Raw genomic sequence first — 115,343 nt, forward strand, 5'->3', positions numbered from 1 at the left:
CGCGTGCACGCGCTCTCCCCACACCCTGTCGGGGACTCCGATGACCGCGCAGCTCGCGATGGCCTCGTGCCGGTGGATCACCGCCTCCACCTCGGCGCTGTACACGTTCTCGCCACCCGAGACGATCATGTCCTTGAGCCGGTCGACCAGGAAGAGGTACCCGTGCTCGTCCATGTATCCCATGTCGCCGGTGTGCATCCACCCGTCCTGCAGCGCCTTCTGCGTTTCGACCGGGTTGTTCCAGTAGCCGATCATCACATGGGCACCCCGCACGACGACCTCGCCCACCTTCCCTCGCGGCTGTTCCACGCCGTCCTTGTTCACCACGACGACCTCCGCGTGTGCGGCGGCCCGGCCGACGGACCGGAGCCGTTCGGGATGGTCGCGGTCGTGGTGGTCCTCGTCGCGCAGGATGGTGGCGACGGGACCGAGCTCGGTCATTCCGTACCCCTGGCGCAGTTTGACGTGCGGGAGGGCCGCCAGCAACCTGGTCAGCACGGCTTCGGGCATCGGAGCGGCGCCGTACCCGATGTATCGGAGACTGCCGAGTGACGCACCGGTCCGCTCGGCGTAGTCGAGCATCCAGGGGACCATCGTCGGGACGAGTGTCGTCATCGTGATCTGCTTGGCTGCGATCGTCTCGACCAGACCCTCGACCGTGAAATCACCGATGACGACATGGGTCGCACCCAGCATCGACTGCTGGATCATGCCGGCGAATGCCGCGAGGTGAAAGAGCGGCGCGATGTGCAGGCACCGTTCCGCAGCGTTGGGAAATCCGACACTGGCGAGAGCACCGAACGCGGACGTGAGGATCTGACGGGCACTGAGCATGACGCCCTTGGGCCGACCGGTCGTTCCACCCGTATACATCAGCACCGCAAGCGAATCGGGGTCGGCTCGGACATCGGACACAGGCTCGCCCGAGTCGATCAGCCTTTCGTAGTCGACCACTCCCGACGTCGGTGCGGTGCCGTCGAAGCAGATCACCGTCTCCAGAAGGGGGCAGCGATCACGGAGTTCGAGCGCCTGCGCCAGTCGCGGGGCGTCCACGAAGAGAACCGAGATGCCGGCGTCCTCGATCTGGAAGACCATCTCGTCGAGACTCCACCGGTTGTTGACCGGCGACGCGACCGCGCCGATCCACGGGCAGGCGAATGTGAACTCGACATACTGCGCGCAGTTCGTCGCGAGCATTCCGATGCGATCACCGGACCGGACCCCGAGTCCGCGGAGTCCGCCACCGATCCGCGCCACCCGCCCCTCGAGTTGGCGGAAGGTGACGTCCCCGGATTCGCCGATCACGGCAATCCCGTCGGGGTTCTGCTGGACGGACCGATGCAATCCCTGAGTCAGGTACATACTGGCTCATCCCTTTCTCGGATGCGGTGGGGACGTAGCGTCGGGAAACCACCGCGGTACGACTGTGAAGTATTTGTTCGTTCACCTGGCGGTGCGCACTGCACTACGCGGAGCGCCTCCTGAGTCAGCCGTTTGCGAGCCGACATGCGCGCGATGGCGTCTAGTTACCGAGACTAACAATATTTAGCCACATGTCAATGCTCGTTAACTAACCGAGTGGGGAGCAGTACGAGCGGACTACCGCCCGGGCAGGGCGATGGTCTTGGACTCCAGGAACGACGTGAGGCCGTCGGCGCCCATCTCCCGGCCGATGCCGGAGTGCTTGTATCCGCCGAAGGGAGCCGTCGGTTCGGTGGCGAAACCGTTGACTGTGATCGTGCCGGTGCGGATCCGTCGCGCGATGTCGATGCCGTGGTCCTGATCGGCCGTGAACACGGCGCCGGAGAGACCGAAGTCGGAGTCGTTGGCGATCCGGACCGCGTCGTCCTCCGTCTCGTAGGGAAGCAGGCACACCACCGGCCCGAAGATTTCCTCACGCGCGATCCGCATGGAGTTGTCGACGTCGCCGAACAGGGTGGGCCGGACGTAGCAGCCGCCGTCGAGGCCGTCGGGAACGCCGCCCCCGGCGAGCAGGGTGGCGCCCTCCTCCAGTCCGATGCGGAGGTAGTCGAGGTTGCGCTCCTGCTGCCGGCGCGACACCATCGGCCCCACCTGGGTGGCCGGATCCAGCGGATCTCCGACCACGAGAGCCGACACCGCGGCCGTCAGCCGCTCGGCCACTTCCTCGTAGCGAGTGCGAGGAGCCAGGACACGGGTGAGCGCGATACACGCCTGCCCACTGTTGAGAGTCCAGGAGGCGGCGGTGATCGCGGCGACCGCTGCGTCCAGATCGGCATCGGGAAGAATCAGCGCCGCAGACTTTCCACCGAGTTCGAGGGTCACCCTCGTGAGATTGCCTGCGGCCACTTCCATCACGCGCTTTCCGGCTGCCACGGAACCGGTGAACGAGACCTTGTCGATGCCGGGATGCGACACGAGGTACTCGCTGACCTCGCGGCCCGCCGGCAGCACGCTCAGCACTCCGGCCGGCAGTCCCGCCTCCTCCGCGACCTCGGCCAGCAGATTGGCGTCGAGCGGGGTCTCCGGTGACGGCTTGAGCACCACGGTGCACCCCGCAGCCAGTGCCGGTCCCAGCTTCAGGGAGGTGACGTACTCGGGAACGTTCCACGGAACCACGGCGGCAACAACGCCGACGGGTTCCCGTCGCACGAGCACAGGATTCTTCAGACCCTCGCGGCGTTCCTCGAACGGAAAGCTGCGGGCGATCTGCGCCGCAACGGCATACATGGCGGCCGGTGCCGCCGCCTGCGCGGCCAGACTCCAGCGGATCGGCGAGCCGTTCTGCCGGGTGATCAGCCGCGCCATGTCGGGGACCCGCGCTTTCAGTCCTTCGCTCAGGCGCATCAGGACCGACAACCGCTCCTCGAGGGGAAGTCGCGGCCACGCACCATGATCGAAGGCCTCCCGGGCGGCAGCGACCGCCGCGTCGACATCGGCGCGGCTCGCATGCGGCACCCGCCCCACCGGTTCGCCGTCGTGCGGATTCACCACCTCGATGATGTCGGAACTGGCCGGTGTCACCCACCGTCCTCCGATGAAGAGTTCCGTGTATTCGACAAAGTCGCAGTCGATTCCCGCAGTCTTCGGCGCGCTCATCGGGTCACCCCGACCGGGCGGTCGCCGACGATGGAGATGCGTTCCATCACGCGCCGCGCCGGGTGGTAGTCGCTCGACGCGTAGTGCTGGCAGGTCCGGTTGTCCCAGAAGGCGATGGTGTTCGGACGCCACCGCAACCGAACCTGGAATTCGGGCCGCGAGATGTGCCGGTACAGGCGCGCCAGAAGCTCGTCCGACTCGGTGGGCGAGACGTCCAGAATGTGTTGGGTGAAGGCGATGTTCACGAACAGGACACGGCGACCGGTCTCGGGAATCACCCGGACGACGGGATGCTGCACGGCGGGCAGGTGCGATCGCAACGCCTCGACGGCGTCCTCCGGCATGCCCTTCCCGAACGTGTGGATCCAGTCGTGTTCGGCAACGAGGTGATCGATGCGGTCGCGGAGATCCTCGGGCAACGTGTCGTACGCCGCGCCGGTGTCTGCCCACAGCGTGTCACCACCGACCGGCGGAACCTCGACGGCACGCAGCACCGCGGCCAGCGACGGCTGGGCGTCCCAGGTGACGTCGTTGTGCCAATTGTTCTCGGTACCCACGTTCGCCATGTCCTTGGCGAACGTCGTGACGTCCACGTCGGTCTGGCCCGGCTGCACGTATTTGAAGAATGGGTGCTGTTCGAGATCGCCCCAGCGCGAGGCGAACCCGCGGTGGTCGGCCCGCGAGATGTCCTGGTCGCGGAAGAACAGCACCTTCCAGTCGAGCAGGGCCTTCCCGATCTCCGCCATCGTCTGTTCGTCGAGATCACCGCCGAGCCGGACGCCGCCGATCTCGGCGCCGATGGTCGGGGCGACCGGGTTCACGGTGATCCGCTCGTACCCCGACGTGTCGTGGGGCGGATGGGCAACCAACGGTCCGAACGGCGACAGCGTCGGCGCCGTGCTCGAGTACATGGTCTGCATGTATCTACTCCTTCGAGGGTGTGGCGAGAAACGAATTCGGGATGCGTCGGACGGCTCCAGGCGGGTGGTTCATCGGCGGGGAACCGGTTTCCACCCCGACTAGTGGTCCGAGTCACAAGCGCAACTTTAAGGACGGATCCTTAAAGTGTCAATGCCGGACTTCACGCTCAGTAGTCCGCGTCCGAGAATTCGATGACACCGCGCAGGTTCTTGCCGGACAGCATGTCGTCGTAGCCCTGATTGATGTCCTCGAGGCGGTACGTCCGGGTCACGAGTTCGTCCAGCTTCAGCGATCCGCTCCGGTACAGGTTCAACAGCTTCGGAACCTGCGTCCGTGGACTGGCGCCGCCGAAGATCGTTCCCTGAATGCGCTTTTCGAGCATCGACAGCATTCCCAGGTCGATGCTCGTCTTGCCGGCGTCGGTGGGGCCGACGGCCGTGACGACCACCGTGCCGCCCTTCGCCGTCAGGTCGAGTGCCGGCTGGATCATCTCGCCGTCCATGACACCGACGGTGAGCACCGTGACCTGGGACATCTGCCCCCACGTCAGGTCGCGGATCCGGTCGGCCGCCTCGGCCATCGACGAGAACGCGTGTGTTGCTCCGAATGCGAGAGCCTGTTCGCGCTTGAATTCGACCGGGTCGATGGCGATGACGAACCGTGCACCCGAATGTGCGGCGCCCTGGACGGCATTGATCCCGATGCCACCGCAGCCGACGACCACGACCGTGTCGCCCACGCGGCTACCACCGGCTTCCGTCGCCGAACCCCATCCCGTGCACACTCCGCATCCCAGCAACGCGGCCCGGTTCAGAGGGATGTCCTTCTCGATCTTGATCACCGCCGCACTGTTGACGGTGACGTAGGGGGCGAAGGCGCCCACCAATGCCATCGCGTACACGGGGCTACCGCCGGACGTCGTCCGGAAGGAACCGTCCGCGATCGCGCGACCGGTCCCGATCGCCGCGCCCTTGTCGCACAGGTGTTGCATCCCCCGAGCACACGGCCCGCAGATACCGCACGCCGGCGTGAAGGCGAGAACGACGTGATCGCCCTCCTCCACGGTCGTCACGCCCGGCCCGACCTTCGTCACCACACCGGAACCCTCGTGACCGCCGAGCATCGGGAAGAACGGCGGAGTACGGTCGCCGCTCCGGTAGTGGTGATCCGAATGGCACAGCCCGGACGCAGCGATACGTACCTGCACCTCCCCCGCAATCGGATCGCCGAGATCGAATTCCTCGATCTCCCAATCCCGTCCGGCTCCGCGCAGGATCGCGCCCTTCGTCTTCATACGAATCTCTTCTCGCTGGTGGATGAATGATGAAACCGACCGACCTGGCCCGCGTCACCGGGAGTTGGTGGCCGAGTCCCGGTCAGGGTTGATCAGCAGGATGCTGATGATCGCGCCGACGACCATGACGCCGCCGAGGATCAGGAACCCGTCGCGATAGCCGGCGGCCGGAGTCGCGGCCGAGGTCACGATGCTCCCGAGGACGAGCGGCGAGATGACACCGGCGCTGCTGTAGACGGCGACGATGAAACCGAGCACCGCGCCGCGCTGCCGGGCGGCGACGACGTCGGAGACCGCCGTCAAGGTGATACCCGCCGCCGCGCCGGCCAGCGAGGCACCGAAGATGATGAAGACGAGGTTGAGCAGCCCGCGGTCGAGCAGGGCGAATCCGACGGTGCTCACGCCCGCACTCGCCAGCATCAGCGAGGGCAGCACGCCGCGCGACATCCGGTTGGCGACACCCCGCTTGGTCATCATCCGCGACGCGACGCCCGCAGCAACAACCAGGATCGCGGTCGCCGCATAGGGTAGAGCGACCAGCGTCCCGGCGGTTTCCTTGTCGTAGCCGAGTCCGTTGTGCAGGTACAGCGGCAGCCAGCTGATCTTGATGGCACTGCTGCAGTACGTCGCGAACATCAGGACCGCCACACCCAGCACGGTGCGGTTCCGAAGGATGCTCGACCAGGACATACGTGCCTCGCCGACTGCCTCGTCGACGGTGCGCGCGTCGAGGACCCCGCCTTCACGCCCGAACTGCAGCCACAGCGGCACCCACACGAGTCCGGCAACCACCAGCACCGCGAAGGCCGCGTGCCACGACTGATTGACGATGACCATGGTCAGCACCGGGGCCGCGATCACCGGACCGAGTCCGGCACCGGCGACGATGACCGAAGTGGGGATCGTGCGGCGATCCGCGCTGAACCATGTGTGTGCCACCGCGACCGCCATCGCAGTCGCCGGGCCTTCCGCGAATCCGAGCATCATCCGGGACGCGATGAGCACCTCGTAGCTCTCACTCCACACCATCGGCAGGAGGCTGAGCACCCACAGCACCGCGGTCCCGGCCAGCAGGTACTTCGCCTTCACCCGGCCGATGAGAAAGCTGCCGAGGATCGACCCGGCCGCGAAGCACCAGAAGAAGCTGCTCTGAATGATCCCGAACTGCTGCGCGTCGATGTCCATGTCACGCATGAGGTCGGCGCCGGCCAGTCCGACGACGATCTTGTCCGCGTAGTTGACGATCAAGAATCCGCACAGGAGGGCGACGACGATCCACGCCTGTCGCGACGACACCCTCCTGCCTGTCCTCGTGCCGATTGCCTGACCCAGTTCGTCGACGCTCATCGAACCTCCTCCATTGCGCCACCGAGTTGTGGCAGAACTGCCGGGGCGCGCGAACTCTGCCGCCGTCGACTGAGAGGAGTAAATCAACAATCGTTAACTGTGGCAAGAGTCACATCGAACATTCCCCGGTATTGCCTGCATTTGTTGCGCACTTCGATGCTGCTTGCGCGATACGGGAGTGTTCAATCGTTCACTATCCAATCCGTCGAGGCCACCCACCGCTGGACGGAGGGGACGCTCGTTCGATCTGACGCAACGGGCGTCCCGTTCGTCCGGAGCGCCGTCGAGGGCGGATCCCCAAGTGGACAAGCACTGTGATCTAAGCCATAGTTCTCACCCGTCGGCACAAGCCGGCGCGCCCCTGACACTCGGATCGTCCGGCACGTTCCTGCCGGTGGAGGGATTCATTTCTCATGGCAACAATCACCTATGACCGCGCGACCAGGCTCTTTCCCGGCTCGGACGTCCCGGCGGTCGATCAACTCGACCTGCACATCGAGGACGGCGAATTCCTCGTCCTCGTCGGCCCGTCCGGCTGCGGAAAATCCACGTCGCTGCGGATGCTCGCCGGACTCGAGGACGTCGACGGCGGCCAGATCCTGATCGGCGGCCGCGACGTCACGCACGCCGAACCCAAGGACCGCGACATCGCGATGGTCTTCCAGAACTACGCGCTCTACCCGCACATGACCGTCGCCGAGAACATGGGCTTCGCCCTCAAACTCGCCGGAACCGACAAGACCGAGATCCGCAAGCGCGTCGGGGAGGCCGCCGACATGCTCGACCTCGGCGACTACCTGGACCGCAAACCGAAGGCCCTCTCCGGCGGCCAGCGGCAGCGGGTGGCGATGGGCCGCGCCATCGTCCGGCAACCCCAGGTGTTCCTGATGGACGAACCGCTGTCGAACCTCGACGCGAAGCTGCGGGTGCAGACCCGCACCCAGATCGCCCAGTTGCAGCGCCGCCTCGGCACCACCACCGTCTACGTCACCCACGACCAGGTCGAGGCCATGACGATGGGCGACCGGGTCGCCGTCCTCAAGGGCGGGGTGCTGCAGCAGTGTGCGTCCCCGCGCGAGCTCTACCGCCGGCCCGCGAACGTCTTCGTCGCCGGATTCATGGGGTCACCGTCGATGAACCTGTTCACCGTGCCCGTCACCGACGGCGGGGTGCAGATCGGCGACCAGCTGGTCCCCGTCCCCCGCGACGTCCTGACCGCGGCAGGCGGGCGTGAGGTGATCTTCGGGATCCGGCCCGAGCACGTCGAGATCGCCGACTCCGGCGGCCTGAAGCTCGAGATCGACGTCGTCGAGGAACTCGGCTCCGAGGCGTTCGTGTTCGGCCGCACCACCGTGAGCGGGCGGACCGAGAACCTGGTCGCGCGGGTCGACTGGCGCAACCCGCCCGAGAAAGGCCAGGTCGTGCACGTCCGCGTCGACGAGGCCCACGCGCACCTCTTCGCCACCGACGCGGCGGGCGTACGTCTGGTGCGCTGACGTCAGAGTTCCGGAGGACGGGCGGTCGAGCCCCTGACCACCAGGTGAGTCGGGAGCACGACCGCCCGTTCGGCCGGTTCCCGGCCGCTGAGCAGTTCCACGACCGCCCGGCCGGCCGCCGCCCCCTGCTCTCCGACCGGCTGCCGGACCGTGGTCAGGTCGGCCAGCTCGGCCGTCGGGTGATCGTCGATCCCGATCACCGACATCCCCGCCGGAACGGGAATCCCCGCACGTCGCAGCGTGCGCAATGCTCCGACGGCGACCTCGTCGGAATGACAGAACACCGCGGTGGGTACCTCGGCACGGCTGAGCAGCAGTTCCATGCCGCGCTCGCCGCCCTCGATTCCCCAGGGAACGGTGACGGTGCAGTCGTCGTCGAGTCCGGCGTCGGCGAGGGCGGCATGGAATCCTGCCACCCGGGCGATGTCGCCCTCCCAGTACTGGCCTTCCGGGTCCACGGTGCGGATCATGCCGATCCGGGTGTGGCCGATCCTGATCAGGTGCCCGACAGCCTGGCGCGCGGCCAGTTCGTCGTCGATCCGGACGGACGGGAACTCGCCGGCGTGCGCGCCGATGACGACCACGGTCACATCCATCTCCTCGAGCCGCGCCCGCTCCGGCCCGGTCAGAGGAAACGCCACGGCGATGACGGCATCGACCTTGCGGCGCAAGGGAAGCCGTTCGAAGAACGATTCGCGCTGGGACGACTCCTCGAGGCAGTACAGCAGCACGTCCAGATCCGCGGCGCGGAGTTCGTGTTCGATGCCGGCGAGAATCCGCGAATAGAACCAGGCGTCGATCCACGGCACCACGACAGCTACCCGCCCGGTCGCGCCCCCCGACAGCTTCGACGCCTCGGGTGAGATGACGTACGCCAACTCGTCCGCGGCCCTCTGGATTCGCAGTCGCGTCGCTTCGGAGACACCCCGCTCACCGCGCAACGCACGCGAGACGGTGGCGATCGAGACTCCGGTGCGGCGCGCGACGTCGGCCATGTTGACGGACTGCTTGGGGATCACGTCCCCACAGTAAGCGAACAACGCAAATATTTGCGCAAATACCTCACGGAATCCATGGCGCTGTAGTGCGCAAAAGAAATCATCCTGCTCGAGTTGACAGCTACCTGTGACGTGCCTCACGCTATCTACGCAAACGTTTACGCATCACATTCCCCCATCCCATCCCCCACCGAGGAGATTCGATGACCCAGTCCGTGGAGTCGACCGCAACCACCGTCGCGAGCCGGCACCCAGAAGCCTGGTGGAAGACAGCCGTCGTCTACCAGGTCTACATCCGCAGCTTCGCCGACGGGAACGGCGACGGCGTCGGCGACCTCACCGGCTTGCGATCCAAGCTGCCCTACCTCGCCGACCTCGGTGTCGACGCGGTGTGGATCAATCCCTGGTACCCGTCGCCGATGGAGGACGCCGGCTACGACGTGGCCGACTTCCGTGACATCGAGCCGTCGTACGGCACTCTCGCGGAGGGTGAGGCGTTCATCGCCGAGGCCCATGAGCTGGGCATTCGCGTGATTCTCGACATCGTGCCCAACCACACGTCCAGTGCCCATCGCTGGTTCGAGGCCGCCCTGCGCGACGAGCCGGGCGCCCGCGACCGGTACATCTTCCGGCCGGGTCGCGGCCCGGCCGGTGACCAGCCGCCCAACGACTGGCAGAGCGCATTCGGTGGTCCCGCGTGGAGCCGCCTGGACACCGGTGAGTGGTACCTGCGCCTGTTCGCTCAAGGCCAGCCCGACCTCAACTGGGAGCACCCCGAGGTCCGCGCGGAGTTCGAGGACATCCTGCGCTTCTGGTTCGACAAGGGCGTCGACGGCTTCCGCATCGACGTCGCCCACGGCCTGGCCAAGGATCCCGCACTGCCCGACGCCGGTGAGCGCCTTCCCGGTTCGCAGCACACCGACCCGCATCCCGCGTGGGACCAGGACGCCGTCCACGAGGTGTACCGGGGCTGGCGGGCCGTCGCCAACGCCTACGCCGACCGCGTCTTCGTCGCCGAGGCGTGGGTGCCCGGCAACGATCGCCTGGCCCGCTACCTGCGCCCCGACGAACTCCACACGGCGTTTCAGTTCGACTTCCTGCGCGCCCCTTGGCGTTCCGCCAGCATTCGCGCCGTGATCGACGACGCGCTCGAGCAGGCAGCCACCGTCGGCGCTCCCGCAACGTGGGTGCTGTCCAATCACGACGTGCCGCGCACCGTCACCCGCTACTCCCGCTCACAGCCCGACCATCTCGTCGAAACCGACTGGGAGCGCGCCCGCTGGGCACTCGAGGAACCCGATCACGAACTCGGCCGTCGTCGCGCGCGTGCCGCCGCGCTGCTGCAGTTGGCGTTGCCCGGCACCGCGTACATCTACCAGGGCGAGGAACTCGGACTGGAAGAGGTCGAGGACCTGCCCGACGACGTCCGCCAGGATCCGACATGGTTCCAGACCGCCGGCGCCGACTGCGGTCGTGACGGCTGCCGGGTTCCGATTCCGTGGTCGAACGACGAAGTGCCGTACGGCTTCTCCCCGTTCGACGCGGAGGAGGACACCTGGCTCCCGCAGCCCGGGCACTGGGCCCCGCACACCGCGGAAGCGCAGGCCGGCCACCCCGAGTCGTTCCTCACGCTGTACCGCGAGGCGCTGGAACTGCGACGCGACTTCTTCGACACCCCGCACGCAGTCGAGTGGCTCGACACTCCCCCGGGCGTGCTCGCGTTCGCACGCGGCGCGGTGCAGTGCTGGGTGAACACCGGCCCCGAACCGGTCGCACTTCCCGAAGGACTGACCGTCGTGCTCGGTTCGGTCGCCGGCATCACCGGCGGAGTTCTCCCGTCCGACGCTGCCGTGTGGCTGTCGGAACCGGGCGCGGGTGAATCACGATGAAGCGCGTCGCCGCCTGCGCGGTGGCCGTCGGCGTCCTGTTCGCGGCGACATCCTGCGCCGATCAGGGCATCGACGCCGCCGCGCAGGCGGAGAAGGAGAACCTCGACGGCCGCGGGCCCATCACCTACGTGCAGGGCAAGGACAACTCGAACGTCATCCGGCCTCTGATCGACGAATGGAACGCCACCCACCCCGGTGAAGAGGTGACGTTCAAGGAGCAGTCCGACCAGGCCGACCAGCAGCACGAGGACCTGGTGCAGCACTTCCAGTCCCGGGACTCCGGATACGATGTCGCCGTCGTCGACGTCGTGTGGACGGCCGAATTCGCGGCCCGCGGATGGCTGCAACCGCTCGAGGGCCCGATGGCGATCGACACGTCCGGACTGCTTCCGGCGACGGTCGCGGGCGCCACGTACGGTGACGTCCTCTACGCGGCGCCGCAGACCAGTGACGGCGCCCTGCTCTACTACCGCACCGACCTGATGGATCATCCGCCCGCCACCTGGGACGAGCTCATCGGCGCGTGCGGGACGGCGCAGCACGCCGGAATCGGCTGCTACGCCGGACAGTACGCCAAGTACGAGGGGCTGACCGTCAACGCGTCCGAGGCCATCAACACGGCGGGTGGGTCGATCCTCGGCCCGGACGGCGTGACCCCGACGATGAACACCCCGGAAGCCAAGGCGGGGCTGCAATCGCTCGTCGACGCCTACCGTTCGGGTGCGATCCCCCGCGAGTCCGTCACATTCCAGGAAGAACAGGCACGGCAGGCATTCCAGAGCGGCGAGCTGCTGTTCATGCGCAACTGGCCGTATGCGTACAGCCTCATGGACGGACAGGGCAGTTCCGCGGTGTCGGGCAAGTTCGGGGTGGCGCCGCTGCCGGGGAAGAGCGGACCCGGTCACTCGACTCTCGGCGGGCACAGCGCCGCGGTCAACGTGTACTCCGAGCACAAGGCCACCGCCTCGGACTTCCTGAAGTTCTTCCTGGAGAAGAAGTCGCAGGCGTTCTTCCTCTCGCAGGGATCGCTCGCCCCCGTCCGCGCCGACGTCTACGACGACCCGGAACTGGTCGAGCAGTACCCATACCTCCCCACGTTGAAGACGTCCATCGAGAACGCCGTGACCCGGCCGGTCACCCCGTTCTATCCCGCGGTCACCCGGGCCGTGCAGAACAACGCCTACGCCGCGATCAAAGGCGAGAAGACGGTGGACCAGGCCGCCGCCGACATCCAGTCCGCGATCGCCGCGGCCGGGTCCTAGAGGAGACAGCCGATGACCGTTCACGAACTCTCACTCGAGAAGACGCCCGCTCCCCCACACGGGGACGGCACGAGGTCCGGCGAACCGGATTCCGCGCGACCGCCGAAGGGACGCAGCAAGGCGGCGATGTTCCTGATCCTGCCGACCATGATCCTGCTGGGCATCGTCGTTCTGTACCCGGTGGTCAGCGCCATGGTGATGTCGCTGTTCAAGGACCCGACGATCGATCCCGCCACCGGCAAGTTCGTCGACCAGGGTTTCGCGGGACTGTCGAACTACACGCACTGGCTGTTCCAGCGGTGCACCGACACGACCGGAGCATCCGTGTCCTGCCCGGGCGGCACGCTGGGATCGCTGTTCTGGCAGTCGGTGTGGGTCACCGTGTTCTTCACCGTCGTCACGGTCGCCATCGAGGTGGCGCTGGGACTGTGGTTCGCCACCATCATGAACCGGGCCTTCCGCGGTCGAGCACTGCTGCGCACCAGCATCCTCGTGGCGTGGGCCATCCCGACCGCCGTCACCGCGAAGCTGTGGTACTTCGTCTTCGCGTACGACGGCATCGCCAACAAGTTGCTCGGCACGGAGATCCTGTGGACCGGTGACACGTGGCCTGCCCGGTTCGCCGTCGTGATCGCCGACGCATGGAAGACGACACCGTTCGTGGCGTTGCTGATCCTCGCCGGACTGCAGATGGTGCCCGCCGAGGTGTACGAGGCGGCGCGGATGGACGGCGCCAATGTGTGGCAGCGGTTCCGGTCGATCACGTTGCCGCTCATCAAGCCGGCCATTCTGGTGGCGGTCCTCTTCCGGGTGCTCGACGTCCTGCGGATCTACGACCTCCCGGCGATCCTCACCGGCGGCGGTGGCGGCGACGGCACGGCCACCACCACCCTGTCGATCCTGGTGATCGACCAGATGCGCCAGGGTTTCAACAGCGCGTCCGCCCTCTCCACGATCACGTTCCTGTTCATCTTCGCCGTCGCCTACGTACTGGTGAAGGTGATGGGCGTCAACGTGATCGACACCCAAGAGCAGCAGCGAAAGGCCTGATCCATGTCCACAGCAGTCGTCACACCGGGGATGTCCCGGCCCGCGGTGGTACGCCGGCGCCGGGGACCGTCGCTCGCATCCATCCGCACCTACCTCGGCCTGGCGGTGATCGTCGTCTGGGGTCTGGCCCCCGTCTACTGGATGGTGGTCACCGCCTTCCGCCACTCCGACTACACGTTCGACACCACCCCGTGGCCCACGCACGTCACGCTGGAGAATTTCGCGAGCGTGTTCTCGACGGAGGCGGGCAACCACTTCGCCAGGGCGCTCGTCAACAGCACGATCATCGGCGCCGTCACCACCGCGATCGGCCTGATCGTCGGCATCGGCACCGCGTACGCACTGGCGCGACTGCAGTTCCGGGGAAAGCACGTCGTCCTCGGACTCATCCTGGCGGCGTCGATGTTCCCGGGTGTCGCCGTCCTGACGCCCCTGTTCCAGCTGTTCACGTCGATGGGCTGGTTCGGCACGTACCAGGCATTGATCATCCCGAACATCTCGTTCGTGCTGCCCCTCACCATTTACACCCTCACGGCGTTCTTCAAGGAGTTGCCGTGGGAACTCGAGGAGGCGGCCCGGATCGACGGGGCCAGCAGGCGGCAGGCGTTCCGAATGGTGTTGCTGCCCTTGGCCGCACCGGGACTGTTCACCACCGCGATCCTCGCGTTCATCGCGTCGTGGAACGAGTACCTGATCTCCAGTCAGCTGTCCAACGACGTGACGCAGCCGGCCACCGTCGCCATCGCTCAGTTCGCGGGAAGCAAGCCGCACGAGGAGCCGTTCACGTCGGTGATGGCAGCGGGAACGGTCGTGACCATTCCGCTCGTCATCATCGTGCTGCTGTTGCAGCGCCGCATCGTGTCCGGCCTGACCGCCGGTGGCGTCAAGTAATGCGGCTCCGCCGCCCGTGAGTACTTGTTAACCGCCCGCGGTTGACAAGTACTCACGGGTGGTCCTACGTGGCCAGGATCTTCGCCTTCTCGGCGCTGAATTCTTCCTCGGTGAGCACACCTTGCGCTCTGAGTTCTCCGAGATCCTTCAGCGCGGCGATCCGGTCGACGCTCCCTCCACCCGCGGAGGGAGTGGGGGCGGCCTGCGGCGGGGGTGCCTGGGAGTAGGCCGGGGCCTCGTTCTGCGGTGCTTGCGGCTGCTGCTGCGGTTGCTCTTTCGCCGCCCACCGCTGGCCCTGACGTCGAGACACTCGATTCGACACGGACGTCGCGGTTCCGGCGATGACGGCGGTGCGGGCGATCCCGCGGAGAAGTCCAGGCATGGTGTTGTCCTCGGTTTCAGTTTCTGGCTTCGAGAGCGTCGAGTGACGCCAGGATGCCCTGTACAGGGATGCGGCCCGACGCCACGAGTTGCGCTCCGGTGCGACGCAGGGCGGTTGCGAGCGGTGCGGCCCAAGTGTTCTCGTAGACCAGTACCGCAGCCGAAGCACCTGGCTCGAGCACGGATCCGGCGTCGGCGATGTCCGTCAGGTCGAGCAGGCCGGTCGAGGCCTCGGCGAAGAGCGACACATCTATATCGCCCACGAGTCCGACGTCGACGACGTCGATCGCCACGACGGAGCCGTCCGTTTCCTTGCGAAGGAAGACCAGGTCGAGCACTCGCACAGTGCCCTGCTCGACGAGTTCGCGGAGGATCGCCAACGCTGATCCGTCCGGTCGTCGGTCGGCAGGGAACTCCACCACGAGATAATCGATGGGTCCGCTATCCTCCGGGTCGATTTCGTTCACCGGAAAAACCTCTCTTCGTGCCTGCTGCGTAGATCCGCGGAAACCACCCCGAATCGGGGCTCGGTCACACTGGCCCCGGCCTTCCCACGAGAATTCCGGCCATCGTCCGAGCATAATCCCGTTCGAGACCGTCTCATGGGCTTTCCGGGATCCCTCGCTCCTTCACCCGCGTTCCGGCGAAAGGTCCTCGGATCACGGCCGACCCGCGCCGGCCGGGCGACCGGTCCCTCTACTTGCGCGGCCCCAGGACTTTCCCGCGTCGCTGTCCGGTGGCAGCATTCTCCCCGTGACTTTTGCTCATCGTTTGCGTCCCCGTCTCGTCGAAGAGCGAGCGTCGGTGTCGCCGCTCGAGCTGTTCTTCGACCTCGTCTTCGTGTTCGCTCTCACCCGCGTCACCGATCTGATGGCCGAGGACCCCACCGGGGTGAACCTGCTGCGCGGCGCACTGGTGATGGCCGTCCTGTGGTGGAGCTGGGTGGGGTACGCCTGGCTCTGCAACCTCGTGCGCGCCGACGAGGGCATCGTGCGGGTGGTGATGTTCGGCGCGATGGGCGCCATGTTCATCACCGCGCTGACGATCCCCGAGGCGTTCGACGACCTGGCCGGCGGACTCGACGGCCCCGTCATCTTCGCCCTCGGGTACTTCGTCGTCCGCCTCCTGCATTTGGTGATGTTCTGGGTGATCAGCCGCACCGACCCCCAGCTGCGCGGTCAGGTGCTGCGCTTCGCACCGAGCATGATCACCGGCACCGTGTTCCTGCTCATCGCGTCGCAGCTCACCGGCACGGCACAGACCGTGATGTGGATCCTCGCCCTCGCCGGCGACTACATCGGCACACTGATCGGCGGCACCGACTGGCGGTTGCGGTCGGTGAGCCACTTCGCCGAACGGCACGGCCTCATCATCATCGTCGCGCTCGGCGAGTCGATCGTGTCGATCGGCATCGGCGTCGCGAGTCTGCCGATCTCCTGGGCGATCATCGTCGCCTCGTTGCTGGGACTCGCCGTGTCGGGGCTGCTGTGGTGGTCGTACTTCGACGTCACGTCACTGGCCGTCGAGCACGCCTTCGAGGAGGCGAGCGGTGCGCGTCAGATCAGGATCGCCCGGAACTGTTACAGCTTCCTGCACCTGCCGATGGTGATCGGGATCGTGATGCTGTCGCTCGGCCTGAAGAAGATCCTGTCGTACGTCGGCGACGGCAACCATCACCGGCTCACCGACCCGCTGTACGGCTGGCCGGTGATCGCACTGTTCGGCGGCGCGGCGCTGTACCTCCTCGCGCTGGTCGCGTTCAAGGCGTACGCGACGAGGTCGGTCACCGTGCCGCGCGTCGTGACGGCGGTCGTGCTGATCGCGCTGCTCCCCGCCGTCTGGCACATCCCGGCCCTCGCCACGCTCGGCGTGCTCACCGCGGTCCTGCTCGCGATGATCGGATACGAGATGGTCCGGTACGACCAGCCCCGCGACGAAATCCGCCACGGCGCCCACCCGTGAGTACTTATTAACCTCCCGCGGTTAACAAGTACTCACGGGCGAAGCAGTCCTGCACGGCGGCGGCACCGAATTACCTCTGAGGCTCGAGATGATCGAGCCGGAGGGATTGATACACCATGATCGACAACTCTCGCGGCCCACGATTACGCAGTCCATTGCGCGGACCGTGGCTGACCTCGGTATTCGGCCTCGTTCTGCTGATCGGGCTTCCGGTCGTCATCGTCACGGGACTGCTCTCGTACATCGCGTACGGTCCGCAGTTCGGGCAGGCCCGTCCCGGCGAAGTCGGGTGGCTGCACCTTCCGTACTTCGCGTGGCCCACCCGGCCGTCGTGGTTGTACCGGCTCACGCAGGGGCTGCACGTCGGGCTCGGACTGATCCTGGTGCCGATCGTGCTCGCCAAGCTGTGGTCGGTGATCCCCAAGCTGTTCGTGTTTCCGCCGGTGCGGTCGCCGGCGCAGGCGCTCGAACGTCTGTCGCTGATCGCCCTGGTCGGCGGTGCGCTGTTCGAGATCATCACCGGGGTCCTGAACATCCAGTACGACTACATCTTCGGCTTCGACTTCTACACGGCGCACTACTGGGGCGCGTGGGTCTTCATCGCCGGGTTCGTGACGCACACGATCCTGAAGGTGCCGTTGATGGTGAGGTCGCTACGTTCCCGGTCGTTCCGGGAGATGCTGCGCACGTCCCGCGCTGACACGCGCCCCGAACCGCCGGACGAGAACGGCCTCGTGGCCGAAGACCCCACCCCGCCCACGATCAGCCGCCGCGGCGCCCTCGCCCTGGTCGGTGGCGGCGCCGCCCTGGTCGCCGTCCTGTCGGTCGGGCAGACCACCGGCGGATTCCTGCGCAGCGCCGCGCTGCTCCTCCCCCGCGGCCGCTCGTACGGTGACGGTCCCAACGACTTTCAGATCAATCGCACCGCCACGGCCGCGCACATCACCCCGGAGCTGATCGGCGACACCTGGAGGCTCTCGGTGACGGGTGGCGCGGAACCCGTGCAGCTGAGCCGAAGTCAGCTGCGCGCGATGCCGTCACACACGGCGTCGCTGCCGATCGCGTGCGTCGAGGGATGGTCCACCACCGAGACGTGGACAGGTGTGCGACTTCGTGACCTCGCGGACGCCGCCGGGGTGACCGCGTTCGCGTCGGCGAAGGTGACGTCGCTGGAACGGTCCGGGGCGTTCAACCAGGCGGTGCTGACGGCCGATCAGGTGCGCGACGCCGACGCCCTGCTCGCCCTCGAGGTCAACGGCGCGGACCTGTCCCTCGACCACGGCTACCCCGCCCGGATCATCGTTCCCGCCCTGCCCGGCGTACACAACACCAAATGGGTGCAGGCCATCGAATTCCGGGAGGCGTGAGATGCGCCGATTCGCCCGCTTCTACGGCGCCGACCCGCTGCATCTGCTGGCGGTGCTGTTCACGTTCGCCCTCGCCGGATATGCGGTGGCGGTGGTGGGTCCGCAGAATCTGTGGAATCAGGACGTGTGGTGGAAGTCGATCGCCGTGTGGTTCCTCGGCGCGGTGATCGCCCACGACCTCGTGCTGTTCCCGCTGTACGCGCTCGCGGACCGGTCCCTGACGTCCGGGCTGAACGCGATGCGGGGCAGGAGACCGCCACGACCGCAATCGGTTTCGGCGCTCAACTACATTCGCGTGCCGACGCTCGCGTCCGGGCTGACACTGCTGCTGTTCCTGCCGGGAATCATCGAGCAGGGCGCCGACGCGTATCTCGCTGCGACGGGGCTGACGCAGGAACCCTTCCTCGACCGCTGGCTGCTACTCACCGCAACGTTCTTCGCGGTGTCCGCCGTCGCGTACGCCACCCGACTTGCGCTGTCCCGCACGGATGGTGGCACGGTGAGCGGCTCATGAGGAGGACCGACGTGTCCACGGACCTCCTGATGCGGCGCGCGTCGGCGGGACTCCCGTGCTGGGTGCGCGACGCACGGGGAACGCGTCGCCCCCTGCCGGTGGGCCGGTGGATGGGCGGGGACGCATCCTCCCTCTCCGATCGGATCGCGGACCGGGTGATGCTCACCGGCTGTCACGGCGCCACCGTGGACCTCGGATGCGGACCGGGCCGCCTCACCGCGGCACTCGTGTCGGCCGGCGTCGCGGCGCTGGGCGTCGATTCGTCGTTCACGGCAGTGCAACTCACGATCCGCCGAGGCGGACTCGCGCTGCACCGGGACATCTTCGCGCCGCTTCCGCGGTCCGGGCACTGGGACCGGGTGCTGCTCGCCGACGGCAACATCGGTATCGGCGGAGAGCCGGTGCGGATACTGCGCCGCGCACGAGAACTGTTGCAACCACACGGAATTGTGATCGCCGAGGTGGATCCGCCGACCACGACAGGGGTTCGTCACGAACTACTGCGCTGGGAGACGGAGCATCTCGCCGGCGAGTGGTTCGCCTGGGCGAGTGTGGGTGTCGCCGCGATGTCCGGGGTCGCACGCGCTGCCGGACTGAGCGTGATCGATGTTCTGCAGCACGCCAATCGGTACTTCGTGCGGATGGAATGGGCGTAAGAGCTCCCATCCGCCGGCGAGGTCGCACCGAATACCTAGTGAACATCCACCCACCACCCCTTCCTCCGGAAAGGTTGTTTGATCATCATGTCGAACTATCGAAAAGCACTCGTAGCAGCGGCCATCGGCACCCTGGCCCTGACCCCGCTCGCGGCGTGCTCGAGCAACGATTCGAATGCGTCGTCGAATGTCAGCGCAGCAGCAGCCACTCAACCCGCACCCGTCGCCCAGGTCGACAACCTGACCGGGGTGAGTACCGCCGTCGCACTGGATTCCGGCTTCACCGGAGCCCTGACGACGCTCGGCCTCACCCCCGGAGTGGTGGGTACGGCGGCCCTCGCCGACGGATCGGTCAGCTTTCCGATCACCGGCGGCAACGTGAAGTACTGGGAGCCGGGGACGGTCGATCCCTACGTGCAGGGCGAGATCATGCACGACGGCAGTGGATTGTCGCTGGCGGCACCCGGCACCGTCGTCGAACTCACCGATTTCGCGATCGACCCGGGCACGTCGCTGCTCACCGGGGACGTGAGCGTCAACGGTGCGCCCGCGGCGGCCGATGCGGTGTTGTTCGATCTCGACGGCCGCACGTTGAAGCCTCTGCAGACAGGACCGAACGACACCGCCATCCTGCAGGGTACCGAGGTCAAGATCTCGGAGGACGCGGCCGGACTGCTGAACGAGACGTTCAAGACCGACGCCGTGAAGCCGGGGCTGCTGGTCGGAATCGCCACCATCACGATCGCGACCAAGTGACCGTCTGCCCCCGAACGGCACCTCGGATGCGCCGGCCGTCACCAGTTCGTGAACAGCAGATGGTTGACGGCCAGCGCACCGGCGGCCTGCACCGCGAGCCAGAACCGATGGTTTCCGCGCGGCAGGAGTGCGGGGGCGGCGAGAAGCCACACTTCGAAGGGCAACCAGATCCGCTCGGTCTCCGCCTTGCTCAACGCGCTCAGGTCGGCGATCACCACCGCCAGCAGCGCGGAGAGTACGAGGAGCGGAACCGGCGACAGCGCCCGCACCCGCGACCAGGCGAACGCCCGGGGCAGGGCGGCGGGCACCGCCAACCCCACCGCGCAGACGAGCGACGCGAAGTTGGCCCAGCCCCAGTAGGCGAACGGACGATCCGACGCGATGCCCTGGTAATACCGTTCCTGCACCAGTTGGTAGCCGTCGAACCACCAGAATCCGTACAGCGTGAACACGGCCGCCACCGCGAGCGCACCGACCAACGCGCCGACCAGTGGACGGGCCGTGCGCGCGATCACCAGGACGGCGACCGCCGGAATCGCCATCAGTGTGAGCCCGTAGCTGAGGTAGACACCGAATCCGAGCAGCACGCCCGCCGCCACCGCGACGAGGGCGGGGACCGGGACGGCCCGAGTCGCCGACAGGGCCAGCAGGGCGATCCCCCACGCCACCACACCGGCGAACAGTGCGTCCGCCGACACCGCCACCCAGATCGCGGCGGGTGCGAGGACGAGGAACGGGGCCGCGCGGCGGGCCATGGCCTCGTCGCCGAGCGCACGGATGGCGACGATCACCGCGGCCCCGGCGCTGGATCCGACCGCGACGCACAGCGCGGACGCCCAGGCACCGCCGTCGAGTCCGATCCGGTCGAGCCAGACGAACGTCAGGAGCGCACCGGGCGGATGCCCGGACACGTGGGTGGTCCACGAATCGGGCTGCAGGTCCAGGATCCGGCCCGCGAAACCGCGCAGCGTCGCGGGGATGTCCGTGACACGAGGGACCTCGTGGAGATACTCGTCGGTGGAGGTCAGGCGCCCGGCAAAGCCGCGCTGCCAGCCGTCGACCAGCGCGAGCGCCATCGCCCACAGGGCGGAGACGAGCCACACTCCCACCGTGAGGCGACGCCACGCCAGCGTCTGCGCCAGGTCCGGCCCCCACATCACGACCGCCGCCGCGACGGCGACGGCGACCGGCGTCCCCCACCCGAAGTGCACGTCGCGGAACCCGAACAGCGGCGCGGCGTCCGCGAAGTCCCGCACGCTCTCCGCGGTGCGGTGGACGATCGGCGTGATCGTCTCGTTTCCCAGGCGCGGGACGACGAACGCGACCACCACCAGGATCAGGGCGAGCGCGGCGCCCATGACGTCGCGGTACGGAAAATTCCGCTCCTCGGCGCGCTGCGGGGATCCGATGACGTCATCTCCTTCGGCGAAAGTCGCACTCGCGCCCAGCATAACGACGGAGGATTGACTGCATGACCGCAATGAGTGCACGCGAACCGGCCCGCGCGGACGTCGCCGTGATCGGCGGGAGCGGCTTCTACTCGTTCTTCGACGAGGACGCCGCGGAAGTCACGATCGACACTCCGTACGGCAGCCCCAGCGCCCCGATCACGGTCGGCGACGTGGAGGGCAGGCGGGTGGCGTTCCTCCCCCGCCACGGCGCCCGGCACGAATTCGCGCCGCACACCATCCCGTACCGCGCGAACCTGTGGGCGCTGCGCACGCTGGGCGTGCGGCAGGTGTTCGCACCCTGCGCCGCCGGCAGCCTCACCCCCGACCTCGGACCGGGCTCGATGGTCGTGCCCGACCAGTTGGTCGATCGCACCAGCGGCCGCACGCAGACCTACTTCGACGGAGGCGGTGTGCACGTCCAGTTCGCCGACCCGTACTGCTCGGACCTGCGCAAGGCCGCCGCCCGGCCGGGCGCAGTGGAGGGCGGTGTGCTGGTGGTGGTCGAGGGACCGCGCTTCTCGACCAGGGCGGAGAGCCTGTGGTTCGCCCGGCAGGGCTGGACCCTCGTCAACATGACGGGCCACCCCGAGGCGGTCCTCGCCCGGGAACTCGAGATGTGCTACGCCACCATCGCTTTGGTCACCGACCTGGATGCGGGGATCGAGGCCGGCGACGGTGTTCGCGCCGTGGACGTCTTCGCCGAGTTCCAGCGCAATCTCGGGTCGCTGAAGACGCTGGTGCGGTCCGCGATCGCCGCCGCGCCCGAGGGCGCCTGCGAAGCCTGCCGCGTCCACGAGGGTGTGACGCTGCCGATCGAGCTGCCATGACCGGAACACGCGTACTACTCACGGGTGCAGCCGGATTCATCGGCAGCCACGTCCGCACCGCGCTGACCGGAGCCGGCCACGACGTCGTGGCCGTGGATGCACTGCTCCCGTCCGCGCACGGTGCCGACGTCGAGCCGCCGGACGGTGTGCGACGCGCCGACGTCCGCGACCTTCCCGCTCTGATCGAACTGCTGCGGGGTGTGGACGTCGTATGCCATCAGGCCGCCGTCGTCGGTGCCGGTGTGGATGTGAGCGATGCCCCGGCCTACGCCAGCCACAACGACGTCGGCACCGCGACGCTGCTCGCCGCGATGCACGAGTCGGGTTGCGAGAAGCTGATACTCGCGTCGTCGATGGTCGTCTACGGAGAAGGCCGGTACCGCAACGGGCGGGGCGAGTTCGTGGAACCGGCCGCCCGCCGGACCGAGGACCTGGCAGCGGGAATCTTCGACGAGACGGATCCCGATACGGGGAAGCCCCTGGAGTGGGCCCTCGTGGAGGAGAACTCGCCACTGCGGCCGCGGAGTCTCTACGCCGCAGGAAAGGTCGCGCAGGAGAACTATGCGCTCGCCTGGGCACTGGCCACCGGCGGTTCCGTGACCGCTCTGCGCTATCACAACGTGTACGGCGATCGCATGCCGCGCAACACCCCGTACTCCGGCGTGGCCGCGATGTTCCGTTCAGCCCTCGAGAACGGCGACCCACCGCACGTGTTCGAGGACGGCAGGCAGACGCGGGATTTCGTGCACGTCCACGACGTCGCGGCGGCGAACGTGGCCGCGGTCGAGGCGGCGCTGCCGGGATTCTCGGCGTTCAATGTGTGCTCGGGACAACCGATCACGATCGGCGAGGTGGCCGCGACGCTCGCGCGTTCGTACGGTGGCCCCGATCCCGTCGTCACCGGCGAATACCGTCCGGAAGACGTGCGGCACATCGTTGCCGACCCCCGGCTGGCCCGGGAGCGGCTGGGGTTCCGGGCGCAGATCATGCCCGCCGAGGGGATCGCGGCGTTCGCGCACGCCCCCCTGAGGGACGCGGCGCCGGCGGGACCTCCCCGTGTCTGAGCGCTCACCGATCCGTGCACGGGACGTCACCGTCGTGATCCCGTGCATGAACGAGGCCGGATCCCTGCCCGGAGTGCTGACCGCGGTGCCCCGCGACTACCGGACGGTGGTGGTGGACAACAACTCCACCGACGACACCGCCGCAGTAGCCGGCGCGCACGGTGCGTCGGTGGTGCGGGAGCACGTCCCGGGATACGGTTCGGCCGTGCACGCCGGGGTGCTGGCGGCGCAGACACCGGTGGTCTGCGTGCTGGACGGCGACGGCTCGATGGACCCGGGTGAACTCCCGCGACTGGTCGCCGCGCTGGACTCGGGAGCCGACCTCGCCGTGGGACGGCGTCGGGCCGATCGACGCGGCACGTGGCCGCTGCACAGCAGGATCGGCAACGCCGTCCTCGCCGCACGACTCCGGCGCCGGTACGGCCTGCCGATCCACGACCTCGGGGCGATGCGAGCCGTGCGCAGACAGGACCTCCTCGACTTGGGCGTCGACGACCGCAGGTCGGGCTATCCGCTGCAGCTCCTCGTGCTCGCCGGCCGCGCCCACTGGCGGGTCGTAGAACGTGACATCACGTACCGCCCGCGCACCGCGGGAACGTCGAAGGTGTCGGGTTCGCTGAAGGGCACCGTCCTCGCCGTCCACGACTTCTGGAAGGTGATCGGGTGATCCTCGACGTCGCAGTACTCGTGGTCGCGAAGGCGCCGGTGCCCGGGTTCGCGAAGACCCGGCTCGCGCGGGACGTCGGCGACGCCCGGGCCGCCGACCTCGCCGCCGCCTCGTTGCTGGACACCCTGGACGCCGTCACGGGTGCCCGCGTCGCGCGGCGGGTGGTGGCGATGACCGGCGACCTCGGCCGGGCGGTCCGGGGCACCGACATCGCGGCAGCGCTCGACCGTTTCACGGTTCTGCCGCAGCGGGGTGAGGATTTCGCGGAGCGATTGGTGAACGCCCACGCCGACACGTTCGACGCGTTCGGCCTGCCGGTACTCCAGATCGGCATGGACACACCGCAGGTGACGGCGGGACTGCTCGCGGAATCGGCGGACCTGCTCACCGAGCGGAAGGGCAGATGCGTCCTCGGACTCGCGGAGGACGGCGGGTGGTGGATCCTCGGAGCGCACGACGCGGTCGCGGCGGAGGCGATACGCCCGGTTCCCACGTCGAGTCCGGACACCGGACGCCTCACCCGGGAGGCCCTCCTCGCCGCCGGCGTCGAGGTGCTGTCGCTGCCGACGCTCCGCGACGTCGACTACGCGGCCGACGTCGCCCCGGTCGCCGCCCTCTGCCCGGAGTCCAGCCGCTTCCGCCGTGAGTACTTATTAACCACGGGAGGTTGATAAGTACTCACGGGGCGTTGATGCGGGCAAGTGCGAGGTAGAGCGGTTCGGTGGGATCGAGTTCGATCCCGTTGCGACGGAGGAACGCGTCGAGGACGCCCCACACGAGGGGTGCCACCTGGCCGACGAAGTGCTCGGTGTCCGGTTTCCCGGAGTCTGTCGACGACTCGAGCCACAGGTCGGTCGTCGAGACCATGATCCCGACCGCGGCGCGGGCCGTGAACCGGACGTCGGAGACTTCGGCGGACACGGACTCGAAGATCGTCGACGCGACCCCGGCCAGCCGATCGGTGAGGTCGCGCTCGACGTCGAGGGACAGGGCTGATCCCGCGCCGTCCTGTTTCAGCTCGCCGTCCGCCAGGAAGCGGAAGACGTTCGGGTGCTCGGCGACCACCTCGGCGTAGCCCGTGATGGCGTGGTTCAGCGCCTCCTGCGGAGTGGTGAGCAGGAAGTTGAACTTGGGCGCCACCAGCTTGTAGACGTCGTGGGTGGTGCGGTCGGCGATGGCCTTGTAGAGGTCGGCCTTGTCTGCGAAGTGCCGGTACAGCCGGGGCTTCGTGGCCCCCGCCTCCTTGGCGATGTCGTTCATGCTCGGGCGTGGGCCGTGCGTGTCGATCACCCGATAGGCGGCGTCGATGAACTCCTCGCGGGCGCGTGCCCGCCGGTCCCACGACCGCGGGGTGTCTGTTTCTGCCACTTCGCCTGGACTCCGAATACTCGTTGGACCGCATGCCGATACCCAGGGTACGGGACCTCGTTCCGGCAACGACACTAGTGGTTGACACCGAAGTGCGCCGGTGTGACACTCGACTCCAACAAAACGTAACCGCGGGTAACGCTCATCGTGTCTCGCGGTAACCCGGCCACGCGGCCGAACGGCGTCCCTCGCCCGAAGCCGACTTCGAGGAGATCACTGATGGCACTGCGGAACGGAAAGAAGGTCGACGCGATCGACGTCGACCCCGGTGACGTGACCCTGCAGGCACGCAACGTGAATTTCGACTGGTCCCGGACCCCGCTGCACTGGATTCCCGGCGAACCGATCGCCTCGCACACGCTCAGCGCGATCAACCTGATCCTCCCCGAGGGGGAGCGGTGGTTCTGCGCCACGTTCACCGAGGCGCTGCCTCTGATCAACGACGACCGACTCCGCGCCGACGTCCGAGGGTTCATCGGGCAGGAGGCGATGCACGCCGAAACACACAACGTGGTGCTGTACGAGTTCCTGGACGCACACGACGTGGACCCGCGGCCGTTCGTGTTGCAGTCCGAATTCCTCATGAGGAAGGTGCTGGGCCGCAGGGAGATGGGCAGCGCCCGCGCGCAGCGTCAGCAACTCGTCGAACGGCTCGCGTTCATCGGTGCGATCGAGCACATGACGGCGTTCCTGGGCGACTGGATCCTGAACGCGCGCCTCGAGGACTTCGACGCCGACCCGAGCATGACCGACCTGTACCGCTGGCACGGCGCGGAGGAGGTCGAGCACCGCAACGTCGCTCACGACGTCGCCATGTACTTCGGCGTGGGGTACTTCCGCCGCAACCTCGCCATGCTGGTGTCGTATCTCGCGTTTCTGGTGGTGATGACGCGCGGGCTGAAGTTCATCGTGCACGCCGACCCGACCATGCGCGACCGCGGCTACTTCTCCCTGTGGATGGGGCTGCTCGCCGCGATGCGCCGCGGTTCCCTGCCCGGCCTGACGAGCCTGTTCCGGGGCGCGCTCCGATATCTGCACCCCCGCTACTCGCCGCAGGCCGAGGGCGACACGGCACAGGCCATCGCCTACCTGGCCAAGTCGCCTGCCGCGAGGGCGGCGGCGTAGTGACTCCGACGTATCCGGCACCGACCTCCGTACCGGGTGATCTGTGGGGGAAGCGGCAACGCGACCCGCTGCTGCGTGCCGTCGCCGGTGTCACCACCGCGTACATGCGCTCGCTGCGCTTCCTGTACCGCACCGATCTCACCCCACCGGTCAGCGACGGCTGCCGGCGACTGCTGGTGCGCGAGCGCCGGGTGGTGGCGCACGACGAGAACGTCGTGAGCCTCACGCTGGCCGCCCCCAACGTCGGCGAACTCGACCAGTGGCGCCCGGGTGCGCATCTCGACCTGGAGCTGCCGTCCGGGCTGCGGCGTCAGTACTCGCTGTGCGGCGATCCGGCGGACAGTCGCGCGTACACCATTGCGGTGCGGCGCATTCCCGACGGCGGCGGCGGTTCGCGCGAGGTCCACGACATCCTGCACCCCGGAGCCTCGGTGACGGTCCGCGGCCCGTTCAACGCGTTCCCGCTGGCACTTCCCGGGCACGGATCGACGGCGGACCGACTGCACTTCGTCGCGGGCGGAATCGGGATCACCTCCATCCTTCCGATGGCGCGACTGGCCCATCGGCTCGACCTGGACTGGTCGATGGTCTACACCGGCCGCAACCGGGAGTCGTTGCCGTTCCTCGACCAGCTCGCCGAGTTCGGCGACCGGGTGACCGTGCGCACCGACGACGACGGCGGAATACCCACAGCGGCCGAACTACTCGGCACCGTGAGCGACACCGCAGCCGTGTACTGCTGCGGGCCGATCCCGCTGATCGCGGCGGTCGATGCCGCGTTGCCGCCCGGCACCGAATTCCACTACGAGCGGTTCTCGCCGCCACCGATCGTCGACGGACGGCAGTTCGAGGTCGAACTCGCCCGCACCGGCGAGGTCGTCCGCGTTCCCGCCGACCGAACCGCGCTCGACGCGATCTCCGAAGTGCGCCCCGGACTTGCCTTCTCCTGCCGGCAAGGGTTCTGCGGAACCTGCGCCGTCCGCGTGGAGCACGACAGCCGGACGTCCGGCCAGATGCTGTTGTGCGTCGACCGCACGGACGGCGAACGCGTCGTCCTGGACATCTGACAACACCTTCGAGGAGACGGGCCCTTCATGACACCACTCGACAACAGGCACTTCGGGTTCGACGACATCCCCGACCAGTGGGGTAGGACCGTCCTCGTCACCGGCGCGAACAACGGCCTCGGACTGCACGCCGCGACCGTGCTCGCCGGGGCGGGCGCGACGGTCCTGCTCGCGTGCCGCAATCTGCAGACCGGCGACGCCGCGCTCACATGGGTACGCAAGGCGGGCAGGGATGCCGAGCACCATCTGATTCCGCTGGACCTCACCGACCTGGCGTCGGTCCGGGACGCTGCACAGCACGCCTGCGAGGTCGCACCACAGATCGACGTGCTGATCAACAACGCGGGGCTGATGGCCGTTCCCTTCGGCCGCACGACCGACGGTTTCGAACTGCAGATCGGCACAAATCATTTCGGGCACTTCGCGCTCACCGGACAACTCCTCCCGGCGCTCCTTGCCGCCCCGGCCCCGCGCGTGGTCACCCTCGCGAGCATCGCGCACCGCCGCGGCCGGATCGTGCTCGACGACCTGAACTTCGACCGCCGCAAATACACCCGGATGGGCGCGTACAACCAGTCGAAGCTCGCCAATCTGCTGTTCAGCGGCGAATTGTCCAGGCGCAGTGCCGCCGCCGGATTTCCGCTCCTCTCGTTGGCGACGCACCCCGGCATCGCCGCCACCAACCTCTTCGACTCGATGGTCCCGCCGATCCCCGGCGCTCTCACCGTGACCCACCTCGGATTGCGAGTGGTCGGCAACGACGAGAAGGACGGCGCGCTCGGACAGCTGTACGCGGCGACCATGCCCGACGTCCGCACCGACGACTATCTGGGCCCGAACGAACTGTTCGGGGTCCGGGGACCGGTGGCGCGCTCGCCGCGCACCGGCGGGGCGCGGAACACGAAACTCGCGGCGGCCCTGTGGGAGAAGTCCGTCGAGCTGACCGGGGTGGAGTACACCCAGCTCGTTCGCGCGTAGCAGGGCCCCTCTGCCTCCGCGCGTACCATCGGAGTGGATGTCGGAGAGAATGACACGCCATCCGTCCACCGTGGCCGACTGGAGCGACGATCGCCGCAAGGCGCGTCTGCACGCGACACGGCTCGGTCACCAGTGGCAGAAATTCGGTCGCACCCGGCGCTTCCTCGCCGCGGTCGCGCTCGGGACCGTTCCCCTGCTCCTGGCCGGCGGCCAGTACTGGGTTCACGACGTGCAACCCGAACGTGAGCGACTCGCACTGACCCAGCCACAGATCCACGAGGTGTACGACGCGCAGTCGCCCGCCGACCACGACACCGCGGTCGTCGACCTGGTCGGGCTGGGCAACAAGGATGCCACCGACACGGCCCGCACCCTGTCCTCGTACGACCGCATCGGGCGGGTATGGGCAGTCCAGTACGACAACGGCGGTATCGACACCAAGGTGATCAGCGAACTGATCGCCACCCGCGCGGCCGACGAGGGCATCGACAACATCGTCCTGTCCGGGCACAGCATGGGCGGCGTCGTCGCGTTGGAGGTCGCGCAGCACATCTACGAGGACACGGACGCCAACCTCATCGGGGTGGTGCTCGACTGCACCCCGGTGGACCTGCACGCCGTCCGGGCCGGGAGCCGGGACAGCGGCGAGGACATGCTGCGGTGGATCGGCTGGCTCCCCGGCGCGCGGGAGAGCCGGACGATGCGCCTGCTGGTGGAGACCGCGGCCCGGCAGAGCAGGTTCCTCGACACGAAGTCGGACTGGTACCCGCACGTCGACGTCGACGAATTCCGCGACGTCCTCGACGAGGTCCTCACCGAGAAGGTCCTGTCGGAGGACGTGGCGAGCAACGGGCTGATCGAATCGCAGTTCAAGACCATCGTCGCGTCCGGTGCGATCGACAACCTGAAGTCGCTGGCGGTGGAGACGGACGACAAGCCGCGGCCCGGGATCGTCTTCGTCCGTCCCCGCGCGGGGTGGAAGGACCCGGTGGTCGACGTCGACTACACGCAGAAGATCCTCGTCGAACAGTCCGGCGGGACCGACGGCGCGCTGCTGGTGGCGAAGCTCGACGGGACCGGCCACGCGAATCCGAACCAGCAACCGGTGGCGTACAACGAGGCGATCGTAGGCCGCATCGTGCCCTTCCTCCAGCCCATGTTCGACGAGGTGGCGGTCACCAGCGACGCCGCGGGCGGCCGGCGGTGACGGCCCGGCCGGGCCACTCCGATGTGCGGGACTCCCACGCCCGTGCCAGCAGGATCGCCAGGCCCAGGTACGCCCATCCCGCCAGCACGTCCACCACGTAGTGCTCACCGCCGTAGACCAATACGAACGCCATGGCGAGCGGGTAGGCGAGCAGCAGCGTTCGCGACCACAGGTTCCTCGCGAACGGCCAGAGCGCGACGGCCACGAGCAGGGCGAACGCCGCGTGCAGGGACGGCAGCGCGGCGACGGGGTTGCTCTGCGCCTCCAGCCACCGCGTACCGACATCCGTGGGGACCACACCGAATCCGAAACCGGCGACGCGGCCCACGCTGCCGGAGATCACGTCCCCCTCGGCGGCCAGCCACGGCGGAACGGACGGAAGGAGGATGTAGGTGACGAGGCCGAGATACGACAGCAGCAGCACCCGCCGCATGTACCCCGACCACAGGTCGCGCGAGTATACGTAGAAGACGGCCGCGACCACCCACGGAACGATGAAGTGGCTGGTATAGACGATTCCCGTGAGCAGAGTCCACCACGGCAGCTCACCCGTCGGGGGTAGGAGGGTTTCCTGCAACCACACCGTGGGGATCGCGCCGCCGAAGAGCCAGCTCTCCACGGTCACCAGTTCCTCAGCCCGCACCGGCATCCCGAGTTCGTGGGCGACGCCCCGGCTGAGGTCGTACACGACGAGAGCGGCGATGAGCGGCAACCAGTCCCGCACCACGCGCAGGTGGTCCTGCCACGGCCGATCGATCGTGAAGGCAACGAGGCCGGCGACGATCCACGTCGCCTGGTAGATGCGGTCGGTGGGGAGCCCCAGCGTGTAGATCGTGACGGCCAGCGCGAGCAGGTACGCACACCACACCACCCACCGGAGGTGCTGCCGCCGCCCGTGAGTACTTATCAACCGCCCGCCGTTAATAAGTACTCACGGGTGCAGCATCCCCATGCCTGCCTGCCCCGGCGGCGAATCGGGCGGCACCCTCGACCGTTCCGTTCGCCAGCGACGTTGCGCCGTGCCGGAATTCGTTGAGCATCGCCTGTTCCTCGGTGAGCCCATCCTGCTCGAGCAGCGACAACCGGTCCTGCCGCAGGCACACCTGGGGCAGGGCGGCGATCTCGGCGGCCAGCTGCCAGGCCGCGGCGAGTGCCTCCCCCGCCGCGACCTTCCGGTTGATCAGGCCGATGCTCAGGGCTTCGTCGGCGTCGACGGGCCGCCCGGTGAGGACGAGGTCCATCGCGCGACTCTCCCCGATGAGCCTCGGCAGGCGGACGGTTCCGCCGTCGATGAGCGGCACGCCCCAGCGGCGGCAGAACACTCCGAGGACGGCGTCGGCACCGGCGACCCGCAGGTCGGCCCACAGCGCCAGTTCGAGCCCACCGGCCACCGCGTGCCCGTCGATCGCGGCGATCACCGGTTTGGACAACCGCATCCGGGAGATGCCCATCGGTGCGTCACCGTCGGGCGCCACCCGGTTCCCTGTCCCGGAACTGATCGCCTTGAGATCCGCTCCCGCACAGAATGTTCCGCCCTCACCGTGGAGCACCGCGACGGACGCGTCCTCGTCCGCGTCGAATGCGCGGAAGGCGTCGGCGAGCGCGTCGGCGGTGGGCCGGTCGACGGCGTTGCGGACTTCGGGCCGGTTCAGGCTGATCGTCGTGACCGGGCCGTCCTTGCGGACGAGTACCACGTCGGAAGTCATCGAGTGCGCCTTTCCTCGCTGGTGCAGCCGACGCTAGCACTCTTGACGGAAGAACGGAACGGGTGTTCACTCCTTGAATATGGCCTACCGGCGCACCCCCGCCGTCCAGGAACGCCTGGACGCACTCCGCACCACCCTCATCGATTCCGCGATCGGGCTGATCGCCCGCCACGGATACGCCGGGTGCTCGATCTCCGCGGTCGCGACCGAGGCGGGCGTCGGCACCGGCACCGTCTACCGGCACTTCTCGAACAAGGGCGAACTGTTCGCGGAAGTCTTCCGCATCGTCTGCAGTCGCGAAGTGAGCGCCGCCGTCGAATCCGGCAACGCCGCCCGGGGCGCCGAGGGTCGCTGCGTCGCCGCGGTATCCGCCTCCGTCGGCACGTTCGCCGAACGCGCGCTACGCGCACCCACCCTGGCGTACGCGCTGCTCGTCGAGCCCGTCGACCCGCAGGTCGACACCGAACGCCTCCTGTTCCGCGAGTCGTTCCGCGACGCACTCGCGGTCGCGATCGCCGCCGCCGTCGAGGCCGGGGAGATCCCGGAACAGGACGCGTCGGTGACCGCCGCCTGCATCGTCGGCGCCATCGGCGAAGCGCTGATCCTGCCCCTGGCCCGCGGTGCCGCCGACGGCACGATCATCCCCGCCCTGCTCACCTTCACCCTCCGATCCCTCGGGAGTCCGACATGAGTGCCACACACGAGGTCTTCAACCAGGTGCCGCCGCTGGTCAATTTCGACGCGGCCGATTACGCACCGATCCTCGAAGCGCTGCAACGCGAGGGCGCCCACGACGCGCTCGAGGAACTGCACGACGTCGGCCGCCTCGCCGGCAGCGAGGAGGCGCAGCGCTGGGGCGATCTCGCCGAGGCGCACCCTCCCGTCCTGCGCACCCACGACCGCTACGGCAACCGCATCGACGAGGTGGAGTACGACCCCGCGTACCACCAGTTGATGACCACCGCCGTCGAGATGGGCCTGCACGGCGCACCATGGGCCGACCCCGACCCGCGCGCCCACCTGGTCCGGGCCGCGAAGATGGCGGTGTGGGGCCAGGTCGACGCCGGTCACGGCTGCCCGATCTCCATGACGTACGCCGTCGTCCCCGCCCTGCGCCACAACCGTGAGCTGGCGGAACAGTACGAACCGTTGCTCACCGCCCGGGTCTACGATCCGGCGCTGCACCCTCCGCTGACCAAGGCCGGCCTGATCGCCGGAATGTCGATGACGGAGAAGCAGGGCGGCTCCGACGTCCGCGCGGGCACCACCCGCGCGGTGCCGCAGTCCGACGGCAGCTACGTCCTGACCGGGCACAAATGGTTCACGTCGGCGCCGATGTCCGACGTGTTCCTCGTGCTGGCCCAGGCCCCCGGCGGACTGTCGTGTTTCTTCCTGCCCCGGGTGTTGCCGGACGGCACCCGCAACCGGATGCACCTGCAGCGACTCAAGGACAAACTCGGCAACCATTCCAACGCCAGCAGCGAGGTCGAGTACGACGAGGCCGTGGCGTGGCTGGTCGGCGAGGAAGGCCGCGGCGTTCGGACGATCATCGAGATGGTCAACATGACCCGCCTCGACTGCACCATCGGCACGGCCACCGGCATGCGTGTCGGCACCGCGCAGGCCGCGCACCACGCCGTGCACCGCAGCGCATTCGGCGCCCACCTGGTGGATCAGCCGCTGATGCGGAACGTGCTCGCCGACCTCGCCGTCGAGTCGGAGGCGGCCACGACCGTCGCCCTGTGGCTGGCCGCGCTCACCGACCGCGCGACCGCGGGCGACGAGCACGCGAACACCCTGCGGCGCATCTCGCTGGCGGTCAGCAAGTACTTCGTCTGCAAACGCGGTCCGATCCACGCCGCCGAGGCCCTGGAATGCCTGGGCGGCAACGGGTACGTGGAGGAATCACGGATGCCGCGGCTGTACCGGGAGGCTCCCCTGCTGTCGGTGTGGGAAGGTTCCGGCAACGTCGCCGCCCTGGACACCCTGCGCGCGATGGCGAAACAGCCGAAGACGCTTCAGGTCTTCTTCGACGAACTCGATTCCGCTGCCGGAGCCGACGCGCGACTCGACGCCGCCGTCGCGGATCTGAAGGCGAGTTTCGGCGACGTCAGCTCACTCGAGCACCGGGCGCGGCGGGTCGTCGGCGACATGGCGCTCGCCCTGCAGGGTTCGCTACTGATCCGCCACGGGCACCCGGCGGTGGCCGACGCGTTCTGCGTCAGCCGGTTGTCCGGCGACTGGGGCACCGTGTTCGGGACGCTGCCGACCGGCGTCGACACCGCCGCCATCATCGACCGCGCCACTCCCCAGGTGGGGTCGTGACCGGACACGACGACCACGCCGGCACCCGTCCGGCGGCCTGGCGCGACGGCTGGGACGAGGGCGACGACTCCCTGTTCGCGGGTCGTGAACCGGATCGGGCGGACCACCCGGCGGAGTATCGGACCCTCACCTACGAGGTGACCGGACGCATCGCCCGGATCACGTTCAACCGTCCCGACCACGGCAACGCGATCACCGCCGACACTCCCGTGGAGCTCGCCGCCACCGTGGAACGCGCCGACCTCGATCCCCGCGTCCACGTGATCCTGCTGTCGGGGCGCGGCAAGGGATTCTGCGGCGGATACGACCTGGGCATCTTCGCCGAGCACGGCGGCCACACCGACGAAGGGCCGGACCGCACGACGGGCACCGTGCTCGATCCGATCGTTCAGGCGCGCAACCACAATCCGTTCGGAAACTGGGATCCGATGGCCGACTACGCGATGATGAGCCGGTTCAACCGCGGCTTCGCGAGCCTGCTCCACGCCAACAAACCGACTGTCGCGAAGATCCACGGATTCTGTGTGGCCGGCGGCACCGACATCGCGCTGTACTGCGACCAGATCGTCGCCGCGGACGACACGAAGATCGGCTATCCCCCGACCCGGGTGTGGGGTGTGCCTGCCGCGGGCATGTGGGCGCACCGCCTCGGCGACCAGCGGGCGAAGCGACTCCTCCTCACCGGCGACTGCATCACGGGACGGCAGGCGGCCGAGTGGGGTCTCGCGGTGGAGTCGGCGCCCGCGGAGGAACTCGACCGGCGCACCGAGGACCTCGTCGAGCGGATCGCGAAGATGCCCGTCAATCAGCTGATGATGGTCAAGCTCGCACTGAACAGCGCGCTGCTGGCGCAGGGCGTCGCGAATTCGACGATGGTGGGCACCGTCCTCGACGGCATGTCTCGGCACACCCGCGAGGGGTATGCGTTCCAATTACGCTCGGCCACCGTCGGATTCCGTGAGGCCGTCCGCGAACGCGACCAACCGTTCGGTGATCACAAGTCGCAGCAGTCGCAGCCGGGATCCTGATCCGCCGCGCGAGTACCGACCGGCGCGGGGCAGCAGGTGTCGCCCTTCCACGCGTCGACGCCTTCCTTCACCGCGATGACCGCGATCACCAGGGCGGCGATCGGATCGGCCCACGACCAGCCGAGGGTGCTGTTGAGCAGCAACCCGACCAGCAGCACCGCGGACAGGTACGTGCACAACAGGGTCTGCTTGGAATCGGCGACCGCCGACAGGGAGCCGAGTTCACGACCGGCCCGCCGCTGCGCCCACGACAGGACCGGCATCACGGCCAGACTCGCTGCGGCCAGCGCGATTCCGACCGTCGAGTGCTGCGCCTCACCGACCCCCAGCAGTGACCGCACCGCGTCGACGCTCACGTACGCGGCGAGCCCGAAGAACGAGAACGCGATGATTCGGAGCGCGACCTTCTCCCGCGACTCGGGATCGCGTCCCGCGAACTGCCACGCGACCGCGGCCGCCGACGACACCTCGATCACCGAATCCAGGCCGAACCCGATCAACGCCGTCGACGACACCCGCGCACCCTCGGTGAGTGCCACGATCGCTTCGATCACGTTGTAGGTGATCGTCGCGACCACGAAGAACCTGATCCGGCGGGACAGGACCTGCCTGCGTTCGCCGGTCGGCCTGGTGGGCATGCCGAGTTCGGACGCCATCAGCAGCAGCCTTCTGTCTCCGCGTCCGGGCAGCAGGACGGATCAACCGCGAGCACCAGGCCGAGCAGGTCGTCGAGGGCACGTGCGATGCGCGGGTCGGCGAGTTCGTATAGACTCCGCCTGCCCTCCGGCACCGCGACGACCAGACCGCAGCCACGCAGGCACGACAGATGATTCGACAGGATCTGCCGGGACACCCCGATCTTCTCGGCCAACTCCGACGGATACCCGGGCCCGGACCGCAGGCTCAGCAGAATCTGCGTGCGGGTGGTGTCCGACAGCGCGTACCCGAAACGCGCGAGGGCGTCCCGGTGGACCAGTGTCTCCATGAGCCTGACTGTACATCGATTTCTGTATTCAGGAAATCGTGAATCAATTGTCGAGACTCACGGTTCGGCATGCTCCGACGCGGCGGCGGCGCGGGCCATGAGGAGGTTCCGTTCACGGCGGGTAGGCGCGGTCGCCGCGGCGTCCTCGAGCGTCCGGGCCGCCTCGTCGTAGCGACCGAGGCGTTCGAGGACTTCGCCCCGCACGGCGCCGTAGAGGTGGTGGCGCGCCAGCCGAGGGTCGTCCCGCACGGCGTCGAGCGCAGCGAGCGCCGCCTCGGGCCCATCCGAATGCAGCAACGCCACCGCACGATTGAGTTCCACCACCGGCGACGGCGCCACCTGCGCCAGCGCGTCGTACAGGGCGACGATCGCCTCCCAGTCGGTGTCCTCGAAACGTGGTGCCCGGGCATGACACCCGGCGATCGCGGCCTGCAGCGAGTAGGGGCCGAGCGGGCGGCCGAGCCCGACAGCCCGCTCCAGCGCGGCACTGCCGTGCGCCAGAAGGGTCCGGTCCCACCGCGACCGGTCCTGATCCTGCAGCAGGACCGGCTCACCGTCGGGACCCACCCGGGCGGCGAACCGTGACGCCTGCAACTCGGTGAGCGCCACCAGTCCGTGCACCTCCGGTTCCCGGGGCAGCAGGCCGGCGAGGACACGGGCGAGCCGCATCGCCTCCGACGCGAGGTCACGCCGAATCCAGTCCTCACCCGACGTGGCGGAGTACCCCTCGTTGAACACCAGATAGACCACCTCGAGCACCGCCGACAACCGTGCCGGAAGTTCCTCGCGTGCGGGCACTTCGAATGGGACCTTCGCCTCCGACAGCGTCCGCTTGGCCCTGCTGATCCGCTGCCCCATCGTCGCCGAGGGGACGAGGAACGCCCGCGCGATCTCGTCGGTGCGCAGACCCCCGATCAGGCGAAGGGTCAGTGCCACACGAGATTCCCGGGGAAGCACCGGATGACACGCCACGAAAACCAGAGCCAGCAGGTCGTCCTCCACGCCGTCGACGGCGTCCGGCGCGGGCATGGCGCTCGGCGGTTGCGCGGACGGGTCGACGGCGATCTCCGTGTACTTCGACTGCCGCGACCGTTCACGGCGAATGCGATCGATCGCCTTGTGCTCGGCCGTGGCCGTCAGCCACGCACCCGGTTTGTCGGGGACGCCCTGCTCCGGCCACTGTTCGAGCGCGAGCACGAACGCATCCTGAGCGATCTCCTCGGCGATCCCGACGTCACGGACGAGGCGGGTGAGCGACGCGATGAGGCGCGGAGACTCCATGCGCCACACCGCCTCGACCGTGCGCTGGACGTCCACCGGACTCAGCCGTTCGGGTGCTGCTCGCGGATCCGCGCCGCGAGTGCCTCTTCCTTCTCCCGCAGCTCCGGAGTGAACTCGTCCCCGAAGTCCTCCGACTCGAAGATCGGCCGCACCTCGATCAGCTGGCGCAGTCCGGTGCCGGGGTCGGCGGGGCACTTCTTGACCCACTCGATCGCCTCTTCGAGAGATCGCACCTCCCAGATCCAGTAGCCCGCGACGATCTCCTTCGACTCGGTGAACGGGCCGTCGACCACCGACGTCGTGCCGCCCTCGAACACCACCCGTGCGCCTGCGCTGGTCGGCTTCAGACCCTGGCCGTCGAGCATGATGCCCGCGTTCACCAATTCCTCGTTGTACGCGCCCATCGCGGCCAGCATTTCCTCGGTCGGGGCGATCTTGTCTTCGTCGGCACCTGCACCCTCGATCATCACCATGACCCGCATGATTTCCTCCTCGATTGTGGTCGGTCCAGGCCTTCTTGCCGTGGACTCACACAGTACGTCGAACGGGCCACCACGGATTTCGACATTCGCCCCGTGAGTACTTATCAACCGCCCGCGGTTGATAAGTACTCACGGGCGGGACTGCAACACGATGCAACGCTTGCCGCCCGCCCCACTCCGGAGTGTGCTGTACATCACATACCAAGCGAAGGAGAGGTACATGACACAGACGGTCCAGCCGACTGCGGTGCAGACGTCCCTGACACCTCAGGAACGAGTCGACCTGTGGTTGGCGAGCTTCGAATCCGCTCTCGCCGCGCGCGACGGCGACCGCGCCGCGGGCATGTTCGCAGTCGACAGCTTCTGGCGCGACCTGGTGGCGTTCACCTGGAACCTCAAGACGGTCGAGGGACGCGACGCCGTCGCCGCGATGCTGCACGCACGCCTGGACGACACCGACCCCGTCAACTTCCGCACCACCGAGACACCGGACGAGGCCGACGGCGTCACCTCCGCGTGGATCGAATTCGAGACCGCGACGGGCCGGGGCAAGGGGCACCTGCGCCTGAAAGGCGACGAGGCGTGGACCTTCCTCACCACCATGCAGGAGTTGAAGGGCCACGAGGAACGCCGGGGACGGAACCGCGTCAAGGGTGCTGTTCACGGCTCCGGCGGCGACACCCTGAGCTGGGCGGAGAAGCGGGAGATCGAGGAGCGGGAACTCGGTTACACCCGCCAGCCGTACGTTCTGGTGATCGGCGGCGGCCAGGGCGGCATCGCGCTCGGCGCGCGGCTGCGCCAACTCGGGGTCCCGGCCATCGTCGTGGACAAGAACGAACGCCCCGGCGACCAGTGGCGCAACCGCTACAAGTCGCTGTGCCTGCACGACCCGGTCTGGTACGACCACCTGCCCTACATGCCGTTCCCGGACAACTGGCCGGTCTTCGCGCCGAAGGACAAGATCGGCGACTGGCTCGAGATGTACACCAAGGTGATGGAGATTCCGTACTGGTCGTCCACCACCTGCACGTCCGCGACGTTCGACGAGGAGACCAAGGAGTGGACCGTCGTCCTCGACCGCGACGGCGAGGACGTGGTGCTCCACCCGAAGCAGCTGGTGCTCGCCACCGGCATGTCGGGCAAGCCGAACGTTCCGTCGTTCCCGGGCCAGGACGTCTTCCGGGGCGAGCAGCACCATTCGAGTCAGCACCCCGGTCCGGACGCCTACGTGGGGAAGCGCGTCGTCGTCGTGGGTGCCAACAACTCGGCTCACGACATCTGCAAGGCGCTCTTCGAGAACGGCGCCGACGTGACGATGCTGCAGCGGTCGTCCACGCACATCGTGAAGTCGGACTCCCTGATGGACCTCGGCCTCGGCGACCTCTATTCGGAGCGCGCTGTCGCGGCGGGAATGACGACGGAGAAGGCCGACCTCACGTTCGCGTCACTGCCGTACAAGATCATGCACGAATTCCAGATCCCGATCTATCAGAAGATCGCCGAACGGGACAGGGACTTCTACGACCGACTGGAAAAGGCCGGATTCAAGCTCGACTTCGGTGACGACGGGTCCGGTCTGTTCATGAAGTACCTGCGCCGTGGGTCCGGCTACTACATCGACGTCGGCGCGTCCGACCTCGTCGCCGACGGCAGCATCCACCTCGTGTCCGGACAGGTCGACCATCTCACCGAGGACGCCGTGGTTCTCACCGACGCGACGGAACTGCCTGCCGACCTCGTCGTCTACGCCACCGGCTACGGGTCCATGAACGGCTGGGCCGCCGACCTCATGGGTCAGGAAGTGGCCGACAAGGTCGGAAAGTGCTGGGGCCTCGGCTCCGACACCACCAAGGACCCCGGACCGTGGGAGGGCGAGCAGCGCAACATGTGGAAACCGACCCAGCAGGAAGCGCTGTGGTTCCACGGTGGCAACCTGCACCAGTCGCGGCACTACTCGCTGTACCTCGCTCTGCAGCTCAAGGCCCGGCACGAGGAGATCCCGACACCGGTCTACGGGCTGCAGGAGGTGCATCACCTCAGCTGATTCGCCCCGACAGCGGCGCCCCGCATCACTGGTGCAGGGCGCCCAGGCGCGCACCGGTCACGCGGTCGAGGTCGATGCCCCCACTGCCGCCGCCAGGGAGTCGAACTGTGCGTGGATCAGCGCCACGTAGCGCTCGGGGTCGTTCATCATGTTCGGAGTCGTCAGCACCGAGATGGTCAGTGTGTTGCCGAGCGAATGGATCGCATGCGTGAGACCCTGCCGGGCCGTCAGCGCCGCGGCACCGTACGTCGACACGGCCTGCGCGTCCCGCAGCCACAGATCTACGCCACCGCGTGCGACGTTGGTCGTCACGACGTTGAAGTATGGAACCGACGAGGAAGAGGACGGCAACCGTGATGCGATCCAGTTGATCGCCCGCACGACGAAACCTGGAGTCACGTCGACCAGCGTCTCTGAACGCAATACCTCGGCGCGCTGTTTGCGGTCCCGCTCCGCCGCTGCGGAGGTGTGGATCGCGCGGAGCCGCTCGAGAGGGTCGGCGATGTCGGTGTGGAGATCGACCTGCAGGACCGTGAGCTGGTTCGCCGACTCCAAGTGTCCGAGCGACCGGATCGACATCGGGACTTTCGCTCCCAGCGACTCTTCGGGTTCTTCGCCGACTTCCCGCAGGTAGTCGCGGAGCGCGCCGGCCACCAGGGTCAAGGCCACGTCATTGATCGTCACGTCCCCGGCGGCGGCCCGGATCGCCCGGACGTCGTCCAGCAGGAACGACGCGGCGTCGAACGTCCGCGCCGGGCCCACGCTCCCGTTGAACCGTGTAGCCGGCCGCATCCGCGGCGGGACCCGCACCTCTCCGCTGTCGACCGCGGCCTTGACTTCCTTGCCCGCGGCCGAGACGTCCCGGAGGCCTTGCACGAACGCACGCAACTGCCGGGAAACGGTCGGGAGCGCCTGCATGACCGATCTCGGACCGACGGGCGTCTGCGGCCCCGTCGCCGGCTGTCGGTCCACCTGAGCGGAGAAGAGTCGCCGGGTCATCTCCAGGGTGACCGCGCCATCACCCACCGAGTGGTGGAATTTCAGCAGCACCGCCGCCGCATCCGCGACACCGTCGATGTCCGTCAACCTCGTGACGACCCGCATCTCCCAGGGCGGGCGCTGCAGATCCAACCCGCCGCCGACGAACTCCGAGGCGATGCGGCGGAACTCGCCCCACCCTCCGCCGCGCGCATCGACGACCTCGAGGTGGTTGTCGATGTCGAACTCGTGGTCCGCCACCCAGCTCGGGTGGTCGAGGTCGAGGGGTACACGCCGCAGCCGGCGCGTGAACACGTCCACCGCCTGCACGCGCTCGGCAACGAACGCCCTGACCTCGTCCGGCGTCATCACACCTCGCGGGTCCGTCGACGTGTCGAAGACGTACATCGCGATGCTGAGCGACGGGGTGTCCGCCTGCTCCAGGTACACCCATGCGGCGTCGCGTGGTTCCAGCTTCACTTCTTCGGACTCCTTCTGCGTGGACGACGATCGATCGACTCGGGGCTGCGCTCCCGTCGAGCGGTAGCACGTGAGCCACCGACAGTGCGAGCCCACCGTGAAGACGTTCGCCACTCCGCCGATTGAAAAGTGATTGAAGGATCGATCAGTATCGGCGGTAGCCTACCGATTGCCCCGGTTCGCGAGCCGACGGGGCCACACGGGCGGACAACCATGCGAACAACACGGAAAATCTTCGTAAAATACTCGTGGGTAATATTATTCAGTTTGCGAGCGCTAGCCCGCACACGGCACAGTCGCGATCAGACCATCTCCGCGAGTTGGTTGCCACCTCCGCCTCGCGCACCGACGGTCGAATCTGCCAGGTCCTTGCCTCCGCACTGTAACAAACCGACAAGTATGTGAAGATTCTCAGGGAAATCACAGATTCCCTACTCCCTTCCACCAAAGGATCGTGCGCGATGACGCAGCCCCCGACGCCAGGGCAGCAGCCAACCCCCCAGCCGACTGCGCCGACGCTGACCGTGGTCATACCGGCCTACAACGAAGAGACGACCATCGGTCGAGCGCTCGACGCACTCCTCGCGGAGGGCGACCAGATCGACGAGATCATCGTCGTCGACAACAACTGCACCGACGACACCGTCGCCGTGGCCCAGGCACACGAAGCCGCGGGCAGACTTCGCATCATCACCGAGGAACAGCCCGGCCTGATCCCCGCCCGCAACGCAGGCATCGCGGCAGCGAAGACACCGATCGTCGCGCGCATCGACGCCGACACCATCGTGCAGCCGGGTTGGGCTCAGTCGATCCGCGAATTCTTCGCGACCGCCGACCCGGAGTTCGGGGCCGCACTCGGCCCGTTCGAGCAGTACGACATGCCACTCCAGGGTGTCCAGCGATTCATGGTGCGCGTGGCATCAGACACGAAGAAGGACGCCGGCGTTCAGGAAGCTCGCGGCGTATACGGAGCGAACATGGCGGTGCGCAAGACCGCATGGGAAACAATCCTTCCCGCACTGCACGAGGGCCGAGGCATCTGGGAAGACTCCGACATCTCGCTCTCACTCCATGATGCGGGAATCAAGATCGCAATGCTGCCCGGCATGAAGGTGCAAGTGTCCGGCCGGCGGATGCTGTCGTCTCGCAAGTCGTACTTCGAGTACACGGCATCGCTCCCCCGCACGCTGCGCGCCCACGGGCTGACGAAGCAGGCGCGCGTCTCGTGGATCGGCGTATGGCTGGTCCGGACGATGTATTTCATCTTCTGGATACCCACCCGGAGTTTCGACCCGGTCACCCGCAAACACGATGTGCGGCGGATCTTTTCGGATCACGAGGATCGGATCATTCCCTGATCGGTACCGAATGAAACACCCTCACTCGTCGAGAGTGAGGGCGCTGTGGAAGCTCGATACCGCTTACCTCGCTTCGAGGACCCCGGTCATCTGCTTGACGGTCTTGGCCGCGAGCACCTCGAATGCGAGGCGGGCGACGGGGTCGGCGAACCGCGCGAGGCCGGTGAAGCGGAAATGCGCGCGGTAGGTGATCGACGTGGAGACGTCGCCCACCTTCTCGAACGCCAGATCGTCCGACGTGGCTGCGGTTTTGTTGCGACCTTCGAAGACCACGTGATCGGGGTCGTCGCGGGTCATGCGGTAGGCGAGTTCGGTGGTGCGCCCGAAGAACGACGACACGTTGTGCCATTCCGTGCCCACCGCCACCGGACCGGGGGTGGTCTGCTCGCACTTGTCGGTCCCGGGATCCCAGGCCGTGGTGTTCGCGAAGTCGCGCAGGTACGCGACGACTTTCTCGAGCGGTGCGGCGACGGTGAACGTTCTACTGACCTCGGCCACTCGGGCCTCCTATGCGCAGTCGCGGCAAATCAGCTGCCCGCCCTCTTCGGACGCGAGACGCGACCGATGATGGACCAGGAAGCAACTGCTGCACGTGAATTCGTCGGCCCTTTTCGGAACGACGCGGACCGTCAGTTCCTCACCGGACAGGTCGGCGCCGGGCAGTTCGAAGGACTCCGCCGTGTCGGTCTCCTCGACGTCGACGACGGACGACTGCGAGTCGTTCCTCCGTGTCTTCAATTCTTCGAGCGAGTCCGCGGCGAGTTCGTCGTCGACGGTAACCCGTGGTGCGTCGTAGTCGGTTGCCATGACTTCCTCCCTTTGGCTCATGTTCCCCGTGTCGTGAAATTCCACACTTGCGGGGCACGGTTGCTAGACAACGCACCGATCCCGCGTTTTGTTCCCGGGCGGCCACAGCTCGTCCCGTGATTGCGGGATGCCCGTTCCGGGTACCACTCAATCAGCCGATCGGAAGGTGGTCAGTTGATGACGAGTGCCCACGACGAGCTCGGCAATCCCGTGCCGGACCCGGAGCCGGTGCCGCCGGATCCAGGCCCTCCTCCGGTGCCGCCGACGCCGACGCCGCCTCACCCGTTTCCGCCCGAGCCGGGCCCGGAACCTGCCCCTCCCGAGCCCGGACCACAGCCGGAACCGCCGGGACCTTCGCCGACGCCCCCGATTCCCGAGCCGACTCCCCCGTTTCCGCCGCAGATGCACGGCCGGGACCACTCCCTGTAGGTTAGCCTCACCTACAGGGAGGTATGTGGATGCGAACGCTCGACCGCCGCAAGTTCCTGACCGTGAGTGCCGGGGTCGGCCTGGCCGTCGTCGCCGCAGCATGTTCCTCGGGAACCGCCGCGGACACCGAGGGCGGCACCCGGACGGTGACGCACAAGAAGGGAACGACCGAAGTCCCGGACAACCCTCAGCGGATCGTCACCGTCGGCTACTCCGACCAGGACACGCTCCTCGCGTTCGGACGTCAGCCGGTCGGAGTCACCGACTGGTACGGCGACTATCCCGACGCCACGTGGCCCTGGGCCCAGGACGCGCTCGGGGGGACGCACCCCGAGGTCTTCAACCGCGGACAGTTCACCGGTGAGGCCAATTTCGCGTACGAGGCGATCGCCGAACTCGCTCCCGACCTGATCCTCGCGCTGTACATCGACGTCGACGACGACGCGTATCAGCGGCTCTCGGCGATCGCGCCCACCGTGACGACGTCGCCGGACTACCCCGATTTCGGCATGCCGTGGCAGGACGCCGTCCGGATCGTCGGCATCACCCTCGGCGAGGACGAGAAGGCGAACCAACTCGTCGCCGACGTCGACGACCTGGTGGCGCAGCAACGCGCCGCCCACCCCGAATTCGAGGGCAAGACGGTCGCGGTCGCCGAACTGGGCGACGCCGGCTCGTTCTACGTCCGCTCCCCGAACGACCCGCGTTCACGCCTGATGACGTCGCTCGGGTTCGTCGTCCCGGAGCAGATCGCACAACTCGCAGGCGATCAGGACGCGTTCACCATCAGCAAGGAGCAGTTCGACATCGTCGACGTCGACGTCCTCGTCTGGAACGTGGGCAGCAGTCCCGGCGCCGAAGCGCAGATCACTGCCGACCCCGTCTATCAGTCGCTACCGGTGGCGAAGGCCGGGCGGGCCGTGTTCGTCGACGACCCCACCGTCTCCGGCGCTCTCACCTGGGGCACCGTCCTCAGCCTCCCGTACGCCGTCGAGGCACTTGTGCCGAAACTGGCGGATGCCGCCGCCAAACCGGCCTGACGCCGCGGTCACCCGGACTGGTCTTCGAGCCGGGTGAGCGCGACCAGCGTCCGGACCCCGTGGATCATGGCGCGTTCGTCGAGGTCGAACCCCGGCTGGTGAAGCTCCTGCCGGGTGCCGATCCCGTCCCACACGCCGAGTCTGGCCATCGCGCCCGGAACCTTCTCGAGGTACCACGCGAAATCCTCGCCGCCGCTGGACTGATGTGCCTCGGCCAGGTGGTCGAAGCCGACGACCGATTCGATCGCCTCCCGGAGGTCGGCGGTGCAGTCGGGATCGTTGACGACGGGCGGGACGCCCTGCAGGTAGGAGAGTTCGTACCGCACGTTGTACGGCGCGAGCAGGTGACAGATCGTGTCCGTGACCAGCGGTTCGAGCGAGGCCCACGTCTCACGGGACGCGCTGCGCAGGGTGCCGACCAGTTCACCCGACTCGGGAACGGAGTTCGCGACCTGCCCGGCGGCCACCTTCCCCCACGTGAGGACGGTCGCGGTGCGGGCGTCGATTCGGCGGTCGAGTACGGACGACAGACCGGTCACCAGGACGGCCGCGGCATGGATCAGATCGCCGGTCAGATGGGGTCGCGCGGTATGTCCCCCCGCCGACCACAACCGCACGGTGACGGAGTCGTTGGACGATGTGATCGGCCCGGTCCGGGTGGCCAGTTTTCCGACCTCGAGATTCGGGTCGCAGTGCAGTGCAAAGATTTTCGACACACCGTCGACCGCGCCCGCGGCGATCGTGTCGACCGAGCCGCCCGGGGTGGTCTCCTCCCCGGGCTGGAAAATGAGCCGGACCCGGGACGGCGGCGGGTATTTCGTGAGGACGGATGCCGCCCCCATCAACATGGTGGTGTGGGCGTCGTGACCGCACGCGTGTGACACCCCGGGCACCCTCGACTCGAACGGCAGACCGGTCGTCTCGGCGATCGGCAGCGCGTCGAGGTCGGCGCGCAGCGCAATGCACTCGCCCGTGTCCGGACCGAGGTCGCACCACAGGCCGGTTCCGCCCGGCATCAGGACGGGTGCGAGCCCGAGACCGACGAGGTGGGCGCGCACGACGCCGGTTGTCCTGCGTTCCTCGAACGACAGTTCCGGGTGCGCGTGCAGATCCCGGCGCCACTCGATCAGCTTTTTCTCGTCGAGCTCCGTCGACTCCGTCCACGTCATGTCGGCGGTGTCGCCGCGGTCCCAGAACCTCGCGCTCCAGTATCGCCGGGTCCGGCCGGCGCCGGTCGACCTCGGGCCGAGTTCGACCGGCGCGGGTGGCGCCTCCACTTCGGGAAGGTGCTCGGAGCGGCCCGCCGTCTCCGCGAGCAGCAGATCGACCACGTCGGTGAGCCGGCCGCGGCGACCGAGCGCCTGACGTTGCCGTGCGGCGGAGCTGCCGTGGGCGGTGGCCTCGGCGGACAGCTCCACCACGGTGTCCCAGTCGCCGGTCTCCTCGAGCTGCGGGCGCAGCGAATTCACGAAGTCGCCGACGAGTTCCGCGGCAGGACGTGCCTGCGGAACCGTCACGTCGACGAGTTCCTCCTCCAACCCCGACCGGGCCGCCCGCCACAGTGCCGCCCTGGTCAGGGTCGGGACGACCTCGACGCCCTTCGTCCCGGCGCGCAGACCCTCCACCTCGCGTTCCACGAGCGCACGGAACAGGGCGGCGACGAGCACGACCGTGTCCAGTCGCGGGCAGCTGTCGCACACCCGCAACTCCAGGGTCGGAAGTTTCACCGACGGCCGGACGTCGAAGTACGCCATACCGGGGTCACTGATCACCCCACTGGAGACCAGGTCGTCGATCAGGGTGCCGTATTCGGCGGCCGAGGAGACGGGGGCGGCCGGACCGGTACTCGGCCACCGCAGCCACAGAAGCGTCCGCGCGCTGGCATAGCCGGTGTCCGCACCGTCGGACCGGAACGGGGAACTCGCGCTGAGCGCCAGGAGGACGGGCATGTGCGGAGCGACGCGGTGCGCGACCTGCACGGCCTCGTCGCGGTCGGGCAGGTCGACGTGAACCTGTGTGCCACAGATCAGCTGCTCGCGGGCGAGCACCTGGTAGTCCGCGAGCATGCGCCGGTAGCGCTGCGTCCCCGTCACGTGCATCTCGGCGGGCAGCGACAGCGGCATCGAGCCCGCGGCCGCCACGCCGATGCCGAGTCCCTCGGCCGCGTCGATCAGCACTCTCCGGTGCCGCTCCAGGTCGTTCCGCAGGCCGTCGAGGTCGGCGTACACACCACTGTTGACCTCGACGACGCACTGCTGGAGTTCGTCGACGAACACGCCGTCGGGAAGTCGTGCCAGCAACTCCGGCGCGCGGGTGGTCAGGCGCCGGGTCTTGCGATCGATGAGGTGGAATTCCTCCTCGACGCCCACTTTCCGTGGGTCGCTGGCGAGCACGATGTGCCTCTATTTCTCTGTGGCACCCTCGGTGTCGTCGAAGAACGCCCAGGTGCCGTCCTCGTCGACTTCCATCCGCCATCCGAGCTCGGAATTGTCTGCGCGAACGTCGACGAACCATGCGTGCGCGTCGTCGGCGCTCGGGATCTCCTTCGTTTCGACCACACTGCCCCGGGGATCGATCACTCGGTATCTCGCCATGGTCGTCGGGTTCCCCGCCCACCCCGGTCTGAATCATCGGACGGAATATCCCGTCCGTCCGCGCAGTTACACCACCTAATTGATGATTCAACTATCACGAGCGAGGGGTATCGCATGGAACTCGGGTTGACGACGTTCGCGGAGGTCGGTTCCGGCGGGGCCGGGGGGGTGTCGCCGCGGCAGCGTCTGAAGGATCTGCTCGAAGAGGTCGTCCTGGCCGAGCAGGTCGGCCTCGACGTGTACGGCGTCGGTGAGCACCACAGGGCGGACTTCGCCGCGTCGGCGCCCGCAGTCGTGCTGTCGGCCGCCGCCGCCCGGACGTCCCGCATCGCATTGACCAGCGCGGTCACCGTCCTGAGCTCCGACGACCCGGTGCGCGTATTCGAGGAATTCGCGACCCTCGACCTGATCTCCGACGGGCGCGCCGAGGTGATGGCCGGTCGCGGCTCGTTCACCGAGTCGTTCCCGCTGTTCGGTTACGACCTGGCCGATTACGACGAGCTGTTCGTCGAGAAACTCGGCCTGCTGCTCGCCCTCCGCGACTCCGAGACAGTGAACTGGTCGGGACGGCACCGACCGGCGCTGACGGACCAGTCCGTCTACCCGCGGCCCGAACGTCCCCTTCCCATCTGGGTCGGGGTCGGCGGCAATCCCGAGTCGGTGGCCCGCGCCGGACTTCTCGGCCTGCCGATGGCGCTCGCGATCATCGGCGGACAACCCGCCCGCTTCGCACCGCTGGCCGACCTGCACCGCCGTGCCGTGTCGGAGGGTGGGCACGAACCGCAGCCCATCGCCGTCCACGCGCACGGTTACGTCGCGGATACCGAGGACCGGGCGGTTGCGGAGTTCTATCCGTCGTACGCCGCGGCCATGACCGGCCTCGGACGCGAACGCGGGTGGGCGCCGATGAACCCGCAGGCATTCGACGGTCTGCGCGGACCCGGCGGTTCGCTCGTGCTCGGCAACCCCGAGCAGGTGGCGGAGAAGATCGCCGGCATGCGCGACACCCTGGGCATCGAGCGGTTCATGCTGCACCCCAGCGTCGGACCGCTGCCCCACGACAAGGTGATGCGCGCGATCGAACTGCTCGGCACCAAGGTGGCCCCGCTCGTCGAGCAGGCATAATTCCTGCGGTGGCGGTGCCTAACCCGTACCGTCACCCATCACCGCGCCCTCCCGGCGTGGGTCCGCGCCGCCGACCCACCCCGAGTCCTGGCGCTGCAGCGCGCTGAGCCCGCTGGACTGCGGCGCGACCGACACCTGGTGACCCATCGCCCGCAACTGCACGATCAGGGGGTCGTCGGCGCCGTCGTTGGCCGCATTGATGTTCGGATGCTCCCCGCCGACGCCGGTGACCGGGGTGTTGGCCGCCCCGAAGTCGACCGCCGACACCGCCTGCTGCGGGTTGAGACCCCAATCCAGCATGCTCACCAGCGTTTTCACGACGAACTGGATGATCACCGAACCGCCCGGCGACCCCGTCACGTACTGGACGTCCCCCAGCGAACCGTCGCTGCCGCGGTCGAAGACGAGCGTCGGGGCCATCGAACTGCGGGGCCGCTTACCCGGTTCGACACGGTTGGCGAGCGGCGTCCCGTCCGGCCCGACGGGCTGGGCAGAGAAGTCGGTGAGCTGATTGTTGAGCACGAAGCCGTCCGTCATGTGGAACGACCCGAACGCCGATTCCACCGTCGTCGTCATCGACGCGACGTTGCCGTACTTGTCGGCGATCGAGATCTGGCTGGTGCCGTGTTCCTTGTCCTGCGGCTGCACCCCCAGCGGAACGGGCCCGAAGTTGCCCGGTTGCGCGGTGCCCATGCTCTTGCCGGGGTCGATGAGGCCGGCCCGCTGCTTCAGGTAGTCCTCGTTCAGCAGCGTGTCGAGGGAATTGCCGGGCAGCGGAACGAAATCGGAGTCCGCGACGTACTTGTCCCGGTCGGCATACGCCAGTCGCTCCGCCTCGGAGATGAGATGCACGGCCTCCGCCGTCGGCTTTCCACCGTTGTCATCGAGGTTCGTCGGCCCGTACTGCGACAGGTCGAAGTTCGCCAGGATGCCCAGCGTCGCCGCGACCGCCGTGCCACCGGACGACGGGTTGGGCATGCCGCAGATCTCGTGATCCCGATACGGCGTGCACAGCGCCGTCCGCTTCTTCGCCTGGTAGTTCGCGAGGTCGTCGAGAGTCATCTGTCCGGGAGTGCGCCCACCCGACGCTGTCGCCGTCGCATCGACGATGCCCTGGGCGATGGCCCCGGTGTAGAAGGCGTCGGCGCCGCCCGCCGCGATCGCACCGAGCGTCTTGGCCATGGCCGGGTTGGTCAGTTTCGTGCCTGCCGGCTTGGGGCTGCCGTCCGGATTGAGGAAGTACGCCTTCGACGGCTCGTCGAGCGCCAGATCGGGAGCGGACTCGGCGATCTGCCCGGCCATCCGAGGGCTGACCTCGAGTCCCTGGTCCGCGAGCGAGATGGCCGGGTCGAACAGTTCCCGCCACTGGTCCCGGCCGTGCTCGCGGTGCGCCAGCTCGAGCATCCGCACCACCCCGGGAACCCCGATGGACCTGCCACTCGCCCGCGCGTCGGGCTTGGGCTCGGTGCGATCGGTGTCGCTGATCCAGCGCAGGTAGTTCTCCGTCGCGGCCATCGGCGCGACCTCACGCCCGTCGTATGCCTCGACGCTGTTCTGCCCGGCGTCGTAGTAGAGCAGGAACGCCCCGCCCCCGATTCCGGAGGACTGCGGTTCGACGAGACCCAGCACCGTCTGGGCCACGATCAGCGCGTCGGCGGCCGTTCCCCCGTCCCGCAACACCTCGCACGCGGCCTGCGTCGACACCGGGTTGGCGGTGGACACCGCATACGACGCGGTGTCCACGGGTGTCATCCCGGAGCGGTACCCGGTCGCGATCTCCGGGTTGGTCGCGAGATTCTGGGTGGTCGGCGCCGGACCGGGAGGCGGCGGCGCCGCGGTCATCGGGGTGCCGTTGGGGACGTCTGCACACGTGGCCGCTGGGTCGGCCTGCGGCTCCTCGTCCGACGCGCACGCGGCCAGCATGCCGACGCACAGGGCGGCGGCCAACGAGGCTCGAATTGCTGTTCCGATTCCCGTCACAGGACCCATCACCGAACCCTAACAGCGGAGATCCGGCGAAATCCGGTTAAAGACGAGGTCCGAAGTGCCGGGTGAGGATTCGGTAGCCGAGCTCGTGGAGGTGGTGGTGCTCGGGCCACCGGTCGCGGGTCCATGCCGGGTCGGTGTGGGCGGCGGTGATCGCGGCGGTGGTGGACGCGTGCAGATCGAACTCGAGATCCCGGCCGAGTTCCGCGACGGCATCCGGCTCCCGCGCATCGCCGAGCCGGCCGATCGTCCCGGCCACCTGCTCGTCCGCGTCGCGCAGGATCCGCCGATACGAACCCGGAAGCACGGTCCACAGCACCAGCAGCGCCACCGCCACACCGAGGACGGTCTCGAGAAGCCGGTCCCGGGTGACCGCAACGAGGTCGACGTGGGTTCCGAGGCCGCCGAGAACCAACGCGAGCGGGGTGATGAACACCATCGCCAGGCCGTAGTTGCGGACGAGGAAGGCTTCCGTCCCCGCCATCAGGAGCGCCACGACGAGTACCAGCGCGGCCGCCGACAGGTCGAGCGTCGCGAGCGCGGCGAGCAGAACGAGTCCGAGCACCGTTCCGAAGAACCGGTGCAGCCCGCGGTACGTTCCCAGCACCCGGTCCGGGCCCTGGTGCAGGATCATCGCCGCGGTGATCACGGCCCAGTCGGGACGGGCGACACCGAGACCCAGCGCCACGAGACCGGCGGCGGGGCACGCGACCAGCAGTCGCGCGACGATCGTCCAGGACCGGCCCCGGAGGTGAGCCGCCCGCGCGAGCCGATAGCGGATCGACGGCCTGGGCAGCGGGACCTGCGGCCGCAAGTCGTCTTCGTCGGAGGCGTGGTCCGCGTCGAGACCGTGCACCGTGGCCGCGCACCGCAGGTGTGCCGCACGCACCGTGCGGGTCAGTGGATGATCACGCCCGACGAGGGCGGCGTCGTGGAGACACTGCCACGCGGCGTGCAGCGACCGCACCGCGTCCCGACGGGAATTCGGCGCGGGAGTGTCGGAGAGTGCGGCGTCGACTGCGGCCACCGCGGTCGCGACCGCGGCACGCTCGGGGGTGCGTGGACGCGCGAGCAGCCCCGACATCGACACGAGCAACGCCGACACCGCGCCGGCCGCCGCCCAGGACGTCACCTCCGCCACGGAGACACCGAGGGCGGGCAGCGCGGACGAGATCTCCACCGTCAGCAGCGGGAGGAAGGCACCGGGCGCTCCGAGCCGCAGCCCGTCGACAACGAAGGCACAGACGGCGACGACGACGGTCATCGTGAGGACGAGCGCCATCCCCCACAGCGGGGAACCGCCCGCCGAGGTCGCGTCGTGCACGAGTGCACCGACCGCCGCGCCCACACCGGCGAGGAGCACCATCACGGCGGCGGCGATCGAGACCACCCGCCACCGCACCCGATACGCCCTGCCCTCGCCGTAGACGACGGCGAAGGCTCCCAATGTCGCCGTCGCGGCGACCGCAGAGTGTCCGAGCGCGACGCCCGCCAGCGCGGGCAGGCACACGGCCACCGCGGCGCGGACCACGCCCGGCCAGCGCCGACCCTGCTTCGGTACCCCCAGCAGCAACGAGCGTGCCGGGGCCGGCGCAGGGATCGGCACACCGTGATCCCGAGACCCGGTTCCCTGGTCCTGCGCTCCTACCGACACGACCACACAGACTACGAGCGGTCGAGTCACTCGAAACAGTCGATGAGGTGCATCTCACGTGCGGTGCGCAGTATCGATCAGGTGTGGGGGTAGTGGAGCGGGCGCCCGTACTCCGCGGCGAGCAGGCCGAGAGCGACGGCACCGGCGAGCAGCCCGAAATCGCGCAGTGCGACGTCGTAGTACCCGGACAGCGTGACCAGGTTGACGATGATTCCGGCCAGCCAGGCCGCGACGACCCAGGCGCCGATCCGCGGCGCCACGGCGACGAGGATTCCTGCGATCACTTCGATCACGCCGACGGCGTACATACCCTGCTGCGCGGTTCCCGGCAGGATGCCGTCGATCCACGGCGCGAGGTAGGCCGGCCAGTCGGTGAGCCAGTTCGTGAACTTGTCCAGCCCGAACGCGATCGGCGCCACGGTGAAGACCGTGCGCAGCACGAGAAAGGCCTGATAGCCGGGGTCGGCCAGGGTGTGCGAACCGTGGCTGACCTCGTGGGGTGTGTTGGTAGCCATGACGACTCCTTCTAAAAACTATGTACATTGACTATAGAATTTCGCGCGCAATTAAGTCAACGGTTCTCGGTTTTACAATGGGTCCATGGGTGACACTTCACGCTCGGACGTCTCGGCCGTCTCCTCGCTCGACGAGCCGGTGCGCAGGCGGGTGTACGACCACGTGCGCACGCAGACGACGCCGGTCAGCCGCGACGACGTCGCCGAGGCACTGGGACTCGCCCGCTCGACGTCCGCGTTCCATCTCGAGAAGCTGGCCGACGAGGGGCTACTGGCGGTCGAGTTCGCGAGGCGCGGGGGACGCTCGGGTCCGGGCGCGGGGCGGCCCGCCAAGCTCTACCGACGATCCGACCGTGAGTTCTCGGTACACCTGCCCGAGCGTGCATACGCGCTCGCCGGCGAGTTGTTCGCCCGGGCGATCGAGGACGCGGACGCCACCGGCGCATCGCCGCGGGCGGCCCTCTCCGCGCGTGCCCACGACTTCGGGCGCGGCCTCGGCGCCGACACGGGCTGCACGGACGACGATCTGGTCGCGGCGCTCGCGACGTGCGGTTACGAACCGCGCCGCAGCGACGGCACCATCGTCCTGGTCAACTGTCCGTTCCACACGCTCGCCCGGCAGCACACCGACATGGTGTGCGGAATGAACCTCGCGCTGCTGTCCGGACTGCTCGACGGCGCGGGATGCGAGGATCGGCGCGCCACACTGGCACCCGCCGAGGGGTACTGCTGTGTGCGGATCGAAAGTGAGCAGCCACCCGCACGTGAGTGACAAAGCGTGCCCCGGGACGCTTCGGCACTCACCTGGGGTCGGCGCCGACCACGACGGTGGCGTCCATGTCTTCCGAGGTCTCGATCCGGGTGATCAACCCGGCGTCCGCGAAAGCCTCCGCGGTGAGCGGGGCCTGACTCTCACTGGTCTCGATCAGTAGACGACCGCCCGGCGCGAGCCAGTCGCGCGCCCCGAGGGCCACCCGCCGCTGGATGTCGAGTCCGTCCGCGCCGCCGTCGAGCGAGACCCGCGGTTCGTGGAACCGGGCCTCCGGCGGCATCAACCGGATCGCGTCGGTGGGCACGTACGGGGCGTTCGCGACCAGGACGTCGACGCTTCCCCTCAGTGTGGTGGGCAACGGTTCGTACAGGTCGCCCTCGAACACCCGGCCGGGGTCCGGGACGTTGCGTCGCGCGCACCGGACCGCGGCGGGGTCGATGTCCACCGCATACAACTCGATGCCGTCCCCCAGCGTCTCGGCGAGCGCGGCCCCCACCGCGCCCGAACCGCAGCACAGGTCGACCACGACAGCGCGCGGGCACGCGAGGGCGGCCGCCTGCTCGACGAGAAACGCGGTGCGGCGGCGCGGCACGAACACCCGCGGATCGACCGCGATCCGCAGCCCGCAGAACTCGGCCCAGCCGAGGACGTGTTCGAGGGGGACGCCTGCGACGCGGCGGTCCAGCATCGACGCGAGTTCGTCGGACGTCCGGGCCGCGGAGACGATCAGGCGGGCCTCGTCCTCGGCGAACACACAGCCGGCGGCGCGAAGCCTCGTGACGAGAACGAATTCGAGGGACGGTGAGAGAGACACTGACATGGGAGAGCCTTCCGGAATGCCGATGGGCGCTCTCCCGGTCACCTTATGTCGGTACGACCGCGCGGTCGCGGAGTGAGAGCACCCGACCTGAACGAACGGACACAGATCTCACCTCCTCGATACGGATCCTGCTCGGAGTCGCCACACTACCTCCATCAGCGGTCGCCGGACATCCGAATAACCGGAAGTGGTGTGGACCGGAGCAGGGGCGGGTATCCCATGTGACCTGCCCGAATTGACCAGGCAGATCGATCGAAGGTGATGCTCGGACCGCTGCCTCCGCATGGTGGTGGCGGATACAATCGAGGTTTCCGCGCTACCAATGGCGGATCTCGGATAGGACCGCGATATGGCCGATCAGGCGAAGCTCCTCGACTATCTGAAGCGAGTCACCGCGGAGCTCTACCAAGCGCGGGAAAAGCTGCGTGAGGTCGAGGGTGTCAGCCGCGAACCGATCGCCGTCATCGGCATGGGTTGCCGGTTCCCCGGCGGGGTGCGATCGCCGCAGGACTTGTGGCGGCTGGTGGAGTCCGGCACCGACACCGTCGCCGGTTTCCCCGAGGACCGGGGCTGGGGCCTGGCGGACCTCTACGATCCGACGGCCGAGCAGGCCGGCAAGACATACACGGTGCAGGGCAGCTTCCTCGACGACCCGGCGGGGTTCGACCCCGAGGTCTTCGGCATCTCGCCGCGCGAGGCGCTGGCGATGGACCCACAGCAGCGACTTCTCCTCGAGACGAGCTGGGAGACGTTCGAACACGCCGGCATCGATCCGCGGTCGGTCCACGGCCGCCAGGTCGGCGTCTTCACGGGGCTGTCCGGCATCGACTACGCGGCGCGGGCGGGCGGCATGCCGCCCGAAGACCTCGAGGGGTACTTCATCACCGGCAACGCCATGAGCGTCGCGTCCGGCCGCGTCGCCTACAGCTTCGGCCTGAACGGACCCGCGATCACGGTGGACACCGCGTGCTCGTCGTCGCTGGTGTCCATCCACCTCGCCATGCAGGCGCTGCGCAGCGGCGAGTGCGAACTGGCGCTGGCGGGCGGGGCGACCGTCATGGCGACCCCGGCGGTGTTCGTGGAGTTCAGCCGCCAGCGCGGACTGGCCCGGGACGGCCGGTGCAAGGCATTCTCCGCCGCCGCGGACGGCACGGCGTGGGGTGAAGGTGCGGGGATGGTCGCGTTGGAACGGCTGTCCGACGCAGAGCGCAAGGGTCGCCGGATACTGGCCGTCATCCGCGGCAGCGCGGTGAATCAGGACGGCGCCAGCAACGGCCTGACCGCCCCGAACAGGCAGGCTCAGGAGCGGGTGATCGCGCAGGCGCTGGCCAATGCGGGACTCGGCCCGGGCGATGTCGACGTGGTCGAGGCGCACGGGACCGGCACGAAACTGGGCGATCCGATCGAGGCGTCCGCCCTGCTGGCCGGCTACGGCCGCGACCGCCCCGCCGACCGGCCGCTGTGGCTCGGCTCGGTGAAGTCGAACCTCGGGCACACCCAGGCGGCAGCCGGCGTCGCCGGGGTGATCAAGATGATCATGGCGATGCGGCACGGTGTCCTGCCGAAGACACTGCACGTCGACCGGCCGACCCCGCACGTCGACTGGTCCGCCGGGTCGGTGTCGTTGCTCACCGAGAACCGGGAGTGGCCGGGGTCCGATCGGCCCCGGCGAGCGGCGGTCTCGTCGTTCGGCATCAGCGGCACCAACGCACACGTCGTCCTGGAGGAGTCCCCACCGGTCGAGCCGGCTACTTCCGAATCAGCCTCTCCCCCGGACGAAGTCGTGGCCTGGTTCCTTTCGGGCCACACCGAGCTCGCACTGCGCGCCCAGGCCGAGCGGCTACGCGACTACGTCACCGAGCACCCAGAGCTGACGCCCGCCGCGGTGGCAGGCGCACTGCTGGGTTCCCGTGCCGCGTTCGATCACCGCGCCGCCGTGATCGGCGCACGGCCCCAGACTCTGCTGAGCGGCCTCGACGCACTCGGCCGAGGTGCGCCCAGCGCCGACGTCGTCACCGGTGTGGCGTTGGAAGCCGGCGACCGGCCGGTGTTCGTCTTCCCCGGCCAGGGCTCGCAGTGGGTGGGCATGGCCACCGAGCTACTGGACACGTCGCCGGTGTTCGCCGACACCGTGCGGGAGTGCGCCGACGCGCTGGCCCCGTACACGAACTTCTCGCTGCTGGACGTGCTGCGCGACCGCGACCCCGCGGCGCTGGACCGGGTCGACGTGGTGCAACCGGCGCTGTTCGCGATGATGGTCGGTCTCGCGGAACTGTGGCGCTCCCACGGCGTCGAACCGGCGGCCGTCGTCGGACATTCACAGGGCGAGATCGCGGCCGCGTATGTCGCGGGTGCGCTGACCCTTTCGGACGCGGCACTCGTCGTGGCCGCGCGCAGCAGGGTGATCGGCGCGTCGGCCCGGCGGGGCGGCGGAATGGCCTCGGTGGCTCTGCCGGCGGACATCGTCCGGGAGAAGATTCAGCCCTGGGCCGGCGCCGTCGAGGTCGCGGCGATCAACGGGCCGTCCGCGACGGTGATCTCCGGACCCGTCGACGCCCTCGACCTCCTGGTCGGGCAGTTGCAGGGCGAGCGTGTCCAGGCCAGGCGGATCGCGGTGGAATACGCGTCGCATTGCGCGGACGTCTCCGTCCTGCGTGAACCCATTCTCGACGTCCTCGCCTCCATCACTCCCCGCCGGTCGCGAATTCCGTTCTACTCGTCGGTGACCGGTGGTGTGCTGGACGGCACCGCACTGGACGCGGACTACTGGTACCGCAATCTGCGACGGACGGTCCGGTTCGAGCAAGCGACGAGATCGCTTGCCGCGGACGGGTATCGACTGTTCGTCGAGTCGTGCAGCCACCCCGTCCTCACCGTGCCGTTGCAGGAAACCCTCGACGCGGCGGGCGTCGCCGGCCGCGCCATCGGCACCGTCCGGCGCGACCGCGCGGGCCTACGCCAGTTCACCGCCGCACTCGCCGAGGCACAGGTGTACGGGCTGCACGTCGAGTGGGATCGGGTGAGCTGGGCTCGACACGACGATCGGCAGCAGTGGGTGGACCTCCCCACGTACGCCTTCCAGCACCGCCGCTATTGGCTGGAAAGTCCGGTTCCACAGGGTGATTTCGCGTCGACGGGCATGGAAACGGGTGGACACCCGATGCTCGCCGCGTCGGTCGAGCTCGGTGACGGCCGGGGCGCGGTGTTCACGGGTCTGCTGTCGCCACAACGTCTTCCATGGCTGAGTGACCACGGCGTCAGCGGCACCGTCATTCTGCCGGGCACGGCTTTCGTGGAGCTCGCCCTGCACGCGGGGAACCGCGTGGGGTGCGGCCGGCTCGAGGAACTCGCCATCGAGGCACCCCTGGTGATTCCCGCCGAGGGTGAGGTGACATTGCAGGTGAGCGTGCTCGCCGACCCTGAAGCGGGCCGATCGACGGTGTCGGTGCACTCCCGGCCTGCCGATGCCGCGCAGGACACCCCGTGGACCCGGCACGCCACCGGCACGCTCACGGCGGCCGTGGACACCGCCGACTCCCCCGAACGGCAATGGCCGCCCGCCGATGCCACGCCGATCGACGTTCGAGGTCTGTACGACGTGCTCGACGAGGCCGGCTACGAGTACGGCCCGGCCTTCCGTGGCCTCCGCGCGGCGTGGCGGCGAGGCGACGACCTGTACGGCGAGGTGCGGCTGAGCGGAGAGGACCCCGCTGCTGCGGTCGCGGGATACGGGATCCATCCGGCGGTGCTCGACGCGGCGCTGCACGTGATTGCGCTCGGGGCCGCGGACACCGGTGTCCGGCTGCCGTTCGCCTGGGACAAGGTGCAACTGCACGCCGTGGGCGCCACCGCCTTGCGCGTGCACGTCACCCCGACCGGACCCGAGCGCTACCGGATCTCCGCGTACGACGCGGCGGGCAGACCGGTGCTGACCGCCGAATCGCTGGCGCTGCGGCCGCTCGGGGACGCGGGCGTACCTGCCGCCGGGGTTCGAGACAGCCTCTACCGCGTGGAGTGGATGCCGGTGGGTGCATCCAGCACCGCACCGGCAGACCTGATGCCGCTCGAGGAGGCGCTTGCCGGCGGCGATCCGGAAGGTCGCGTGCTGTGGCTCGACCGCGAACCGGGCGACGAACCGGACACGCCGGCTCGGGCGCACGCCGCCGCGGAGGCGACGTTGCGGGCGGTCCAGTCCTGGCTCCGCGAGGATCGCCTGGCCGAGACCCGCCTGCTGGTCACGACGAGGCTCGCGGTGGCGGTCCGCGACGACGATCCCGTCGACGACGTGTCTGCCGCCCCCGCATGGGGACTGATCGGCGCGGTGCAGAACGAGCACCCGGACCGCATCACCCTGGTGGACCTGGACGCACACGCCGGTGACCCTTCGTTGATCTCCATGGCCCTGGCCTGCAACGAGCCTCAGCTGGCCATTCGGGACGGCGTACTGCTGGCTCCCATGCTCGCCGCGGTGACACCCGTTGCGGCTGCACCCGAACCGGTACCCGCGATCTTCGGCCCGGACGGCACGGTCCTGATCACCGGCGGCACGGGAACCATCGGCAGACTGATCGCCCGCCACCTCGTCGCGCGGCACGGGGTGCGCCGGCTGCTGCTGACCGGACGGCACGCGCTCGATCCCGAGGGTGCGGCCGAACTGCGTGCCGAGTTCGCCGAGTCGGGGGCGGAGGTCAACGCTGTCGCCTGCGACGTGGCCGACCGCGCCGCGGTGGCCGCTCTCCTTGCCGGCATTCCCGACCTGTCCGGCGTGATCCACGCCGCCGGGGTGCTCGAGGACGCCACCGCCGCCACCCTGACCGAAGAGCAGTTACACGCCGTCCTTCGTCCCAAGGTGGACGGTGCCTGGCATCTGCACGAACTCACCCGGGACCGCGACTTGTCGGCGTTCGTGCTGTTCTCCTCGGCGGCGGGTGTGCTCGGCGGCGCAGGCCAGGCGAACTATGCGGCGGCGAATGTCTTCCTCGACGCACTCGCGCAGCACCGCCGCTCCCGCGGGCTGCCCGCGACGTCCATGGCCTGGGGACTGTGGGACCGGCCCAGCGGCATGACGTCCCATCTGAATGCGGCCGACCTCGACCGGTTACAGCGCAGTGGCATCGACACCATCAGCCCGGAGTCGGGTCTGGCCCTGTTCGACGCTGCCCTTGCCGTGAACCGTCCGTTGATCGTGCCGATACGGCTCTCGACGAGGGCCTCCCGATCCGACGGTGAGTCGCTGCCGCCGATCCTGCGCCGGGTGCTCGGCGTCCGCCGTCGCCGCGCCGCTGCCGCCGATTCCCCGACCGGACTGGCCGAGGAGTTGAGGGCGCTGGACCCCGGTGAGCGGCACAGCCGTGTGCTCGACATCGTCACCACCCACGTGGCGGCCGTGCTGGGTCACGAAGGCAAGGAGGCGATCGACCCGGAACGTGCTTTCAAACAACTCGGTTTCGACTCGCTGACCGCTGTGCAGCTGCGCAATCAGCTGGCGACCGCCACCGGTGTGCGACTGGCCGCGACTGTGGTGTTCGACCATCCCACTGCGGACGCGCTGACCCAGGAGCTGGTGGCGCGCCTGCTCGGCGACGATGCGGCTCCCCAGCCGGCCGGGCCGACACGTGCCCGCAGGGACGACGACCCGATCGTGATCGTGGGAATGGCCTGCCGATACCCGGGCAAGGTGTACAGCCCGGAGGACCTGTGGCGACTCGTCCGCGACGGCCGCAACGCCGTGGGCGCGTACCCCCACAACCGGGGCTGGAATCTCGACGAGGTGTACGACCCCGACCCGAACCGGGCCGGCACCACGTACATGAAGGAGGGCGGGTTCCTCTACGACGCAGACGAATTCGACGCCGCGTTCTTCGGGATCAGCCCGCGCGAGGCGATCGCGATGGACCCGCAGCACCGGCTACTTCTCGAGAGCGCCTGGGAAGCCTTGGAGCAGGCCGGAATCCGGCCGACCGCGCCCGGCCTCACCGACACCGGCGTGTACGTCGGGCTGATGGGCGGCGACTACGGCTTCCACCTGATGACTCAGCGCAACGTCGACGCCGAGGGCTATCTGATGACCGGGACGAGCAACAGCGTGGCATCCGGCAGGATCTCCTACTCCCTCGGCTTCACCGGTCCCGCGGTCACCGTGGACACAGCCTGCTCGTCGTCGCTGGTGGCCATGCATCTTGCGGCGCGGGCGCTCCGCGACGGGGAATGCGCGCTGGCGCTGGCCGGCGGGGCGACGGTGATGGCCACACCCGGTGTGCTGATCGAGTTCAGCCGCCAGCGCGGGCTCGCCTCGGACGGCCGCTGTAAACCGTTCTCCGACCGGGCCGACGGCACCGGGCTCAGCGAGGGCGCGGGAATGGTGGTGCTGGAGCGGCTCAGCGACGCCCGGCGCAACGGCCACCGGGTGCTGGCGATCATCCGCGGATCGGCGGTCAATCAGGACGGGGCGTCCAACGGATTGACGGCCCCGAACGGGCCGTCCCAGGAACGGGTCATCCGCCAAGCGCTGGCCGACGCCGCGCTCGGCCCGGCCGACATCGACGCCGTGGAGGCACACGGCACCGGCACGACGCTCGGCGACCCGATCGAGGCGCAGGCCTTGCTGGCTGCGTACGGGCAGGGCCGGGAGGGCCGGCCGCTCTGGCTCGGTTCCGTCAAGTCGAACATCGGGCACTCCCAGGCAGCGGCGGGCGTCGCCGGGGTGATCAAGATGGTGATGGCGATGCGGCACGGGGTGCTGCCCCCGAGCCTGCACGGCGACGTCCCCACCCGGCACGTCGACTGGACCGCGGGCGAGGTCTCGCTGCTCGCCGAATCGGTTGCGTGGCCGGAGACCGGACGACCCCGGCGGGCGGCCGTCTCGTCGTTCGGTATCAGCGGCACCAACTCGCACATGATCCTCGAACAGCCGCCCGAGGACGCGGTGCCGGAGGTCTCTCCGTCGGCGTCGCCGCTGGTCTGGGTGATCTCCGGAAAGACCGGGGATGCGCTGCGGGCGCAGGCCACCCGGTTGGCGGAGTTTCTCGACACGGACGAGTCCGAACTCCCGGATCCGGCCGACCTCGCCTACTCACTGGCCACCACCCGATCCGGATTCACCCACCGCGCCGCGGTGATCGGAGAAACGCTGGCCGACCTGCGCGACGGCCTCGCCCGCATCGTCACGGGGCGACCCGGCGGCAACATCGTCACCGGCACTAGCGCCCGCGGCAAGACGGCCTTCATGTTCACCGGCCAGGGTGCGCAGCGCATCGGGATGGGCCGCGGCCTCTACGAGGCGTACCCGGTATTCGCGAGGGCACTGGACGAGGTCTGCTCCGCACTCGACGAGCACGTGGAAACCCCGGTACGGCAAGTCATCTGGGACGAGTCCGACGGCGGTGGCGCGAAGCTCGACAGCACCGAATACACCCAACCGGCACTGTTCGCCATCGAGGTCGCGCTCTATCGGCTGCTGCGGGACTGGGGCATCACCCCCGACTACCTGATCGGCCATTCGATCGGCGAGATCACCGCGGCACACGTCGCGGGGGTGTTCAGCCTGCCCGATGCCGCCGCTCTGGTGGGTGACCGTGGGCGGTTGATGCAGTCGACCAAACCGGGTCTGATGATCGCCGTACGGGCACGCGAGGAGGACATCCTCCCGCGGATCGACGGGCGCGTCGATCTCGCGGCCGTCAACGGCGCCGAATCCGTCGTCCTCGCCGGCGCCGAACGCGACGTTCAGGCCGTCGCCTCCGAACTGTCCGCCGCCGGTCTGAAGGCCACGAGCCTGCGGGTCGAGCGGGCCTTCCATTCGACCCTGATGGACCCCATCCTCGACCAGTTCGCCGCCGTGGTGTCGAGGCTGACGACGCAGCCGCCGAAGATTCCGGTCGTCTCCAACGTCACCGGGCGCGTCGCCACCGCCGAGGAACTCATGGCCCCGGACTACTGGACCCGGCACATCCGGCACGCGGTGCGTTTCCACGACGGCGTCTGCGCCCTCGACGAACTCGGCGTCACCCGCCTCGTCGAAGTCGGTCCCGGTGCGGCCCTGGCGGCGCTCGCCGCCGAGGTCGTCCCGAACACGATCGCCACGCTGCCCGGACGCGGAGACGAAGCACACGGGATCATCGAGGCGGTCGCCGCCGCCTACGTGCAGGGCGCCACCATCGACTGGGATCGGGTACTGCCCGGTCGCCGCCGGGTGGTCCTGCCCACCTACGCATTCCAGCGCCGCTCCTACTGGCCGACGGCGTCCACCCGACATACCGGCGACCCGACCGAGCTGGGTCTGACCCCGGCCGATCATCCGCTGCTCGGTGCCGCGGTGACCCTCGACGACGACGCGACCCTGTTCACCGGACAGCTGTCCCTGCACCGGGATCCTTGGCTCGTGCCACCGACGATCGACGACGGCGACCAGCCGTCGACCGTCGAAGCGAAGACGCTGTTGCCTGCGGTGCCCGTCGAACTCGCCCTGCACGCGGCCCACCACGTCGGCCTCGACCACATCGACGAACTCACCCTGCAGCACCCGCTCGTCCTCCCGCCGTCGGGACTGGCCTCGATTCGCGTGCTGGTGTCGCCGCCCGGCACCGACGGCGCTCGCACCGTCACGATCTCGTCGAAGTCGGGTGACACCGACGGCCCGGACAGCTGGGTTCGGAACGCATCGGCGACGATCGACGACGTCGTCGGCCCTGCTGCCGGTGTGCCGCAGCAGGACCCGGGCGACACCGAGACCGAGGTGCGCCTCGACGACGGCACCGACACGAGTGGCTTCGGCATCCATCCGGAACTACTACAGGCGGCGATCGAACCCCTCCTCGGGTGGGACGGCTGGCCGCTGACCTGGTCGGGGATCCGTCTGCACACCGTCGGCGCAGAGGCGATGACCGCCCGGTTCACTGCCGGCGAGGACGGACGGTACCGCGTTGCCGCCGTCGATCCCGCGGGCGAGCCGGTGCTGACCGTCGACGCGCTGCGGGTGACGCAGAGGACGGGCGACGGGCGGGACGCAGGCCGGTCGGCGGCTCTGCGACTGCACCGGGCCGCCTGGATCCCGGTGGAGGTGGCCACGTCCGAACGGCCCCTCGGTCCGGCGGTCGTCCTCGGCGCCGAGGGGTTCGGCGACCCTGGTGTCGGTTCGACGTTCCCGCGCTATCCCGACCTGGAGGCGCTGCGAACCGCGATGGAGTCCCGGCCGGACGACGACGACCTGCGTCCGTGGACGGTGCTGGTCGGGTGTGCAACCGACGGCGACCACGGTCCGGACGCGACCCACGACCTGTGCGCTCGGGTATTGCGACTGCTCCAGGACTGGCTCGACGACGAGGCTGTCGCCGACAACCCGCTCGTGATCGTGACACGCAACGCCATGGTGACCGACGACGGGCAGGACCACGACGCTCGTCCCGACCTCGCGGCCGCGGCGGTGTGGGGTCTCGTCGGCTCCGCACAGAACGAGAACCCGGACCGGTTCGTGCTGATCGACCTCGACGACGCATCGGACGCCGAGGCCGCGATCACGTCGGCACTGGTGAGCGGGGAACCGCAATTGGCGGCCCGGAACGGCACCTTGCGCGCACCTCGGTTGCGGCGCATGCCCGCCGTCGACGAACCGACACCGTTCGATCCCGACGGCACCGTTCTGGTCACCGGCGGCACCGGCACGGTGGGATCTCTCGTAGCCCGGCACCTCGTGACCGAGCACGGGGCACAGCACGTGCTGCTGACCAGCCGGCACGGACCCGACGCAGAGGGCAGCGACCGACTGCGCAGCGAACTGCGCGGTCTGGGTGCCGAGGTGAGCATCGTTGCCTGCGATACCGCGGACGAGTCGGGGGTCACCGCGCTGCTGGCCGGGATACCGCCCGAACACCCGCTCACCGCGGTGATCCACGCGGCCGGCGTGATCGACGACGGCACCCTCGCGTCGCTCACCCCCGAGCGGCTCGACGCGGTCCTGCGACCGAAGGTCGACGCGGCCTGGAACCTGCACCGGCTGACCGCGGACAGCGATGTGCGGGCGTTCGTCATGTTCTCCTCGCTCGCCGGCATCCTCGGGGCCCCCGGGCAGGCGAACTACGCGGCCGCGAACATGTTCCTCGACGCCCTCGCCCATCACCGCCACGCCCTCGGGCTGCCCGGGCTCTCGATCGCGTGGGGCATGTGGGCGACACCCAGCGCCATGACCGACAACCTCGGCGCGATCGACCTCGCCCGAGCCCGCCTCAGCGGAATGATTCCGATGCCCGCGGCCGACGGCCTGACCCTGTTCGACAGCGCGCTGGCCGCCGGTGCACCCACGGTCGCGGCCGCACGGTTCGACCACTCCGGCTCGGCCGCACCGTACGTTCCCGCCCCGCTGCGTGGCCTGATCCGGGAATCGCGCCCGCACGCCGCGGGGTCGGACGCGGTCGTGACCGGAGCGAGCGGGTCCGGGCCGTCGGATTGGGCGCAGCGCCTCGCCGACCGGTCGATCCCCGAGCAGCGGCACCTGATGCTCGATCTGGTGCGGGGCGGAGCAGCCACGGTGCTCGGCTACGACGCATCGGACTCGGTGGACCCCGACCAGGCGTTCAAGGAACTCGGCTTCGATTCACTGGCGGCCGTTGCGCTCCGCAACCATCTCGGTGCCGCCACGGGGCTGCGGTTGCCGCCGACCATGGTGTTCGACCACCCGAGTCCGCGTGCCGTCGCCGAGTTCCTGCGCTCGGAACTCGTCCCGGATCCGATGTCCGTTGCTCTCGCCGACGTCGACCGGCTGCGCGCGACCATCGCCGAACTCGGCGAGGACAGCGAGGCACGGTCGGCCATCGCGCAGCGCCTCGGAAGCTTGTTGGCCGAGGTCGGCACGTCCGACGATGCGCATGCGGCCGCGGTCGACAAGATTCACGCCGCGACGAGTGAGGAGATCCTCGACCTCATCGATCGCGGTCTCTGACCCGAAACAGTGCGGGTGATCGCCGCCGGGAACACCGGCCCCGCAGGCGATACGATCGTCGCCGTCACAGGCCTCGAAAGGAATCACACGCCCCATGCGCCGCACCCTTGCTCTGACCGCCCTCACCGTCTGCTCCGCGGCAATCCTCACCGCCTGCGGTGGCGACAGCGACACCGCCGCCTCCGAGACGACGTCCGCCTCGGCTTCCGTGGCGGCGAGGACGACCGCCGCCACCGCCCCCGGCAGCCGCGTGTTCTCGGTCGCCGACGACCCGCAGACGGCCGCCGACTACCTGGCCTACCTGCGCGCGAACAACCAGACCGTCACCGACGACGACCTGGCGGTCCATCAGGCCGGCGAGATCTGCACCGCCCTCGACGCAGGCAAGCCCCTCGATCAGGTGCGTGAGGAGTGGACGCCGATGCTCACCAACGACGGCGTCTACCCGTACATCATCGGCGCGATCACGCGGTACTGCCCCGATCACGAGAACGTCCTCAACTAGTAGTAGGCGCTTCGCGCCCGTGAGTGGTTAACGAGTCTCTGCACTCGCCAACCGCGCACGGGCGGCGGAGCCGCCCCCGTGGGAATACCTGGACGCAGCGGGTGTTACACACCATGAAGTAGTTGAACAATCAATTACATGAGTACGAGGAGACACCCCATGCCTGCCGTGACGGTCGACAACATCCTTGCTCTGCCGCGTATCGACGCACCCGCTCCCGGCGCCGTCGACCGCCCGGTCCGTTCGCTCACCACCGCACCCGTCGGCTACGAGGGCGAAGGCTTCCCGGTTCGCCGCGCGTTCGCCGGCATCGACCTGACAGCGCTCGACCCGTTCATCCACATGGACCAGATGGGCGAGGTCGACTACGCACCCGGGGAACCCAAGGGCACCCCGTGGCATCCGCACCGCGGCTTCGAGACCGTCACCTACATGATCGACGGCATCATGGAGCACCAGGATTCCAACGGCGGCGGCGGCACCATCGGTGGCGGCGACACCCAGTGGATGACCGCGGGCGGCGGCATCCTGCACATCGAGACCCCGCCCGAGCACCTGGTGATGAGCGGTGGCCTGTTCCACGGCGTCCAGTTGTGGGTGAACCTGCCGCGCGACAACAAGATGGCCGCGCCCCGCTACCAGGACATCACCGGCCAGAAGGTGGCCCTGCTGTCCTCGTCCGACGGCGGCGCTCTCGTTCGGGTGATCGCCGGTGACGTGGACGGACACCACGGCCCCGGGTCCACGTACACGCCGATCAGCCTCGTCCACGCGACGATCGCACCGGGTGCCGGCCTGACGCTGCCGTGGAACCCCGAGTTCAACGCGCTCGCCTACGTCCTCGCGGGCGAGGGGCTCGTCGGTTCGGAACGTCGTCCGATCCGCATGGGCCAGACGGCCGTCTACGGGCGCGGTGACACCCTCACGATCGCCGCGGCCGACACACAGGATTCGCGGACCAAGTCCTTCGAGGTGTTCCTCCTCGGCGGCAAGCCGATCCGCGAGCCCGTCGCAATGGCCGGACCGTTCGTCATGAACACCAAGGCCGAGGTGCTGCAGGCGTTCGAGGACTTCCAGGCCGGCCGCCTGGGTTCCGTTCCCGCGGCGCACGAAACGCTCGACTGACCCCATGTGAGTGGCAAAGCGTGGCGGGGCACACATTGCCACTCACGTGCGGAAGACAGTGCACGACAGACGATCCGGCGCCCCACTCAGGGGCGCCGGATCTTCGCGTCGATGCGGTGGATCCGTAGGTCGTCCTGCGGGATCCGGAACGTCTCGACCACCCGGACCGTCACGAGGGTGCGGCCGAACAGTCCGGCGTCGAGGAGGTAGTCGACGGTGACGTCGTCGCCGTCGACCGTCCACACGCAGTCGCGGATCGCCCGGATCACCCGGTACTGGGGGCCGCCGGACAGGCTTCGGCGCAGGTGATTTCCGGAGAACGCCGTCTTCAGCCCCACCTCGTACCGCACCGCCCGCGGCTCGATGGGCACCGTGTTGCCGTCGTGGCTGAGCAACGCGTCCAGGTAGGCCCGGGCGACATCGACCTGTGTGTTCATGTCAGTAGTCGAACATTTCGGCCGCGGCGAGCACCAGCGTTTCCGCGTCGTCGCAGCTAGGCGCGGACGCCGCCACGGACGCGGTCAGCCGATTGCTGCGTTTGTCCCGTTCGCTCACCGGACTCGACGGCAGGTTCGTGTCGAACACCGCACCCGGATAGAAGTAGTAGTGACATTCGAGTGCGTCCCGGAAGTACGTGAACGTCTTGCCGCCGAGTTCGACCGCTTCGGGGCCGCCGACCTGCGACGGTTCGGGCGCCAGCGCCAGTTGCACGGACGCCGCGTCGCCGCCACGGAGCGTCAGGAGACATTCGTAGGGACGGCTACCCGGAGAGAACGTCTCGACGCCCCGCCCGGACATCTTTTCGACCACCCGGCACGGATCCTGCTGCGCGAGCGGGATATCCGAACGCACCGGCACCGGGGTGCGCAGCCTGCCGGCGACCGATCCGAGGACCGTGCGGGCCTCCGCGCAGTCGTCGCCGCCGGCGGAGTCACCCGTTCCGCCTGCCCCGTCGAGATACGACACGTGCCCCCATCGCCCCGGGGCGGCGTCGTCCTGCACTCCCGGAACCGGGGGCAGCGAGAAGTAGAGGGTGCACGTTCCGGGGAGCGCGCCGACCGCGGGACGCACCTCGATTCCCGACGTCGCCTCGCCGGCACCGGTTTCTTCCGCGGGTTCGCGTTCGCCCACCGTCACCTCGACCCAGACCGGGTTGGCGGGCGTGCCGCGGGGAGGCACCAACTCGGCGTGGCAGGTGGACAGATCGCCGACGGGCCCGAATGCAGTGACCTGACCGAGCGAGGCGACGAGATTTTCGTCGAGCAGTCCGCACGGCGTGATGGCGCGGGCCGCGGCGGCGACGCCCAACTCGACGCGGCTGTGGTCGCTCACGGGCAGGCCGTAGATCGGCTCGCCGACCCCGGCGACGCTCGGCGCCCCCTCGACCACCCCGGCGCACGACGCGAGCAGTGCCGCAAAAAGTGCGGCCACCAGCGGTGTTACCACCGTCGCGCTGCGGCCCACCGCTGTCTCCTCACTCGGACTTCGAACCCCGGCACGCGAACGATGGTGCCCGGAGTACAGTGCTGAGTATGCAGCGCGCACTCCTCCTTGGTTGCCGCGACGGGGTCTGATCCAGACTGGCTTCCCGTCGCGGGGTTTCTCGTGCGCCGGTCGACACAGCCGTTGGACTCGGAAAGTCCACATCGAACCTGGAGATCAATCCCATGTCCCCCGCTGACGCCTTTACCTCCGGAACGCGCACCATCACGCCGCCTTCCAAGCCTGCTCCCTCCGATCAGCCGGAGTGGAACACGCAGAAGAATTCGTCGATGCCGACGTTCCGTTACCGCTCCTTCTCCGAAGAAGTGGAGCCGGTGTCGCTGCCGGACCGCTCGTGGCCCGACAAGATCATCGACCGTGCGCCGCAGTGGTGCGCGGTCGACCTCCGTGACGGCAACCAGGCGCTGATCGACCCGATGAGCCCCGCCCGCAAGCGCCGCATGTTCGAACTGCTGGTGCGGATGGGCTACAAGGAGATCGAGGTCGGCTTCCCGTCGGCGAGCCAGACGGACTTCGACTTCGTCCGCGAGATCATCGAAGACGGAGCGATTCCGGACGACGTCACCATCCAGGTGCTCACGCAGTCCCGGCCGGAACTGATCAAGCGCACGTTCGAGGCCTGTGAGGGCGCGAACAAGGTGATCGTCCACTTCTACAACTCGACGTCCATCCTGCAGCGGCGGGTGGTGTTCAAGGCCGAGCGCGAGGTGATCAAGAAGATCGCGACCGACGCGGCGACCCTGGCCCTCGACGAGGCGAAGAAGTACCCCGACACGCAGTGGCGCTGGGAGTACTCCCCCGAGTCGTACACCGGCACGGAACTCGAGTACGCCAAGGAGGTGTGCGACGCCGTCACCGAGGTGCTGCAGCCGACGCCGGAGAACCCGGTGATTCTGAACCTGCCCGCCACCGTCGAGATGGCGACGCCCAACGTGTACGCCGACTCCATCGAGTGGATGCACCGCAACCTGGCCCGCCGCGACTCGGTCATCCTGTCGCTGCACCCCCACAACGACCGCGGCACCGGCGTAGCCGCCGCGGAGCTGGGCTACCAGGCCGGCGCCGACCGCATCGAGGGCTGCCTGTTCGGCAACGGGGAGCGCACCGGCAACGTCTGCCTGGTCACGCTCGGACTCAACATGTTCACCCGGGGCGTCGACCCGCAGATCGACTTCTCGAACATCGACGAGATCCGCCGCACCGTCGAGTACTGCAACCAGCTGCCCGTCCACGAGCGTCACCCGTACGGCGGCGACCTCGTGTACACCGCGTTCTCCGGCAGCCACCAGGACGCGATCAACAAGGGCCTCGACGCCATGAAGTTCGATGCCGACTCGCAGGACGCGGACGTCGACGACATCCTGTGGGCGGTTCCCTACCTGCCGATCGACCCCAAGGACGTGGGCCGCACCTACGAGGCCGTGATCCGCGTCAACTCGCAGTCCGGCAAGGGCGGCGTCGCGTACATCATGAAGGCCGATCACGGGCTGGTGCTGCCGCGTCGCCTGCAGATCGAGTTCTCGCAGGCCGTCCAGCGGATCACCGACGGCGAGGGCGGCGAGGTGTCGCCGAAGGAGATGTGGGACGTCTTCCACGAGGAGTACCTGGCTCCGATCACGCCGCTCGAGCGGATGAAGCAGAAGGTCACGGCGTCCGAGGAGGACGGCGGCACCGACTCCATCACCGCGACCGTGAAGGTCGACGGCAAGGAGCACGAGATCTCGGGTTCGGGCAACGGCCCGCTCGCCGCGTTCGTCGACGCGCTCGCCACGATCGACTTCGACGTGCGTGTGCTCGACTACTCCGAGCACGCCATGTCGGCCGGTGACGACGCCCAGGCGGCCGCGTACGTCGAGTGCGCCGTGACCGCGCCCGACGGACGGAACACCGTGGTCTGGGGTGTCGGCATCGCGACGTCGATCACCACCGCGTCGCTCCGCGCCGTTGTTTCGGCGGTCAACCGGGCGCACTGACCGCTTCCCGACCCTCGCTGCCGCAGGCGCGCACCACGCGCACCTGCGGCAGCGTCGTTTCCGGCCACGGAAAGCGGCTCCCTCCGGGCGTCGGGTGACTACCCTGGTAACGGAGTCCACACCGGACCCGAACCGCCTCGGACCCTTCGGGGGGCGTCGTGAATCTGGCATTTCAACAGCATCTTCCGGTCCGTCCGTATCCGGCCCGGCGCCGCCCCAAGGGCAGCTTCTTCTACAAGATGATCACGACGACGGATCCCAAGGACCTGGGGATTCTGTACCTGATCACCTCGTTCGTCTTCTTCATGGCCGGCGGTCTGATGGCCCTGCTGATCCGCGGCGAGCTCGCCGTCCCCGGTCTGCAGTTCCTGTCGAACGAGCAGTACAACCAGCTGTTCACGATGCACGGCACGATCATGCTGCTGCTGTACGCGACGCCGATCGTGTTCGGGTTCGCCAACTACATCCTGCCGCTGCAGATCGGCGCCCCCGACGTCGCGTTTCCCCGTCTCAACGCGTTCAGTTACTGGGCGTTCCTGTTCGGCGGCACCATCGCGATCGCGGGTTTCATCACCCCGGGTGGCGCCGCGGACTTCGGCTGGACGGCATACTCGCCGCTCACGAGCGCGCTGCATGCGCCGGGCGTCGGTGCCGATCTGTGGATCATGGGGCTGGCGCTGTCCGGTCTCGGCACCATCCTCGGCGGGGTCAACATGATCACGACCGTCATCTGCTTGCGAGCCCCGGGCATGATCATGTTCCGGATGCCGATCTTCACGTGGAACATCTTCATCACCAGCATCCTGATCCTGGTGGCGTTCCCGATCCTCACCGCAGCGCTGATGGGGCTGTTCGTCGACCGCCACCTGGGCGGCAATCTGTACGACCCGGCCACCGGCGGCGTGCTGCTGTGGCAGCACCTGTTCTGGTTCTTCGGCCATCCGGAGGTGTACATCGTCGCGCTGCCGTTCTTCGGCATCGTGTCGGAGATCTTTCCGGTCTTCAGTCGCAAACCGCTCTTCGGATACAGCGGGCTCGTCTACGCGACGATCGCCATCGCCGCCCTCTCGATCGCCGTGTGGGCGCACCACATGTACGCGACGGGCGCGGTGCTGCTGCCGTTCTTCTCGTTCATGACGTTCCTGATCGCGGTGCCCACCGGGGTGAAGATCTTCAACTGGATCGGCACCATGTGGAAGGGGCAGCTGACGTTCGAGACCCCCATGCTGTTCTCGCTCGGCTTCCTCATCACGTTCATCTTCGGCGGCCTCACCGGTGTCATCCTCGCGAGTCCCCCGCTGGACTTCCACGTCACCGACAGCTACTTCGTGATCGCCCACTTCCACTACGTGCTGTTCGGGACGATCGTCTTCGCCACGTACGCGGGCATCTACTTCTGGTTCCCGAAGATGACCGGCCGCATGCTCGACGAGCGTCTCGGCAAATGGCACTTCTGGACCACGTTCACCGGTTTCCACGGCACGTTCCTCGTCCAGCACTGGCTCGGCGCCGAGGGGATGCCGCGCCGCTACGCCGACTACCTGCCCTCGGACGGCTTCACCGTCCTCAACTCGGTCTCCACGGTGTTCGCGTTCGTCCTGGGCGCGTCGACCGTGCCGTTCGTCTGGAACGTCTTCAAGAGCTACCGCTACGGCGAGGTGGTCACGGTGGACGATCCGTGGGGGTTCGGCAACTCCCTCGAGTGGGCGACGACGTGCCCGCCGCCGCGGCACAACTTCACCGAGCTGCCGCGCATCCGCTCCGAGCGTCCCGCGTTCGAACTGCACTATCCGCACATGGTCGACCGGATGCACCGCGAGGCGCACGTCGGCGTGCGGGGCGCGGTGGCGCACGCGACCGAGCCCGCGGGCGCCGACCCGAAGGTGAACCGCCAGTAACTTCCGCGTGAAAGTTCCCTTCTCCGAGAGCTTCTCGAGGAGCCGGACGAAAACGACTCTGTGACAACGGGTTGCAGATACCCCTCCGGAGGACGCCCAGTTCGGCGGAATTCCGGCCTCATTACTCCGCCGTAGGGTCGACACGCAAGTCATTGAACGCTTGACAAGCAGATCCGGGCCTCGCAGAAGTTACGCGCGGGTACATATTTTCGACGTTATGCTCGCATTCCCCGAGCATCGGTCCCGCAATGGCGCAGGTCCGACGATCGCGTTCGGGGCGCCCCTGGAGGTAGTCAAGTGGGTTGTGCAGGGGTGCACGTGTCCGCGAAGGCGGCACCCAGTCCTCGGCGGACATGGCCTTGGCCATCGAAACACTCTGCGGATCAATGAGTTTTACGGAAACGGAGCGATAACAGATGTTCAAGCGAATAGCGATAGTCAACCGCGGCGAAGCGGCGGTCCGCCTGATTCGTGCGGTGCGCGAACTGAACGCCGAGCACAACTACGGCATCCGCACGATCGCACTGCACACCGAGGCGGAACGCCGCGCGATGTTCGTTCGGCAGGCCGACGAAGGTGTGTGCTTGCGCACAGTCAAGACCGGCACCGCCTACCTCGATCACGCCGAGCTGGCCCGCGCGCTGCGCGAGAGCAAGGCCGACGCCGTGTGGGTCGGCTGGGGCTTCGTCGCCGAGGATCCCGCGTTCGTCGAGGTCTGCGAGCAGCTCGGCATCACGTTCATCGGCCCGCCCGCCGAAGCGATGCGCCTGCTGGGCGACAAGGTCGAGGCCAAGCTCCTCGCCGAGAAGGTGGAGGTCCCGGTCGCGCCGTGGAGCGGCGGCCCCGTCGCCACCCGCGCCGACGCCCGCCGTCACGCCCAGGCCATCGGCTACCCGCTCATCATCAAGGCCCGCTCCGGTGGTGGTGGCCGCGGTATCCGCAAGGTGTGGTCGGAGGACGAACTCGAACTCGCGCTCGAACGCACCCAGGGTGAGGCCCAGCGGTCCTTCGGCGACCCCGTCGTGTTCATCGAACGACTGGTCACCGACGCACGCCACGTCGAGGTACAGGTGATTGCCGACAACTTCGGCAACGTCTGGGCTCCCGGTGTGCGCGACTGCTCCATCCAGCGCAAGAACCAGAAGGTCATCGAGGAGTCCAGCTCCCCGCTCCTCACCGCCGAGCAGTCGAACCACCTGCGCACCGTCTCCGCAGAGCTCGTGCGCGCCGCCGGCTACCGCGGCGCCGGCACGGTCGAGTACCTGTACCAGCCCGAGCAGAAGACGTTCACGTTCCTCGAGGTCAACACCCGCCTGCAGGTCGAGCACCCCATCACCGAGGCCACCACCGGCATCGACCTGGTGAAGCTGCAGATCCTCGTCGCGAGCGGTGAGCCGCTGGTCGGCGACTGCCCGCCCGAGTTCGGTCACGCCGTCGAGGCCCGCCTCAACGCGGAGGACGCCGCCAACGGCTTCGCTCCCGCGCCCGGCGCCGTGCAGCTGCTCAAGTTCCCGCTCGGCAGCGGTCTCCGCGTCGACACCGGCATCGCCCAGGGCGACGTCATCCCGCCCGACTACGACTCGATGGTCGCCAAGGTCATCGCCTGGGGTCGCGACCGCTCCGAGGCGCTCGCGCGTCTGCGCACCGCTCTCCGCGAGACCACGGTCGTGCTGCAGGGCGGCACCACCACCAAGTCGTTCCTGCTGGACCTGTTGGACCGCGAAGAGGTCATCTCCGCGTCCGCCGACACCGGCTGGCTGGACCGCACCGACGCAGGCACCTCCAACGTCCCGTCCCGGACCGCGGACGTCGCCCTGATCGCCGCCGCCATCGACGTCTACGACGCCGAGGAGAAGCTCGAGCGTGAGGCGTTCCTGTCGTCCGCTCGCGGTGGACGCCCCCGCGCCGGCCACGCCATCGGCCGCAAGGTGGAGCTCAGCTACCAGGGCCAGGCCTACGGACTCACCGTCACGCAGGTCGGCGCCCACAGCTACCGCGTCGACGGGGACGCCCCCGAGACCGAGGTCGAGGTCGACCGCCTCAGCGAGTTCGAGAGCCGCCTGGTGATCGGCGACCGACGCCACCACGTCGTCTCGGTCGCGGGCCGCGCCCAGTACCTCGTCGAGGTCGACGGCATCAGCCACCAGATCAGCCAGGACGAGGCCGGCGTCGTCCGCGCACCGGCTCCCGCAGTCGTGGTCGCGGTGCCCGTGTCCGTCGGCGACGAGGTCGAGGTCGGCGCCACGCTGGTCGTCCTCGAGAGCATGAAGATGGAGACCGCGGTCCGCGCCCCCGTCGCAGGCCGGGTGCGGGAAGTTCTCGCCATGGTCAACTCCCAGGTCGACGCCGGAACGGCACTGCTGCGCGTCGAGGAGAGCTCCGAGGAGTCCACCGCTCCGAAGTCGCCTCGCGTCGAATTCGATCTCGGCTCTCCCGCTTCGCACGGGAACACCCGGGCCGATGCCCTCGAGCAGATCGACGCACTCGCCGCACTGCTCACCGGTTACGACGTCAGCGCGAAGCGGGCCGGTGTTCTCCTCGCCGATTACGAGAAGCTGCGCGCCGAGATCGCGGGCGACCCGGATCTCGTGCAGGCGGAGCTCGCCCTGCTGAACACGTTCGCGGACATCTGCGAGATCGGACGTAACCGTCCGACCGCAGCCGAGGAGGACGGTGACGAGCGCGTCCACAGCCCGCGCGAGCACTTCCACACCTACCTCCACACCCTCGACGTCGAGCTCGAAGGCCTGCCCGAGTCGTTCACGACCCGGCTGTCGCGGGCGCTGCGTCACTACGACGTCACCGACCTCGAGCGGACCGCCGAGCTGGAGGAGGCGGTCTACCGCCTGTTCCTCGCGCAGCAGCGCATGGACAACCAGGTTCCCGTCATCGCCGCCTTGCTCGATCGGTGGCTGAACGAAAAGAACGCTCCCGGCCGCGCACCCAGCGGACTCGGTGAGGTCCTGGACCGGCTGATCATCGCCACCCAGGTCCGTTACCCGGTGATCGGCAACGTCGCCCGCAACGTGCGGTTCCGGTTCTTCGACGAGCCGCAGATCCGCAAGGCCCGCGAGCAGGTCTACGACGGTGTCCGCGGCAGCCTCGAGTACCTCGCCGAGCGTCCCGACGCCGCCGACTACCAGGAACGCCTCGAGGCCCTGGTCGCCACCCCACAGTCGCTGACCGAGCTCCTCGGGCAGCGGATCGCACGCAAGAGCGCGACCGTCGGGCCACTGCTCGAGGTCGTCACCCGTCGCTACTACGACATCCGCACGCTCGAGGACGTCACGTCCTTCGACCGCAACGGACGGCGTTTCGTCACCGGCAACTTCGATCTGCTCGGCGAGCGCCTCAACCTCGTGTCGGCCGTCGCCGAGTACGCCGAACTGCCCGGTGCGCTCGACGAGATCGGTGCCGTCGCCGCGGAGAACCCCGACAACCTCGTCCTCGACCTCTACCTGTCGTGGACCGCACCGCCCGCCGACCCGAACACCATGTCCGAGGACCTGCGGAAGGCGCTGGCGGCGCTGCCGCTGGCCGCGACCTGCCGCCGGGTCACGGTGTCCGTCTTCGGCGGAACCGACATGGACGTCCGCAAGTTCACGTACCGCCCGGACGCAGGTGTCCTGGCGGAAGAGAAGCTGATCCGGGACATGCACCCGCTCACCGGCCAGCGACTCGACCTGTGGCGCCTGAAGAACTTCGACGGCACCCGCCTCCCCGCGGTCGCCGACACGTTCCTGTTCAACCTGGTCTCGCGCGACAACCCCACCGACGAACGCCTCATCGCGCTCGCCGAGATCCGCGACATCACGCCGGTCCGCAACGAGGACGGCCAGGTCATCGGCGTTCCCGCCGCGGAACGCGTGCTGCAGTCGTGCCTCGACGGCATCCGCCGGGCGCAGGCCACGCGCGGCAGCAAGCGCAAGCTCGACGCCAATCGCGTCGTGCTGTACGTGTGGCCGAAGATCGACGTCCCGGTCGAGGACCTCGAGGCGTTCGCCCGGGTCGCGGCACCGCTCACCGCGGGCGCCGGACTCGAGGAGATCACCGTGATCGCCCGGCTCCAGGGCGAGCCCGGCACGGAGTCGCGGGAGAAGGCTCTGCGCTTCTCCTACCGCACCGGTGCCGGCGTGGTCGTCAAGGTCACCGAGCCGCCGACCGAGCCGCTGCAGCCGCTCGACGCGTACACGCAGAAGGTCCGCAGCTCACGTGCCCGCGGCACCGTCTACCCGTACGAGCTGATCCCGCTGCTCACCGGCCGCGACGGCAGCTTCGTCGAGCACGACCTGGACGAGACGGGCCAGCTGGTTCCCGTCGAGCGTCCGTACGGTCAGAACAAGGCCGGCCTCGTCGTCGGTCTGGTCACGGCCCGCACCGACCGGCATCCCGAGGGAATGACCCGCGTCGCGCTCTTCGGTGACCCGACGAAGGCACTGGGCACCGTCGCGGAAGCCGAGTGCGCCCGCCTCGTCGCCGGTGTCGACCTGGCCGAGAAGCTGGGTGTCCCGGTCGAGTGGTTCGCGCTGTCGTCCGGCGCGACGATCTCCATGGACAGCGGCACCGAGAACATGGACTGGGTGTCCCGCGGCCTGCGTCGCCTCATCACGTTCACGCAGAACGGTGGCGAGGTCAACGTGATCGTGGCCGGCATCAATGTCGGTGCGCAGCCGTACTGGAACGCCGAAGCCACGATGCTGATGCACACCAAGGGCATCCTCGTCATGACGCCGGACAGTGCCATGGTGCTCACCGGTAAGAACTCGCTCGACTACTCGGGTGGCGTCTCGGCCGAGGACAACTTCGGCATCGGCGGTTACGACCGCGTGATGGGCCCGAACGGTGAGGCGCAGTACTGGGCGCCGAACCTGCCCGCCGCGTGCGAGATCCTGTTCGCGCACTACGACCACGCGTACGTCGTTGCCGGAGAACGCTTCCCGCGCCGGGCGCAGACCAGCGACCCGATCGGGCGCGACGTGCGGTCCTTCCCGCACGTCCACCCGTCCAGCGACTTCACCACGGTCGGCGACATCTTCTCCGCGGAGACGAACCCGGAACGTAAGAAGCCGTTCGACATTCGCACGGTGATGCGTTCGCTCGTCGACCAGGACCACACGGTGCTGGAGCGGTGGGCCGACATGGCGGACGCCGACACGTCCGTCGTGTTCGACGCGCACCTCGGCGGTTACCCGGTGAGCGTCATCGGCATCGAGTCGCGGGCCATCGCCCGTAAGGGATGGTCGCCGGCCAACGGTCCCGACCAGTGGACCGCGGGAACGCTGTTCCCGCAGTCGTCGAAGAAGACGGCCCGGGCGATCAACGCCGCCAGCGGCAGCCGTCCGCTCGTCGTGCTGGCCAACCTGTCCGGCTTCGACGGTTCCCCGGACTCGCTGCGGCACATCCAGCTCGAGTACGGCGCCGAGATCGGCCGCGCCATCGTCAATTTCGACGGCCCGATCGTGTTCTGCGTCGTCTCCCGCTACCACGGTGGCGCGTTCGTGGTGTTCTCCGGAGCACTGAACGACAACATGGAGGTGCTGGCGGTCGAGGGTTCGTTCGCCTCGGTCCTCGGTGGTGCCCCCGCCGCGGCCGTCGTGTTCACTCGCGAGGTCAACTCGCGGGTGGCCGCCGACCCGTCGATCCGGGAGCTCGAGGCCAACCTGGCGGGCGCCCAGAACGACGCCCAGCAGGCTCACCTGCGGGTGGAGCTGGCGGCCCAGCAGGCTGCGGTGCGCAACGAGAAGCTCGGTGAGGTCGCGGCCGAGTTCGAGGCCGTGCACAACATCCAGCGGGCACAGCGGGTCGGCTCCGTCGACGCCGTCATCCCGGCCGTCGAGCTGCGTCCGTACATCATCGGTGCGGTCGAGCGCGGCATGCGCCGGGCGGTCGAAGCAGGCAAGTAATCCCCACCCGAACGGCCGCGGCACCTACCGGTGCCGCGGCCGTTCGCCGTTTCGCGACCGCGGGCGGGGTCGGCAGCGGCCACATTTCACCTGTTTCGGATGACGCGGGCGCCCCGGCCCGGTGCGATAGTCGGCGCAGAGTGAATTCGACTGTGAATGGAGCGCTGCAATGGACTCTTTCTGGGACTTTCTCTGGGTGATCATCGTCACCTTCGGCTTCGTGGCCTACCTGATCCTGTTGTTCTCCATCATCACCGACCTGTTCCGCGACCATAAGACGTCGGGCTGGGCGAAGGCCATCTGGATCGTCTTCCTGTTCTTCATCCCGCTGCTGACCGCGCTCGTGTATCTCATCGTCAAGAGCGACGGCATGGCCCAGCGGTCGATGGCGGCCGCGCAGCAGGTGAAGCAGGCGCAGGACAGCTACATCCGTTCCGTGGCGGGCAAGTCCTCGGCCGAGCAGATCGCGGACGCGAAGGCCCTGCTCGATGCAGGCACCATCACACAGCAGGAGTACGAGACGCTGAAGGCCAAGGCGCTGGCCTGACCCGCACCGTCACCGTCGAAGGCCCGCCCCGGTGCGGGCCTTCGTGCTGTCGGGGGTCAGTCCCGCACCCGTGACGCGACGTCCCGGAACGCCTGCAGCACCGTGGCCACCGCGGGGACGTCGTCGGCTGCCGGCCGCCGGGCCAGTTCGTAGATCCGGGCCGCGCGCACCCCGGCGAGCGGCAGCTGCACCACCGTGCGGCTCGTCACCGCATGGCGGGCCAGCAGGGCCACGCCGTGACCGCCGGCGACGAGTTCCTCGATGACCCGGAAGTCGTTGATGCGCATCACCACATGCGGCTGCACACCGGTCGCGGCGGCCACCGACATCAGCACGTCGTCGACGGGGAACCCGCCGCGCACACTGATCCACCTCTCGTCCGCCAACTGGTCCGGGCGGACCGCATCCTGTTCGGCGAGCGGATGGCCGGGCGGCAGGATGAGGTCGATGGGTTCGCGCATCAGCGGTTCAGCCGTCACCCGCGGCGAGGACGAGTCCGGGGCCCGCTCGTCGCGATGCGTCAGCACCACGTCGTAATCGGCGAGCAGGGTGGGCACCGAGGCGGCGGGCAGGTCCTCGTCGCGCGCCTGCACGTCCACCCCACTGCCTTCGAGCGCGTCCAACAGTCCGGGCAGCAGCAGCGCGGCCCCGGACGGGAACAGCGCCACCCGCACCCGGCCGCGCGGCGAACCGCGGTAGGCGCTCATCTCCGCCGCCGCGCGGTCCAGGGCGGCCACGACGTCGTCGGCGCGGACGACGAGCGCCTGACCGGCGTCCGTGAGCCGCAACCGGCGGCCGGCGGGTTCGAGCAGGGTCACCCCGGCCTCCCGCGAGAGGATCTTGAGCTGCTGCGACACCGCCGACGGCGTCATCGACAACGCCTGCGCGGTCGCCGCCACCGTGCCGCGGTCCGCGAGCTCGCGCAGCACGCGCAACCGGGTCGCATCCATGTAGCAAAACTACATTGATAGTGCACTTTAATGCGCTTGTCCTGATTGTTTCCGGCCCTCACGATGGAAGGCATGACCTCCCGCGACCGGCTGCTCGGACTCACCGTCGTCGTCCTGTGGGGGCTCAACTTCCTCGCCATTCGCGCGGGCCTCGATCACTTCCCACCGTTCTTCTTCGCCGCGCTGCGATTCTTCGTCATCGCGATCCCGGTGATCCTGTTCGTTCCCCGACCGCAGGTCCCGCTGAAGTGGCTGCTGGTGTACGGCCTCGGGTTCGGCGTCGGCCAGTTCGCCTTCCTGTTCTGGGCCATGCACGTCGGCATGCCCACCGGGCTGGCGTCGCTGGTCCTGCAGTCCTCGGCGCCGTTCACCGTGGTCCTCGGCGCGGTCCTGCTGCGGGAGCGACTGCGGCCGACGCAGGTGTGCGGGCTGCTGGTGGCGATAGCCGGGATGACAGTCATCGGCTGGGACCGCGCCCAGCACGCCGCGCTGCTGCCGGTGGCCCTGACGCTGCTCGCGGGACTGTCGTGGGCGCTGGGCAACATCGGCAACCGCAAGGCCGCGTCCGATCAGCCGATGCGCCTGATGCTGTGGATGTGCGTCATTCCGCCGCTGCCGATGCTGGCGCTGTCGTTCGGCGTCGAGGGTCCGTCGGCGGGCTGGGACTCCCTGACGTCGTCACTGGACGGCAACGGCCCGCTCGCGCTCGCAGGCCTCGCCTACATCGTGATCCTCGGCACGGTCGCGGGCTCGGGTCTGTGGACGGCACTGCTCAGCCGCTACCCCGCCGGGATGGTCGCACCGTTCTCCCTGCTGGTTCCCATCGTCGGGATCGGGGCGTCCTGGCTGGTGCTGCACGAGGAGCCGAGCGTCCTGTCGCTGATCGGCGGGGCCGTCGTCATCGCCGGTGCCGCCGCCACCCAGGTGCGTGGCAGGGTGCGTCCGAGCACACTTTCGCACTCACCTGCACCCGCGCGAGTCGGCGTCTGACCGGACCCTGTGCAAAACTCGCGGAGTGAGTACTGGAACTGGGATCACGACGCGCGGCAAGCTCGCCCTGCGCGCAGCGGCGGCGGCCTCCTGGGCGTCGCAGAAGGCGGGCCGCGGCAAGGGCTCGATGATCGGCGGACTGATCGCCCTGAAGATCGACCCGACACTGATGGAGCAGCTCGGCGCCGGCCGACGCACCGCGGTGATCACCGGCACCAACGGCAAGTCCACCACCACCCGGATGACCGCGGCGGCGCTCTCCACCCTCGGTGAGGTCGCGACACAGGCGGACGGCGCCAACATGGACGCCGGCATCGTCGCGGCGCTCAGCACCCGCGTCCACGCGCCCCTCGCCGCCCTCGAGGTCGACGAGCTCCACGTCCCGCACGTCAGCGACGCCGTCAACCCCGAGGCCCTCGTTCTGCTCAACCTCAGCCGCGACCAGCTCGACCGGGTCGGCGAGATCAACATGATCGAACGCAAACTCCGCGCCTGCGTCGCCGCGCACCCGGAGGCCGTCGTGATCGCCAACTGCGACGACGTCCTCGTCACCTCGGTGGCCTACGACGCGAAGAACGTCGTCTGGGTCGCCGCCGGGGGCGGATGGGCCAGCGATGCCGCCAGCTGTCCGCGCACCGGTGAACCCATCGTGTGGGAGGGCTCGCACTGGCGCAGCACGGGTTCCGACTTCGCGCGCCCGACCCCCGACTGGTGGCTGGACGACGAAAACCTGTACGGGCCCGACGGTCTGAAGATCCCGATGACCCTCGCCCTGCCCGGACGCGCCAACCGCGGCAACGCCGCGCAGGCCGTCGCTGCGGCCGTTGCGATGGGCGCGAAGGCGGAGGACGCCGTCGCCGCGGCGGCCACCGTCCAGGAAGTCGCAGGCCGCTACAGCACCGTCGAGGTCGGGTCGCACTCCGTGCACATGCTGCTCGCCAAGAATCCCGCCGGCTGGCAGGAAGCGCTGTCGATGATCGACCCCACCGTCGACGGACTCGTGATCGCCGTCAACGGGCAGGTTCCCGACGGCGAGGACCTGTCCTGGCTGTGGGACGTGCGGTTCGAGCACTTCGAGGGCGTCAAGGTGGTGGCCGCCGGCGAACGCGGCACCGACCTGGCCGTCCGCCTCACGTACGCCGGCGTCGAGCACACGCTCGACCCGAACCCGTTGCGGGCCATCGCGTCCTGCCCGCCCGGACGCGTCGAGGTGCTCGCCAACTACACCGCCTTCCGCGACCTCAACACCGCCATCGCGAAGGAGGCGCGCAATGTCTGACTCGACCGTACGCATCGGCCTGGTGCTGCCCGACGTGATGGGCACCTACGGCGACGGCGGCAACGCCCTGATCCTCCGGCAGCGACTGCGCATGCGCGGATACGACGCGGAGATCGTCGAGATCACGCTGAACGACCCGGTCCCGGAGTCCCTCGACGTCTACACGCTCGGTGGGGCCGAGGACTCGGCGCAGCGCCTCGCCACCCGGCACCTCGCCAAGTACCCCGGACTGCAGAAGGCTGCCGAACGCGGCGCCCCCGTCCTGGCGATCTGCGCCGCGATCCAGGTGCTCGGCAACTGGTACGAGACGTCGAGCGGCGAACGCGTCGACGGCGTCTCGATGCTCGACGTCACCACGTCCCCGCAGGCGACGCGTTCCATCGGTGAAGTGATCACGACACCACGGATGGACGGGTTGACGCAGCCGCTCACGGGGTTCGAAAATCACCGCGGCGGAACCACACTCGGCGCCGAAGCCCGCGGCCTGGCCCGGGTCACGCACGGCGTCGGCAACGGCGTCGGGGACGGGCTCGAAGGCGTCGTCCAGGGTTCCGTGATCGGCACGTACATGCACGGACCCGCGCTCGCCCGCAACCCCGAACTCGCCGACCTGCTCCTGAAACGGGCGCTGGGCGTCGACGAGCTCGCGCCCCTCGACCTGCCCGAGGTCGAGCAGTTGCGCCGGGAGCGCCTGCGCGTCTAGGCACGTGAGTGGCAAAGCGTCGTCCCGTACTCTTTCGCACTCACCTCCGCAGGTGAGTGCGAAAGAGTGGCCGGGCACTCTTTCTCACTCACGTGGGCAGGCCGGACAGCGGCGCGACATGTCGGCCCATCCTTCGCGGACCAACACCCGGCGCACTTCCTCGAATACCCCGCAGGGGTCGCGGGTCGTCTCATCCCACCCGTAGACCAGCCGTGGACGGTCGGCCAGCTCCGCCGCGTTGTCGCGCCGACGGTCACGGAAACGGGACTGTTGCGCGCTGTGATACTGCTGCCCGTCGAGCCGCACGATCAGCGGCACACCCATGGGGCTGTAATCGACGTCCTCGTACAGAATCCGGCCGTCCACGACGTGCGGCATCTGACGTTTCCCGCTCGGCAGCCCGTGTGCCCGTTCGACGTCGAGTGCGTAGCGATGTTCGAGGGCCGATTGAACGCCGTCGCCGAGCAGCATCACGGCGTCGGCGATGTCGGTCGCATACCGGTGTGGACGCCGGACCTCGAGTTTCCGCCGGAGCACCTCGACGTGGACCTTGCCACTCGTGGCGGCCTCGATGAACCGGAGGGCCGCCTCCCGCGGGGTGGCCTCGGACACCGCGAGGTCGATCACCGTGTCGGCCAACGATGTCCGTGGCCGACGGAACGGGACCGAGATGTGCTCGAACGCGCGGGACCGATGGACCACGACGCCACCATGAACGAGTGCGTTGCCGACCGAGGTCGGGCGCGGACTGCCGGGTGAGCGGACAGTCGGCCCCTGATTCACCGCAGAGCAGTTGTAGGGGACGGTGATGTGGATCGGCGCCGACGGGTCGTCGACGCGGAGCAGTCCCCATTCCTCGGCCGCGGTCCGGTGACTCAGGATCGCCCGGCCGCCGTACAGGAGTGCGGCGGAGAGGGCCATCGGGCGGGTGAGCGGACCGTTGGTGACCGCGATGACGCGCGGCAGCACCCGCAGCCACTGGCCGGACACCACACGATGCCGGAGTGCTGTGGCACTGACGCCGTGCGCCCGGAGCTGTGCCGTGGTGACGACGCCGTCCTGGGCGTCGAGAATGGACTGCCATGAGTCGTGTTCCATGCCCGGAACGGTGTCGGCCCGCCCCGACAGGAACCGCCCCTCCCAACCATTTTTTCCACAGCCTGTGGATAACCCATGTGAGTGAGAACGCGCCCCCGGGCACACATCGGCACTCACCTGCGGTGCGCAACCGAAGGGTTGCAGAACGTTGGAAAGAGTGCAACCATGGAGTTGCACATCAACCGTCGTCGAAAAGGTGGCCCACCATGGACGCATCGAGCAGCATCACCCGGACCGTTGTCGTGAACGCCCCGAGATCGGCGGTGTGGGCGGCGATCACGGATCCCGACAAGATCAGCCAGTGGTTCGGGCAGCGCACGTCGCTCGACCTCAGCGTCGGCGGCAAGGCCGCCTTCACCTGGGACGAGCACGGCACCGCCCGCGCCGTCGTCACGGAGGTCGACGAACCGAACGCGTTCGGCTTCCGCTGGGCCGCCGACATGGAAGCAGACCCGGTGATCGGCAACTCCACCCTGGTGCGGTTCACGCTGTCCGAGCACGCGGCCGGCACCGAACTGACCGTCGTCGAGACCGGGTTCGACACCCTCGACCGCGACGTCGCCGACCAGAAGCGGGCCCGCGAGGGCAACGTCCAGGGCTGGCACGCCGAACTCGACGAACTGGTCGCGTACCTGCACGGCGTGAAGGCATGACAGTGGGCACGTACGCCGAACTGGCCTCGGTGTTCGCGGCGCTGTCCGACGAGACCCGCTGGGAGATCCTCACCGAACTCGGGCGGGCCGACCAGTCGGCGTCGTCGCTCGCCACCCGGCTTCCGGTGTCGCGGCAGGCCATCGCAAAGCATCTGAATGCGCTGCAGGCCTGCGGACTGGTGGAGTCGGTGAAGGTGGGCCGCGAGATCCGCTACCGCGCGCTGGGCGCCGAGCTCAACAAGACGGCGCGGACGCTGGAACGGATCGGCGCCGAGTGGGATCGCCGGCTGGCCGCCATCAAGCAGATCGCGGAATCGATGGAGGAGTAAAGACCCCAGACAGGGGTTCGGCCGGGAATGCTTCTGCATTCTCGGCCGGATCTCTGCTTCTCGAGTTTTCTCTGCTCACAGGTACATTTCCTCGATCCGCATCACTGACGATACACGCGAGTGATCTACGTCACAAGAGGCTCTACCGGACTTTTCTTCATCCGATCGTGCCCCGGCAGGGCCAGGGAGACCGCGAACACGAGGACAGCCAGCACGGCGCACACCCCGTAGGCGATCGAGAATCCGGCGGCCGAGGCGACACCGCCCACCATGCTCGCCGCCAGGACCGTCGCGACCACCGCGCTGCACATGGTGGTACCCATCGTCCGCAGCAGGACGTTGACGCCGTTGGCCGCGGCCATCTGCGTGGACGGCACGGCCCGCACGATCAGCATCGGCAGTGTGCTGTACACCAGCGCGGTGCCGACGGCCGCGACACCGAGCGCCGCGATCACCATCCACAATTCCTTGTGCGGCACGGTGTGCAGCGCGTAGCCGAGGACAAGACAGATCGCGCCCGACAGGATCGTCACCTTCGACCCGTAGCGTTCGGACACCCGGGCGCCGACCTGCGCGAAGACGATCATCGACAGACTCGTCGGCAGCTGGCACACCGCGGCCTGGAGGATCGTCAGGCCGTAGCCGGCGTCTCCGCGGGGCGCCTGCAGCAACTGTGTGGTGATGAGAGCGTTTCCGTAGAACGCGAACCCGACGAGAAGCGCCGTGACGTGCGGCAGCAGCACCGACCTTCGCGCCGACACCCGCAGGTCCACGAGCGGGTTCCGGTTGCGCAGCTGCTGATGTCCCCACAACGCGAACAGGAACACCGCGGACGCGAACATGCCCAGCACCGCGGGACTTCCCCAGCCCCACGAGCTGCCCTGCGTGATCGGCACGAGCAGGCAGACGAGGGCCGCGGTCAGACCGACGGCGCCGACGCCGTCGAACCGCCCGCCAGACCGCACCTCGGACTCGCGGATGAACAGCACCGCGGCCGTGGTGACCGCAAGCCCGATTCCCGCGATGACCCAGAAGAGGACGTGCCAGTTGGAGTACTCGGCGACGGAGGCCGCGAACGGCAGTCCGAGCGCCGTGCCGATCCCGAGGGTCGAGCTCATCATGGCGATGGCGCCGTTGACCTTCTCCCGCGGCAATTCGTCGCGGAGGATCGAGATTCCGACCGGGATGACGGCGGCACCTGCCCCCTGCAGTCCCCGCGCGAAGATCAGGAACGCGATGTCGGACGTCACGGCGCAGATCAACGCTCCGAGCGTCATGAAGACGAAGGCGACGAGAAGCATCCGCTTCTTGCCGAACATGTCGGCGAGCCTGCCGAAGATCGGGGTGACGACCGCGCCGACCAGGAGGGTGGTGGTGATCAGCCAGGACACCGACGTCTGACTCGCGCCGGTGAACGTCGGCATGCTGGGCAGGAGGGGCACCATGACCGTCTGCAGGACGGCCTGGAACACGCCCGCGAACGCGAGAATCGGGAAGAGGTAACGCGATCCGCCGGCAGAGTCCGGCGGTGCGACCGGCTGATCCGCAAGCGCCGACAGTGGGCGCGGCAACGAGATCGTCAAGCGTCACCCCTTGCACAGCTGGTAAATGGTTGTTCACCAGATTAGGTGAACAACCATTTACCCCGCAAGCCGGACAATCCGCCCTCAGCCGTCGAGCAACTCCTGCACCAGCGGGGCGTAGTGCGCCACCACCTCTTCCGGGGTGCCCGTCGCGTGCTCCTGCATCATCTTGCGACGCATGACGGCGAGACCCGTCAGCATCGACATCACCAGTTCGGCGCGCAGCCGGGCATTCGGCCCGGGCAGTCGTTCGGCCAGCGCGTCGATCATCTGCGCCGAATAGTTGGCGCGGAGCTTGCGGCTGCTCTCCTCGCTCGGCCCACTCATGAACAGAATGTTCAACGACAGCGGCTTGTACGGCTCGAGCGGCCGCGCGAACATCGACACCATCCGCTCACCGAGACCGTCCAGCGGACCGCTGAACACGATCTCCGCGGCCGCGCGGAAATCGACGAGCGCGTCGAACAACTGCTCCTTCGACCCGAAGTACTTGATGATCAGCGGTGCGCTGACCCCGGCGTCCTCGGCGATGTCCTTGAGCGTGATCTCCCGGTACGGACGCGTCGCAAACGCCCGACCGGCCGCGTCGACGATCAGCGACCGCGACTGCTCGGCCGTCCGCTTCACCGGCGCGGCAGTGCCCGGATCCGACGTCACAGCGTGCGTCTCCCCGACAACGCCCTGCCCAGCGTGAGCTCGTCGGCGAACTCGAGGTCGCCGCCCATCGGCAGACCCGACGCGAGCCGGCTGACCGTCAGCCCGGGGAAGTCCCGCAGCATCCGCACCAGATACGTCGCGGTGGCCTCCCCCTCGGTGTTGGGGTCGGTCGCGATGATCACCTCGGAGACGTCGACGCCGTCCTCCTGATTGCCGATGCGCGCGAGCAACTCCCGGATACGGAGCTGATCGGGGCCCACCCCGGACAGCGGATCCAGCGCGCCGCCCAGGACGTGATAGCGGCCCTTGAACTCGCGCGTGCGCTCGACGGCCTGGACGTCCTTCGGCTCCTCGACCACACAGATCACCGTGCGGTCACGGCGCGGATCGGCGCAGATGCGGCAGTGCTCCTTGTCGGAGACCGTGCCGCACACCACGCAGAACTGGACGCCGTCGCGCACCCGCTGCAGCGCATTCTTGAGCCGGTCGATCTCCGGCGGCTCGACGCTGAGCAGGTGGAACGCGATGCGCTGTGCGCTCTTCGGCCCGACGCCGGGCAGCTTGCCGAGCTCGTCGATCAGATCCTGAACCGGACCTTCGTACACGCCGCGCCTCTAGAAACCGGGGAGACCGGGCAGGCCTCCCCCACCGAATCCACCCGCGAGCGGACCGAGCTTCTGCGCCGCGATCTCCTGCGCCTTGTTCGACGCGTCCTCGATCGCACCGATCACGAGGTCCTGCAGAGTCTCCACGTCGTCGGGATCGACGACCTTCGGATCGATCTTCAGACCGACCACTTCACCTGTCCCCTTGACCGTCGCGGTCACGAGTCCGCCACCGGCCTGCCCGGTGACCTCGGCCTCGGCCATCTCCTGCTGAGCGGCCATCAGCTGCTGCTGCATCTGCTGTGCCTGCGCGAGGAGCTGCGACATGTCGGGTTGTCCACCTGGTTGCACTGACGTGGTCCTTTCTGCTGTTTCCCCTGCCAGAGTAGACCGTGACCGTCAGCGCGGTCCGGCGCCGACGCCGTCGTGGGACTCACCACGACGGCGCCGGAGCGAACCGGCGTCGCGTCAGGCGAGTTCGCGCTCCAGGTTCGCCAGCACCTGCCCCTGAATCTTCTTCAGACCCAGCGGGGCGAACGTCTTCTCGAAGAAGCCCCCGATGCCGCCCGCGCCCTTCCACTCGGTGGTCGTGGTGACCGTCGAACCGCTGCCGCTCGGGGCGACGACCCAGGTGGTGACGAGCGACGAGTTCGCGTCCGTCTCGGTGATCGTGTTGCCCGCCACGGTGACCGTGGCCTTGATGTCACGGGACCGCTTCTCGGTGGCCTTCAACGTCCACTGCGCGACGGTGCCGCCGCCCTGCCCGCCCTCGAGGACGCGGTAGTCCAGGTACTGCTCCGAGAGGATGCGCGGACGCACCGTCTCGTAGTCCGTCAAAGCCGCGAGCGCCTTCTCCGGTGTGGCTGCGACGGTGATCGAACTGCTCGCGCTGACCTGGCCCACTGTTCTGACTCCTCTTGTACGATTTGTACGAAACTGCTTCCTCCTCTCATCCTGCCTTCCGTCCGCGAGTCCGGGCGATGACGTGGCAATCTATTGTGAGGTAGCTCACTTCGACGTGGTCACGACCCGCACATTGATGAGACATTTGTGTGAATCTTCGGTCGACCGCGCCGATATGCGTGGCCTGAACCCGCGGAGAGGGATAGCGTCAGGGTGTGGCTGCCTCTTCGGTTGAACTACTGAAAAGCATGCGGGAGGGTGGACGCCCCTTCCGTGCGCATCGCACTCTGCCCGTCACCGGGATCGACGCTCACCGCGCCGGCGTCGAACGGCTTCTCGCGTCCTACCGCGCGATTCCCACGGACGCCACCGTGCGACTCGCGAAGAAGACGTCCAACCTGTTCCGGGCGCGGGCCCAGACCAGCGCACCCGGCCTCGACGTCTCCGGCCTCGGCGGAGTCATCTCGGTCGACGAGCAGGCCCGGACCGCGGATGTCGCCGGAATGTGCACGTACGAAGACCTGGTGGACGCCACCCTGCCGTACGGGCTGGTGCCGCTGGTGGTTCCGCAGCTCAAGACCATCACACTCGGCGGCGCGGTCACCGGCCTCGGCATCGAGTCGACGTCGTTCCGCAACGGGCTCCCCCACGAATCGGTCCTCGAGATCGACGTCCTGACCGGCAGCGGCGACATCGTCACCGCGACACCGGAAGGCGAGAACTCCGACCTGTTCTGGGGATTCCCCAACTCCTACGGAACCCTCGGCTACTCCACACGACTGCGCATCCAGCTCGAGCCCGTCAAACGGTATGTGGCACTGCGCCATCTGCGTTTCGACTCCCTGGACGAGCTGCAGTCGGCGATGGATCGCATCGTCACCGAGCGCGTCCACGACGCCATCCCCGTCGACTACCTGGACGGCGTCGTGTTCACCGCGTCCGAGAGTTACCTGACGCTGGGCCATCAGACCGACGAGGGCGGCCCCGTCAGCGACTACACCGGGCAGAGCATCTTCTACCGGTCCATCCGGCACAGTTCCGTGAACCACCCCAAAACGGACAAACTCACCATCCGAGACTACCTGTGGCGCTGGGACACCGACTGGTTCTGGTGCTCGCGCGCCTTCGGCGCCCAGAACCCCACCATCCGCCGGCTGTGGCCGAAGAACCTCCTCCGCAGCAGCTTCTACTGGAAGCTCATCGCCCTCGACCACAAGTACGACATCGGCGACCGCCTCGAGAAGCGCAAGGGCAACCCGCCGCGCGAACGCGTCGTGCAGGACGTCGAAGTGCCCATCGAGCGCACCGCGGACTTCGTCCGCTGGTTCCTCGACGAGATCCCCATCGAACCGCTGTGGCTGTGCCCGTTGCGGTTGCGGGAACCCGCCCCCGCCGGCGCGTCCTCGCAACGCCCCTGGCCCCTGTACCCCCTCGAACCGAAACGCACGTACGTGAACATCGGATTCTGGTCATCGGTGCCCATCGTTCCGGGCCGACCCGAGGGGGCCGCGAATCGGCTGATCGAAGACAAGGTCAGTGACTTCGACGGACACAAGTCCCTCTACTCCGATTCGTACTATTCACGAGAAGATTTCGAACGTCTCTACTACGGCGGCGATCGATACACGGAACTGAAAAAACGCTACGACCCGAAATCACGATTACTGGACCTTTTCTCCAAGGCGGTGCAACGTCGATGACAACTCTGAAAGCTTCACACTCCCAAGACCACAAGCTGACCATCGCAGAGATTCTCGAAACTCTGTCCGACGGCATGCTCCCCCTGCGGTTCTCCGCCTACGACGGCAGCGCCGCCGGCCCGGAGGACGCCCCCTACGGTCTTCACCTCAAGACCACCCGGGGCACCACTTACCTGGCGACCGCCCCCGGCGACCTCGGCATGGCCCGGGCCTACGTGTCCGGCGACCTCGAGGCCCGCGGCGTCCACCCCGGCGACCCGTACGAGATCCTCCGCGTGATGGGCGACGAACTGCACTTTCGTCGTCCGTCCGCGCTCACTCTCGCCGCCATCACGCGCTCGCTCGGCTGGGATCTGCTGCGCCCCATCGCCCCTCCCCCGCAGGAGCATCTCCCGCGGTGGCGTCGAGTCGCGGAAGGGTTGCGGCACTCCAAGTCCCGTGACGCCGAGGTCATCCACCACCACTACGACGTCTCGAACACCTTCTACGAGTATGTCCTCGGCCCGTCCATGACGTACACGTGCGCCTGCTACGAGAACGCCGAGCAGACCCTCGAAGAGGCACAGGACAACAAGTACCGCCTCGTGTTCGAGAAGCTCGGCCTCCAGCCCGGCGACCGACTGCTCGACATCGGTTGCGGCTGGGGATCGATGGTCCGGTACGCCGCCCGCCGCGGCGTCAAGGTCATCGGCGCCACCCTGTCCCGCGAACAGGCCGAATGGGCACAGAAGGCCATCGCCGAAGAAGGACTGTCCGACCTCGCCGAGGTCCGGTTCTCCGACTACCGCGACGTCCCCGAGACCGGATTCGACGCCATCTCGTCGATCGGCCTGACCGAGCACATCGGCGTCGGCAACTACCCCGCCTACTTCGGGCTGCTGCAGAGCAAGCTCCGCGAGGGCGGCCGGCTGCTGAACCACTGCATCACCCGGCCCGACAACCAGAGTCAGGCACGCGCAGGCGGCTTCATCGACAGGTACGTCTTCCCCGACGGCGAACTCACCGGCTCCGGACGCATCATCTCCGAAATCCAGAACGTCGGACTCGAGGTGCGGCACGAGGAGAATCTGCGCGAGCACTACGCACTCACCCTCGCCGGATGGTGCCAGAACCTCGTCGACAACTGGGATGCCTGCGTCGCCGAGGTCGGTGAAGGCACCGCACGTGTCTGGGGTCTCTACATGGCCGGGTCGCGACTGGGCTTCGAACGCAACGTCGTTCAGCTGCACCAGGTCCTCGCCGTCAAGCTCGGCCCCAAGGGCGAGGCGCATGTGCCGCTGCGTCCCTGGTGGAAGTAGGCGGCTCCGCCGCCCGTGAGTGGTTAAGGAGTCGCTGCACTCCTTGACCACTCACAAGCCGGGCACGGCCTCTCGCCGGGCCTGATCCACCCCTCCCGCACGAGCACGGTCTCCACTTCACGGGCCACCACACACGGATTCTTCGTCACCTCGTCGAACCCGTAGACGAGCCGTGGACGCCCCTGCAGCTCCGCGGCGTTGTCGCGTCGACGGTCCCGGAACGCGACCTCTGCCATGGCATGCGCGCGGCGACCGTCGAGTCGCACGATGAGCGGCACACCGTGGTCGGAGTAGTCGCAGTCCTCGAACAGGGTGCGCCCATCCACGACCACGGGTGACTGCCGCCGCGCCCGAGGAAGCCCGTGCGCGTCCTCGACGTCGGTGGCGTAGCGGTATTCGAGCACCGACTGCACTCCGTCGGCGAGCAGTCGTACCGCATCCACGAGCGCCTTGCCGTACCGACGCGGTCGTCGCTCCCCCATGCGTCGTCGAATGTCGCGCAGTGGGATCCGGGCATTGGTCACGAGAGCGACGAGCCGGGTGTAGGCGTCCCGTGCCGTGGGCTCGGCGATCGCGAGGTCGAGCGCAGTGTCGGCTCGCGTCGTCCGAGGCGGATCCGTGTCGACGGCGATGTAATCGTGCGCCCTCGACCGGTGCACGACGACTCCCGGATGCACGACAGTTCCTTCCCGGTGGCACAGACTGACCGACGCGAGGCCCGCACCGACAACGGTCGGAGGCTGGGTGATAGCCGATCTTCCGTAAGGAACAGTGATGTGCACGGGGCGTGCCGGATCGACACGAATCATGTGCCATTCCTCGGCGGCCGTGTGGTGGCTGAGGACTGCGCCCTTGCCTCCGAAGAGCAGCGCGGCTTCCAGCGACATCTCACGAGTGATCGGTCCGTTGCTCACCGAATAGACACCGTGGAGCACAGCTTGCCATCGACCGGATTCGACGCGGTGCCGGACCCTGCTGCGGGGAAACCCGAGGGCGTGGAGTTGCGTGTGGGTGATCAGGCCGAACTGCGCGTCGGCGACATCTTTCAGGGCGGCGAATTGTGTAGAGGTCATACCGGGCACGGTCACCGAGACCCCCGACGGGTCTCGGTGTCGCACCTGGGGAAATGGATTGCCCTGTGGATAACCCACAGGTTGGGGATAACTCAGCCCGTGCGTGGTTAACGAGTCCAGAGACTCCCTAACCACGCACGGGCGGCGGAGCCGCCTGCTACTTCAGTGAGGCCGGCGGGGTGAAGCGCTCACCGTACTTGGCGGCGAGTTCTTCAGCGCGCTTGACGAAGCCGGCCTGGCCGCCTTCGTAGCCCTGGATGTACTGCGACACACCGCCGGTCCAGGCGGGGAAGCCGATACCCATGATGGAGCCGATGTTGGCGTCGGCGGTGGTGAGGAGCACGCCTTCGTCGAAGCACTTCTGCGTCTCGATGGCCTCGATGAACAGCATGCGCTCGATGAGGTCCTGGAACGGCACCTCGAGTTCCTTGGAACCGAAGTTCTCCCGGAGACCGGACCACAGGCCGGTGCGCTTGCCGTCGGCGTAGTCGTAGAAGCCGGCGCCGCCGAGCTTGCCCTTGCGGTCGAACTTGTCGACCATCGTGTTGATGACGTCGCCTGCCGGATCGGCGGGCAGTTCCTTGCCTTCGGCCTTCGCAGCTTCCGCGGTTTCCTTGCGGATCTTCTGCATCAGCGTGAGGTTCAGCTCGTCGGACAGCTGCAGCGGTGCCGCCGGGTAGCCGGCTTGCATGCCTGCCTGCTCGATGGTGGCGGGCTCGATGCCCTCCGCCAGCATGGCGATGGCCTCGTTGATGAACGTGCCGATGACGCGCGAGGTGAAGAAGCCACGCGAGTCGTTGACGACGATCGGCGTCTTGCGGATGGCCTGCACGTAATCGAAGACGCGCGCGAGGGCTTCGTCGGACGTCTTCTCGCCGCGGATGATCTCGACGAGCGGCATCTTGTCGACGGGGGAGAAGAAGTGGATTCCGATGAAGTCCTCTTGACGCTTCACACCCGTCGCCAGCCCGGTGATCGGCAGGGTCGACGTGTTCGAGCCGAGCAGGGCCGTCGGCTCGACGATGTCCTCGATCTCCTGGAACACCTTGTGCTTCAGGTCCTGCGACTCGAACACGGCCTCGATGACGAAGTCGACACCGGCGAAGTCGGCGGGGTCGGCGGTCGGCGTGATGCGGTCGAGCAGCGTCTTCGACTTCTCCTCGGTGGTCTTGCCACGCGAGAGGGCCTTGGCCTCGATGCCCTCGGAGTACGCCTTGCCCTTGTTGGCGGCCTCGATGGTGACGTCCTTGAGGACGACGTCGAAGCCGGCCTTCGCGGACACATAGGCGATGCCCGCGCCCATCATTCCGGCACCGAGCACACCGACCTTGGTGATCGGGGTCTTCTCGATGCCCTCGGGGCGGGAGGCGCCGGAGTTGATGGCCTGCAGGTCGAAGAAGAACGCCTGGATCATGTTCTTCGCGACCTGGCCGGTGACCAGCGACGTGAAGTAGCGGGCCTCGATGAGGAGCGCGTTGTCGATGTCGACCTGCGAGCCCTCGACGGCGGCGGCCATGATGGCGCGCGGTGCCGGCATGGGAGCACCCTTGAGCTGCTTGCGCAGGTTCGCGGGGAACGCGGGCAGGTTGGCTGCGAACGCCGGGGTGGACGGGGTGCCGCCGGGGATCCGGTAGCCCTTCTTGTCCCACGGCTGGACGCCGCCCTCGGGGTTGGCCTTGATCCACGCCTTCGCGGCGGGCACCAGCTCCTCGACCGAGGACACGACCTCGTCGACGAGTCCGACCTCCTTGGCCTGCACCGGTCCACGCTGCTGACCCTGGAGCAGCACCTGCATGAGCGCGTTCTGCAGGCCGAGCATGCGGACGGTGCGCACGACGCCACCGCCGCCGGGCAGCAGACCGAGGGTGACCTCGGGCAGGCCGATCTTGACGCCCTTCACGTCCGCGGCGACGCGGTGATGCGTGGCCAGCGCGATCTCGAGTCCGCCGCCGAGCGCGGCCCCGTTGATGGCGGCGACGACGGGCTTGCCGAGCGTCTCGAGGCGGCGCAGGTCCGACTTGATGGCGACGCTGTGGCTGTAGATCTCGTCGGCGTTCTCCGGGCCGACCTTGATCATGTTCTTCAGGTCGCCGCCGGCGAAGAACGTCTTCTTGCCGGACGTGATGACGACACCGGTGATGGAGTCCTTCTCGTCGACGAGGCGGTCGACGGTCGCCTTCATCGAGGAGATGTAGGCGTCGTTCATGGTGTTCGCGCCCTGGTTGGGATCGTCGATGGTGAGCACGACGATGCCGTCGGCGTCCTGCTCCCAGTTGATGATGTTCTGCTCGCTCACTGCTTCAAGTCTCCTGATGGTCCGGGCGGTCAGACGCGCTCGATGATGGTGGCGACGCCCATACCGCCGCCGATGCACAAGGTGATGAGGGCGTACCGGGCGTTGCGACGCTCGAGCTCGTCGATCATGGTGCCGGTGATCATGGCGCCGGTGGCTCCGAGCGGGTGACCCATCGCGATGGCACCGCCGTTGACGTTGAGCTTCTCGTCGGGGATGTTCAGGTCCTTCTGGAACTTGAGCACGACGGACGCGAATGCCTCGTTGATCTCGAAGAGGTCGATGTCGTCGACGGTCAGACCGGCGGCGGCGAGCACCTTCTTCGAGGCCGGGGTCGGGCCGGTGAGCATGATCGTGGAGTCGGCACCGCTGGTGGCCGTCGCGACGACGCGGGCGCGCGGGGTCAGGCTCATGTCCTTGCCCGCCTGCTCGGATCCGACGAGGACCAGTGCGGCACCGTCGACGATGCCGGAGCTGTTGCCGCCGTGGTGGACGTGGTTGATCTTCTCGACCCAGTGGTACTTCTGCAGCGACACGGCGTCGAAGCCGCCCATCTCGCCGACACCGGCGAAGGACGGGTTGAGTCCCGCGAGGTTCGCGAGTGTGGTGCCGGGACGCATGTGCTCGTCCTGGTCGAGGACGGTGAGGCCGTTGATGTCCTTGACCGGGACGACGGACTTGGCGAAGTAGCCGCCGGTCCACGCCTTCGCGGCGAGGTCCTGCGAGCGGACGGCGTACGCGTCGACGTCCTCGCGGGAGAAGCCCTCGATGGTGGCGATCAGGTCGGCGCCCACACCCTGGGGAACGAAGTAGTTGTCGTAGTTGGTGGCCGGGTCGAGCGCCCACGGTCCACCGTCGGAGCCCATCGGCACGCGGGACATCGACTCGACGCCACCGGCGATGACCAGTTCGTCCCAGCCGGAGCGCACCTTCTGTGCGGCGGTGTTGACGGCCTCGAGGCCGGACGCGCAGAACCGGTTCAGCTGGACGCCACCGACGGTGTCGGGAAGTCCGGCGTCGTTGACCGCGACGCGGGCGATGTCCATGCCCTGGTCGCCGACGGGGGTGACGACGCCGAGGATCAGGTCCGAGATGCGATCCTCGTCAAGGTCGGGGAAACGGGCGCGGAGCTCGTCGATCAGGCCGGTGACCAGCGAGATCGGCTTGACCGAGTGCAGCGAACCGGTCTTCTTTCCGCGGCCACGCGGGGTGCGGATGGCTTCATAAATGAATGCCTCTGTGGTCACTGTGGAATGTTCCTTCCTTATTTGCGTCGACGCCGACCGTGCACACGGCGCTCTGCACGGGGCATACCCCGGCACGTCCACCTTAGAACGTGTTGCAAAACGGAAGGAAGGACCGAAGCGATCCTGGATCGTGACCCAGGCGATCACGATCGGCCGATCTCCGCCATGCCCGGCCCGACCTTTCGTGCTGTAATGACGCGGCGCTCGACCCGAGCCGAGCGGAGGAGAACACGCTGTGACCACCCGACTGTCCCGCCGGCAACTGTTCGGCGCCGCGACCGCGGGTGCGGTGACCGTTGCCGGACTGGGGCGTGCCGGAGCGTCCGCGAACCCGGCTCTCCGACTGCCGTCTCCTGGCACGATCACCGCGTCCGATCCGGCTCTCCTCAGCGCGGTCGAGGCCGCGTCGCTGTTGCAGTCCCGGGCACTGCATCCGCGCGAACTTCTGGATGCGTGCCTGTCGCGCAGCGCCGCGCACGACGGCGGCATCGGGGCGTGGATCCGCATCTATCCCGAGCAGGCGTACGAGGCCGCGGAGTCGGCCGCGCAGCGGCTGGCGGCAGGGTCCGCGCCGCCGGTGTGCGGATTGCCGATCGCACTGAAAGACCTGTACGCGGTGGCCGGGCTGCCCGTGACGGCGTCGAGCGGCGTCCTCGAGGGCAACATCGCCGCCGGCGATTCCGGGGTGTGGCGGCAACTGCGCGACGCGGGCATGGTGCTGATGGGCCACGCGCACACCCACGAGTTCGCCGTCGGAACCGCCACACCGCAGGTGGGGAACCCGTGGGACGTCGAGTACTCGCCGGGCGGCTCGTCCGGTGGCAGCGCCGCCGCCCTCGCCGCACGATTCGCGCCTTGTGCGGTGGGAACCGACACCGGCGGGTCGCTGCGCATTCCCGCGAGCGCGTGCGGGATCACGTCGATCAAACCGACGTTCGGCCGGTGCAGCACCAGCGGGGTGATTCCGCTGACCTGGACGCGCGATCACACCGGTCCGATGGGACGCAGTGTCGCCGACGCGTCGCTGCTCCTGAGCCACATGGCGGGCGTCGACGTCGACGATCCCAGCACGTCGGTGGGTCCGGACGTTCCCGCGGAGGGTTACCCGCTGACCGCCGCGGGCGGGTCACGCCCACTGTCCGGCACGCGTTTCGGGTTGCCGCGCGGTGTCGCCGACGAGTTGCCCGATCCGATCGGGTCCCTGTTCTCCGCGTTCCTCGACCTGGTCGGCGCGCTGGGCGGCGAGGTCGTCGACGTGACCGTGCCCGACGTCCCGAAGGGGCTGCTGAGCGGAGATTATGCCGAGTTCGGCTCGTATCACCGGCAGTTCGCGGACCGGCTCCCGGCGTACGGTCCGGAGTCGGCGCTCGCCGCGACCGCGGCGATGGCGAGCCTCGCCCTGCCTGTCGCGGACTACTTCGCTCTCGAACGCGCACGGCTGCGCTTCCAGCACGACTACAACCGGATGTTCGCCGAGCACCGGCTGGATGCGATTCTGCGTCCCGGCTCCCTCACCGACGGGGTGCGGCGCGACGCGCTCTCCGATTCGAGCGTGTTCGCCGGTGCACGGGAGAACTACTTCTGGGCCAACTACGCGGGGGCACCGGTCGTCTGCACCCCGGTGGGCCGGTCCGCGGCCACCGGCATTCCGTTCGGGGTGCAACTGGGCGGGGTTCCGTGGTCCGAGGCGTCGCTGATCTCCATCGTCCTGGAACTGCAGGAGGCGCAGCCGGTGTGGCGGGACACGCCGCCGATCGGTCCGTCGCCGCGGCGGATCCCCGAGGTGCGGGTGGCGGCCCCCGGTGCCGGTCCGACTGCGACCAACACGGACGACACGGGCCCCGGCATCCGGTTCGTCCCGACGACGTCGACCGCGGCCGTGTGACCCCGCGCGGTCAGGCGTCGAGGCCGAGACCCGCGTCCCGTGCCCGGACGATCGCGGTGGGACGGTCGGGCACACCGAGTTTGGCCAGCACGTTCGACACGTGGTTGCGCACCGTCTTGGGGCTCAGCACGAGCCGCCGCGAAATGCTCGCGTTGTCGTAGCCGCGGGCGACGAGGTCGAGGACCTCACGCTCCCGGTCGGTCAGCTCGGGAAACACCGTGGGACCCACCCGTCGCGAGGCGGCCATGAAGCTCATCGCACGGGCCGCCACCGCGGCGCCGAGGATCACCTCCCCGTTGGCGACCGCTCGGACCGCCCGTTCCACCTCCCCCGGATCTGCCCCCTTCACCAGGTAGCCGCGAGCCCCGGCGCGCACCGACGCGACCAGCGATTCGTCGTCCTCGTGCATGGTCACCACGAGCACCCGCAGTGCGGGATGCCGCTCGACGAGCCGCCGGGTGGCGTCCACCCCCGAACCGTCCCCGAGTTCGAGGTCCATCAGCACCACGTCGACGTCGCCGTCGACGACGTCGAGCGCCTCTGCGACCGAACTGGCCTGCGCGGCCACCTCCATGCCGTCCAGGGTCGACAGCAACGCGACCATCCCCAGCCGGAACACCGGGTGGTCGTCGACGACAGCTACCCGGATGGACGACGTGGTGGAATTCGTGGTGCCTGCGCTCATGATGCGGTCAACGGTAACCGGGCCGTGACCACCGTGCCTGTCGGACGGCCGGATTCGATGTGGAGCGTGCCGCCGAGTTCGTGGGCCCGCTCGCGCATCGACCGGGTTCCGACGCCGCCGCCCCGGCCGGATCGAACCCGCACCCGTCGTCGTGGATGACGACCGTGAGCATCTCCCGTGCGAACGTGGCGTCGACCCGGCAGCCGTCGGCGCCGCTGTGCCTGCGCGCGTTGGTGACGGCCTCGACGACGATCCCGTACGCGGCGGCGCTGATCTCCGCACCCAGCCTCGGCGGCGGATCGGCCTGCACCCGCAGCTGGAATCCGCTGCGCGACTGGTTGGCTGCCAGTTCGTGCAGCGCCGGGACCAGTCCGAGCTCGTCGAGCACCGGCGGGAACATGCTGCGGGACAGCTGCCGGACGCCCTCCACCTGATGGTCGAGTTGCTCCTGCAGCGCGTCGATGAGTTCCGCGGCGGCGGCCGGGTCCGAGCCGAGCAGGTTCCGGGCGCCCTGAAGGCCGAGTCGGATACCCGCCAGCGACGGACCCAGCCCGTCGTGCAGTTCGCGGCGAATCATCTGCCGCTCCTCCAGTCGCACGGACGCCAGCCGACGCCGCGCCTCCTGCAGGCTCTCCGCAGACTGCAGCACGACGAGGCCGGCAGTCACCACCGCCGACAGTTCGGTGAGCGATCGGCGGGTGCGCGTCCCCAGCGACTCCCCCGGCGGCGCCGTGACGACCATCGTCCCCAGTATCGCACCGCGGTGGACCAGCTCCACCGACTCGGCGTGCCCCGTCGCCGAACCCCACACCGCGGCAACCCCGCTGGTGTGCCGCACGGACACGGACTCGAGCCGCAACGCGACGCCCACGCCGGCAGCGAGGCCCTCCAGGAGTTGTTCCGGGGTTTCGGCGCTGCCGAATTGCCGGCCCAGGGTGCGGACGGCGCGAGCCGGATCCGCGCCCTCGCCGTAGACGAGGTGGTGCACCCGCCGCTGCAGCCACAGCCGGACCGGCTGCACCGCGACGGCGACGACACCCGCCGCGACCACCTGCGCCCCCACCGAATCACCCTCGGGCAGCAGCGCCGTCACGGCCGTGGCCACCACCACGTAGAGCGCCAGCAGCAGGACGGTGAGGGTGCCGGCCACCGTCGCGCGGCTGACGGCGAGGTTCAGCCCCCACATGCGCTGGCGCAGGATGCACACCAGGATCGCGACCGGATAGAACGCCTGAACAGCCAAGTGCACCAACGGGTTGAGCACCCACAGACCCGGCAGTGACGCGGGCAGTGCCAACGGAACGTATGCGGCCGTCATCAGCGCCGTGCCGAGGCACATCCATCCGAGCCCGACACGCTCGCCGGGTGGGCCGTGCCGCCACCGCCACCCGCAGTCCGCTGCCGCCGCGGAGCCGACGACGAGAACGGGCACGATCACCCAGACCGCGGGGATGTCCGTGAACGTGCGGGACCAGAAGTACCAGGCCGTCGCGGCGATACCCGTGAGGACGCCGAGTTTCGCGCCGACGCCCAGCGGGTGGTCGCGGATCAGCCACGGCACGATCAGGAACAGGCTGAGCGTCCCGGGAATCCACGCCGTGTTCTGCAGCGGGGACAGCACGTCGACCCACGGCAGCCCGGGACGCACGACCGCGAGTTGCGAATAGCTGTAGCTCAGCGCGGCGACACCCACGCCGATCGCGGTGAGCCCCATGATGATCGGCACGGGGTGCACCCGCCGCGCGAGGACGACGCCCGCCACGGTCCCGTAGACCGCCGCCCCGACGACGTCCACCAGGAAGAACAACTGGTTCGAATCGATGCCCGGATCGGCCCGGACGAACGCCACTACGGACAGGACGACCAGGATCCACGCGGACACCGCCATGACAGCGGCTGGTACGGGCGCACCGCCCGTACCTGCCGACCCCTCGGTCATTCGAGTGTCCTTCCGCTTCACCATGATGCGAACGAGTATCTCCCCTACTCGCGCACGGTGTCGGCGAAAGCGAAGCCGATCGCGCTCACCAGCACCCACAGCGGTCCGGTGAACCCGGCGAGGTACTGCAGCGGCGAGACGCCGATGACGGCCGTCACCAGGCCGAGGACCAGGCTGACCCAGCCGATCCACCGCGGGCCCGCCTGTCCGCGCAGCAGTGCGACGGCCACCGCCAGCGCGCTGACCCCGGCGCCCGCCCACAGCCACGGGATTGTGCCCATCCAGTGGCCGCCGACCACCGCGAACTCCGGCACCACCTGGTCCGTGTCACCGAGACCGAACACCAGCTCGGTGGTCAGGCCGGTCCCCAGCAGGCACGCCGCCGACGTCAGGACCAGACCGAACGCCGCGACCGACGGCAGGATGCTCTCGGCGGGCAATGCGGCTCGCAGCCGCTGGGACAGCCCGGCGGCGAACACGAGGATCAGCAGCGCCGCGGTCATGATCGACACGTGCATGACGAGGATCCCGGTGCGCTGTCCGGCGAGGCCGTTCATGATGGCGACCGGGTCACCGGCCGACGCCTCCGCGTAGACCGCGTCGATCGACATGCTCGCCTGGATACCGACGATTCCGGCTACGCCGGCGACGACCCCGAGGTAGGCCCACCACCGGCCGCTTCGCGGTCGCGCAGTCGCCGGGACCTCGTTCTGCACGCCGTCTGGAACATTCACTGTGCTCATGGGACGAGAATCGGCCACCCGGCGTCCCGGGCACCAGGGGCGGATGTCCCGATGTGGCGGGACCGCCGACGACGGCCCCGTCGGGTCAGCCCTCGAGCTTCTTGGCCCCGAGCATGTCCTTCAGCAGTTCGAACGCCACGTCTTCCGGGTCGCGGCGAGTCGCGGGGTCGACGGGTTCCGCCGCCTCCGCGAACATCTCTTCCTCGTCCTCGGGTGTGGAGACGGGCGGCGTGGTCGCCGAAGCCTCGTAGTCGATCGGCCCGGGATCATCGGGGTAGTCGGGTGCCTCCGGCGGCGGAATGTCGTCGTCCGGCTCGGACGACGGACGTGCCTGGCCCGCACCCGGACCCGAGTCGGAGCGCTGTGTGTCGGACTGCTGCTGCGGCGGACGCTGCGCGGTCTTCTCCTGACTGGGCCGGGAGAATCGCGGTGCGCCTGCCGGCTTCGTCGGCGCTGCAGCGGCCTTCGCGACCGGTGGTGGCGGCGCCGTCGGAGCACCGGCCTGATACTCCACTTCCCAGGTGCCGCCGAACATCTCGGCGAGCACCTCGGTGATCACCTGAGCGTTGTGCGGTGACGCGATGCGAGCGCCCAGGTTGGGGACGGGGTGCGCCAGGATCAGGCGGTTGCCCTGAACGTCGTGCACCGTCGCGGCCGACAACATGGCGGGCAGAATCTTGTTCCGCTGACTCACCTTCTCGCGCAGCGAGTTCCAGGACTCGCGCAGCGCGGCAGCATCCGGACCGGCCGATGCGGCGGGCTCCGCCTCCACCTCGGGGGTGAGCGACGGCTCCGGTTCCGGTTCGGGAGTCGGTTCCAGCACGGGAGTCGGTTCCGGTGCAGGAGTCGGCTCGGGTTCCGGGACGGGAGCGGACGCCGGCGCGGGGGTCGGCTCGGGTGCGGGCGTCGGTTCGGGGACCGGCGTCGGCTCGGGCTGCGGCTCCGGTTCGGGAACGGGTGTCGGCGCGGGTTCCGGAACCGGCCGCGGCATCGGTTCGGGTTCCGGCTCGGGCGGCGGGGGCACGGTGGCTGCCGCGGCCTGCCGCATGGACGGTCGCTGGAACTTCGGTTCCGGTTCCGGCTCGGCAGGCGGTTGCGGCGCACGCGCAGGAGCCGCCGCGGGCCGCTCGGCCGCGTCGACGGCCGGCGCCGACCCGGCGGGCGGAAGTCCGCGTTCGACGCGTTCGAGTCGCTGCAGCACGGCGGACTCCGCATCGGACGCCGAGGGCAGCAGCATTCGGGCGCACATCACTTCGAGCAGCAGGCGGGGGGCCGTGGCGCCGCGCATCTCACCGAGGCCTGCGTGCATCACCTCGGCGTAGCGGGCGAGCGTGGCGGGACCGATCCGCTGGACCTGCGCGCGCATGTGCTCGAGCACGTCGCCGGGCGCGTCGACCAGGCCGCGTTCGGCGGCGTCGGGCACCGCCTGCATCAGGATGAGATCGCGCAGGCGCTCGAGCAGGTCGACGGCGAACCGGCGCGGATCGTGCCCGGCGTCCATCACGCGGTCGACCGTCCCGAACAGCGCTGCACCGTCGCCGGTGGCGAGCGCGTCCACGGCGTCGTCGATGAGCGCGACGTCGGTGACGCCGAGCAGCGCGAGCGCGCGCGGGTAGGTGACGCCCTCGTCGCCCGCTCCGGCGAGCAGCTGATCGAGGATGCTCAGCGAGTCACGCGGCGAACCGCCACCCGCGCGGATGACCAGCGGATACACCGGGTCGGCGACCGGCACACTCTCCTGGTGGCAGATCTTCTCCAGCAACCCGCGCATCGTCGCCGGCGCGAGCAACCGGAACGGGTAGTGGTGGGTGCGCGAACGGATGGTCGGCAGCACCTTCTCGGGTTCGGTGGTGGCGAAGATGAAGATGAGGTGCTCCGGCGGCTCCTCGACGATCTTGAGGAGCGCGTTGAAACCGGCCGTGGTGACCATGTGGGCCTCGTCCACGATGAACACCCGGTACCGCGACTCGGCGGGCGCGTAGAACGCGCGGTCACGCAGCTCACGGGTGTCGTCGACGCCACCGTGGCTGGCCGCGTCGAGTTCGGTGACGTCGAGGTTGCCCGATCCCCCGGGGCCGAGCGCCACGCACGAGGGGCACTGGCCGCACGGCGTCGAGGTCGGACCCTCGACGCAGTTCAGCGATCGGGCCAGGATGCGGGCAGACGACGTCTTGCCACAGCCGCGGGGACCGGAGAACAGATACGCGTGGTTGATCCGTCCGGCGTCGAGAGCGGTGCTCAGTGGTTCGGTGACGTGCTCCTGCCCCACCACCTCGGCGAAGGATGCGGGTCGGTACTTCCGGTACAGGGCCACGCGGAAAGACTACCGGCGGTCCCCGACAGTCCGGGCCGGGTGGTCGAAGCGCCCGCTCAGCACCCGCTCGGGGCGCTACTCACAAGCAAAAGTCCGAACCTGACCGCATTGCGTAACACGTTCGCAACGCAGCGGCAGCACAGTCGAAACCGCTCGCGGTCATCGTGACTTTCCGCGCCGGGTTTCGTCTCGGGGTGTGAGGAGAATGTCGTGCCTGCAATCGACGCCGGAGCAACCGCCTGGCTTCTGATCAGTACCGCGCTGGTCCTTCTGATGACGCCGGGGCTCGCCCTGTTCTACGGCGGAATGGTCCGTTCCACCGGCGTACTGAACATGATCATGATGAGCTTCGTGTCGATCGCGCTGGTCACGGTCGCGTGGCTGGTGGCCGGATACTCCCTCATCTTCGGCGACGACATCGGCGGCGGACTGATCGGCGGGCTCGAGCACCTGGGGATGGTGGGCATCGACCCGACCACCGTCCACGGACAGGTCCCCGAGATCCTGTTCGCCACGTTCCAGCTGACTTTCGCGATCATCACCGCCGCGCTGATCAGCGGCGCGATCGCCGACCGGGCCAAGTTCTCGGCCTGGATGATCTTCGTGCCCGTCTGGGCCCTCGTCGTCTACGCACCCGTCGCGCACTGGGTGTGGAACCCGCAAGGCTGGATCGCGCAGTTCGGCGCCCTCGACTACGCGGGCGGACTGGTCGTCGAGATCGTGTCCGGCGCGTCGGGCCTGGCGCTGGCGCTGGTCCTGGGCCCGCGCCTCGGTTTCCGGTCCGAGTCGATGCGCCCCCACAACCTTCCGCTGGTGCTGCTGGGCGTCGGCCTGCTCTGGTTCGGCTGGTTCGGTTTCAACGCCGGTTCGGCGCTGGCCGCCGACGGCACGGCCGCCGCGATCTTCTTGAACACCCTCGTCGCCGGGTGCACGGGCCTGCTCGGCTGGCTCCTCGTCGAGCAGAAGCGGGACGGCCACCCCACCACGTTCGGTGCGGCGTCCGGTGTCGTCGCCGGCCTGGTCGCGATCACCCCGTCCTGCGGCACCGTGAGCATGGTCGGGGCGCTGGTCGTCGGCGCCGTCGCCGGTGTGGTCTGCTCGTTCGCCGTCGGCTGGAAGTTCCGCCTCGGGTACGACGACTCGCTCGACGTCGTGGGAGTCCACCTGATGGGCGGCATCGTCGGCACCATCCTGATCGGACTGCTGGCCACCGAGGTCATGACCGGCGGACCGGAAGGCCTCTTCTACGGGGGCGGGTTCACGCAACTCGGCAAGCAGGTGCTGGCCGTGGTGGTCGTCGCCCTGTACGCGTTCGGCGTGACGTACGCGCTGGGCAAACTGATCGACCGGATCTTCGGGTTCCGGGTGAGCGCGGAGGACGAGTCGTCCGGCATCGACCTCGCGTTGCACGCCGAATCGGCGTACGAACACGGTGTGCTCGGACACGGTCCGAGCGGCGGCGGTCAGGGCAACAGCGTCTTCCCGTGGATGCATGAGGCCGAACGCCGGCGGCACCTGGACGCCGAACGGAAGCAGAACCCCTCCGATACCGAGTAGCGGCTACTTCTTCTTCGCCGCCGCGGCCTTCTTCGCATCGGCCTTCGCGGCCTTCTTGAACTCGCGGACCTCGTGGAGGCTCTTGTCGTCCACGACGTCCGCGATCGACCGCCGGGATCCCTCGGTGCCGTAGTCGCCCGCGGCCTCCCGCCAGCCCTTCGGCTCCACACCGATCTGCTTGCCGAGCAGTGCCAGGAAGATGCGGGCCTTCTGATCGCCGTAACCCGGCAGCGCCTTCAGCCGTTTCAGGACCTCTTTGCCGTCGGGGTCGCCGCTGGTCCACAACGCCTCGACGCTGCCGTCGTAGTTCTCGACGAGGAACGCGCACAGCGACTGGATGCGGGTGGCCATCGATCCGGGAAACCGGTGGACCGCCGGTGTCTGTGAGCAGACGGCCGCGAACTCCTCCGGATCCATCTCCGCGATGCGATGCACCTCGAGGCCGCCGAGCCGGTCGTCCAGCTTCTTCGGACCCGCGAACGCCGTCTCCATCGGAACCTGTTGATCGAGCAACATCCCGATGAGCAACGCCAGCGGATCACTCGCCAGAAGTGCGTCGGCGTCCGGATCCCCTACCAGATTCAGCGTGCGTGCCATGCTCTGATCCTGCCATCCCACGATCCGGCGGGTGCGCCCTTCACCTCGACGCGCGGTTTATTCACAGAGTTATCCACATCACTGCATTACCGGTCGGTACGCTCCAGCATCGAGGCCACGCCGGCGATCAGACCGTCGCGCCAGTGCAGGACGTCGTGGCCCCCACAGAACTCGCGGTACCGCACGTCGTGGCCGGTGCCCGCCAACAGGTCGCGCACCTCGCGGTTGGGTTCGACGAGCATCCATTCGAGTGTCCCGACCTCCACGCTGAACCGACTGTCCGACGGCGGCGTGGCGCGCACGCGGTCCTGGAACGGGACTCCCGGCCCGGAGCCGGGCCACCAGAACGATCCGGACAGGCTGACGGCGCACCCGAACACCTGCGGGGCGGTCAGTGCGAGGTGGCACGCCGTCAGTCCGCCCAGGCTGCAGCCGGCCACGATCGTCGACGCGGGATCGTCGGTGGCATCCCATTCCCGCCGCAGCCACGGAAGCAGTTCGCCGGCGAGACCGGACGCGAACGCGGCACTGCAGCCCAGCTCCTCAGACCGCAGTTCGGGTCCGACACTGTCGACCATCACGACGAGCGGAACCCGGTGCCCCGTATGTCCGAGCGCGTCGACGGCGCCCGCGATACGCAGGTCGACCGCCCACGTCCGGCCGTCCAGCACCACCACGAGGGGACGATTCCGAGCGGTGAGGCCGGCCGGTTCATAGACCCACACCGACCGTCGCGTGCCCGACAGCGTGAACGTCGTCTCGTGGAGCGCGCCGCGGCCGGGCCGGTCCGTCCACCAGAGCTGCGCGGGTGCCGCCGGCATCACCGCCTCGGAGCTGTCGCCGGTGTGCACCACCCGCGTCGGCAATGGGTTGAACGGGTCGGACTGCGCGTCGGCGAGCACGCTCCGCCACCACTGCCAGCCTGGGGTGTTGCCGGGAACCGTCAACGATTCCGCGCGGGGGATGAAATGGTAAGCACCGCGCCACGTCTCGGGGACCTCGATCGACAGGGACCAGAGGTCGGTGCCGGGTAGCCGCGACAGCGCGGCCCGTTCCAGTCGGGAGCGGTCGGTGATTCCGTTGGCGTCGAGGTAGACGTGCCGCGTGCGCGACGTGCGCTCGTCGCCGTCCGGATCCCGCCAGCAGAACGTCGCGATCACACAGCCGGGGTCTGCCCCGTCCGGCTCGATCAGGGGACTGCCCGCGGCCGCGAGACGGTCCCAGAACGCGAGGACGCCGTCACGTGTCAGGTCGTCGATCGACCGTGCGCGTACGACGCGACGCTCGGGTCCCGGCACTCGTTGCAGCATCCACTTCCCATTCGAATGTAGGTAACGCTAGCCTAAATCAGCTTCCTTACCCGTGCGAAAGAGAGTCTTACCGTGAAACTTCGTCGCTCACTGGCAGCCGTCGCTGTCCTCGCCGTCGGGATCGGCGCTGCCGCGTGCTCGTCCGATCCCGATTCCGACGCCGCGACCACCGACAGCACCGCCGCATCCCAGAGCTGGCCGCGCACCGTCACCGACGAGACCGGCAGCGTCACGCTCGAACAGAAGCCCGAGCGGATCGTGTCCACCAGCGTCACCCTCACCGGCTCACTGCTCGCCCTCGACGCCCCTCTGATCGGCACCGGCGCGCAGAGAGCCAGCGACGTGACCGACGAGAACGGCCTGTTCACGCAGTGGGCGGACATCGCCGCCGAGCGCGGCGTCGAGACGCTGTACCAGGGGGAACCCAACGTCGAGAAGATCACCGCCGCCGATCCGGACCTCATCTTCGTGTCCGCCACCGGCGGTGATTCGGCGATCGACCAGGTGGACACGTTGAAGCAGATCGCGCCCGTCGTGGTGCTGCGATACGACGACAAGTCGTGGCAGGACCTCAGCGGACAGATCGCCGCGGCCATCGGGGCCGAGGCACAGGCCGACGCCCTCGTCGCGAAGTTCGACCAGCAGCTCGACGACGCCAAGTCGGCGCTGGGCGACAAGGTCGCGGCGGCGAACCCGGTGAATGTGCTCGCGTACAACTCGCCGGAGGAGTCGCGGATCTTCACCGCCGAATCGGCGCAGGGCATCCTGTTGGAACGCCTCGGATTCTCGGTTGCCGAGCTGCCGTCCGACCTCACCGCCGCAGACAAGGGCATCATGGCCGGCCGCAAGGACGTCGTGCCGGCCGGGCAGGAGAACCTGCCGCGAGCGGTGCCCGGCAACACCACGTTCATCGTGATCGGTGAAGCAGCGGACGCCGACAGGTTCCTCGCCGATCCGACGCTGCGGGAGACGCCGTCCGTGGAGAAGAAGCAGGTGATCGGGCTCGGGAAGGACAGCTTCCGCCTCGACTACTACAGCGCGTCCAACCTGATCGACCGGGTCACGAACACAGTGCGATAACGCTCACCCCGTGTCGGCGCGGCCCATATCGGGTACCTCTACGTCACAGGGACTCCGGTCCGTTCGCACAACCCGAAGGACACCCGATGGCCCAGAACGAAACGAATCGAGCCAACGGGATGAGCCGCGCCGTCGACAGGGCAACCGACAGCAACACCTTCGAACGGGTCGCGCGCGCCGGCCACGTGATGAGCGGTTTCGTCCACCTGCTGATCGCGTACATCATCGTTCAGCTGGCGTTCGGCACCGGCGGCAACGCCGATCAGTCCGGGGCCCTCGGCGCCCTGGCCGCCAAACCCGGTGGCCGGTTCGTGCTGTGGGTGGCGATGGTCGCGTTCATCGCGATGGCGCTGTGGCGGCTCGCCGAGACCGTTCTCGGCCCCCACGTCACCGAGAATTCCGAAGGCGACGGCGACGACACGTCCCTGCTGGACCGCGCGAAGGCGTTCGGCCTGGCCGTCGTCTACTTCGCGTTCGCCTTCTCGGCATACCAGTTCGCGAGCGGCGGCGGGAAGTCGAGCGGTCAGCAGAACGCCGGAATGAGTGCACGCCTCATGGAGTCCGGGGGAGGCAAGATTCTTCTCGTGGTGGTGGGTCTCGTCGCCATCGCGATCGGCGGCTACCACATCTACAAGGGGGCGTCGAAGAACTTCCTGGACGACCTGAAGGGCACCCCGTCGAAACTCGTCGAACCCCTCGGAGTGGTCGGCTACGTGGCCAAGGGCCTCGTCATCGCGGGCGCGGGCGTGCTGGTGATCGTGGCGGTCGTCAACGCCGACCCGTCCAAGGCCACCGGCCTCGACGGCGCAGTGAAGACCCTGGGCTCGGCGCCGTTCGGGCAGTTCCTCCTGGTCCTCGCCGGACTGGGCATCGCCGCGTACGGGCTGTACAGCTTCGTGATGGCGCGCTACGCCAGGATGTAGAGACACGTCCGGCCGCTCACCCGGCAAGGGTGAGCGGCCGGACGTCGTCTACTAGGACTTCGGCAGGTCCAGGCGTGATTCGGTGGCCGCGAGCAGCACGCATGTCGCGACACCGTTCATCGACTTGTCCAGATCCTCCATCGAGGGGAAGCTCGGCGCGAGCCGGATGTTCTTGTCCTCGGGGTCGACGCCGTACGGGAACGCCGATCCGGCGGCGGTGAGCGCGATCCCCGCGTCCTTCGCCAGAGCGATGACGCGCTTCGCGGTGCCCTCGACGACGTCCAGGCTGATGAAGTATCCGCCCTTGGGCTCCGTCCACGACGCCACCTTCGATGCCCCGAGACGATCCTCGAGGATCTTCAGGACGAGCGCGAATTTCGGCGCCAGGATCTCGCGGTGCTTCTCCATGTGGGCGCGCACGCCCTCGGCGTCACCGAAGAACCGAAGGTGCCGCAGCTGGTTCAGCTTGTCGGGACCGATGCTCTTCTTACCGAGGTATTTCTGATACCAGGCCAGGTTCGCGGTCGAGGACCCGAAGAAGCTGACGCCCGCACCGGCGAACGTGATCTTCGACGTCGACGCGAACACGAGCGGCCGGTTGGGGTTACCCGCCTCCGCGGCCATCCCGAGGACGTCCAGCGACGGCGCCGTCTCGCCGACGAGCGGGTGGACGGCGTAGGCGTTGTCCCAGAACAGCCGGAAGTCGGGGGCGGCGGTCGGCATCGACGCCAGCGTCCGCGTGACCTCGTCCGAGTACACCGCGCCCGTGGGGTTGGAGTAGTTGGGAACGGCCCACAGACCCTTGATCTGCGGATCGTTCGCCACCAGATCGGAGATGACGCCGACGTCGGGGCCGTCCGGGCGCATCGGCACCGGGATCATCTCGATGCCGTAGGTCTCGGTGATCCCGAAGTGGCGGTCGTAACCGGGCGCCGGGCACAGGAACTTGACCTTCTCCTCCTGCGACCACGGGCGCGGGGAGTCGGGGGTGCCGTGCAGCAGGGCGAACACGACGTTGTCGTGCATGATCTCGAGGCTGGCGTTGTTGCCGGCGAGCAGGTTCTCGACAGGGATGCCGAGCAGTTCACCGAAGATGGCGCGCAGCTCCGGCAGTCCGGTGAGCCCGCCGTAGTTGCGGGTGTCGGTGCCGTTGCCGTCGCGGAAGTCGCCGTCACCGGGCAGTGCCAGCAGCGCCGCCGACAGATCCAGCTGCTCGGGCGAGGGCTTGCCGCGAGTGAGGTCGAGCGTGAGCTTCTCGGTCTTCAGCTGCGCGTAACTCGCAGTCTGGCGCTCGTGCTCCGAAAGTAGTTCCTCATGGCTCATCAACCCGATCTGGGTCTGGTTGGTCATCAGGAGCGGCCTCTCACCGACGTCGTGGGTCGGGTATGCGAAAGATAGGGGACCCCGCGCACCCGGCAGAGCCCGTTGACCCTTGCTGCCTTCCGGCCCTGGGGGAGTTCACAGGATGCGCGCCGCGCGGGATCCACCACAGAGTGTAGACGGCCCCGAGCCGTGGTCGGGATCCACCCCGGCCCGGACCCGATGCCGCACCTCTGACCACGGCCAGTGCTACCGTCGCCCCCGCATTCGGCCACCGTCGGCAAAGGATCGGGATGAAACTCAGAAGGACAGCACACGCGGTGACACTCGCCGCCGCCGTGGCAGCACTGTCGGCGTGCGGCGGAGGCAGCGACGACGCAGCCACCTCGGACGCGGTGAGCTGGGACGCGGCCGAGCCGTGCACGCTCGCGGACGATGCGACGCTCGCACCGCTTCTCACGGCAGGCGCCGGCGAGGGCACCGCCACCGACAGTCCCGAACGTCGCGCCTGCACGTGGGGCAAGCCCGAGGCGCTGAACACCGTGACGATCACCACTACGAGCGCGCCGGAACCGGTCGACCCACTGCGCACCATCGACGTCGGCGGACTCGAGGGGCGGGCGCTCGCCGAGAGCAAGTACCAGTGCATCCTCGAGGTCACGACCGATGCGGGCACCCTGTCGATCGAGACCAAATTCGGTCTCGACGCCACCGCGAACCCGGACACGTCCTGCGACCGGTCCGTCCCCCTCGCCGAGCATGCCCTCACCCAGCTGAAGTGGGCCTAGAACGGGCGGCTACCTGGTCGTTTAACGGTGAACCGCCGTCGTTGGGTATGCTCCTCCACGGAGGATTCGCCTAGTGGCCTATGGCGCTCGCCTGGAACGCGGGTTGGGTTAACGCCCTCAGGGGTTCAAATCCCCTATCCTCCGCCACAGGAACCCCTGTGAACTGCTGAGAAGCGGTTCGCAGGGGTTCTTTTTTTCTGTCTCCGAGCGACGACCGACCGGCTGTCCGAGCCGAAAGTCCTGGCCACAGCAGGCGCAACCCGTTATCTTCCTGTTATCGTCTGCGGTGCAGCGTTCGCTGTGCTGTGTGTCGATTCGAGATAAAAGGACATTCGTATGGCGATTCGTCGCACCCGCGCACTGATCGTGGGCCTGGTCGCAGTGTTGGCATCGGGCCTCGTGTCCGTATTGGCCGGAACCGGCGTCGCCCACGCCGACTCGGCCCTGATCTCGGTGTATTCACCGTCGATGGACAAGGACATTCCCGTCAAGGTGCTCAAGGCCGCGGGCGGTGGTCCCGCGCCCACCCTGTACCTGCTCGACGGTCTGCGGGCACCGGACGACAACAACGGCTGGCTGATCGAGACCGACGTGGAGAGTTTCTTCGCCGGCAAGCACGTCAACGTGGTCATCCCGTTCGGCGGCGGCGGCACCTTCTACTCCGACTGGCAGCGCGACGACCCGAAGCTCGGCCGCGTCAAGTGGGAGACGTTCCTGACCAATGAGCTGCCCCCGGTGATGGCTTCTCAATTCGGCAGCGACGGGGTGAACAACGCGGTCGCGGGTCTGTCGATGAGCGGCACCTCCGCGTTGAACCTCGCCACGCACCGCCCCGACTTCTACAAGGCGGTCGCGTCCTACAGCGGATACCCGACGGCCAGCTCGCCCGGCTTCGCGCAGGGCATCCAGGTCTCCGTCGCCCAGATGGGCGGCAACGCGCTGAACATGTGGGGCTTCTGGCCGTCGGCTGGGTGGCTTCGCAACGACCCGCTGCTCAACGTCGGCGCGCTGCGCGGCAAGTCCGTCTACATCTCGTCCGGCGCAGGCTCGACGGCGAGCGATCCGACCGTCGACCCGGACAGCGCTTCGTTCGACCCGGTGAAGTTCTCGCAGACGGTCCCCCTCGAGACCGCCTCCGGTCTGAGCAGCAAGGTTTTCGTGCCCGCGGTGCAGCGCGCCGGCGCCAAGCTGCAGACCCACATCACCGACGACGGTCTCCACACGTGGAACTACTGGCAGGACCGCTTGCACGAGTCCTGGGCCAACACGCTGGCGCCCGCCCTCGGGACGTCCTGAGCCAGGCGTCGTGATCGCCTGACCTACGCCACAGTGGCCCCCGATCTCCGGATCGGGGGCCACTGTCGTCGGCTGCGGTGTTTGATGTGGGGTGTGCCGATCGACGACAGCAAGCGGATGCTCGCGCTGGCGGTGGTGCTGTCCACGCTGGCCGGTTACGTCGACGCGCTGGGATTCATCACGCTCGGCGGGTTCTTCGTCGCGTTCATGAGCGGCAATCTCACCCGGTTCAGTGTCGGGTTCGCGGACGCCGCGTGGGCGCACGCGGCGACTGCTGCCGCGGTGATCGGGATGTTCGTCCTCGGCTGCGCCCTGGGTGCCGTGGTCGTGCACCTGTCCGAGCGACGGCGCCTGCCCGTCCGGACGACGGTGCTCGCGGTCGTGTCGGGACTGCTCATCGCGGGCGCGGTGGCCGCGACCGTCGGGGCGAGCACGGTGGCCGTCGGCGCGATGCTGCTCGCGATGGGCGCCGAGAACTCCTTCTTCCAGCGCGACGGCGAGGTGACCATCGGTCTCACCTACATGACGGGCGCGCTCGTGAAGATGGGGCATCGACTGGCCGGGGCACTGTTCGGTGGGCCGCGGTGGGCGTGGCTACGACATTTCGCGTTGTGGGCCGGCCTGGTGGTGGGCGCGGTGACGGGCGCCCTCGCGCACCACTGGATCGGGCTGGACGCCCTGTGGTTCGCTGCCGTCCTGTCGGCAGCGCTGACCGTCACCGTCCACCTGAGGATCGACCGCGCTACTCGCCGCCCGCAGTTGTCGTGACCGGGTTGCCTGCGGAGTCGAGGGTCCACCACACGCTGCCGACTGCCTGCCCGAATGCGTCCCCGGGTTCGTTGTCGTCCTTGTAGCGGTACACGGGGCGGCCGTTCACGGTGAGCTGGTGGGTGCCGTCCGGCGCCGGGATCGTGTCGATGACCACTTCCTGCAGCCCCTGAACCGTCGGGTTCTCGGTGACCGACGTGACCGGTGGCCACGACTGCAGGCAGGTGTCCCGGCACGAACTGGCGCCGGAGCCGACCTCGTCGTTGTCGTACACGTAGACCGTCATTCCACCGTCGTCGACCATCACCTCGCCGAGCGTCGTCGGTCCCATCTTCAGGACTGGTGTGCCGGGCGCGGCGGGCGGGGACGTCGGCGTCGGAGACACCGGGGCGTTGCCGCCCGTATCGCCGGAATCGGTGCTGTCGTAGGCGCAACTCGAGAAGGTCAGGCTGACGGCGGCGATCGCTGCCAGCGCCCATGTTCGTCTCATGGAGTCCTCGTTCTCTGTGACGGCGAAGTGGCGGGCCTCCGGGGAACCTCTGCGGACCCGTGCATACAGTTCACCTCGAGTTGCGTGCCGGTGCGGGCACTTCGGGCGATGTGACCGGCCCGCACGTGTCGGTCTCCGTGATTAGGCTCCTGTGCATGGGCTGGTACACGCCGACCTCACCGTCGCCCGACCTCACCGACACCCTGGTGTGCGGGTGGTCCGCGCGGACACAGGGCGAGCATCTGCTGGTGCCGGACGCGTGCATGCACATCCTGTGGATCCGGGGTGTGGGAATCCGCGTGTGCGGTCCCGAAACCACGGCGTGGTCTTTCGCGCTGCCGCCGGGCACCGAATCCGTCGGCGTCCGCTTCCGTCCCGGCGCCGCCTCGCATCTGCTGCGGACGTCGGCGGCCGAGGTCCGCAACATCCGGGTCGGTCTCGGGGACGTGCTCGGGTCCACGTGGGAACGGAAACTGACCGACCGGCTCGACAACGCTCCCGGCTACGCGGAACGAATCGCCCTGTTCGAGAACGCCGTGCGCGCGTGGCGAACCCGCGGACCGGAAGCCGACCCGCTGATCGGCACCGTCCGGCAGGCCCTCGCCCGGCACTCGTGGAACGTGGGCGCGCTCGCCGACGCCGCCTCGGTCACCGAGCGGCAACTGCAGCGGCGATGCAACGACGCGTTCGGATACGGGCCCGCGACCCTCCGCGGAATCCTGCGGCTGCAACGGTTCATGGCGCTGGCGCAGTCGGGCACGCGGACCGGACTCGCCGAACTCGCCGCCACCGCCGGCTACAGCGACCAGGCGCACCTGTCGCGGGAATGCCGGCGAATCTCCTCGCTCACCCCGTCCGACCTCCTCGCCAGTGAGGCCCCCGACTGGCACGGAACGGAATCTGTGGTCGATGTCGGAAATGTTCAAGCCCTCGGACGCCGGACGGGAGAAGAATCGGCAGCATGACCTCGACAACCGAAACCCCCGCAGCCCACTACCGCGATCTCGCCGCGAAGTTCACGAAGCGAGTCGAATCCGTGCCCGCCGAACGCTGGGACGACGCGTCCCCGTGTGACGGCTGGACGGCCCGCGACGTCGTGCGGCACGTGATCGACACGCAGCGCTACATCGTCACCGTCGTCGATCTGGAACTGCCGGAGCCGCCGTCCGTCGACGAAGACCCGGTTGCCGCGTGGGCGGCCACGCGCGATGGCATGCAGGAGATCCTGAACGACCCGGCTCTCGTGAGCCGCGAGTACGACGGGCACTTCGGCCGCACCGACCTCGGCAAGACCATCGACAGCTTCTACTGCTTCGACCTGGTAGTCCACGGCTGGGACCTGGCCCGGGCCACCGGCCTCGACGAGACCATCCCCGCCGGCGACCTGACCTGGGTGGGCGGCGTGGCGGAGCAGATGGGCGAAAGCATCCGCACGGCCGGAGTGTGCGGCCCCGCCGTGGACGTCCCCGCGGACGTCGACGAGCAGACCAGGGTCCTGGCCTTCCTCGGCCGCAAGGCCTGACCCGAGCGCCTGCCCGGTCACGCTTGTAACCTCGGGTCATGAGCGTGCCGGGCAGGATCGCCGCGCTGACGGCAGTGTCACTCGCCGCGGCGCTGCTCGGCGGTGACGTGGTCGCGGTGGCCGATCCCGAACCCCGGGGCGCGTCCGGTCTGCCGGCCCATGGCCTCGTCACCTCGGCGCCCCTCGCGTCCGCGGTCATGTTCGCCGGGACCACCGGCGACGCCGCTCCCTCACAGCGGGTTCCGGGTAAGGAGTCGGACGGTACGTCGGCCACCAGCCACCGCTTCGACGAGTACCCGTACATGCGGTACGAGGTCCGGTTCGGTCCGGAGTCCGCAGGCACCGACGTGACC

Annotated in this window: 94 protein-coding genes, 1 tRNA gene, 1 other RNA gene and 1 pseudogene (1 of these 97 running past the window's edge); 51 read left to right on the forward strand and 46 right to left on the reverse strand. The window is 68.5% G+C overall.

Features of this window, described 5'->3' with window-relative positions; all coding sequences use genetic code 11:
- The 5 genes from AZG88_RS29530 to AZG88_RS29550 form a co-directional block, all read right to left on the reverse strand.
- Nucleotides 1–1,362, reverse strand: a 1,362-nt coding sequence (locus AZG88_RS29530) for an AMP-binding protein (protein ID WP_061699919.1), incomplete at its 3' end; no start/stop codon positions are given.
- Nucleotides 1,363–1,599: 237 nt separating this feature from the next.
- Nucleotides 1,600–3,078, reverse strand: a complete 1,479-nt coding sequence (locus tag AZG88_RS29535) for an aldehyde dehydrogenase (protein ID WP_061699920.1) — start codon at nt 3,076–3,078, stop codon at nt 1,600–1,602.
- Nucleotides 3,075–3,998, reverse strand: coding sequence for a TauD/TfdA dioxygenase family protein (locus AZG88_RS29540; protein WP_061699921.1), 924 nt, complete (start codon nt 3,996–3,998; stop codon nt 3,075–3,077). Before AZG88_RS29540 ends, AZG88_RS29535 begins: the two co-directional genes overlap by 4 nt.
- Nucleotides 3,999–4,165: 167 nt before the next feature.
- Nucleotides 4,166–5,293: an NDMA-dependent alcohol dehydrogenase gene (locus AZG88_RS29545; RefSeq protein WP_005248572.1), complete on the reverse strand. Its 1,128-nt coding sequence runs from the start codon at nt 5,291–5,293 to the stop codon at nt 4,166–4,168.
- Between the two features lie 54 nt (nt 5,294–5,347).
- A complete protein-coding gene (locus AZG88_RS29550) occupies nt 5,348–6,640 on the reverse strand; it encodes an MFS transporter (protein ID WP_061699922.1) in 1,293 nt (430 codons plus the stop codon).
- A gap of 413 nt (nt 6,641–7,053) precedes the next feature.
- On the opposite strand from AZG88_RS29550, the gene AZG88_RS29555 reads away from it, so the two are divergent.
- Nucleotides 7,054–8,136 carry an ABC transporter ATP-binding protein gene (locus AZG88_RS29555; RefSeq protein WP_061699923.1) on the forward strand — a complete coding sequence of 361 codons (1,083 nt, stop codon included), beginning with the start codon at nt 7,054–7,056 and terminating at the stop codon, nt 8,134–8,136.
- A 2-nt stretch (nt 8,137–8,138) separates the two neighbouring features.
- Here the strand turns inward: AZG88_RS29555 and AZG88_RS29560 are convergent, their stop codons facing one another.
- Nucleotides 8,139–9,155, reverse strand: coding sequence for a LacI family DNA-binding transcriptional regulator (locus AZG88_RS29560; protein ID WP_005248575.1), 1,017 nt, complete (start codon nt 9,153–9,155; stop codon nt 8,139–8,141).
- Nucleotides 9,156–9,337: 182 nt separating this feature from the next.
- Here AZG88_RS29560 and AZG88_RS29565 point away from each other — a divergent pair, with 182 nt between their 5' ends.
- Genes AZG88_RS29565 through AZG88_RS29580 form a run of 4 tightly spaced genes read left to right on the forward strand, consistent with a single transcriptional unit; the run spans nt 9,338 to nt 14,226 of the window.
- Entirely contained in the window at nt 9,338–11,023 is a 1,686-nt protein-coding gene (locus AZG88_RS29565) for a glycoside hydrolase family 13 protein (RefSeq protein WP_025431708.1), read from the forward strand.
- The gene (locus AZG88_RS29570; protein ID WP_005248578.1) at nt 11,020–12,285 is read left to right on the forward strand and encodes an ABC transporter substrate-binding protein; all 1,266 of its coding nucleotides are present in this window, start codon (nt 11,020–11,022) and stop codon (nt 12,283–12,285) included. The genes AZG88_RS29565 and AZG88_RS29570 overlap by 4 nt, the downstream gene beginning before the upstream one ends.
- A gap of 12 nt (nt 12,286–12,297) precedes the next feature.
- Entirely contained in the window at nt 12,298–13,335 is a 1,038-nt protein-coding gene (locus AZG88_RS29575; RefSeq protein ID WP_005248579.1) for a carbohydrate ABC transporter permease, read from the forward strand.
- A 3-nt stretch (nt 13,336–13,338) separates the two neighbouring features.
- On the forward strand, nt 13,339–14,226 hold the full coding sequence (locus tag AZG88_RS29580) for a carbohydrate ABC transporter permease (protein WP_005248580.1): 888 nt from the start codon (nt 13,339–13,341) through the stop codon (nt 14,224–14,226).
- A gap of 64 nt (nt 14,227–14,290) precedes the next feature.
- Here AZG88_RS29580 and AZG88_RS29585 read toward each other — a convergent pair whose 3' ends face one another.
- Both AZG88_RS29585 and AZG88_RS29590 read right to left on the reverse strand, forming a co-directional pair.
- The gene (locus AZG88_RS29585) at nt 14,291–14,608 is read right to left on the reverse strand and encodes an SHOCT domain-containing protein (protein WP_061040853.1); all 318 of its coding nucleotides are present in this window, start codon (nt 14,606–14,608) and stop codon (nt 14,291–14,293) included.
- 16 nt (nt 14,609–14,624) lie between these two features.
- Nucleotides 14,625–15,074, reverse strand: a complete 450-nt coding sequence (locus AZG88_RS29590; RefSeq protein ID WP_005248582.1) for a DUF6325 family protein — start codon at nt 15,072–15,074, stop codon at nt 14,625–14,627.
- Between the two features lie 286 nt (nt 15,075–15,360).
- Between AZG88_RS29590 and AZG88_RS29595 the strand changes: the two genes are divergently transcribed.
- From AZG88_RS29595 to AZG88_RS29615, 5 genes are all read left to right on the forward strand, one after another.
- Nucleotides 15,361–16,569: a low temperature requirement protein A gene (locus AZG88_RS29595; protein ID WP_005248583.1), complete on the forward strand. Its 1,209-nt coding sequence runs from the start codon at nt 15,361–15,363 to the stop codon at nt 16,567–16,569.
- A gap of 116 nt (nt 16,570–16,685) precedes the next feature.
- On the forward strand, nt 16,686–17,936 hold the full coding sequence (locus tag AZG88_RS29600; protein WP_061699924.1) for a molybdopterin-dependent oxidoreductase: 1,251 nt from the start codon (nt 16,686–16,688) through the stop codon (nt 17,934–17,936).
- A 1-nt stretch (nt 17,937) separates the two neighbouring features.
- Nucleotides 17,938–18,450, forward strand: coding sequence for a hypothetical protein (locus AZG88_RS29605; RefSeq protein ID WP_061040851.1), 513 nt, complete (start codon nt 17,938–17,940; stop codon nt 18,448–18,450).
- The gene (locus tag AZG88_RS29610) at nt 18,447–19,106 is read left to right on the forward strand and encodes a class I SAM-dependent methyltransferase (RefSeq protein ID WP_037181676.1); all 660 of its coding nucleotides are present in this window, start codon (nt 18,447–18,449) and stop codon (nt 19,104–19,106) included. Before AZG88_RS29605 ends, AZG88_RS29610 begins: the two co-directional genes overlap by 4 nt.
- 87 nt (nt 19,107–19,193) lie before the next feature.
- Nucleotides 19,194–19,862, forward strand: a complete 669-nt coding sequence (locus tag AZG88_RS29615) for a hypothetical protein (protein WP_025431706.1) — start codon at nt 19,194–19,196, stop codon at nt 19,860–19,862.
- A 38-nt stretch (nt 19,863–19,900) separates the two neighbouring features.
- Here the strand turns inward: AZG88_RS29615 and AZG88_RS29620 are convergent, their stop codons facing one another.
- Nucleotides 19,901–21,313, reverse strand: coding sequence for a hypothetical protein (locus AZG88_RS29620; protein ID WP_061040850.1), 1,413 nt, complete (start codon nt 21,311–21,313; stop codon nt 19,901–19,903).
- 20 nt (nt 21,314–21,333) lie between these two features.
- On the opposite strand from AZG88_RS29620, the gene AZG88_RS29625 reads away from it, so the two are divergent.
- From AZG88_RS29625 to AZG88_RS29640, 4 genes are read left to right on the forward strand one after another with little or no spacing between them, the layout of a single operon-like run.
- The gene (locus AZG88_RS29625; protein ID WP_061040849.1) at nt 21,334–22,140 is read left to right on the forward strand and encodes an S-methyl-5'-thioadenosine phosphorylase; all 807 of its coding nucleotides are present in this window, start codon (nt 21,334–21,336) and stop codon (nt 22,138–22,140) included.
- A complete protein-coding gene (locus AZG88_RS29630; RefSeq protein WP_061699925.1) occupies nt 22,137–23,204 on the forward strand; it encodes an NAD-dependent epimerase/dehydratase family protein in 1,068 nt (355 codons plus the stop codon). Before AZG88_RS29625 ends, AZG88_RS29630 begins: the two co-directional genes overlap by 4 nt.
- Nucleotides 23,197–23,871, forward strand: coding sequence for a glycosyltransferase family 2 protein (locus AZG88_RS29635; RefSeq protein WP_005248591.1), 675 nt, complete (start codon nt 23,197–23,199; stop codon nt 23,869–23,871). Before AZG88_RS29630 ends, AZG88_RS29635 begins: the two co-directional genes overlap by 8 nt.
- On the forward strand, nt 23,868–24,542 hold the full coding sequence (locus AZG88_RS29640; protein ID WP_082833517.1) for a TIGR04282 family arsenosugar biosynthesis glycosyltransferase: 675 nt from the start codon (nt 23,868–23,870) through the stop codon (nt 24,540–24,542). Before AZG88_RS29635 ends, AZG88_RS29640 begins: the two co-directional genes overlap by 4 nt.
- A 7-nt stretch (nt 24,543–24,549) precedes the next feature.
- Here the strand turns inward: AZG88_RS29640 and AZG88_RS29645 are convergent, their stop codons facing one another.
- On the reverse strand, nt 24,550–25,239 hold the full coding sequence (locus AZG88_RS29645) for a TetR/AcrR family transcriptional regulator (protein WP_025431704.1): 690 nt from the start codon (nt 25,237–25,239) through the stop codon (nt 24,550–24,552).
- A 219-nt stretch (nt 25,240–25,458) separates the two neighbouring features.
- On the opposite strand from AZG88_RS29645, the gene AZG88_RS29650 reads away from it, so the two are divergent.
- The 4 genes from AZG88_RS29650 to AZG88_RS29665 are packed head-to-tail and all read left to right on the forward strand — an operon-like array spanning nt 25,459 to nt 29,616.
- Nucleotides 25,459–26,364, forward strand: a complete 906-nt coding sequence (locus tag AZG88_RS29650; protein ID WP_061699926.1) for a metal-dependent hydrolase — start codon at nt 25,459–25,461, stop codon at nt 26,362–26,364.
- A complete protein-coding gene (locus AZG88_RS29655) occupies nt 26,364–27,431 on the forward strand; it encodes a PDR/VanB family oxidoreductase (RefSeq protein WP_061699927.1) in 1,068 nt (355 codons plus the stop codon). Before AZG88_RS29650 ends, AZG88_RS29655 begins: the two co-directional genes overlap by 1 nt.
- Before the next feature lie 27 nt (nt 27,432–27,458).
- Nucleotides 27,459–28,409, forward strand: coding sequence for an oxidoreductase (locus AZG88_RS29660; protein ID WP_061699928.1), 951 nt, complete (start codon nt 27,459–27,461; stop codon nt 28,407–28,409).
- A 49-nt stretch (nt 28,410–28,458) separates the two neighbouring features.
- Complete coding sequence (locus AZG88_RS29665) at nt 28,459–29,616, forward strand: alpha/beta fold hydrolase (protein WP_061699929.1); 1,158 nt, start codon at nt 28,459–28,461, stop codon at nt 29,614–29,616.
- Here AZG88_RS29665 and AZG88_RS29670 read toward each other — a convergent pair.
- Together AZG88_RS29670 and AZG88_RS29675 are read right to left on the reverse strand one after the other, a co-directional pair.
- The gene (locus AZG88_RS29670; RefSeq protein ID WP_156517658.1) at nt 29,585–30,484 is read right to left on the reverse strand and encodes a phosphatase PAP2 family protein; all 900 of its coding nucleotides are present in this window, start codon (nt 30,482–30,484) and stop codon (nt 29,585–29,587) included. The two genes, AZG88_RS29665 and AZG88_RS29670, sit on opposite strands and share 32 nt — an antisense overlap.
- Before the next feature lie 52 nt (nt 30,485–30,536).
- Nucleotides 30,537–31,322 carry a crotonase/enoyl-CoA hydratase family protein gene (locus tag AZG88_RS29675; protein ID WP_061699931.1) on the reverse strand — a complete coding sequence of 262 codons (786 nt, stop codon included), beginning with the start codon at nt 31,320–31,322 and terminating at the stop codon, nt 30,537–30,539.
- Between the two features lie 79 nt (nt 31,323–31,401).
- Between AZG88_RS29675 and AZG88_RS29680 the strand changes: the two genes are divergently transcribed.
- Genes AZG88_RS29680 through AZG88_RS29690 form a run of 3 tightly spaced genes read left to right on the forward strand, consistent with a single transcriptional unit; the run spans nt 31,402 to nt 34,675 of the window.
- Entirely contained in the window at nt 31,402–32,013 is a 612-nt protein-coding gene (locus AZG88_RS29680) for a TetR/AcrR family transcriptional regulator (RefSeq protein ID WP_061699932.1), read from the forward strand.
- Complete coding sequence (locus tag AZG88_RS29685; protein WP_061699933.1) at nt 32,010–33,647, forward strand: acyl-CoA dehydrogenase family protein; 1,638 nt, start codon at nt 32,010–32,012, stop codon at nt 33,645–33,647. Before AZG88_RS29680 ends, AZG88_RS29685 begins: the two co-directional genes overlap by 4 nt.
- Nucleotides 33,644–34,675: a crotonase/enoyl-CoA hydratase family protein gene (locus AZG88_RS29690; protein ID WP_061699934.1), complete on the forward strand. Its 1,032-nt coding sequence runs from the start codon at nt 33,644–33,646 to the stop codon at nt 34,673–34,675. The genes AZG88_RS29685 and AZG88_RS29690 overlap by 4 nt, the downstream gene beginning before the upstream one ends.
- Here the strand turns inward: AZG88_RS29690 and AZG88_RS29695 are convergent.
- Genes AZG88_RS29695 through AZG88_RS29710 form a run of 4 tightly spaced genes read right to left on the reverse strand, consistent with a single transcriptional unit; the run spans nt 34,642 to nt 37,423 of the window.
- Nucleotides 34,642–35,331, reverse strand: a complete 690-nt coding sequence (locus AZG88_RS29695) for a cation diffusion facilitator family transporter (RefSeq protein ID WP_061699935.1) — start codon at nt 35,329–35,331, stop codon at nt 34,642–34,644. The genes AZG88_RS29690 and AZG88_RS29695 overlap by 34 nt on opposite strands.
- Nucleotides 35,331–35,660, reverse strand: a complete 330-nt coding sequence (locus AZG88_RS29700) for an ArsR/SmtB family transcription factor (RefSeq protein WP_061699936.1) — start codon at nt 35,658–35,660, stop codon at nt 35,331–35,333. The genes AZG88_RS29695 and AZG88_RS29700 overlap by 1 nt, the downstream gene beginning before the upstream one ends.
- A 57-nt stretch (nt 35,661–35,717) precedes the next feature.
- Nucleotides 35,718–36,977, reverse strand: coding sequence for an RNA polymerase sigma factor (locus tag AZG88_RS29705; RefSeq protein ID WP_061699937.1), 1,260 nt, complete (start codon nt 36,975–36,977; stop codon nt 35,718–35,720).
- Between the two features lie 5 nt (nt 36,978–36,982).
- The gene (locus AZG88_RS29710) at nt 36,983–37,423 is read right to left on the reverse strand and encodes a YciI family protein (protein WP_061699938.1); all 441 of its coding nucleotides are present in this window, start codon (nt 37,421–37,423) and stop codon (nt 36,983–36,985) included.
- A gap of 220 nt (nt 37,424–37,643) precedes the next feature.
- Between AZG88_RS29710 and AZG88_RS29715 the strand changes: the two genes are divergently transcribed.
- Nucleotides 37,644–39,467 (forward strand): flavin-containing monooxygenase, encoded by a 1,824-nt coding sequence (locus tag AZG88_RS29715; RefSeq protein WP_061699939.1) that lies wholly within the window; start codon nt 37,644–37,646, stop codon nt 39,465–39,467.
- Between the two features lie 57 nt (nt 39,468–39,524).
- Here the strand turns inward: AZG88_RS29715 and AZG88_RS29720 are convergent, their stop codons facing one another.
- Nucleotides 39,525–40,925 carry a wax ester/triacylglycerol synthase family O-acyltransferase gene (locus AZG88_RS29720; protein ID WP_061700054.1) on the reverse strand — a complete coding sequence of 467 codons (1,401 nt, stop codon included), beginning with the start codon at nt 40,923–40,925 and terminating at the stop codon, nt 39,525–39,527.
- A gap of 461 nt (nt 40,926–41,386) precedes the next feature.
- On the opposite strand from AZG88_RS29720, the gene AZG88_RS29725 reads away from it, so the two are divergent.
- Nucleotides 41,387–42,283 (forward strand): glycosyltransferase, encoded by an 897-nt coding sequence (locus AZG88_RS29725; RefSeq protein ID WP_025431698.1) that lies wholly within the window; start codon nt 41,387–41,389, stop codon nt 42,281–42,283.
- A 63-nt stretch (nt 42,284–42,346) separates the two neighbouring features.
- On the opposite strand, the gene AZG88_RS29730 is transcribed toward AZG88_RS29725, so the two are convergent.
- Together AZG88_RS29730 and AZG88_RS29735 are read right to left on the reverse strand one after the other, a co-directional pair.
- Entirely contained in the window at nt 42,347–42,781 is a 435-nt protein-coding gene (locus tag AZG88_RS29730; RefSeq protein ID WP_061699940.1) for an SRPBCC family protein, read from the reverse strand.
- A 9-nt stretch (nt 42,782–42,790) separates the two neighbouring features.
- Nucleotides 42,791–43,090, reverse strand: coding sequence for a DUF4193 domain-containing protein (locus AZG88_RS29735; RefSeq protein ID WP_005248611.1), 300 nt, complete (start codon nt 43,088–43,090; stop codon nt 42,791–42,793).
- A gap of 452 nt (nt 43,091–43,542) precedes the next feature.
- Between AZG88_RS29735 and AZG88_RS29740 the strand changes: the two genes are divergently transcribed.
- Nucleotides 43,543–44,559, forward strand: coding sequence for an iron-siderophore ABC transporter substrate-binding protein (locus AZG88_RS29740; protein ID WP_082833518.1), 1,017 nt, complete (start codon nt 43,543–43,545; stop codon nt 44,557–44,559).
- A gap of 8 nt (nt 44,560–44,567) precedes the next feature.
- Here the strand turns inward: AZG88_RS29740 and AZG88_RS29745 are convergent, their stop codons facing one another.
- Nucleotides 44,568–46,952: a glutamate--cysteine ligase gene (locus tag AZG88_RS29745; RefSeq protein WP_061040838.1), complete on the reverse strand. Its 2,385-nt coding sequence runs from the start codon at nt 46,950–46,952 to the stop codon at nt 44,568–44,570.
- Nucleotides 46,953–46,961: 9 nt separating this feature from the next.
- Complete coding sequence (locus AZG88_RS29750; RefSeq protein WP_005248614.1) at nt 46,962–47,153, reverse strand: hypothetical protein; 192 nt, start codon at nt 47,151–47,153, stop codon at nt 46,962–46,964.
- A gap of 114 nt (nt 47,154–47,267) precedes the next feature.
- Between AZG88_RS29750 and AZG88_RS29755 the strand changes: the two genes are divergently transcribed.
- On the forward strand, nt 47,268–48,278 hold the full coding sequence (locus AZG88_RS29755) for an LLM class flavin-dependent oxidoreductase (RefSeq protein WP_061699941.1): 1,011 nt from the start codon (nt 47,268–47,270) through the stop codon (nt 48,276–48,278).
- 18 nt (nt 48,279–48,296) lie between these two features.
- Here the strand turns inward: AZG88_RS29755 and AZG88_RS29760 are convergent, their stop codons facing one another.
- The 3 genes from AZG88_RS29760 to AZG88_RS29770 form a co-directional block, all read right to left on the reverse strand.
- Nucleotides 48,297–50,267, reverse strand: coding sequence for a gamma-glutamyltransferase family protein (locus tag AZG88_RS29760; RefSeq protein WP_061699942.1), 1,971 nt, complete (start codon nt 50,265–50,267; stop codon nt 48,297–48,299).
- A gap of 37 nt (nt 50,268–50,304) precedes the next feature.
- A complete protein-coding gene (locus AZG88_RS29765; RefSeq protein ID WP_231914258.1) occupies nt 50,305–51,870 on the reverse strand; it encodes an FUSC family protein in 1,566 nt (521 codons plus the stop codon).
- A gap of 125 nt (nt 51,871–51,995) precedes the next feature.
- A complete protein-coding gene (locus AZG88_RS29770) occupies nt 51,996–52,433 on the reverse strand; it encodes a DoxX family membrane protein (protein WP_061699943.1) in 438 nt (145 codons plus the stop codon).
- Nucleotides 52,434–52,518: 85 nt separating this feature from the next.
- On the opposite strand from AZG88_RS29770, the gene AZG88_RS29775 reads away from it, so the two are divergent.
- Nucleotides 52,519–53,205 carry a helix-turn-helix transcriptional regulator gene (locus tag AZG88_RS29775; protein WP_005248619.1) on the forward strand — a complete coding sequence of 229 codons (687 nt, stop codon included), beginning with the start codon at nt 52,519–52,521 and terminating at the stop codon, nt 53,203–53,205.
- 28 nt (nt 53,206–53,233) lie between these two features.
- On the opposite strand, the gene AZG88_RS29780 is transcribed toward AZG88_RS29775, so the two are convergent.
- Complete coding sequence (locus AZG88_RS29780) at nt 53,234–54,025, reverse strand: putative protein N(5)-glutamine methyltransferase (protein WP_025431695.1); 792 nt, start codon at nt 54,023–54,025, stop codon at nt 53,234–53,236.
- 349 nt (nt 54,026–54,374) lie between these two features.
- On the opposite strand from AZG88_RS29780, the gene AZG88_RS29785 reads away from it, so the two are divergent.
- From AZG88_RS29785 to AZG88_RS29795, 3 genes are all read left to right on the forward strand, one after another.
- Nucleotides 54,375–64,958 (forward strand): type I polyketide synthase, encoded by a 10,584-nt coding sequence (locus AZG88_RS29785; RefSeq protein WP_061699944.1) that lies wholly within the window; start codon nt 54,375–54,377, stop codon nt 64,956–64,958.
- A gap of 94 nt (nt 64,959–65,052) precedes the next feature.
- The gene (locus tag AZG88_RS29790; RefSeq protein ID WP_005248623.1) at nt 65,053–65,463 is read left to right on the forward strand and encodes a DUF732 domain-containing protein; all 411 of its coding nucleotides are present in this window, start codon (nt 65,053–65,055) and stop codon (nt 65,461–65,463) included.
- 159 nt (nt 65,464–65,622) lie between these two features.
- The gene (locus tag AZG88_RS29795; RefSeq protein WP_005248624.1) at nt 65,623–66,588 is read left to right on the forward strand and encodes a pirin family protein; all 966 of its coding nucleotides are present in this window, start codon (nt 65,623–65,625) and stop codon (nt 66,586–66,588) included.
- A gap of 86 nt (nt 66,589–66,674) precedes the next feature.
- On the opposite strand, the gene AZG88_RS29800 is transcribed toward AZG88_RS29795, so the two are convergent.
- Together AZG88_RS29800 and AZG88_RS29805 are read right to left on the reverse strand one after the other, a co-directional pair.
- Complete coding sequence (locus AZG88_RS29800) at nt 66,675–67,025, reverse strand: hypothetical protein (protein ID WP_061040833.1); 351 nt, start codon at nt 67,023–67,025, stop codon at nt 66,675–66,677.
- A gap of 1 nt (nt 67,026) precedes the next feature.
- Nucleotides 67,027–68,052 (reverse strand): hypothetical protein, encoded by a 1,026-nt coding sequence (locus AZG88_RS29805; RefSeq protein WP_061699945.1) that lies wholly within the window; start codon nt 68,050–68,052, stop codon nt 67,027–67,029.
- A gap of 203 nt (nt 68,053–68,255) precedes the next feature.
- On the opposite strand from AZG88_RS29805, the gene leuA reads away from it, so the two are divergent.
- From leuA to AZG88_RS29825, 4 genes are all read left to right on the forward strand, one after another.
- Nucleotides 68,256–70,064, forward strand: a complete 1,809-nt coding sequence (gene leuA, locus AZG88_RS29810; RefSeq protein WP_005248627.1) for a 2-isopropylmalate synthase — start codon at nt 68,256–68,258, stop codon at nt 70,062–70,064.
- Between the two features lie 158 nt (nt 70,065–70,222).
- Complete coding sequence (gene ctaD, locus AZG88_RS29815) at nt 70,223–71,962, forward strand: aa3-type cytochrome oxidase subunit I (RefSeq protein WP_005248628.1); 1,740 nt, start codon at nt 70,223–70,225, stop codon at nt 71,960–71,962.
- 416 nt (nt 71,963–72,378) lie between these two features.
- The gene (locus AZG88_RS29820) at nt 72,379–77,865 is read left to right on the forward strand and encodes an ATP-binding protein (protein WP_061699946.1); all 5,487 of its coding nucleotides are present in this window, start codon (nt 72,379–72,381) and stop codon (nt 77,863–77,865) included.
- Nucleotides 77,866–78,034: 169 nt separating this feature from the next.
- Nucleotides 78,035–78,412: an SHOCT domain-containing protein gene (locus AZG88_RS29825; protein ID WP_005248631.1), complete on the forward strand. Its 378-nt coding sequence runs from the start codon at nt 78,035–78,037 to the stop codon at nt 78,410–78,412.
- Between the two features lie 56 nt (nt 78,413–78,468).
- Here AZG88_RS29825 and AZG88_RS29830 read toward each other — a convergent pair whose 3' ends face one another.
- Complete coding sequence (locus AZG88_RS29830) at nt 78,469–79,362, reverse strand: LysR family transcriptional regulator (RefSeq protein ID WP_061699947.1); 894 nt, start codon at nt 79,360–79,362, stop codon at nt 78,469–78,471.
- Nucleotides 79,363–79,434: 72 nt separating this feature from the next.
- On the opposite strand from AZG88_RS29830, the gene AZG88_RS29835 reads away from it, so the two are divergent.
- From AZG88_RS29835 to AZG88_RS29845, 3 genes are read left to right on the forward strand one after another with little or no spacing between them, the layout of a single operon-like run.
- A complete protein-coding gene (locus AZG88_RS29835) occupies nt 79,435–80,352 on the forward strand; it encodes an EamA family transporter (RefSeq protein WP_061699948.1) in 918 nt (305 codons plus the stop codon).
- Between the two features lie 25 nt (nt 80,353–80,377).
- The gene (locus AZG88_RS29840; RefSeq protein ID WP_005248635.1) at nt 80,378–81,631 is read left to right on the forward strand and encodes a Mur ligase family protein; all 1,254 of its coding nucleotides are present in this window, start codon (nt 80,378–80,380) and stop codon (nt 81,629–81,631) included.
- A complete protein-coding gene (locus AZG88_RS29845) occupies nt 81,624–82,334 on the forward strand; it encodes a type 1 glutamine amidotransferase (RefSeq protein WP_061041146.1) in 711 nt (236 codons plus the stop codon). Before AZG88_RS29840 ends, AZG88_RS29845 begins: the two co-directional genes overlap by 8 nt.
- 84 nt (nt 82,335–82,418) lie before the next feature.
- Here AZG88_RS29845 and AZG88_RS29850 read toward each other — a convergent pair whose 3' ends face one another.
- Entirely contained in the window at nt 82,419–83,432 is a 1,014-nt protein-coding gene (locus tag AZG88_RS29850; protein WP_061041145.1) for a type IV toxin-antitoxin system AbiEi family antitoxin domain-containing protein, read from the reverse strand.
- A gap of 206 nt (nt 83,433–83,638) precedes the next feature.
- Here AZG88_RS29850 and AZG88_RS29855 point away from each other — a divergent pair, with 206 nt between their 5' ends.
- Complete coding sequence (locus tag AZG88_RS29855) at nt 83,639–84,085, forward strand: SRPBCC family protein (protein ID WP_054248050.1); 447 nt, start codon at nt 83,639–83,641, stop codon at nt 84,083–84,085.
- Complete coding sequence (locus AZG88_RS29860; RefSeq protein WP_005248640.1) at nt 84,082–84,414, forward strand: ArsR/SmtB family transcription factor; 333 nt, start codon at nt 84,082–84,084, stop codon at nt 84,412–84,414. Before AZG88_RS29855 ends, AZG88_RS29860 begins: the two co-directional genes overlap by 4 nt.
- A 125-nt stretch (nt 84,415–84,539) precedes the next feature.
- Here AZG88_RS29860 and AZG88_RS29865 read toward each other — a convergent pair whose 3' ends face one another.
- The 5 genes from AZG88_RS29865 to AZG88_RS29885 all read right to left on the reverse strand — a co-directional run bounded on the left by AZG88_RS29865 (nt 84,540) and on the right by AZG88_RS29885 (nt 88,162).
- Nucleotides 84,540–85,997: an MFS transporter gene (locus AZG88_RS29865; protein WP_061041143.1), complete on the reverse strand. Its 1,458-nt coding sequence runs from the start codon at nt 85,995–85,997 to the stop codon at nt 84,540–84,542.
- Nucleotides 85,998–86,081: 84 nt separating this feature from the next.
- Nucleotides 86,082–86,654: a TetR/AcrR family transcriptional regulator gene (locus tag AZG88_RS29870; protein WP_005253374.1), complete on the reverse strand. Its 573-nt coding sequence runs from the start codon at nt 86,652–86,654 to the stop codon at nt 86,082–86,084.
- Nucleotides 86,651–87,259: a recombination mediator RecR gene (gene recR / locus AZG88_RS29875; protein ID WP_005248644.1), complete on the reverse strand. Its 609-nt coding sequence runs from the start codon at nt 87,257–87,259 to the stop codon at nt 86,651–86,653. The genes AZG88_RS29870 and recR overlap by 4 nt, the downstream gene beginning before the upstream one ends.
- A gap of 9 nt (nt 87,260–87,268) precedes the next feature.
- Nucleotides 87,269–87,610 carry a YbaB/EbfC family nucleoid-associated protein gene (locus AZG88_RS29880; protein WP_005248645.1) on the reverse strand — a complete coding sequence of 114 codons (342 nt, stop codon included), beginning with the start codon at nt 87,608–87,610 and terminating at the stop codon, nt 87,269–87,271.
- A gap of 117 nt (nt 87,611–87,727) precedes the next feature.
- The gene (locus AZG88_RS29885; protein ID WP_005248646.1) at nt 87,728–88,162 is read right to left on the reverse strand and encodes an SRPBCC family protein; all 435 of its coding nucleotides are present in this window, start codon (nt 88,160–88,162) and stop codon (nt 87,728–87,730) included.
- A 248-nt stretch (nt 88,163–88,410) separates the two neighbouring features.
- Between AZG88_RS29885 and AZG88_RS29890 the strand changes: the two genes are divergently transcribed.
- Both AZG88_RS29890 and AZG88_RS29895 read left to right on the forward strand, forming a co-directional pair.
- Nucleotides 88,411–89,862 carry an FAD-binding oxidoreductase gene (locus AZG88_RS29890; protein ID WP_061699949.1) on the forward strand — a complete coding sequence of 484 codons (1,452 nt, stop codon included), beginning with the start codon at nt 88,411–88,413 and terminating at the stop codon, nt 89,860–89,862.
- Nucleotides 89,859–91,160, forward strand: coding sequence for a class I SAM-dependent methyltransferase (locus AZG88_RS29895; protein ID WP_005248649.1), 1,302 nt, complete (start codon nt 89,859–89,861; stop codon nt 91,158–91,160). Before AZG88_RS29890 ends, AZG88_RS29895 begins: the two co-directional genes overlap by 4 nt.
- A gap of 23 nt (nt 91,161–91,183) precedes the next feature.
- On the opposite strand, the gene AZG88_RS29900 is transcribed toward AZG88_RS29895, so the two are convergent.
- The 3 genes from AZG88_RS29900 to AZG88_RS29910 all read right to left on the reverse strand — a co-directional run bounded on the left by AZG88_RS29900 (nt 91,184) and on the right by AZG88_RS29910 (nt 95,773).
- Nucleotides 91,184–92,233 (reverse strand): type IV toxin-antitoxin system AbiEi family antitoxin domain-containing protein, encoded by a 1,050-nt coding sequence (locus tag AZG88_RS29900; protein WP_061699950.1) that lies wholly within the window; start codon nt 92,231–92,233, stop codon nt 91,184–91,186.
- 157 nt (nt 92,234–92,390) lie between these two features.
- Complete coding sequence (locus AZG88_RS29905) at nt 92,391–94,529, reverse strand: 3-hydroxyacyl-CoA dehydrogenase NAD-binding domain-containing protein (protein ID WP_025431691.1); 2,139 nt, start codon at nt 94,527–94,529, stop codon at nt 92,391–92,393.
- A 29-nt stretch (nt 94,530–94,558) separates the two neighbouring features.
- Nucleotides 94,559–95,773: an acetyl-CoA C-acetyltransferase gene (locus tag AZG88_RS29910; RefSeq protein WP_025431690.1), complete on the reverse strand. Its 1,215-nt coding sequence runs from the start codon at nt 95,771–95,773 to the stop codon at nt 94,559–94,561.
- 235 nt (nt 95,774–96,008) lie between these two features.
- Between AZG88_RS29910 and AZG88_RS29915 the strand changes: the two genes are divergently transcribed.
- Nucleotides 96,009–97,658, forward strand: a complete 1,650-nt coding sequence (locus tag AZG88_RS29915; RefSeq protein WP_005248661.1) for an amidase — start codon at nt 96,009–96,011, stop codon at nt 97,656–97,658.
- 10 nt (nt 97,659–97,668) lie between these two features.
- Here the strand turns inward: AZG88_RS29915 and AZG88_RS29920 are convergent, their stop codons facing one another.
- From AZG88_RS29920 to AZG88_RS29935, 4 genes and pseudogenes are all read right to left on the reverse strand, one after another.
- Nucleotides 97,669–98,343, reverse strand: a complete 675-nt coding sequence (locus AZG88_RS29920) for a response regulator (protein WP_005248663.1) — start codon at nt 98,341–98,343, stop codon at nt 97,669–97,671.
- Nucleotides 98,340–100,282 (reverse strand): annotated as a pseudogene (locus AZG88_RS29925) (sensor histidine kinase). The gene AZG88_RS29920 and the pseudogene AZG88_RS29925 overlap by 4 nt, the downstream one beginning before the upstream one ends.
- A gap of 44 nt (nt 100,283–100,326) precedes the next feature.
- The gene (locus tag AZG88_RS29930; protein WP_187300234.1) at nt 100,327–101,025 is read right to left on the reverse strand and encodes a hypothetical protein; all 699 of its coding nucleotides are present in this window, start codon (nt 101,023–101,025) and stop codon (nt 100,327–100,329) included.
- A gap of 85 nt (nt 101,026–101,110) precedes the next feature.
- Nucleotides 101,111–103,339, reverse strand: a complete 2,229-nt coding sequence (locus AZG88_RS29935) for a DNA polymerase III subunit gamma and tau (RefSeq protein ID WP_061699951.1) — start codon at nt 103,337–103,339, stop codon at nt 101,111–101,113.
- A gap of 210 nt (nt 103,340–103,549) precedes the next feature.
- Between AZG88_RS29935 and AZG88_RS29940 the strand changes: the two genes are divergently transcribed.
- Complete coding sequence (locus tag AZG88_RS29940; protein WP_005248686.1) at nt 103,550–104,896, forward strand: ammonium transporter; 1,347 nt, start codon at nt 103,550–103,552, stop codon at nt 104,894–104,896.
- A gap of 3 nt (nt 104,897–104,899) precedes the next feature.
- On the opposite strand, the gene AZG88_RS29945 is transcribed toward AZG88_RS29940, so the two are convergent.
- Nucleotides 104,900–105,493 (reverse strand): HhH-GPD-type base excision DNA repair protein, encoded by a 594-nt coding sequence (locus AZG88_RS29945; protein ID WP_025431689.1) that lies wholly within the window; start codon nt 105,491–105,493, stop codon nt 104,900–104,902.
- Nucleotides 105,494–105,579: 86 nt separating this feature from the next.
- Nucleotides 105,580–106,803 (reverse strand): enterochelin esterase, encoded by a 1,224-nt coding sequence (gene fes, locus AZG88_RS29950; protein ID WP_061699952.1) that lies wholly within the window; start codon nt 106,801–106,803, stop codon nt 105,580–105,582.
- A gap of 72 nt (nt 106,804–106,875) precedes the next feature.
- On the opposite strand from fes, the gene fepB reads away from it, so the two are divergent.
- Complete coding sequence (fepB, locus tag AZG88_RS29955) at nt 106,876–107,883, forward strand: Fe2+-enterobactin ABC transporter substrate-binding protein (RefSeq protein WP_061041135.1); 1,008 nt, start codon at nt 106,876–106,878, stop codon at nt 107,881–107,883.
- A gap of 86 nt (nt 107,884–107,969) precedes the next feature.
- Nucleotides 107,970–108,806, forward strand: coding sequence for a DUF1206 domain-containing protein (locus tag AZG88_RS29960; RefSeq protein WP_061041134.1), 837 nt, complete (start codon nt 107,970–107,972; stop codon nt 108,804–108,806).
- 51 nt (nt 108,807–108,857) lie between these two features.
- On the opposite strand, the gene AZG88_RS29965 is transcribed toward AZG88_RS29960, so the two are convergent.
- Nucleotides 108,858–110,156 carry an aminotransferase class I/II-fold pyridoxal phosphate-dependent enzyme gene (locus AZG88_RS29965; protein WP_061699953.1) on the reverse strand — a complete coding sequence of 433 codons (1,299 nt, stop codon included), beginning with the start codon at nt 110,154–110,156 and terminating at the stop codon, nt 108,858–108,860.
- Nucleotides 110,157–110,199: 43 nt separating this feature from the next.
- Nucleotides 110,200–110,294, reverse strand: an RNA gene (ffs, locus tag AZG88_RS29970) — signal recognition particle sRNA small type.
- Nucleotides 110,295–110,419: 125 nt separating this feature from the next.
- Between ffs and AZG88_RS29975 the strand changes: the two genes are divergently transcribed.
- From AZG88_RS29975 to AZG88_RS29990, 4 genes are all read left to right on the forward strand, one after another.
- The gene (locus AZG88_RS29975) at nt 110,420–110,914 is read left to right on the forward strand and encodes a DUF3558 family protein (RefSeq protein WP_005248694.1); all 495 of its coding nucleotides are present in this window, start codon (nt 110,420–110,422) and stop codon (nt 110,912–110,914) included.
- A gap of 59 nt (nt 110,915–110,973) precedes the next feature.
- Nucleotides 110,974–111,061: transfer RNA gene (locus tag AZG88_RS29980), tRNA-Ser, on the forward strand.
- Between the two features lie 189 nt (nt 111,062–111,250).
- Nucleotides 111,251–112,210 (forward strand): alpha/beta hydrolase, encoded by a 960-nt coding sequence (locus AZG88_RS29985; RefSeq protein ID WP_061699954.1) that lies wholly within the window; start codon nt 111,251–111,253, stop codon nt 112,208–112,210.
- Between the two features lie 84 nt (nt 112,211–112,294).
- On the forward strand, nt 112,295–112,978 hold the full coding sequence (locus tag AZG88_RS29990; RefSeq protein WP_061041132.1) for a YoaK family protein: 684 nt from the start codon (nt 112,295–112,297) through the stop codon (nt 112,976–112,978).
- Here AZG88_RS29990 and AZG88_RS29995 read toward each other — a convergent pair.
- Entirely contained in the window at nt 112,953–113,468 is a 516-nt protein-coding gene (locus AZG88_RS29995; RefSeq protein ID WP_005248698.1) for a COG4315 family predicted lipoprotein, read from the reverse strand. The genes AZG88_RS29990 and AZG88_RS29995 overlap by 26 nt on opposite strands.
- Nucleotides 113,469–113,623: 155 nt before the next feature.
- Here AZG88_RS29995 and AZG88_RS30000 point away from each other — a divergent pair, with 155 nt between their 5' ends.
- The 3 genes in view from AZG88_RS30000 to AZG88_RS30010 are tightly spaced (at most 38 nt apart) and all read left to right on the forward strand, a layout consistent with a single transcriptional unit that may run on beyond the window.
- Complete coding sequence (locus AZG88_RS30000) at nt 113,624–114,433, forward strand: AraC family transcriptional regulator (protein ID WP_061700057.1); 810 nt, start codon at nt 113,624–113,626, stop codon at nt 114,431–114,433.
- Entirely contained in the window at nt 114,430–114,990 is a 561-nt protein-coding gene (locus AZG88_RS30005; protein ID WP_061041131.1) for a TIGR03086 family metal-binding protein, read from the forward strand. Before AZG88_RS30000 ends, AZG88_RS30005 begins: the two co-directional genes overlap by 4 nt.
- A 38-nt stretch (nt 114,991–115,028) precedes the next feature.
- Nucleotides 115,029–115,343, forward strand: partial view of a metallophosphoesterase gene (locus AZG88_RS30010; RefSeq protein WP_061699955.1) — the 5' end (the start) only. Its footprint extends 1,224 nt past the window's final position; the window shows 315 of its 1,539 coding nt (coding positions 1–315); its start codon is at nt 115,029–115,031; its stop codon lies off the right edge, out of view.

The sequence above is a fragment of the Rhodococcus sp. LB1 genome (genome assembly GCF_001583455.1).
GTDB lineage: Bacteria > Actinomycetota > Actinomycetes > Mycobacteriales > Mycobacteriaceae > Rhodococcus_F > Rhodococcus_F opacus.

Coding starts and splice junctions, on each gene's coding strand:
- AZG88_RS29535 (WP_061699920.1), bottom strand. CDS start 3,078: ATGAGCGCGCCGAAGACTGCGGGAATCGACTGCGACTTTGTCGAATAC.
- AZG88_RS29540 (WP_061699921.1), bottom strand. CDS start 3,998: ATGCAGACCATGTACTCGAGCACGGCGCCGACGCTGTCGCCGTTCGGA.
- AZG88_RS29545 (WP_005248572.1), bottom strand. CDS start 5,293: ATGAAGACGAAGGGCGCGATCCTGCGCGGAGCCGGACGGGATTGGGAG.
- AZG88_RS29550 (WP_061699922.1), bottom strand. CDS start 6,640: ATGAGCGTCGACGAACTGGGTCAGGCAATCGGCACGAGGACAGGCAGG.
- AZG88_RS29555 (WP_061699923.1), top strand. CDS start 7,054: ATGGCAACAATCACCTATGACCGCGCGACCAGGCTCTTTCCCGGCTCG.
- AZG88_RS29565 (WP_025431708.1), top strand. CDS start 9,338: ATGACCCAGTCCGTGGAGTCGACCGCAACCACCGTCGCGAGCCGGCAC.
- AZG88_RS29570 (WP_005248578.1), top strand. CDS start 11,020: ATGAAGCGCGTCGCCGCCTGCGCGGTGGCCGTCGGCGTCCTGTTCGCG.
- AZG88_RS29575 (WP_005248579.1), top strand. CDS start 12,298: ATGACCGTTCACGAACTCTCACTCGAGAAGACGCCCGCTCCCCCACAC.
- AZG88_RS29580 (WP_005248580.1), top strand. CDS start 13,339: ATGTCCACAGCAGTCGTCACACCGGGGATGTCCCGGCCCGCGGTGGTA.
- AZG88_RS29585 (WP_061040853.1), bottom strand. CDS start 14,608: ATGCCTGGACTTCTCCGCGGGATCGCCCGCACCGCCGTCATCGCCGGA.
- AZG88_RS29600 (WP_061699924.1), top strand. CDS start 16,686: ATGATCGACAACTCTCGCGGCCCACGATTACGCAGTCCATTGCGCGGA.
- AZG88_RS29605 (WP_061040851.1), top strand. CDS start 17,938: ATGCGCCGATTCGCCCGCTTCTACGGCGCCGACCCGCTGCATCTGCTG.
- AZG88_RS29610 (WP_037181676.1), top strand. CDS start 18,447: ATGAGGAGGACCGACGTGTCCACGGACCTCCTGATGCGGCGCGCGTCG.
- AZG88_RS29615 (WP_025431706.1), top strand. CDS start 19,194: ATGTCGAACTATCGAAAAGCACTCGTAGCAGCGGCCATCGGCACCCTG.
- AZG88_RS29620 (WP_061040850.1), bottom strand. CDS start 21,313: ATGCTGGGCGCGAGTGCGACTTTCGCCGAAGGAGATGACGTCATCGGA.
- AZG88_RS29625 (WP_061040849.1), top strand. CDS start 21,334: ATGACCGCAATGAGTGCACGCGAACCGGCCCGCGCGGACGTCGCCGTG.
- AZG88_RS29630 (WP_061699925.1), top strand. CDS start 22,137: ATGACCGGAACACGCGTACTACTCACGGGTGCAGCCGGATTCATCGGC.
- AZG88_RS29650 (WP_061699926.1), top strand. CDS start 25,459: ATGGCACTGCGGAACGGAAAGAAGGTCGACGCGATCGACGTCGACCCC.
- AZG88_RS29660 (WP_061699928.1), top strand. CDS start 27,459: ATGACACCACTCGACAACAGGCACTTCGGGTTCGACGACATCCCCGAC.
- AZG88_RS29665 (WP_061699929.1), top strand. CDS start 28,459: ATGACACGCCATCCGTCCACCGTGGCCGACTGGAGCGACGATCGCCGC.
- AZG88_RS29675 (WP_061699931.1), bottom strand. CDS start 31,322: ATGACTTCCGACGTGGTACTCGTCCGCAAGGACGGCCCGGTCACGACG.
- AZG88_RS29680 (WP_061699932.1), top strand. CDS start 31,402: ATGGCCTACCGGCGCACCCCCGCCGTCCAGGAACGCCTGGACGCACTC.
- AZG88_RS29685 (WP_061699933.1), top strand. CDS start 32,010: ATGAGTGCCACACACGAGGTCTTCAACCAGGTGCCGCCGCTGGTCAAT.
- AZG88_RS29695 (WP_061699935.1), bottom strand. CDS start 35,331: ATGGCGTCCGAACTCGGCATGCCCACCAGGCCGACCGGCGAACGCAGG.
- AZG88_RS29700 (WP_061699936.1), bottom strand. CDS start 35,660: ATGGAGACACTGGTCCACCGGGACGCCCTCGCGCGTTTCGGGTACGCG.
- AZG88_RS29710 (WP_061699938.1), bottom strand. CDS start 37,423: ATGCGGGTCATGGTGATGATCGAGGGTGCAGGTGCCGACGAAGACAAG.
- AZG88_RS29715 (WP_061699939.1), top strand. CDS start 37,644: ATGACACAGACGGTCCAGCCGACTGCGGTGCAGACGTCCCTGACACCT.
- AZG88_RS29725 (WP_025431698.1), top strand. CDS start 41,387: ATGACGCAGCCCCCGACGCCAGGGCAGCAGCCAACCCCCCAGCCGACT.
- AZG88_RS29735 (WP_005248611.1), bottom strand. CDS start 43,090: ATGGCAACCGACTACGACGCACCACGGGTTACCGTCGACGACGAACTC.
- AZG88_RS29740 (WP_082833518.1), top strand. CDS start 43,543: ATGTGGATGCGAACGCTCGACCGCCGCAAGTTCCTGACCGTGAGTGCC.
- AZG88_RS29750 (WP_005248614.1), bottom strand. CDS start 47,153: ATGGCGAGATACCGAGTGATCGATCCCCGGGGCAGTGTGGTCGAAACG.
- AZG88_RS29755 (WP_061699941.1), top strand. CDS start 47,268: ATGGAACTCGGGTTGACGACGTTCGCGGAGGTCGGTTCCGGCGGGGCC.
- AZG88_RS29760 (WP_061699942.1), bottom strand. CDS start 50,267: ATGGGTCCTGTGACGGGAATCGGAACAGCAATTCGAGCCTCGTTGGCC.
- AZG88_RS29770 (WP_061699943.1), bottom strand. CDS start 52,433: ATGGCTACCAACACACCCCACGAGGTCAGCCACGGTTCGCACACCCTG.
- AZG88_RS29775 (WP_005248619.1), top strand. CDS start 52,519: ATGGGTGACACTTCACGCTCGGACGTCTCGGCCGTCTCCTCGCTCGAC.
- AZG88_RS29780 (WP_025431695.1), bottom strand. CDS start 54,025: ATGTCAGTGTCTCTCTCACCGTCCCTCGAATTCGTTCTCGTCACGAGG.
- AZG88_RS29785 (WP_061699944.1), top strand. CDS start 54,375: ATGGCCGATCAGGCGAAGCTCCTCGACTATCTGAAGCGAGTCACCGCG.
- AZG88_RS29790 (WP_005248623.1), top strand. CDS start 65,053: ATGCGCCGCACCCTTGCTCTGACCGCCCTCACCGTCTGCTCCGCGGCA.
- AZG88_RS29795 (WP_005248624.1), top strand. CDS start 65,623: ATGCCTGCCGTGACGGTCGACAACATCCTTGCTCTGCCGCGTATCGAC.
- AZG88_RS29800 (WP_061040833.1), bottom strand. CDS start 67,025: ATGAACACACAGGTCGATGTCGCCCGGGCCTACCTGGACGCGTTGCTC.
- leuA (WP_005248627.1), top strand. CDS start 68,256: ATGTCCCCCGCTGACGCCTTTACCTCCGGAACGCGCACCATCACGCCG.
- AZG88_RS29820 (WP_061699946.1), top strand. CDS start 72,379: ATGTTCAAGCGAATAGCGATAGTCAACCGCGGCGAAGCGGCGGTCCGC.
- AZG88_RS29825 (WP_005248631.1), top strand. CDS start 78,035: ATGGACTCTTTCTGGGACTTTCTCTGGGTGATCATCGTCACCTTCGGC.
- AZG88_RS29830 (WP_061699947.1), bottom strand. CDS start 79,362: ATGGATGCGACCCGGTTGCGCGTGCTGCGCGAGCTCGCGGACCGCGGC.
- AZG88_RS29835 (WP_061699948.1), top strand. CDS start 79,435: ATGACCTCCCGCGACCGGCTGCTCGGACTCACCGTCGTCGTCCTGTGG.
- AZG88_RS29845 (WP_061041146.1), top strand. CDS start 81,624: ATGTCTGACTCGACCGTACGCATCGGCCTGGTGCTGCCCGACGTGATG.
- AZG88_RS29850 (WP_061041145.1), bottom strand. CDS start 83,432: ATGGAACACGACTCATGGCAGTCCATTCTCGACGCCCAGGACGGCGTC.
- AZG88_RS29855 (WP_054248050.1), top strand. CDS start 83,639: ATGGACGCATCGAGCAGCATCACCCGGACCGTTGTCGTGAACGCCCCG.
- AZG88_RS29860 (WP_005248640.1), top strand. CDS start 84,082: ATGACAGTGGGCACGTACGCCGAACTGGCCTCGGTGTTCGCGGCGCTG.
- AZG88_RS29890 (WP_061699949.1), top strand. CDS start 88,411: ATGCGGGAGGGTGGACGCCCCTTCCGTGCGCATCGCACTCTGCCCGTC.
- AZG88_RS29895 (WP_005248649.1), top strand. CDS start 89,859: ATGACAACTCTGAAAGCTTCACACTCCCAAGACCACAAGCTGACCATC.
- AZG88_RS29900 (WP_061699950.1), bottom strand. CDS start 92,233: ATGACCTCTACACAATTCGCCGCCCTGAAAGATGTCGCCGACGCGCAG.
- AZG88_RS29920 (WP_005248663.1), bottom strand. CDS start 98,343: ATGAGCGCAGGCACCACGAATTCCACCACGTCGTCCATCCGGGTAGCT.
- AZG88_RS29930 (WP_187300234.1), bottom strand. CDS start 101,025: ATGAGCACAGTGAATGTTCCAGACGGCGTGCAGAACGAGGTCCCGGCG.
- AZG88_RS29945 (WP_025431689.1), bottom strand. CDS start 105,493: ATGGCACGCACGCTGAATCTGGTAGGGGATCCGGACGCCGACGCACTT.
- fes (WP_061699952.1), bottom strand. CDS start 106,803: ATGCTGCAACGAGTGCCGGGACCCGAGCGTCGCGTCGTACGCGCACGG.
- AZG88_RS29960 (WP_061041134.1), top strand. CDS start 107,970: ATGGCCCAGAACGAAACGAATCGAGCCAACGGGATGAGCCGCGCCGTC.
- AZG88_RS29965 (WP_061699953.1), bottom strand. CDS start 110,156: ATGACCAACCAGACCCAGATCGGGTTGATGAGCCATGAGGAACTACTT.
- AZG88_RS29975 (WP_005248694.1), top strand. CDS start 110,420: ATGAAACTCAGAAGGACAGCACACGCGGTGACACTCGCCGCCGCCGTG.
- AZG88_RS29985 (WP_061699954.1), top strand. CDS start 111,251: ATGGCGATTCGTCGCACCCGCGCACTGATCGTGGGCCTGGTCGCAGTG.
- AZG88_RS29990 (WP_061041132.1), top strand. CDS start 112,295: ATGTGGGGTGTGCCGATCGACGACAGCAAGCGGATGCTCGCGCTGGCG.
- AZG88_RS29995 (WP_005248698.1), bottom strand. CDS start 113,468: ATGAGACGAACATGGGCGCTGGCAGCGATCGCCGCCGTCAGCCTGACC.
- AZG88_RS30000 (WP_061700057.1), top strand. CDS start 113,624: ATGGGCTGGTACACGCCGACCTCACCGTCGCCCGACCTCACCGACACC.
- AZG88_RS30005 (WP_061041131.1), top strand. CDS start 114,430: ATGACCTCGACAACCGAAACCCCCGCAGCCCACTACCGCGATCTCGCC.